Genomic DNA, 105,398 nt, shown 5'->3' with positions numbered 1-105,398 from the left:
GTCAGAAGGGCGTCCAAGTCTGTCTTCACACACCGACCATGGACGCCCTTCGTCACGCCCGCAGCCGATCACCAAATTTCACATCAGCGATCTAGCCCGCGTTCAGGAAGTCCCGTACGACGTGCCGGGCGATCTGGCTGCCGAAACCGCCCCAGACCAGGTCGAACTGGTGGTCCGCGTACGGGATCTCCACGAGTTCGTGCCGCACCCCGGCCTGGGCGAGGCGGGCGGCGAAGTCCCTGGTGTACCCGGCGGTCTGGAGGATGTCGCGGCCGCCCTGGATCAGCAGCGTCCGCGGCAGCCTGGGCCGGAGGTGCTGTTCCACGGGGGCGGGTGGGTGTTGGATGGCATGGATGATCGACACACCGCTGGAAAGGCTCCGCGCCGCCACCCGGCGCGCCCGTGACCTGGCAGGCGCGGACGACGCCCCCGCGTTCGACCCGTTCCCCCTGCTCGAAGCCCTCCACCGCCACGGCGCCCGGGCCGTCGTCATCGGGCAGGTCGCCGGCATCATGCACGGCTCCACCGAACCGACCCGCGACCTGGACCTGCTCTGGGACGGCGACCCGGCCCATGCCCCCGCCCTGACGGCCGCGCTCGCCGCCGTCGGCGCCCGGCTCATGGACGAGAGCGGCAGGCCCCTGCCGACTCGCCCGGACTCCCTGCTCCGGCCCAAAACGCAGTTCACCTCGGCCGGAGCCGACGGCGACTGCTGCACCCCGGCGCTGGCCTGGGGCGGCCTCCAGGTCGGGGACTGCCTCGACCGCGCGGTCGCCGCGGCCGGCCCGGACGGGCTGGTGGTCCGCTACGTCTGCCGGGAGGACCTGATCCGGATGCGTCGCGCGCTGGGCCGCCCCAAGGATCTGCGCAGGGCCGACGAGCTGGACGCGCTCCCGGGCTGACGGGCCCCGCGCGGCCGGGCGGTGACGGGGCCGGGCGTTCTGTGTAGCGTCACGGTCATGGGGCTGGATCCAGGTCCCCGCGCGGTTCTGGTGCCCGATCTGGGCGACGAACTGGCCGGGGCCGTCGGGCGGCTGGAGCGGCTGTTGCTGTCCCTGCGGGCCGCTGAGCGAGCCGGGGCGGCGCTGCCGGAACCTCTCGCGGACGGCGCGGCGCTGGCCGCGCTACGGCGGTTGTGGCGGGCGGTCGCGCTCACCCAGGGACGCCGGGCGGTCGAGGCACGACTGGCCGGCCGGGTCTACGCCTCGTGCGGCCGGATCGAGCACGTGCCGCTGCGCCTGGTCGACGTCGACCCGGTCGACGTGGCCACCCTGTCGGCGGCCGCCGCCGCGCTCGGCGCCATCGCGCTGCGCGAGCCCGAGGGCGGCGACGGCGGCGTGCCGGCGAGGGGCGACCTCGTGGCGGTGGCCGCGCGGATCAGCGGCCTGCTCGACCTGGCCGACACGGCCGAGTCGATCGTGCTGCGCGAGTATCTGGCCGCCGCCGGGCCGGGCGGCGACGTCGTGCTCACCTCGGCCGTGGAGGAGGCGTACCGGATCACGGCGGCCCGGCTCGACACGATGTGGCCCCGGGGCCATTCGCTCACCTGATACCGGAAGCCGCTCGGGGCAAAAGCAGCAATGGCGGCATTCGCCGGTCGGCACTGATTAGCGTTTTCTCATTTCAGTTAGCCAAATCAACGCCAGGGGCAGACCGAATACGGCGGCCGCCTCCCGACATTCGTCCCCTCCCGCGAGCGAAGGACACTGCTGTGCAATTCGATTTCGCCATGGCATTCGGCGCTTTTGCGGTGGCCTTGATGATCGGGCTCACCGGTATGGGAGGGGGCGCGCTGATGACGCCGATGCTCGTGACGTTCTTCGGCGTGTCACCCATGGCGGCGGTCTCCAGTGACCTGGTGGCCGCCGCGGTGATGAAGCCGGTCGGCAGCGCGGTGCACTACCGCCGGGGGACCATCGACCTGCGGCTGGTGGCCTGGCTGTGCGCGGGCTCGGTGCCCGCCGCGTTCGGCGGCGTGCTGGTCGCGAGGGCTCTGGGGGACGGCGAGCGCGTTCACGACGTGATCGAGATCGCCATGGCGGCGGCGCTGCTGATCGCCGCCGCCACGCTGGCGCACCGCAGCTACAGGGCCGCGCTCGACAAGGTCGGCCGCAGCAGCGGCGCAGCGCCCGCCGGGCACCGTGCCCGGAGCACCGCTCCGCTCCGGGTGCGGCCTGTCCCCACCGCCGCCGTCGGCGCGCTCGGCGGGCTCGTCGTCGGCATCACGTCGGTGGGCTCCGGCTCGCTGATCATCGTCGCGCTCGTGGCGCTCTACCCGATGCTCAAGGCCAACCAGCTGGTCGGCACCGACCTGCTGCAGGCCGTGCCGCTGGTGATCTCCGCCGCGATCGGACACCTGCTGTTCGGTGACTTCAGGCTGGAGATCACCACGGCGCTGCTGGCCGGCTCCCTTCCCGGCATCTACCTCGGGGCGCGCATCTCCTCACGCGCCCCCGCCGGGCCGCTGCGCCTGCTTCTGACCTTCCTGCTGCTGGCCTCCGCCGCGAAGATGTCCGGCCTCGGCCCGGCCGCCGTGACCGCGGTCGTCCTGGCGGCCGTCGCCGCCACGCTGGCCGTATGGCTGGTGATCCATCGCCGGTACGGCGTGCCGCTCCGGAGGCGGGCGGCCGAGGAGCGGGACGCCGTGGAGAGCTCGTCGGCCTGACGGCGCCGGGGCGGATCGCGGCTGACGATCGTGGCCGGGCTGGATGACGCCGGCACCGCGATACGTCGAGTGCGTGGGCCTGACCGGCGGCTGCTGCCCGCCCGGGTTGACCGCCAGCAGCATCCCGGCCACGCCCACCAGAGTGACCAGCACGGTCAGCGGCTTCAGCGGGCGGCGCCCGCGACCCGGCCGCCGTCCGGCGGAGTACGCCACGCGGCCGAGGGTCCACGCCAGAACGCCGGCGGCCAGGGCCACCACGCCCAGCAGGGGAGCCGCCTTGAGCAGGGTGACGCACAACGCGATCAACGACATGCCGGTGCGGATCCAGGCCAGGTGGGTGCGTTCGCGCGCCAGACCCGGGTCCGGTTCCGGTTCCGAGGCATCGGTCCCGCCGTCACGGGGAGCGGAACCTGCCATGTCAGCCCTGCCTCAGCGCGAGGACGCCGGCGGCCACCGCCACGCACATGAGGACGAGGACCAGGATCCGGGGCAGGGGCGAGCTCGGCAGCGGGCGGCCGTGGCGCAGCGCGCGCTGGTTGCGGCGCCACTCCAGGTACGCGCCGCCCGGCAGGAGGGCGCCGAGAAGGATCAGGGGAAGCGCCAGCAGCCGCCGGCCCCCCGGTAACCCGGCGAACGGCGGCAGTAGCTGCACGATCGCGAGGCCCGCGACGACCAGGGCGAGCGCGGTCCGGTTCCACGCCAGCATCGTGCGTTCGTTGGCGAAGGTGAAGCGCACATCGGGCTCCGAACCGCCCGTGCCCTCTCCTCCGGTGGGAGGCTGACCAGAATCACGATTCTCCACGTAATCAGACGATAACTCTCCGATGTCTTTTGTAAAGTGCCTTCCTCGCCGCGGTGGTCATCCCGCACCCGCCGAGCGCGGCGCCGCCCCGTAGAGCGCATGGTCGACCAGGCGCTCGACGATCGACTCGTCGAAGGGCACCCGGAGCACGAGCAGCCGGTGGTAGCAGGCGCCCCACAGCTGGTCCACGATGACGTCCAGGTCCGCGTCCTCGCGCAGCTGACCGTCCCGCTGCGCGATGCGCAGCCGTTCCCGGGCGAGCTCGCGCCGGGGCAGCGCGTAACTCTCCGACCACGCCTGGGCGAGGCTCGCGTCCATCTGGGCCGCGCCGACGAGCTCGGACACGGGCTTCTCCGCCCCTTCGTCCTTCAGCCACCGGACGAACGCGCCGAGCTGGGTGATCAGGTCGGCGCGCACGTCCCCGGTGTCGGGGAAGTCCAGCGTCCGCCGGCTATGGGCGAAGTACGCCTCGGCCGCGAGCGCGCCCGGCGACGGCCACCACTTGTACAGGGTCGTCTTGCTCGATCCCGCCTCCATCGCCACGCGGTCGAACGTGACCGCCTGCATGCCGTCTCGCAGCAGGATGCGCCCGGCCGCCGTGAGCACCGCGGCGCGCACCTCCGCGGCGGGGCGGCGGCCTCGGCCGCGTCGGTCGGCAACGCTCTCGGACATCGTCACTCCACTTATGGACTATCTGTTCATTTCGGTGCTACCGTCATATGTGAACAACTCGTTCATATCCTAGCGAAGGCGCATGACATGGTGAACAGCACAGAGCGCGTCGCGCTCGTCACCGGCGGATCCGGCGGCATCGGCAGGGTGAGCGCGGAGCGCCTGGCCGCCGACGGCTTCGCCGTCGTGGTGCACTACGCGGGCAGCAGGGACCGCGCCGAGGAGACGGCGAAGGCGGTCACCCGCGCCGGGGGCCGCGCGGCCGTCGCCGGTGGGGACGTGGCGGACGAGAACGCGATGACCGCGGTGTTCGACGTCGCGGATCGCGAGTTCGGCGGACTCGACGTCGTCGTCCACACCGCGGGCATCATGCCGCTCGCACCCGTGGCCCAGATGGATCTCGACACCTTCGACCGCGTCCAGCGCACCAATGTTCGCGGGACGTTCGTCGTCGACCAGCTCGCCGCCCGCCGCCTGCGCGACGGGGGCGCGATCATCAACTTCTCCACGTCGGTCACCCGGCTGCAGATCCCGGGCTACGGCGCCTACGCCGCGTCCAAGGGAGCCGTCGAGGCGCTGACGCTGATCCTCGCGCGCGAGCTGCGCGGCCGGGACATCACGGTCAACGCCGTCGCGCCCGGCCCCACCGCGACGCCGCTGTTCTTCGAGGGCAAGAGCCAGGAGACGATCGACCGGATCGCCTCCATGAACCCGATGGGCCGGCTCGGCGCACCGGAGGACGTCGCGGAGGCCGTCGCCTTCCTCGCGGGGCCCGCGCGCTGGGTGAACGGCCAGGTTCTCCATGTCAACGGCGGCGCGGCTTGACCACGAAACGGCCGGTGACCCGACGTTCACGATCACGCGCGGCGGCCGTCGCGGCCTCGCTCGCCGTCGCGCTGAGCGGGTGTTCGGGCCCGCCCGACGAGCCGGTGACCGCGCCCTCCCCGCCCGGGCCCTCCCCGTCCGCGCCCTCCCCGTCCGTGTCCTCCCCGTCCGCGCCCCCGGGCACCGCACCGGCCGGTCCGGTCGCGACCCTCGGTGAGCCGGTCGAGCTGACGACGGGGCTGGAGGCCCCCTGGGGGCTCGCCTTCCTGCCCGACGGGTCGGCGCTCGTCTCGGAGCGGATCTCCGGCGAGATCGTCCGCATCCCCGCGAAGGGCGGCGACCCGCGTACGGTCGGCGTCGTCCCCGGTGTGCACGTGAGCTCGGAAGGCGGGCTGCTCGGCATCGCCGTCTCCCCCCGGTTCGCGACCGACCGCACCGTCTACGCCTCCGTCTCCGGGCAGGACCAGAACCGCATCGTCGCGCTCACCATCGCCGGCGACCACGGCTCCCTCTCCGTCGACCGGGTGCTGCTCGACGGCATCCGGACCGCCGACCGGCACCACGGCGGCCGCATCGCCGTCGGGCCGGACGGGCACCTGTGGATCGGCACGGGTGACGCCTTCGAGCCTGGGAACGCCGCCGCCGACGACTCGCTCAACGGCAAGATCCTGCGCATCGCGGTCGACGGCTCCGTACCCGAGGACAATCCCGGCTCGTCGCCGATCTACTCCAGCGGCCACCGCAACGTCCAGGGCATCGCGTTCGGGCCCGACGGCACCCCGTACGCGTCGGAGCTCGGTCATCGCACCTGGGACGAGGTGAACGTCCTTCGCGCGGGCGCGGACTACGGCTGGCCGGAGACCGAGGGGATCGCCGGGTCCACCGGGCAGGCTCCGATCGCCACGATCCACCCCGACGAGGCGAGCCCTTCCGGCGTCGCGTACGCCGAGGGGTCGCTGTGGATCGGCGCGCTGGGCGGCCGGCGGCTCTGGCAGCTTCCCGTCGAGGGCGGCGCCGCGACGGCCGAGCCGATCGACCACTTCGCCGGCGAGTACGGGCGGATCCGCACCGTCGAGGTGGCCCCCGACGGAGCCCTCTGGCTCGTCACGTCGAACACCGACCGCGCCACCTGGGGCGGCACCGCCCCGCGCCCGGGCGACGACCGCATCCTCCGCGTCGAGGTGCGCGAACCCTGATCGAGCCGACGCCACCCGGGCCGATCCGGTGCGCGCGGTCCTCAGAGCAGGGCCAGCACGTCTCTCGGGTGCCGGGCCACCGGGCCGGGGTACGGGGCGGTGGGCAGGCCCCAGGACGCGTGGACGGCTCGGGCTCCCGCCCGCCGGGCGCACTGGAGGTCGGTCTCGGCGTCGCCCACGTAGACGGCGTCGGCGGCGCGTACGCCGAGGAGGCGGCAGGCGAGCTCCAGCCCGTCGGGCGCCGGTTTGGCCCGGCCGACCTCGTCACCGCACACCACGACCGCGAACAGACCGGTCAGGCCGGCGGCGCCCAGCATCATCGTGGCCGCGCGCCGCGTGGCGCCGGTGAAGACGCCGAGCGGCCGGCCCGCTCGGGCGAGGTCGCCGAGCAGCTCCACGACACCGGGGAACGGCCGGACGGTCGCCGCGGCGGCGTCGAGGCGGCGGTGGAAGTGCTCCAGGTCTTCGGCCGTGGGCGGGCGGCCGAGAAAATGGGCCAGCACCGCCGGGGTCGAGCCCAGCCGCCACGCGGCCACGACCTGCTCCGGTGTGACGTCGGGACCGCCGAGCGCGCGGACGGTGCCGGCGTACGCGTCGGGCACCACGGTCATGGTGTCGACCAGGGTGCCGTCAAGGTCGAACACGACCGCCCCACCCGTCACGTGCGCTCCCCCGCCGGATCGCGCGGCATCGGGTCCGGGAGGTCGGCGGCGCGTGCGGTGATGTGGCGCAGCGCGGTGTAGTCCAGCACGCCCAGCCCCGCCGCGGAGTCACTCCCCACACGGAGCACTGTAGCTCGCCGTCCATCGCATGGTCACGGTCCTGGCCGTGGTCGCTCCCAGCCTAGGCCGGTGGGCGGGGCAGCCGTCGCTACCTGAAGCGGCGGCCGTTCCGGCCCGTTCGGCGGCCGGCCGCCGGGGCCGTGATGGTCACGGGTATCCCCGAGGGAGCCTGGGCGCCGGTGATGCGCCGGAGCTCGGTCTCGCCCGAGCGGACCTGGCTGGTCTGCGGGACGATGCCGGCGGCGGCCATCAGGCGGGACATGTCACGGCGCTGGTTCGGCAGGACGAGGGTGACGACGCTGCCGGATTCCCCTGCGCGGGCGGTGCGGCCGCCGCGGTGCAGGTAGTCCTTGTGGTCGCTCGGCGGGTCGACGTTGACGACGAGGTCGAGGTTGTCGACGTGGATGCCGCGGGCCGCGACGTTGGTCGCCACCAGCACCGTGACGTGCCCGGTCTTGAACTGGGCGAGGGTGCGGGTGCGCTGGGGCTGGGACTTGCCCCCGTGCAGCGCGGCGGCGCGGACGCCGCTGTGCAGCAGGTCCTGGGTGAGCCGGTCCACGGCGTGCTTGGTGTCCAGGAACATGATCACCTTGCCGTCGCGCGCGGCGATCTCCACGGTGGTGGCATGCTTGTCGGCGTCGTGGATGTGCAGCACGTGGTGCTCCATCGTGGTGACCGCGCCCGCCGAGGGGTCGACCGAATGGACCACCGGGTCGGTCAGGTAGCGGCGTACCAGCAGGTCGACGTTGCGGTCCAGCGTGGCGGAGAACAGCATCCGCTGGCCCCCGGGGCGCACCTGGTCGAGCAGGTGGGTGATCTGCGGCATGAACCCCATGTCGGCCATCTGGTCAGCCTCGTCCAGCACGGTGATCTCGACCTGATCCAGGCGGCAGTCGCCGCGCTCGATGAGGTCCCTGAGCCGTCCAGGGGTCGCGACGACGACCTCGGCGCCGTCGCGCAGCGCCTTGGCCTGCCGGCTGATCGACATGCCGCCGACGACGGTGGCCAGTCGCAGCTTCAGCGACTGGGCGTACGGGGTGAGCGCGTCGGTGACCTGCTGGGCCAGTTCCCGGGTGGGCACGAGGATCATGGCCAGCGGCCGGCGCGATTCGGCACGCTGCCCTGCGGTGCGGACGAGCAGGGCCAGGCCGAAGGCGAGCGTCTTGCCCGATCCGGTGCGTCCCCGGCCGAGGACGTCCCGGCCGGCCAGGGAGTTCGGCAGGGTGGCCGACTGGATCGGGAACGGCTCGTTCATGCCCAGGCCGGTGAGCGTCTTCATCAGCGCGGGCGGCATGTTCAGCTCGGCGAACGTCGCGGCCGCGGGCAGGGCCGGGGTGACGGTGACCGGCAGGGCGAACTCGCCCTGAAGCGCGGCGGGACGCCGTCCGTGGCCACCGGACCGCCGGGGGTTGCCGGAACGGCCCGGAGCCGACGAGCCGGATCGGCTGCCTCTGCCGGAGCCGGCGGAGCCGCCCGTGCGGGTGGAGGAGAAGCGGTCGTGCTTGCGAGTTGCGTGGTTCACGCAGAACCTTCCTCGATGCGGCACGTGTCAAGTGATTCTCAGGCGCGACGGGCGGCACAAGAATGGCGAGCACGAGCCGAAGAAAGACGAGCCGGGCCGGCGGAAAGCCACCTGGCCTGGTGCGTCGAAATGGTCGGCATGCGCCGAAAGAACGGCGGCTGCGATGCCGGTCGGGGCTGGAGCCGGCTTATGACCGGACAGGACCGGATGCCCCGGAGCAACGTAGCTGGGGCCCGCGCCGTACAGCGCGGGCCCCAGCTACGTGGTGCGTCGATGTCAGGCGGAAACGATGTTCTCGGCCTGCGGGCCCTTCTGGCCCTGCGTGATGTCGAAGGCGACCTTCTGGCCCTCGCGCAGCTCGCGGTAACCGCCCTGGGAGACGATGTTGGAGTAGTGCGCGAAGACGTCGGCGCCGCCGCCGTCCTGCTCGATGAAGCCGAAGCCCTTTTCCGCGTTGAACCACTTCACGGTGCCGGAAGCCATATTGATCTCCTTTTGATGGGGTGCAAAGCCGAAATCCGCAACGAACGGATTTCGCGTCGCCGCGATAGGACCACACACCCGGAGATGACCGGCAAACAAAAATGCACCTGAGGCTACATACCGTCAGGTGCACACAAGTTTTTATGGGTACCACAACTGCAACTGACCCCAAGCTACCACACATGTGGCCGTGCTGCGCAACATCCTGGCCGTAACCCACAGTGACACTACTGTCACGGTCCGGCGAAAGGAGGGCACCTAGCGACAGTAGTTGCCGGTTGCGACGCTGGAGACCATCGGGGCATGGCGAGCACATTCCAGCGGGGCAAGGTCCAGCTCGTATTCAGCGCGATGGACGCCGACGGCGACGGCGCACTGCGCGAGAGCGACTTCGACGACCTGGCACGCCGCTGGGCGGCCATCCGCAGGGCGGGCGACGCGGAGCGCCTCACCGCGGCCATGCGCGGCGGGCGGACGCTCGCCGCGCGCTCCCGCAACCCCGAGTCGGTCACGCTCGACGACGTGCTCACCGTCGTGGACGTGCTGGGCGAGATGCCGGGCGCCGTGGACGCCACCGCCGAGGCCATGTTCGACGCCATCGACGAGGACAGCGACGGCCGGATCTCACCGGGCGGAGTTCGTCCTCCACTGGGGCGAGTTCTGGGCAGGCGACGACCCTGCGGCGCCGGGCACCCACGCCTTCGGCACACCTCCCGCTTGATCGCGGCTTGACAAGTGCATACATGTACATGCAACATCTTCTTGCACGGACAAAACATGTACGTACATGCAAGGAGATGTCATGAAGCGCGAACGCATCAGCACCACCCCCGACTGGTACGAGCCCTACGCCATCTCACAAGCCATCAAAGTCGGCGACCTCGTCTTCGCCTCCGGCCAGGCCGGCTTCGACGACAACGGCGTCACCGTCAGCCACGACTTCGAAACCCAGGCCCGCCAGGCCTTCACCAACCTCGACCGCGTCCTCAAAGAAGCCGGATCCAGCCTCGCCGACGCCGTCAAGGTCACCATCCTCGTCACCGACCTCGAACCCAACCTCGACACCATCATCAAACTGCGCAAAGAGTTCTTCACCGAGCCCTACCCCGCCGACACCCTGATCCAGATCTCCCGCCTCGCCCAGGCCGACTGGCAGATCGAGGTCGACGCGACCGCCGTGGCGACCGCGCGCTGACGCCGCCGATCCGCAACAGACCTCCGACCCATCAAGGGAGTACCTCCATGACGAACCACCACGCGCTGCTGCCCGTCCGGGTCGGCGGTCTCGACCTGCCCAACCGGCTCGCCGTCGCGCCGATGACCCGGGTGTCCGCCGACCCCGACGGCACGCCGACCCTGGAGATGGCCGAATACTACGAGCGGTACGCGACGGGCGGCTTCGGGCTGGTGATCACGGAAGGCACCTATACCGACACCGTCCACAGCCAGGGCTACCTCAACCAGCCGGGCATCGTCTCCGCCCGGCACGTGTCGGCCTGGCAGGACATCACCACCAGGGTGCGGGCCGCCGGGAGCCGTGTCGTGCTCCAGCTCATGCACGCCGGCGCGCTGTCGCAGGGCAACCCGTACCGCGCCGGCACGGCCGGGCCGTCCGCCGTGCGGCCGCGCGGGGAGATGCTGCCCGAGTACGGCGGGTCCGGACGCTGGCCCACGCCCCGGGAGATGACCGGGGCCGACATCGAGGCGGCGATCGGCGGCTTCGTGGCCTCGGCCGTCCGGGCCCGGGATGCCGGCTTCGACGGGGTCGAACTTCACGGAGCCAACGGCTACCTGCTGGACCAGTTCCTCACCGATTACACCAACCGGCGCGCCGACTCCTACGGCGGCCCGGTCGCGAACCGGGTCCGGCTGACGGCCGAGGCGGTGGCCGCGGTCCGGGCCGAGCTCGGCGCCGGCTTCTGCGTCGGCGTACGGCTGTCGCAGGGCAAGGTCAACGACTTCGGCCACCGCTGGGACGGCGGCGCGGCCGACGCGCGGATCATCTTCGCCGCGCTGGCGGAGGCCGGCGCCACGTACCTGCACATCGCCAGCGAGGGGCGCGACTGGATCGAGACGGCCCGGCTGGACGGCGGCGTCACGATCACGAGCCTGGCTCGCCAGGTGAGCGGCCTTCCGGTCATCGCCAACGGCGGCATGCACGATCTCGCGCAGGCGGCCCAGGTCCTGTCCGACGGCCATGCCGACCTGCTGTCCGTCGGCCGGGGCGCGCTGGCCAACCCCGATCTTCCCCATCGCCTGTCGCGGGGCCTGCCGCTGGAGGCGTACGACCGTCGCATGCTGGAGCCGATGGCGACGCTGAGCAACGCGCGACAGCGGCTCCAGGGCCCGCGCGTTCGCGCCTAGGGCAGCAGGCCGCGCGTGTAGGCGGTGGCGACGGCGGCGGCCCGGTCGGAGACGCCCAGTTTGGTGTAGATGTGCGCCAGGTGGGTCTTGACCGTGGTCTCGCTGATGAACAGCGTGGCGGCCGCCTCCTTGTTCGTCGCGCCGCGCGCCACCAGCCGCAGCACGGTGTGCTCGCGCTCGCTCAGCTCGGCCGCCCGGGGCGCGGGCTCGCGTACGCGCCGCAGGACGCGGGCCGCCACGGCGGGCGTCAGGACCGTCTCCCCCACGGCGGCCGCGCGGACGGCGCGGAAGACCTCCTCGCGGGGCGAGTCCTTCAGCAGGAAGCCGATCGCGCCGGCCGCCACGGCCGGCAGTACGTCGTCGTCCCCGTCGTACGTGGTCAGCACCAGCACCCGGGCCGACGGCACCCGCGCGGTCAGCAGCCCGATGAACTCCGCCCCACCCAGCCCCGGCATCCGCAGGTCGGTCAGCACGACGTCGGGCTGTTCCCTTACGGCCACCGCCAGCCCTTCCTCGCCGTCACCGGCCTCGCCGACGATCTCCAGGTCGGCCTGCTCGACGAACATGCCGCGCAGGCCGTCGCGTACCACGGGATGGTCGTCGACGATCACCAGCCGCACCGTCACGGCGCCTCCCGTTCGCCGGCCGCCGGGATGGCCGGCACGCTCACGCTCACCGCGGTGCCCCGGCCGGGCGCCGACTCCACCTCGACCTCGCCCGCCAGCCGGCTCACCCGCTGGCGCATCGCGGTCAGCCCGAAGCCGCCGGTCTGCGAGGGGGTGAATCCGACCCCGTCGTCCCTGATGTCAGCCACGACCACATCCTCCATGTACGACAGGGTGACCACGGTCTTGCCCGCCCTGGCGTGGCGGGCCACGTTCGCCAGGGCCTCCTGCACCGCCCGGAACAGCGTCACCTCGACCTCGGGGTGCAGCAGCCGGGCGGTTCCGGTGACGGTGAGCGTCGCGGGCGTCTCGTGCGTCTCGCCCCAGCCGGACACCAGCGCCGACAGCGCCTCCGGCAGCCGGGAGGCCGCCAGCGGGCCGGGCCTCAGGTCGTCGAGGGAGCGGCGGACCTCCTTCGCGCTCTCCCTGGCCAGGGCCCGGGCTATGGCCAGGCGGCGGCGTACCGCGTCGGGGTCGGAGGCGACCTCGTCAGCGGCTTCGAGCTGGGTGACGATGCCCGCCAGCCCCTGGGCGACGGTGTCGTGGATCTCGCGGGCCAGCCGGCCGCGCTCGCCGGCGACGCCGGTCTGGCGGGCGGCGGCCAGCAGCTCGCCCTGCAGGGCGGCGTTCTCCTCGGCGAGCCGCGCCAGGCGCGCGTTGGCCTCCTCCAGCGCCCGGTTCGCCGCGCGCCGCCGTCCCACCTCGGCCTCCATCGCGCGGATGATCCAGCCGATGAACGCCGCCAGCGCCACCGACGCCAGCACCCCCGGCACCCTGGGCCAGACGTCCACCGGCCAGGACAGCGCGAACGGGTCGCCCAGCACCAGCAGCCCGCCCGCGGCCACGCCGAGATAGGCGTAACGGCCGGGCAGGGCCACGAACGCCATCGGGAAGCAGGCGACGACCAGCAGCGCGTACGCCGGGTGACGGGTCGACAGCACCCACGAGAGCGCCAGCAGTCCCGCGAAGTACACCGCCATCGGCGCCAGCGCCCGCTCCGGCCATTGCGGATGGGCCATCACCATCCAGCCGTGCCACAGCCCGGCGGCCACGGCCAGCGCCACGGTGACGGCGCGGCCGGACGGCGGGGCCGCGGAGTCGGCCACGGCGATCAGCGTCGCCACGGCCAGCACGGCCAGCGGCACGGCGTGCCAGCGCCGGTCCCAGTCGCGTACCCGCACCACCCAGACCTCGCTCTCACCTGCGGGGGTAGGCCAGGCGGCGCAGCAGCACCTCGGCGGGCCCGCGCGCCCCGGCCCGGCGCATCACCTCGGCCGCCACCACGGTGCCCGCCCAGACGAGCAGCGCCAGCGCCACCGTGGCGGCCGATCCCAGCCATCCGCCGAGCCCACCCGCATAGGGGGACAGAAGCGCCACGAACCCCACTGACTGTAGTAGATAGCAGGTCAGCGAGCGCTGACCGCAGGCCGCGAGCGCGGTCACGACGGGCCCTCGCCGCCGCCCGATGCGGTCGGCCAGTACGCCGATCAGCGCCGCGTACCCCAGCCCGCCCGCGATCCCCGTCACCACGTGCACCGCGTTCAGCGCCATGATCACCACCGGGTCGTGCACGGTCAGGACCCCCGCGGCGATCAGCCCCACCGGCAGCCCACCGGCCGCGCCGGCCAGCGGCCCCCACAGCGCCGCCCGCCGCAGCCGGTCCGGCGAGGACAGCAGCGCGCGGCGCCCCGCCCACACGCCGACCAGGGCCGCGGTGCCCACCCCCAGCATGCCGAGGGGGCCCGTCACCCACTCGACCGGCCGCAGCGCCAGCGCCGTCAGCGGGTCCTCGACGGCGAACGACCAGAAGTACGACCGCTCCGCCGCGCCGTCCGGCGTGCTGAAGACCAGAGCCGACGCCAGCGCCACCGGAACCAGCCAGCAGGCGGCCAGGACGAGCAGCGTCCGGTCACGCACCCGTAGCAACCGGACCAGGACCAGGCCGACCAGCCCGTACACGCCGAGCACGTCCCCGGAGAACAGCAGCGTCGCGTGGACCGCGCCGAACGCCAGCAGCCACCAGCTGCGCCGCCTGAGCACGCGCCGCCCTTCGGCGTCGTCGCGGCGCCGGTTCCAGATCTGCACCATGCCGTAGCCGAACAGGGCTGCGAACATCGGGTACGCCCGCGCGTCCACGACCGTCATGCTCACCGCCGAGGCCAGCCGGTCGAGCCAGCCGTGCTCGACGATGTGCTGCCTGATGCCGTACGGGCGCCCGTACAGGTAGATGGCCGAGTTGGCCACCGCGATCAGCGCCAGCATGATTCCCCTGGCCAGGTCGGGGGCGAGTTGCCGCGCCCCCTGCCCCACCGGGCTCAACCGTTCGACCGCGACCACGTCGCCTCCCCTTCGTCACCGGATCTCGCACCCGAGTGTGGGGCCGGGGGCGGGGCCGGCGAATCGTGCGGCGGGGCGCGATCCGGCGGCGAACGGGCGATGCCCGGCATCCTCCGTTCGGAGGATGCCTGCGGCGTCGCGCCTGCACGTCACGCGCGGGTGACCACGGCGGCGAGCTCGCCCCGGGAGGCGACGCCCAGCTTGGGATAGGCCTTGTACAGGTGGTAGCCGACCGTGCGAGGGCTCAGGAAGAGCTGGGCGGCGATGTCCTTGTTGGACAGCCCGCGCGCGGCGAGCTGGACGATCTGCCGCTCCTGCGGCGTCAGGCCGGCGGCCCGGTCCGGGGCGGGCGCGTCGGCGAGCCCGCCCGCGGCCTGGAGCTCGCCCCTGGCCCGGCCTGCCCACGGGACGGCGCCCAGGCGTTCGAAGGACTCCAGGGCCTCGCGCAGCTGACCGGCCGCGACGCCGCGGCGGCGCGCCCTGCGCAGCCACTCCCCGTACAACAGCCTGGTGCGCGCCTGCTCGAAGGCCGGTCCGCCCGCCTCCAGCGCCGCCAGGTAGTGCGCCTCGGCGTCGTCCCCGGCGAGCAGGGCCAGGCAGCGCTCGACGAGGTGGCGCTGGTCGAGACGGAGGTAGCGGGCCAGGGCAGGCCGGGCGCGGTCCGGCTCACCGCTGCGCACGGCGGCCTCCACCAGGTCGGGCACGCACCGGATGGCCGACACGTGATACCAGCCCGGCCCGTCGGCGAGGGCTTCGAGCCGGCCGAGTGCCGCCTCCGCCCGGCCCTGGCCCAGGTCCAGCAGCGCCCGGGCCCAGTCGGCCCACATGGCGCCCTGCATGGGGACGGCCGGGCTGCGCGCCACGTCGGCGGTGAGCCCGCGGTGGCCGTCCTCGTCGCCCTCGATCGCGGCCAGGTAGGCGAGCAGGCCCGTGTTCAGGGCGGCCCACTGGTGCTGGCCGGTGTTCTCGGCCAGGCGCAGGGCGGTGGTCGCGGCGGCGCCCGCCGCGTGGAGGCGTCCCCCGTGGAAGAGCTCGGCCTGCGCCTGGAAGTAGAGCACCATCGGCAGCACGCCGATGCTGCCCTCGGCGTGGCAGCGGGCGACCAGGCGGGTGGACATGCGCAGGGCGGCGGCGTCCTGCCCGGCGATGAGCGGCGTGCCGCAGACCATCGCCGCCAGCCCCGGCGGGTAACCGGCCAGGGCGTGCTCGGCCTCGGCCACGACCTGCTCCAGCGCGCTCGGCCCGGCCGGGTCGGCACCCGACAGCCGGGCGAAGGCGGCCGACTCCAGGCGGGCCAGGGCGGCGACGGGCTCGTCGAGGAGGCCCTGCGACAGAACCTCCGCCAGGCGGACGGACACCTCCGACAGCTGGGCCTCGCCGGCGTACCAGGCGGTCTGGTAGGCCCGGACCAGCAGCGCCGGGTCCAGCTCCGCGGCCTCGGTCATCAGGCGGTGCGCCTCGGCGTACCGGCCTCGCCCGAAGTGGGCGGTGGCCTGCGTGTGGATGACGCGTGAGCGCAGCGCCCGGTCGGCGGTCAGCGCTCCGGCCTCGCCGGCCAGCTCCTGGGCCCGGTCGAGGTCGCCCGCCTCGATGGCGGACTCGGCGGCCAGGGTGAGCCGCCGGGCGCGGGTCTCGTCGCCGTGGCCGGTCAGGGCGGCGGCGCGCTGGTAGGCGGTGGCCGCGGCGGCGTACCCGTGCCTGAGCGCGGCGCGCCGGGCGGTGCGTTCGAGCTCGGCCGCCACCTGCTCGTCGGGGCCGACGGTGGCGGCGGCCAGGTGCCAGGCCCGCCGGTCGGCGTGGTGGTCGCCGGTCAGCGTCTCGGCGAGCGCGGCGTGCACGGCCAGCCGGGAGCTGATCGGGGCCCGCTGGTAGACGGCCTCGCGGATCAGCGGGTGGCGGAAGCGCACGTGCTGCCCGTTGGTGGTCACGAGCCCCTCGGTCTCGGCGGGACGCAGGTCGGCGGCGGTCACGCCGAGCAACGTGGCCGCGGCGAGCACCTCGTCCAGCCCCTCTCCCGCGGCGGCCACCAGCAGCAGGGTCCGGGTCGCCGCCGGCAGGTGGTCCACCTGGCTGTGGAAGGCCGCCTGGAGCCGGCTGCTCAGCGGGAGCCCGCCGGGCCCGTGGGGGTCCTGGCGCAGAGCGGCGGGCAGCTCGATGAGGGCCAGCGGGTTGCCCTGCGCCTCGGCCAGCACCCGGTAGCGCTGGCCCGGCGTCAGGTCGCTCCCCTTCAGCAGGGCCGCGGCGGCCGTGGAGGGCAGCCCGGTCAGCGTGAGCTCGGGCAGCCCGTGCGCGTCCTCCTCGTCGCGGGTGGCCATGACCAGGGCCAGGCCCTCGGCGTCCAGCCGCCTGGCGGCGAAGGCCAGCGCGGCACGGGAGCCGGGGTCCAGCCACTGCGCGTCGTCGATGAGGCACAGCACGGGCCCGTCCTCGGCCACCTCGGCCAGCAGCGACAGCACGGCGAGGCCGACGAGGAGGGCGTCGGCGCCCTGCCCCTCCGTCAGGCCGAGCGCCGTCTCCAGCGCGCGTCGCTGCGGCGGCGGCAGCTTGCCGGTGCGGTCCAGCGCCGGACGGAGCAGCAGGTGCAGTCCCGCGTACGCCAGCTCGCTCTCGGACGGCACGCCGCTGCGCCGGATGACCTGGATGCCGTCGGCGCGTCCTGCGGCGTGGTCGAGCAGGGCGGTCTTGCCGATTCCCGGCTCGCCCTTGATCACCAGGGCGCCGCTGCGTCCTGACCGCACGGTGGCGAGAAGCTCGTCGATGACGGATGCCTCGGTTTCTCGCCCGTACAGCATGGTCTCCCTTTACTGAGACAAGTACCTAATCGCGACAGATGCCCATTATGTGCGGTTTCCCTAGCGTTCTCGTCATGAAGAACATCGACGAGACCATCGCCCGCTACCTCGCCACCTGGAACGAGACCGACGCCGCCGCCCGCCGCGCGGCCATCGACGAGCTGTGGACCCCGGACGGCGTCTACACCGACCCGATGGCGGTCGCCGCGGGCACCGACGCGATCGACGCCACCATCGCGGCGGTCCAGGAGCAGTTCCCCGGCTTCACCTTCACCCTGGCGGGGCCGGTGGACGCCCACCACGACATCGCCCGTTTCACCTGGGAGCTCGCGCAGGACGGCGCCGAGGCCCTGGTGGTGGGCTTCGACGTGGCCGTGCTGACCGCCGACGGCCGCATCGACCGCGTGCACGGCTTCCTCGACAAGATCCCCAGCGGGGCCTGAGACCATGAGGAACAGAAGGCGCCATCTGGCCGCCGCCCTGCTGGCCGTCCTGCCGATCGTCGCGCTCGCCTCGCCCGCGCAGGCGCAGCGGACGGACGGTCCCGTGATCGAGGGCCGGGTCAGCCCTCAGGCGAAGATCTTCATCGACCGGCAGACCCGGTTCGGCGCCATGCCCACGGGCGACGGCGCCGAACGGATCAGGATCTACGGTGAGATGTTCGCCGCCGACGCGACCCTCTGGGAGGCCGCCGCCGACCTCATCCACGGCAGGCCCGCCATCGAGCAGGCCATCAAGGGCACGCTCGCGCTGGTGCCGGACTTCGGGTTCACGCCGCGGCGCATCGCGGCCGGCGGCGACACCGTGATGTACGGAGCCCACAACACGATCGTCGTCCACGGCAGGACGATCGAGTACCCCGCCATCTACCGCGTGGTGCTCAACCAGGCCGGCGAGGTCGCGCAGGGACGGCGCTACTACGACCGGTACTCCTGGTTCGCCCCCATCGCCCCCGGTGAGCTGAAGCTGGACAACCTGTTCGGCGGGATCGCCGATCGTGCCGCCGCCGCCCCCGAGGCCGAGGCACAGGTGGACAGCTCGCGTCAGGGTCTGCTCGGCCGGGCCGCCGCCTGGAACAGCAGGAACGCCCAAGCACTGGTCGCGGCCTCGGGCAGGGCGCCGCTGAGCGGCCCCGGCCTGGACGGGCGCAAGCTGTACACGAAGGCCGCCAAGCTCGCCTACGTCGACAGGCTGCTCAGCAGGTTCGAGAACGACCCGGAACGCGGCAACGTCACCGCGCTGCGGCCCGGGCAGGCGATCCACACCCGCGACGCCACGTACCAGGAGTGGTACGGCACCGTACGCAGCCAGGAGCGGGAGATCTCCTACGGGATCATCGAACGCTTCGGCCACCACAAGGGCAAGGTCACCGACTGGAGCCTGACGTTCGACACGCTGCCCCTCATCGCCGACGCGGGCAAGATCGACCAGCTGTACGGCCTGCTGCGCCGCACCTGAGGAATGAGGAAGACCATGGCACTGGACGTACGGGTGGAGAGCGCCTGGGACCTGCACGACCAGGTGGAACGCTGGTCCCGATCGACCGGGATCACCGTGGAGGTGTGGGCGCTGCCTGGCGAGCCGCCGCCCCGCGTCGTCGAGGGGCTCGTCCGTGCCACGATCCTCGACACGCTGGACGCGTTCGCCGAGGACGGATCGGTGCGGTGCGTGGGCCTCGCGCTCACCCTCGGCGCCCGGGGACTGCGCCTGACGATCAGCGGCGACGGCTCCGGCCTGCCGCGGGAAGGGCTCGCCGGACGCCTGCGCGTCAGGCGGGCCGGGTTCGCGGGGCTGGGCGGCGGGCTGTCGACGAACGCGGTGCCCGGCGGCGGCGTCACCGTCAGCGCCGCGCTGCCCGCACACGCAGCGCGGCGCCATCAGCGCTTGAGGTAGGCCAGGACAGCCAGGACGCGGCGGTTGTCGTCCGTCGAGGGGGCGATCCGCAGCTTGCCGAAGATGCTCGCGGTGTGTTTGGCGACCGCGCTCTCGCTGAAGTGCAGGGCCGCCGCGATGGCGACGTTGGACCTGCCCTCGGCCATCATCTCGAGCACGTCCAGCTCACGCGGCGTCAAGCTGCCGATCATCCCGCGGGCCTGGCTGCGGGACAGCAGCTTGGCGATGACCTGCGGGTCCATCACCGTGCCGCCCGCCGCGACCCGGCGGACGGCGTCGACGAACTGCTCGGTGTTGGTGACCCGGTCCTTGAGCAGGTAGCCGACGGCGCCGTCCCCGGCCGCCAGCAGCTCGTTGGCGTACAGCTGGTCGACGTACTGGGAGAGCACCAGGATCGGCAGTCCAGGACGGCGGCGGCGGGCCTCGATCGCGGCCCGCAGCCCCTCGTCGGTATAGGTGGGCGGCAGCCGGACGTCCACGACGGCGACGTCCGGCTCGTCCTGGAGCAGCGCGCGCAGCAGCGACGGCCCGTTGTCGACCGAGGCCACCACCTCGCAGCCGTGTTCGCGCAGGGTCCTGGTCAGCCCGTCCCTCAGCAGGAAGAGGTCTTCGGCGAGGACAACACGCACGGAATCTCCAAGATCGCAGTGGTCGGCCCGCCTGGCGGGCTGTGCAGGGTGAGAACGCCGTCGAACGTCTCCAGCCGCCGCTGGAGGCCGCGCAGCCCGGTCCCCTTCGCCGGGTCGGCGCCGCCGCGCCCGTCGTCGGTGACGCTGACGCGCAGCGTCCGCCCGTCGTGGTCGAGGACGATGCCGACCTCCCGCGCGCCGGCGTGCTTGGCCGCGTTGGCGAGGGTCTCGCCGACCGCGAAGTAGGCGGCCGACTCGACCGGCGCGGGCAGGCGGCCCGACAGCCGTACGTCGACGTGGACGTCGAGGAAGCTGTCGAGCGCGAGCGACCTGACGGCGTCGCCGAGGCCCCGGTCGGCGAGGACCGGCGGGTTGATGCCGTGCACGAGCGTGCGCAGGTCCTCCAGCGCCCGCGCGGTGGTCTCGCCCACCTCGGCCAGCAGCCTGCGGGCGGCCGCCGGGTCGCTGTCCAGGACCCGGGTGGCGCTGTCCAGGGTCATGCCGAGCGCGACGAGCCTGGCCTGGGCGCCGTCGTGCAGATCGCGTTCGATGCGCCTCAGCTCGGCCGCCTGCACGTCGAGCGCCTGCGCCCGGGTGTCGGTCAGGTGGGCGATCCGCCTGGTCAGCTCCGTACGGCGCGGCACGGACAGCAGGAGCCGGGTCCAGCGGCCGTGCAGGCTCAGGATCCGCGGCGCCATCACGACCCCGGCGACCAGGAAGCCCACGCCCAGCGCGAGGGCCGCCAGCATGGTCGGCGTGCTGTGGACCGGGACGAACGCGTACCAGTTGCCGTCGCCGAGGTGCCGCCACACGAAGGGCTGCACCAGCGTGCCGAACGCGCCGTACCAGAGGAACATGAGCGGGATCGCGACGAGGACTCCCCCGGCCCACGGCTCCAGCCAGGCCCAGGCCAGATCCCGCCAGAAGCCCTCGTCGGCGAGGATCGCGCCCGCTCTCCTGCGCCGGCTCCACGAGGGGTCACCGGCGAACGGCTCGGGCGCGCTGATCCGCACCCCCGTCCACCGGGCGGCGCGGGCGCGCGAGCGGTCCGACAGGCGCCGCAGCGCCGTCGCGGCAGGGACGAGCAGCCGGAAACCGGCGCCCACGGGGAGGAGCAGGAGGGCCAGGACGACGAGCGACCCGACGGCGGACACCGCCACCGCGAGCAGTCCCGCCAGCTGGCAGCGCCCCACAGCGGCCAGCGCCCCCTTCGCTCTCATCGGTCGTGGATTCTAACGGGCGCGTTCCACACCCACAGCAGCGCCGCCAGCGCGCACGACGTGCCGAACATCACCATCGGCACGACCGCCCCGCTCTCCTCGTCCATGAACAGCAGCAGGCCGAGGTTGATCAGCGTGTGGAAGCCGCCGGTCAGCAGCAGCCGGTGCGAGCGCACCCGCTCCAGCGCCAGCCCCATCACGACCGACATCGACACCGTCGCCAGCAGGAACGCCGCCGCGTGCGCCGGCGGCCTGCCGAACACCGGCACATGCCACACCCCCCACAGCACCCCCACCGCGATCGACGCCGTCAGCGGGCCGAACCGGCGGCGCAGCAGCGGTTGCAGCAGGCAGCGCCAGCCGATCTCCTCGCCGCACGCGCCCACCAGCTGCGCGACCACGATCAGCGCGAACGGACTGCCCAGCGTCCCCGGCCCGGTGAACCCGGCGTCGCCGGTGAGCAGGCCGTACCCGCCGACGCAGAGCGCGACGATCACCGGAGCCGTGGCGAGCAGCAGCAGCCCGTGACGGCCCACCCCGCCGGCCTCCTGGCTCACCGCGCCGGACAGGGCCCGCCGGGTGAGGCTCGGCCACCACAGGGCGACGGCCCCGACCGCGAGGGCCGGCCCGAACTGGGTCAGCTGGATCACCTCGGCGGGGATCGGCGTGAAAGCCTGCGCCGCGCCCAGCAGGCCGGACGCCACGAAGGCGACGGCGAGGAACACCCCCACGGGCGCCAGGACGCGAGAGGTCGTCGGTGTCTGTGTCTTCAGCATGGGACCGACGATTCCGTCCGGCCGCGCTGCGATCACTGCACCTGGCAACCTGACGGGGGTGGATCCAGGTCCACCCCCGCCGGGATCTCCCTCAGGGTGCGCCGCCGGGGACTCCCGCCCCGGACCCCACGGTGACCCTCAAGACAGGCAGCCGCCGGCCGGGAGCGACCTCTCGCTCCCCGACGCGCTCGGCCCCCATCCGCAGGTAGAACGTTTCGGCGTGCGGGTCGGACTCAAGGGTGAGGGTCTGGAAGCCGGCGCCGCGCGCGGACTCGACGGCGTGCTCCCAGAGTCTGCGCCCCAGCCCGGTGCCGATGGCCTCCGGCTCGATGAAGAGATCCGCGAGCTCGCCGTGCGGAGGCTCGCCGGCGAGGTGGTAGTAGCCTGCCGGCACACCGTCCCGCTCCGCGACGACGACCCGATCGGCACGAATGGTGGCGGAGCTTATCGACAGCAGCTCCGCCCAGCCGTCGAGCATCTCCTGCGGGTAACCCCAGTACGCCTTGGAACGCCGGGTGAGCGCGGTGAGCGCGTCCGCCTCGTCCGGTTCGGCGGCTCGTACAACGATGTCGTTCACCGCCGTAGTATCGCTCGCACGAACACGCGGAAGGCGTACGGTCGGGAGATCTGCCCGTGACAGGGAAGGTGGCGAGATCGTGGGCGACGGACAGCGGACGGCCGGCCACTGCCGGCGACGGTCAGGCCGGGCGCGGCTTCGCCGGGCCGGGTGAGGGCTCATGTTCCCGGTGAAGCTCTCCTCCCCCCGGCTGGGGATGCGCGAGTTCGAGCCCGGCGACGTCGACCCGCTGCTCGCCATCTACGGCGACCCGCTGGTGGCCGAGCACATGTCGTTCGAGCCGCGCGACCGCGACCAGGTCACCGGCATCGTCGACCGCGCGATGAAGGCCGCCCGCCGGCCGGAGCGCAACGAGTACTCCCTCGCCGGCGTCCTTCCGGGCGGGGAGCTGGTCGCCCATCTGCGGCTGGCCGTCGACATCGGCCACCCGCTCCAGTCCAGCGGCCAGATCGGGTTCGCGTTCCGCGCGGACCAGTGGGGGCGCGGGCTCGGCGGCCACGGCATCCAGCTCCTGCTGCGGCTGGGCTTCGAGCACCTGGGCCTGCACCGGATCTGGGGCGCCCGCTCCCCCGTCAACGAGCGGTCGGCCCGGGTCATGGCCCAGGAGGGGATGGTCGAGGAAGGCACCATCCGCGGGCACCTGAAGCTCGCCGGCGGCTGGCGCGACTCCGTCGTCCACTCGATCCTGCGACCGGAGTGGGACGGGCAGGACGAGGAGTGACGCGGGACGGCCGGGATCAGACAGGCCGCATGGGGACGAACGTCAGTGGGGATCGCTCAGGTGCGTGTACCACGGGCCCCACACGCGCAAGGTGTCGCCCGGCCTCCTGTCAGGACTCCACATGTACGCGCGGTGGGCGCCGCTGAGGGAGAAGACGACCACGTCGCCGTCCCAGTAGATCGCGTCGAAGGTCAGGCCGCCGATGGTCCGGCGCCCCAGCACCTCGTCCTTGCCCAGCGCGCGGGCGACGGCCTCCATCTGCGGAGCCGCGTCAGCGAACCGATCGTCCTGGCCGGGCTTGAGCCAGAAGAGCCCCACGAGGAGAAGCACGCCGGCCAGGAGTATCGCTGCCCAGCGTAAGCCCGGGCCGTTGGTGATCGTTCGTCCCATGCGAGCATCTTCACACACGTATGTGCAGGACTCATGAAGATCACGATGCCACGCGGTTCCACGCCCCGACCTGCACTGTTCACTCCCGCTGAAGGTGATCTTCCGGCATTCCTCGTTGTTCCGGGGCCTGACCGTACTTGATCCTCGAAGCAAGCGATGGACGTCCCCCTTCCGGCGACGGCCTCGCCGGGCCACCACGGGACCCGGATCAGCGTTCTCAAGAAAGAAACTCGCCATGAGCAACGACGGAACCACGTACCAGGGATTCACGGCCGAGGAACGGGCCGCGATGAAAGAGCACGCCCAGGACCAGAAGAAGGCCGCACGCCGTGCCTCCCGCGCCGACAAGGCCGCGCAGGACCGGGACGACGTACTCGCGAAGATCGCCGAAATGCAGGAGCCGGATCGCGTCATGGCCGAACGCGTCCATGCCGTCATCACCGCCGGCGCCCCCGAGCTCGCGCCGAAGCTCTGGTACGGGATGCCCGCGTACGCGCTGGACGGCAAGATCGTCTGCCATTTCCAGAGCGCGGCCAAGTTCAAGACGCGCTACGCCACGCTCGGGTTCAGCGACCGGGCGAACCTGGACGACGACACGATGTGGCCGGTCGGATTCGCCCTGACCGAGGTGACGGCCCAGGTCGAGGCCCAGATCGCCGCACTTGTGAAGCACGCGGTGAGCTGACCCGCGCCCGGCGGCCCCCCGCCCCTCAGCGGCCGGCCGACGCCCGCGACCTGAACCGCTTCTACCAGGCGCTGTTCGGCGGCCGGCTGCTCAGCCAGGGGATGCTGACCCAGATGCGCACCGGCGTCGCCACGCCCCAGGCTCCGGTCTTCCCCCGGTACGGGCTCGGGCTGGAGTCGATCGGTCTCAGCTGTGGCGAGATGTGGGGCGCGACCGGCTCCATCCCCAGCTACGAGACGCTCAGTTTCGCCGACGCCACGGGCGAACGCCGGATGACGCTGTCGGTCAACGTGCAGCGCAACGATCCAGGGGCGGTGCGCATGCTGCTGGGCGCCATCGACGCGCTCAACCGCTACTTCTGCGGCGAGCCGTACCGGCTGCCGGCCGGCGCCGAAGCCGCGCAGCTCCGACGGCCCTGACCTGCGGGTTCGACACCAAGGGCGAACCGCTGTGCCGAGCGAGGACTCCGGTCACCTGGTGCCGGCCCGGCTCATCCGGGGAACGCTAGCCGGGATTCAGCACCTCGTCGTCCGCGTGCGCGCCGAACTCGGCGACCCGCACCTCCGCGATGTGCTCGTACCGGCTGATCCGGTCGGTCCACTCCGCGTCGACGCCGAACGCCACCTGCGCGAAGCCCACCCGCCTGACGGCGTCGGCCAGGCCCGGATCGCCAGGGGCCAGCAGCCGTACCGGCGCGTCAAGCGCCACGGTGTGCGGCGGCACGAAGTACTCGTCCGGCAGAACGGTGCGCGCATGGACGAGCGCGCCGACGGCGACCACCGAGCCGGCCCCCAACCGTGCGCACTGCAGGACCGTCGCCGCGGTCGCCACGTAGGCGCACCTGCCGACCTCGCAGCCCAGCAGCGTGGCATGCGGCCCCACGAAGACGTGGTCGCCGACCAGCACCGGCTGATCGCCGGCGACCGCGGACCCGCGCAGCACCGTGTTCTCGCAGATCACCGCCGCCTCCCCGACCTCGATCCGGGACCCCTCGGCATCGAGCACCGCACCGTACATCACCCGCGCCCTCGGCCCCACGCGGACATCGCCGACCAGCGTGGCCGTCGGGGCGACGTACGCGGTGGGATGGACCTGCGGTTCATGCCCGCGGTGCCGGATGCGGATTCCCCGTGCTTCAGCGATCACGAGCGGATCCTCGCCGAACCGCCCGCGCGCATGCTGGCGGATTTCAGACATCGCGTACGCCGAGATCGGCTGACGCGGCACCGGTCACCCGCCTACTTGACGACCCTGCCTGTGGTCTTCTCCCCGTCCACGGATATGGCCAGGCAGTACATGGTCCTGTTGAGGGGCCAGCCGGCTGCCGTCGGGCCGATCCCCAGCAACGCGACCGCATCGCGTTTGCCGTCCTTGATGCGCATCCGGGGCAGGCATCCGTTCTCCGCGAGGCGTCGCATGTCCGCCCCCGGGTACGGCCCGTCGGGCAGCACGTAGGTGGTGGCGAACTCCGCCATGTGCGGCTCGGCGCACGGCACGACGGTCACCTCGTAGGTCTCGGGTATGGGGTCGATGCAGTCGCCGGGCCGTAACTCGCTGACGTCATAGCGCTCTGCGCCGGCGGGCAGCTCCGACACGGCCGTCGGCGACGGCAGCACGGAGGCGGACACGGATGCCGGGGCAGCGGCGGAGGGTGGAGCCGAGGCTGAGGTGCAGGCGGTGAGCGGGACGAGCAGGCAGGCCGCCACCACGGATGGCCGGATCATGAGCCCTAAGAATGGCATCACCGCAAGCCGTTGCCTACGGCAGAGCAGGCGAAGCCCACCTGCTCCGGGCAACGCCAGGCCCCAGCGCCGACGACCGGACCAAGCACTGCTGACCCCAACCACCCCGGCACGCTGGTACGCCGTGCGTCGCTCACGACGGGCTGAGCAGCAAGGTGCATCTTGTGGCCGACTGTCCGCTGCCGACCACCGGCCTTCGTCTGGCCCCGGGCCGAGCCGCAGACAGCCCGCAGTTCCGCGCCGTGCTGGAGCACGTCGTGCTCTGCCTGCCCGTCGGCCGTCCGCGCACCGTGGCGGCGGTCGGCCGGTGGGTCATGATGCCGAGCCCTACAAAGCAGCACAGCACGGCGGAACGGTGCATCAACCGGATGAAGGAATGGATCGGACTGAAGACCCGAACTTCGCACAAGCTCTAATACGGCAGGACGAAACGGGTGTGCGCCAGTCGTAGCCAGTACCGGTCGAGATGGACGCCGGTGATGCGCTGGGCGAGCTGGAATCCGGTGGAGATCATTTCTTCGATCGGAAAGTCGCCGTCCTCGTTCCAGACATCCGGCATGCTCAGGCCGGCCGCGTGCTCGTCGAAGTGCGGCAGCGCTTCGTGCAGCGGCACGGAAACGGCGACGTCGCCGTCCACCGCGTACTGGAGGCGGTGGTTCGCGTTGATGTTCCAGCCGATGGACAGGGCTCGCCCGCCGCCGGCGGAAAGCCTCGCGAGGAGGTCTCCGCCGGCGATGTCGCCACCCTGCACCTGGAACGACACCGTCCAGGAGTCGTCGTCAACCTCGCCGATCAGGACGACGCCCGCTCCATCGCGCCAGTGCGGGTCCTCGTCTATGCCGCCGGTGATTTCGGAGAGCGAGACGACGGCGCCGTCGTCTGGGTTCACGCCTATCCTCGCGGCGGTTTCCTCAAGGTCCAGCCCCTCGGCCCAAACCGTGTAGAAGCTGGTACGGACATTCAGCCACTGCTCATGCAGCAGGTCGTACATGTGGGTTGGCGACTGGTCCATGGGGTTCCGTTCCGACCTGCGCTGACGTGGGGTGGAGCCGTCCCCCCGGCCTCAGGGCGCAGGCCGGACGGCATCCCAGGTCAGCATGTCATTCCCGGCGAAGACGAGTTGTCAGCGGAAGTCGGAGATGCGCAGCACTGCCAGCATGTCCGCCGCCCGGGAGCCGCCGGTCGAGAAGGAGGCTTCCGCGCCGACCCAGCCGCGGAAGGCTCCCGTGTCGTCGATGATCTGCATGAGCGGTTTGACGTGGGAGTTGCCGGTGTAGCAGAACTCACCGCGCTCCATCGCCAGACAGGTGCACCAGTGCCACAGCGTGTCGCGGCGGTCGGACTTGGAGATCGTCGTGAGGTAGTACTGGATGGAGCTGATGTTGGAGCGGGTCCCGCCGCCGTACTTGGGGCAGCCGCCCGACTTCTGGCACGCGCCACGCGAGGACGGCTGCAGGTAGGTCAGGCACGAGGTGGTCGAGGCGCAGGCGCGGAAGGCGGAGTGGCCGAACGGCTGATTGCCGGAGGCGACAAGCTTGCCGCCCGCCCAGCTCGTCAGGTCCTGCCTGAGCGAGCGGGGGAACGCCTTGACCGAACTCATCGCGCGCCGGGTGCTGAAGGCGGCGTTGCTGCCGTAGCCGTACCCGTGCGTTGCCAGCGTGCTCCGCTTGAGGTCCAGACGGGCCAGCTTGCCGTCAGGTGAGGACCGTACGTACCACTGCTCCGTCCAGGTCTGGGCGATCTTCCACCGGATGGTGAGCACGCCGCCCGCCACGGTGTACGTCCCGGTACGGCTCTCCCCGGGGGCGCCGGTGAACCCCCCGGCGGTGAGCACCTCGCAGCCGCGGGGCCGTGATGCGACACCGCCCTTCTTGGTGGTGCAGCTCGGATCGGGGACGGTGCCGGTGCGCTGCCTGGCCTTGGGATGCCGCTGCCACCACAGGTACATGGCGGCCTTCACCGTGCCGTTCGCGGCGAAGCGATAGTTGCCCAGGCGTACCCAGTTCTGCTGGGAGGCGGCCTTCAGATGACCCTGTGAGACGACGAAGGTGGTCCTGCCGCCCGGCAGGGGCGAGGCGGACACCGCAGCGGTGGCCGGCTGGGCGGGCAGGACGGTGATGGCGAGCACGAAGGAGAGGATTGCCGCTGCGGTACGCATGAGAAGTCTCCGGGAGGCTTGCGAGCGGGGCGATCGTCAATGGGTCACCGTATTCGGTCCGCACCGGATATGTCTTCGAAACCGCGGCCATGCCCACGGGCAGCGGCGCCGGCACATCCGAGCCGTTTCGCGAAGGCGAAGGTGCGGGGCCCCTGCGATGACGTCACAGGCGAATGCAATGGCGATAGCGACTACCTACGCCGGGTGGCGCTTGACACGGCGAGCCGGCCTGCCCGGTTCCTTCAATGCTTGCTCTCTGGCCCATGCCCGCATTCGATCGGACTTGTTCAGCGGTTCGCTGTCCGCCATCTCCCGGTACCTCGCGGTGGCATCAGGACCGGCGTCGACAGGCCAGATGGTGATCAGGTAAGCCTCTGGGCAGACCTGCCTATAGGCCTTGTTGTTGACGCTTCTGCCGTTCGTGTGGACCCTCATGCGATAGCGGCCTGGTCCTTGCGGAGTGAGGTTGGGAAACTGTGAAGGAGGCTCACCCATCAACCCGCACAGCACCGTCTCACCGGTCAACGTGATGAGGTCGAACTCCGTGCCGTCCTCCCAGGCGTCGGGCTGGGGCATGGGAGGAGGTCCGGTCGCGAGCTGGATCGTCACGTCGAGAAACCCCGTGTGCACCCCTGTCCGGATCACTGCGATTCCCGGTCGGCTGGAGGCCAGCTGGTCGAATGCATGGTCTGGATGTCCTCTTTCGGAGTCGCGGTCACCCACCATGAGCGTGTGGTAGGAGACGAACACCCTCTCCGCTCGTTCTGTGCGCACGATCTCAGCCATGGACGTGATCGTAAGGCGGACATGTTCTCCATCCATTTGCACGCAAGCCATCCCATGCTCTTGCTGTAGCGCTTCGGATCTTTCGCGAATTTCGGAGGCGTGTCCGATTCAGACGCGTGGCTGGCTCACCCGATAGCCTCGATCAGCATGGACAGAGTTGCGCGATACGGGAAGTTCGTGGCTCAGGCCGGGCGAGGTCAGGAGCTGAGTGAGCTCTTGCTGAGCGCCGCAGGCGAGTTGGAGAACGAGCCCGGATGCGAGCTTTACCTGGTCAACCGGCAGACCGATGCTCCCGACACGATCTGGGTGACCGAGCTCTGGCGCAGCAAAGCCGACCTCGAAGCCGCTCTCAGGCAGGTGGCGGGCAGCCAGGAGGCTTCCGCCGCACTGCAACTCGTTCACTCGGCCGAATCGATTGAGCTGGATCTGCTGGGAGGCGCGGGTCTGACCTCGATGGGTGCCGCACCTTCCTGACGATGGTCATCTCACGCTGCGCAGAGTCGCTGTCGGCGGAGGAGCGGCAGGAATCTCGGGCTCCGGCAGGCGCAGGTCATGCGGCGCTCGGGCGCATCAGCCATGCGGCGGCGGCGAGAGTGAGCGCCCAGCCGATCACTTCGATGAGCAGGTGATCCGTTGCGCTGGGAACGGACTGCAGCACGTACACCCGGACGCTGTTGATCGCGCCGTGCGTCAGGACCGCGGGCCAGACGCTCCCCGACCGCCGGCGCAGCGCGAGCAACAGCGGCGCCCACGGCAGCATGCCCGCGAAGTAGATGACGATGTCCCAGGTCGGTCGATCTCCGATGACGGCGAGGACCGGCAGGTGCCAGACGATCCAGACCAGACCGCTGACAAGGGCCAGCGGCCAGAATCCCCATGACGCGGCGCGCGTCGCCAGCCAGCCGCGCCAGCCGAACTCCTCGCCGATGGCGAAGACCGACTGCATGAGGAAGACCGGGACGAGCCACATGGTCGCCGCGAGGATCTGGTCAAGCGGGTTGAGCTGCCAGATCCCCGATGCCAGGGCGATGGCGGTCTGCATCGCGGCGATCGCGGCGATGAGGAGGATTCCGATGCCGGCCCACTTGGGTGTGCCGCGCCATCTGGTGGCGAACGTCTTCCGGAACGTTCCGGGTCGCCGGGCGAGCCACATGATGATCGCTGCGAGCAGCGGGGTCAGTTGCAGGATCGGAGTGATCAGGTTGTTGGCGTCCGCCGGGACGAGCCGGAAGACCATCGGGATGGACAGTGCGAAACACAGCAGGACGGCGATCGCGAAGAACCATGTGACATCGGAAATCGCCGATCCGGCAGAACGGGAGCGCGTGGGGGACGCGGTCATGATGATCTCGTTTCGTGCGCGCGAGCGTGCGGTGATCTTGTACGCGGTACCGAACCTAGGCCGGGGCGTCACCTGCGGACATCACCCCGGGGGGTGAGACGGCACCACCCGGCGGGATGGGATCTCAGCCCGGCAGATCGTTGCGGCCCACGAGCCCGTTCTCGTACGCGTGGATCACCGCGTGCACGCGGTCGCGCAGGCCCAGCTTCCGCAGGACGGCCCGGACGTGGGACTTCACCGTGTTCTCGCTCAGCGTCAGCTCCGCGCAGATCTCGCCGTTGGATCTGCCGCGGGCGAGCAAGCCGAAGATCTCGACCTCGCGTGGAGTGAGACCGTCCAGCGCCGCCGTCCGCCGTACCGGCACGTGCCGTACGAGATCCAGGATCGTCGCGGCCACTCCCGGAGCCAGCGCCGACGTGCCGGAGGCGACGTCGCACACGGCCTGGGCCAGGGCGGCGGGCCGGACGTCCTTGGTCAGGTAGCCGCTCGCGCCGGCCCGGATGGCGGCCACGACCAGCGCGTCGTCATCGAACGTCGTCAGCATGAGCACCCGGGTCGCCGGCGCGATCCTGACGATCTCCTCCGTGGCGGCGACCCCGTCCATGCGCGGCATGCGGATGTCCATCAGGACCACGTCGAGGCGGTGCCGCCGGACGACCTCGACGGCGTCGCCGCCGTTCGCGACGTCGTGGGTGACCTCGATGCGCTCGTCGGCCGACAGCACCGTGCGGAGGGAGGCCCGCAGCAACTCCTGATCGTCGACGAGCATGACACGGATCGCGTTCATGCCGCCTTCTTCGTGGGGAGCCGCGCCCGCAGGACCCATCCGTCGTCCCCGTCGTCGATCGACAGGGTGCCCCCCGCGGTACGCACGCGTTCCTCGATCCCCATCAGGCCGGCCCCCTGGCCGCCGGCTCCGCGAAGCGCCTTGCCGCCGTCGTCGCGCACCTCCACCGCCACTTCGGCCGGGGTCCAGTGCAGGCGAACGGTCACCTCCACCGGTGGAACGAGGTGGCGCAGCGCGTTGGTGATGCCCTCTTGCACGGTACGGACCACCGCGACCTCGGCGCTCAGGCTCAACGGCCGCCGCGCGCCCACCTCGTCGAACGTCACCGCATGGAGCGGGCTGGCCGCCGAGGCCACCAGGTCGGGGAGGGCGTCGAGCGAGATCGGCCGGGCACCGGCGCGCGGGCCCAGGGTGGCCAGCATCGCTCGCAGCCCCTGGTGGGCGTCCCTGCCGGTCTCGGCGATGTCGCCGAGTTCGCGGCGGGTCGCCGGATCCGCCGTCGTCACCGCCGCGGCCTCGATCCGCGCGACCATGACGGTGACCGTGTGGGCGATCACGTCGTGCAGGTCGCGGCGGATGCCGGCCCGTTCGTCGGCGACGGCCGCGGCCAGCCGTTCGCTCTCGGCTCTGCGGCCGGCCTCGTGCCTGCGACGTACCAGCAGGGCCGCGAGCCACACGCCGCCGACCACGAGCATCAGCAGCCCGCCCTCGCCCAGACGGGCCGGGAGGTCAGCGGGCAGCCGGGCCCACGCCACCAGCTCGGTGAGGACGATGCCGAGCACGGCGACGGCCAGCGCGGCCGCCGAGGACCTGAACGGGACCCGGGCGGTCAGCAGCCACAACACGAGCGGGAAGCACACGGCCGAGGGCAGCATGACGGGTGACCAGCTCAGGGAAGGCGTCGCGGCCAGCACGAGCATGCCGAGCGCGGCGAGCGCGTACCCGGTCCACGGCCGCCTGGCGGTGGTCAACGCACCCGCGTGAAGGAGTACGGCGGCGACTGCCAGGACCAGGAGCTGCCAGAGGTCCGCGCCGAGCAACCGGACGGCCACCAAGGTGAGCACGGACAGGAGGGCCATGACCACGTGTGCCACGACGGCCAAGGTCGTCGCCTCCCGATGGTTCGTGGTCCTGGTTCGACGTGCCACAGGATAGCGAGCGTGCGATCTGGCACGGTGTCATGGCCGCTGCGACGATCGCGCGGGCCCTGCTCACCCGGCCGGTGGTGATGGTGACGGCCGCCCGGCCTTTTCGGCTCCGGGGGAACATTTGTCCAATCCTGGCGGCCGGCCGCCCGTGCACAGTCTCCCCATGAGTGAATACGACACTGAGCACCCGCATGGCATGCACGTGGTCCATGACGGCCCGCGGCAGGCGCCGCCGTTGCTGCTCATCCACGGGTCGGGGGCCTCGGGCGGTTTCTGGGGTCCGGTGGTCCCGGCGCTGGCCGGCCACCATCACGTCATCCGGGTCGACCTGCCGGGTTGCGGCCAGTCCCCGCCCGCGCCGTCGTATGACGTGCCCGCCCAGGCGGGTGAGGTGGCGGCGCTGCTGGACCGCCTTGGGCTCCGTCACGTGGCCGTGGCCGGGCACTCCAGCGGCGGCTACGTCGCCACCGCGCTCGCCGAGCAGCGTCCCGACCTCGTCGGTTCGCTTTCGCTGATCAGTAGCGGCCCGAGCCCGGATGCGCTCCTCCGGCAGCCGTTCGTTCTCCGGGTGCTGCTGGCCCCGCCGTTCGGCCCGCTCATCTGGCCGAGGCGGTCGGACGCGATGATCCGCAAGGGGATCGGCGCGACGGCCGTCCGCCCGGTGGACCTCCCGGACGACGTGGTCGCCGACGTACGGGGCATCACCTACCGCGTGATGCGGACCGTACTGCGCCAGAACACCGCCTACATCGCCGAACGGAGCGTGCCCGAGCGGCTGGCCGCCCTCGACGTCCCCGTACAGGTGATCTTCGGTGCCGCCGACCCCCGCTGGGAGCCGTCGTCGGCGCACCGGTACGACGCGGTGCCGGGCGCCCGGGTCGAGCTGCTGCCAGGCGTCGGGCACCTGCCCATGCTGGAAGCGCCCGAGACGGTCGGCGAACTGCTGCTGAGCTTCACGACGACGAGGCCGCCGACCACCCGTACTGCCTGATGCCCAGGCTTACTCGCCCGGTGCGGCCCTTCAGCGGGCCGCCCCTCGACGGCCGGATGGCCACGGGTTGATCATCTGCCGGCCCTGGCTGACGGGCATGCCCTCAACGGCGCCAGTGGCCTGGCTGGACGAGGCCGGATTCGTAGGCGCAGATGACCGCCTGGATCCGGTCGCGCAGGCCGAGCTTGGACAGCACGTTGCTGACGTGGGTCTTCACCGTGTGCTCGCTGACCACCATGGCCGCGGCCATCTCGGGATTGGACAACCCCTGACCAAGCAGGGCGAGAGTTTCGCGCTCCCTGGTGGTCAGGGTGTCCATCCCCGGTATCGCGATCGGCGGGCGAGCCGCGCGGCGGACCAGGTCGTCGATCAGCTTCCTGGTCACGACGGGCGCCAGCAGTGACTCCCCGGCCATCACGACCCGGACGCCGTGCACGAGGTCGTCGCGCCGCACGTCCTTGAGCAGGAAGCCGCTGGCACCGGCGTGCAGGGCCTCGTAGACGTACTCGTCCTGGTCGAAGACGGTCAGGATGATGACCTTGGTACCGGTTTCGGCGCAGATCGTCCTGGCGGCCTGGATGCCGTCCATGACGGGCATGTGGATGTCGAGCAGGGCGATGTCGGGCGCGTGGGCGCGGACGGCCGCGATGGCCTGGGCGCCGTCGCCGGCCTCGGCCACGACCGTGATGTCCGGCTGAGTGTCCAGGATCAGGGCGAAGCCGCTGCGCATGAGTTCGTGGTCGTCGGCGACCACGACGCGGATCGTCACGAGGCGGCTCCCGTCAGGCGCACCGTGACGGCGAAGCCGCGGCCGTCCGGCCCGGGTCCGAAGGACGCCGACCCGCCGCAGGCCACCGCCCGCTCACGAATGCCGATGAGACCGTGACCCGAGCCGCCGGTGTGTCCGCGGCCGTCGTCAGCGATGCTGATCACGAACGGGTCCTGCCTCCAGTCCAGTTCGACGGCCACCGTGGCCGCCCGGGCGTGCTTGACCGCGTTGGTGAGTGACTCCTGCACGATCCGGTAAGCGGCGGCCTCGGCGTCGGCGGGCAGTGGGCGCGGCGTGCCGTGGACGGTCAGCTTGGTACGCTGCCCGGCCCGGTCCACGCTGTGCACCAGCGCCTCGATCCGGGCCACGGTCGGCGGAGCGCCGGGGGACGACTTGCCGAGCAGTCCCAGCAGGCGGCGGAGCTGGTCCATCGCCTCGCGCCCGGTCTCGGCGATGGCGTCGAAGGCGGCCTCGGCCCGTACCGGGTCGGGACGTACGGCCAGCGGCCCGGCCTCCGCCTGCACCACGATCAGACTGATGGCGTGGCCGAGGACATCGTGCATGTCCCGGGCGATCGCCGCCCGCTCCCGCTCGACCGCCCGCTCCGCCTCCCGCGCCTTGTCGCGTTCGAGTTGACGGGTGTACGTGTGCCGGTTGGCCGTGGCCCGGCCCAGGGCCCAGGCCGCGACGTACATCACCAGAGCCCGCACCGTGGTGTCCGCGCTCGGCGGGTTCAGGACCAGCCCGGCAAGCTGCGCGCCGGCAGCCGCGGCGATCAGGGCCAGCGCCCAGGCCCGGACACGGCGCGAGCCGTGCGCGGCCACCGTATAGAGCGCGATCAGCAGCGCGTACGGGATCGGCTGCGGGGCGGTGTCGGGGTCGTTGAGCAGATAAGCGCCCGTCGCGGCCGTGACCGCCGCCAGAACCGTCAGCGGTGCGCGCCGCCGCCAGATCAGCGGCAGCGCCAGGGCGAGCACGGGCAGGTACTGCCCGAGCGTGTAGCCCGTCACCGGGTCGGCCTCCCGGATCGTCAGGAGGAAGGGCGCCGAATGTGCGGCGAGCACCACCAGAGCGATCGCAAGGTCCGCAATCAGCGGAGGAATCCGGCGAATGTATCGGGCAATATCTGACATATCGGGACGAAATCCTACTCAGGTGTACGACAGGCCGACAAAGTTGTAGAGAAACGCCACAGCAGCGAACGCGACAAGGCCTGTCGTGACCAGCGTGTAGCCGAGCCTGGCCCACGGACGCCACCAGCGCCGCCACCAGGCGAGCACCGCACCCGCCAGCAAGGTGGCGGACAGCGCCACGGTCAGCGTCGCCAGCACCAGCAGCCCGATCAGCGCCGGAGCCCCCTGCAGGACCAGCGGCAACGCCCGGCCCTCATCGGCGATCAACGAGCCGAACCCGGCCACGAACACCATCACCGCGACACCGCCGAGCCAGGCCGCCAGCCGCCAAACCCATGGCCCCCGCATCGTCCGCCCGCGCGTCATGCGGACGGCCAGCGCCACGGGATACGCGATCACGGCGATCGCCGACGCCAGCACCGCCCACGCCAGCAGCCCGAGATGCAGCCACGAGTGCTCCAGCCAGCCGATCCGATCGAACACGACCGTCTGACCGCCGAGCGCGAGCTGACCCGGCTCAGGAAAGGCGATGCGGCTCCATCCGCCCTCCTGCTGGAAGACACCGGGCTCGACCTGGATCCAGCGCTTCTCCCCGCCGCCGAGCCCGGTGGTGACGACGCTGCCGTCGGCGTCGGCGGTGACCCGCACGGGCGTGTCCGTCAGCGCCTGAACCTTGAGCAGGCTTCCGCGACTGACGCCGCTGCTCTGGTACCAGCCCTCGTAGGCGCGGGAGGACGCGCCCGCCAGCGCCGAGACCTTCGGCGGCGCCGATTCCGGCAGGTACCGGTCGATGATCTTCTCCACCAGCGCGAACCCGTCCAGCCCGTGCCGGCTGGTGCCGTCGCCGTTGGACATCACGTGAACGCCGATGCCCTGCTCGGGCAGCAGGAACATGTAGGTGTGCATGCCGGGCATGTCACCACCCTTGAACAGCAGCCGATGCCCCTTGTACGGCCGCTCCTCCCACATGAACCCCATCCCGGCCAGGCTGGGATGCTCGCTGTACTGCCGGCGCTGCATCTCGGCCGCGACCCCGGCCCCGGCCCGCACGTCCCGCGACAACTGCGCCTTCAGGTAGAGAGCCATGTCGGCGGCGGTCGACGCCGGACCGGCACCGGAAGCGGCGAAGTCCGCGCAGTCGACCGACGTGGGCGTACCGTCCACCAGATAGGCCTTGGTGCCGCGCAGCCCGCCGCAGGTCATGACGGAGTCATGCATGCCGAGCGGCTCGAACACCTGCCGCTTCACGTACTCCTCGAACGGCGTTCCCGACACGGTCTGCACCAGATATCCAGCCAGCGCCACCCCGTAGTTGCTGTAGGACACCCCGGTGCCCGGCGGGCGCACCCGTTCCGGCTGGTGCGCGGCCAGCGCCTCGCCCAGCGGCAGAATGTCCGAGGCGCTGCCCACGACGTAGTCCTCGTCGAACCCTGCTGTGTGCGTGAGAAGGTGCCGCAACGTGACCGGGCGCCCCGGATAGGTGTCACGGACCTGGAACGTCTTGAGATAGGAGTTCACGTCCGCGTCCAGGCTCAGTTCGCCCGCGCGGGCGAGTTGCAGAGCGGCCTGCGCGGTGAACAACTTGGTCTCCGAGCCGATGAGGAACCTGGTGCGCTCGGGATCCACCGGCACCCGCCGCTCCGCATCGGCCCAGCCGTACCCCTTGTGCACCACCAGCCGGCCGTCGGCCACCACCGTCACCGCCACGCCGGGGATCTTCTCCTCGGCCATCGTCGTGGTGACGTGCTCGTCGACCAGCGCGCTGAGCCCCTGCGGGGCGGGCGGCTCGACGGCCTGCGCCGGGGAGGCCGTCAGCACCAAAGCGGTCATGAGTTTCAGCAACATGACGTCAAGGGTCCTGCGCACACCCCTGCCGGCACATCGCCGACGCCACCCATCCGCCCCTCCGCCGCCTGGGGGAGCCGTACGGGACAACCCCCTCGGTTCCGCCAGGCCGGGCCGTGCTGGTGTTGAGAGGATATGCCGGACGGCAGATGCCCCGCGGGATCTGCGGTGCGAGGTTGGCCTCGTGAAGAAATTCAGGACAACGCTCGCCGCTCTCGCTCTCGGGACGACGATGGCGGTCATACCCCAAGCGGCCCAGGCCCTGAATACCGGGACCCTGACGTGGGTGAAGTGCGGGGATGGCATGGACTGCGCCAAACTGCCGGTGCCGATCGACTGGAAACAGCCTGACGGCCCGAAAACTCAGGTCGACCTTGCCAAGCTGCCTGCGCGCGACCCCGCGCACAAGCTCGGCTCGCTGGTGGTCAACACCGGTGGTGGCGCGACCATCCAGCCCGTACGCGGGATGCCCGCCGTGGTGTCGGAGCTGACCACCTGGTTCGACGTGGTCCTCATCGACCCCCGGGGAATGGGCGACAAGGGCAGCGCCTCGATGGTGACGTGCGATACACCGCAGGCCGGCAGCGCCGGGCTGATCCTGCGGCCCGGCGAGAAGGGCTGGCACGCGCAGGCCAAGGCCAACGCGGCCTACGACGCCTCCTGCCGCAAGGCCATGGGCGCCGCCTACGCGGGCATGACCTCCTGGCAGGTGGCCCACGATCTCGAGGCCCTGCGGGTCGCGCTCGGCGAGCCGAAACTGCGCTACTTGGGCAACTCCTACGGCACCTCCTACGGGCAGGCCTATGTGGAGCTGTTCCCGGCCAAGGTCGGCAGGATGGTGCTGGACAGCGTCGCCGACCACACCCAGCCGTTGCTGGAACGCTGGCTGATGGACAACGCGGTCACCGAGGAGAAGCAGCTGGGTCGCTTCCGTGACTGGTGCGAGGATGGATGCGCGCTGGGCGGCGATGACGCGATCAAGGTGTTCGACGACCTGCTGGCCCGTGTCCGGAAAGCTCCCCTGCCCGCAAGCAAGGCCACGATGAACGAGCAGGAGTTCCTCGTCGCCGTACGCGAAGGACTGGCCCCGCCGCGCTGGCCCGCCCTGGCGGCGGCGCTGCGCAGGGCCGCCGACGGCGACGCCACGGAGCTGTCGAAGATCTGGCCCCTGCCTCCCGAGGTTCCCGCGAATCCCCACAACACGATGCTGTGCCACGACTACATGCCCGACCTGCCCAGCTACGGGGCCTTCCGCGCCCTGGAGTCGCGGCTGCGCAAGGCCGCGCCGCGGATCGGCTGGATCCAGGGCCGCTACCAGATCGGCCGGTGTCTCGGCATGGGCAAGAAGCCGGCCAACCCGCCGCACCCGCTGCGGGCCCAGGGTGTGCCACCGGTACTGGTCGCCATCGGTGACACCGACGACAACACTCCCAACCTCGCCGCAGAGCACTTCGCCTCTCAGCTCCCGGGGGCGCGTGTGGTCAGGCACGGCGACGGGCACGCCGCCTACCTCATGCAGAGCGCCGGAGGGCTGGGCAGGACCTGCCTGCGCACGTACGTCCATGACTACCTGACGGCGGGTAGCCTGCCCCCACCCGGAGCGCGGTGCCCCGGCGACCTGGTGGCGAAGTTCCCGCGGGGGTGAGCCGGGCATGATCAAGGCTTGGAAGGCGGTGCCCGTGCTCGTCGGCGACGGCGGGCTGGCGGTCGCCCTGGCGCTGGTGACCTTGGGAGTTCCGCTGCTGGGGTCCGGCACGACGAACCCGAACGGGTTCACGCCGGTCTGGGCGGTGCTGGCCTGCGCGGTGTGCGCGCCATTGACCGTGCGCCGCCGTCTGCCACTGACCGCGGCGCTCGCCTCGGGCACCGCCGTCCTGCTCGCGATCATTCTCGGCCACCCTTCCGTCGCGACCTGGGTGACGGTCGTGGCGTTCGCCTCGGCGGCCTACCACCGCGACCGGGCACGGTGGTTGACCGCGGTCCTCGCGGCCTGCTGGCTGGTCACAGCCGGTCTGTTGACAGGCGATGCCCCGTCGGACCCGTCAAGTCTGTCCCGGCTGGCAATGTCGGTGTTCGCCGGCCTCGCCCCGGTCCTGCTCGGCCACGTACTGCGGCTGAACCAGAGCAGGACCCAGCAACTCGTCCTGGTCGAGCGGGCCCAGGAGCGCACCCGGATCGCCCGGGACGTGCACGACGTGGTGGGCCACCATCTCAGCGCGATCCGGCTGCAGGCAGTGGGGGCGCGGAGGGGCACACCCGCCGACGCCGATCAGGCGCTGAAGACGATCGCGGAGATTTCCGCCACCGCGCTCGGCGACACTCGGCGGCTGCTCGGCCTGCTCCGCGACGACGACGGCGACACCGACCTCGGCTCGCTGGCCGCTCGCCTGTCACAGCAGGGGCTCCGGGTGCGGCTGCGCGGCGACTCCCTGCTGGAGGGGGTTGCCCTGCGGGTACGGCATGCGGCCTACCGGATCGTTCAGGAGTCGCTGACCAACGTGATGCGGCACTCCGGGAGCGCGCAGGCCACGGTGCGGATCGAACGCAGCGGCCACGACCTGACGATCGTCGTGCAGGATGACGGGCAGGCGACACCCAGCAGTCCGGCCAGCCCCGACGGGGATGGGCTACGCGGGATGCGGGAGCGAGCGGAACTGCTCGGAGGCACGCTCACCGCGGGGCCGCGTACCTCTCGCGGGTGGCAGGTCACCGCCCGCCTGCCCGTGGATGATTCCGCCGGCCGGACGCCCACCGCGACAGGAGCGAGTCCTGCCCCGACCGCGAGCCGCCCCAAGCCGCGATCCGCAGCCGGCCGTGACACACAGGAGGCCACTTCGTGAGCATCCGCCTGATAGTCGCCGACGACCAGGCGCCCACCCGGGAGGGTCTGCGTCTGCTCCTGTCGTCCGAACCGGACCTGGAGGTCGTGGCGCTGGCGGCCGACGGGTTCGAGCTGGTCGAGATGGCCCGGCGGCACCGGCCGGACGTTGTGCTCACCGACATCCGCATGCCGCGCATGGACGGACTTGCCGCGATCCGCGGCCTGCTGGCTCTCGACCCTGCGCCGGCCGTGGTGGCACTGACCACATTCGACCTCGACGACTATCTGTTCGGCGCGTTGCAGGCCGGGGCGGTCGGGTTCCTGCTGAAGGAGAGCGACCCCGGCCTGATCCTGGACGCGGTGCGAGTCGCCCACAACGGGCAGGGGCTGGTGGACCCTCGGGTGACCCCCCGTCTGCTGAACCGCTTCATGGCGACCTCACCACGTCCGTCCACCGAACCGGCCACCCTGACGCCACGCGAAACCGACGTGTTGCGCCATCTCGCCGCAGGCTGCAGCAACGCCGAGATCGCCCAGGCACTGGTGATCTCGCCCGGTACGGTCAAGGTTCACATCGAGCGGATCCTGGCCAAGCTGGGGGTGCGGACTCGTGTGCAGGCGGCCATCTACGCCCACCGGCATGGCCTCGTCACCTGGGCCGACCTTCCCTGAGCGCGCGACATCGCTGGGGCGCTCTGCCATGAATCCCTATGATTGTGACATCGAAGCTCGAGCGTCACCAAGGATGGGGACGAGGTAACGCGGGATGCACGCAGAGGGCCGTATCGAGCGGGCCAGGCTGGCCTATGAGCGGGCTGTCTACGCTGGTGACCAGGGCGTGTTGTCTGAGGCAGAGCGGGAGTTGGACAAGGTCGAGGCTGATCTCGCGCTGGCTCGAGGTCGGATCTTGCATGCGCGGTTTCTCGAGGAACGTCACGAGGATTCACACGAACTGGCCTTGATGGAGCGTGCGGCACACCTCTATCGGAGGCTCGGCGATGTGGCCGGAGAAGCTGAGGCGCTGTTCTGGATGGGGTGCGTCCACCAGGTCATTCGTGGCGATGCCGATTCCGCGATCCCTCTGTTCGAACAGTCTCTTGAGCTGGCGCTGAAAGCCGACGACCTGGGAATTCGATCCGAGGTGCTTCGTCACCTGGGCATCGCCGATCATTCTGCGGGCCGGTTGGACAGTGCACGGGAGAAGCTGGAGGAGTCGGTACGGCTGCGCCGGCGTATTGAGCTTTGGGCAGGAGTCGCGGCCAATCAGGTCGGCCTGATTTACATCGCTGCGGCGCAGGGGCGCAGGGACGACGCGCTGGCACTGGCAGAGGAGGCGTACGCGATCGCGGAGTCCTGCGGTGCCGAGCGCATCGTGCGCCAGATCGTTGAGGCAAGAGCGCAGCTTCAGACCCCCGGTAACCGATCAGAACGAGACCAGGCGGAGCGCACGTAGGGGTTTCACCCTCGCCTTGATCGGGTCCTGAGGGCCTCGGAGGTCCCACCTTGAGCTTCAAACTCACGACAGCGGGGGCTTGAGCGCGGGAAAGCGCCGAGGCCACCACCCGAGGGTGGTCGCTCATGGAGATCGTCAGCCTCATGCTGGGCGTGGGCGGGGCTGGGGGTGCTGGCGGGATGGCGGGCCACTCGTGGGGGCGCCCCAACGGGCCGCCGCCTGGCGCGAGGCGCCGTCGCCGGTGTGGTGGCCCTGCTCGCCGCCACCGCTGCCTACTACATCGCCGACACGATCGTCCACGACGTCTCATCCGGCTCCTACGCCTACGACACGGTCTACTGGTGGGTGGCGAGCGCCTTGTTCGGTCCGGTGCTCGGCGCCATCGGAGCCTGCGCCGGACACCCGGGAGTGATCGGCATGCTCGCCCGGCTGACCGTGCCGGTCGGCGCGGCAGTACAGATGGCCGTGCTGCCACCGGGCAGGAACGATGTGCTCACCAACATCGGGCAGTGGGTCGTGTGGACGGCGGCCGCTGTGGCTGCCGGCCTGGTGGTTGCCCACTTCCTGCGCGTACGGCGACGGGCCTAGGCTGTCCCGGTGCTCAACTTGGTGGAGTGGACCAGGCTGGAGCCGTGGCGAGTCGCTCGTGCCCGCACCGACCGCGGCGAGTCCGTGATCGTCAAGTGGGCGGGTCCCCATGTCGACGGCAGGCACACCGACGCCTGGCGGCTGCGCACAGAGGTGGCCGCGCTGCGCTTTCTGGCAGACGATCTCAGCGTTGACCTGGCGCCACGCGTCCTGGCGGAGGATCTTCGCGCCGAGCGTGTCATCCTTCAGGATCTGGCGCCGCGCGTCGCGCTGGACGGACTCCTGCGGCGAGATGGCGTCGTCGCACATGCCCCGCGCCTGGAGGCATTCGCCCGGGCCCGTGGCGAGCTGGGCGCGGTCACCGCCGGACACGCCGAGCTGTACTACCGCAGGCGACACCTCCTGGGGCCGGTCGATCCCGAGGCCGACCGGCTCGGGCACGTCACCCGGCTGCGCAGGGAGAGTTCTTCTCAGGCCGAGGCGCTGGGCGTGCCTCTCACCGGGGCCGTGGAGCGCGAACTGGCTCGCGCGCTGGACGTGCTGGCCGATCCGGGGCCGTTCCTGGCACTCAGCAACGGCGATCCGGAGACCAACAACGTCCTGGTCCGTACGGACGGGCCGGCCGACGCGCGCTTGATCGACTTCGAGTTCGCCGGGTTCACCCATGCCCTGCACGATGCCGTCTGCCTGTATGTCCCCGGTCCTGCCTGGATGTGGGTCGGCGGCTCCGCGACGCTGCCGCAGGTGGGGGACGTCTACCGGCGTGCTCTGGCGGCCGGGGTGCCGCAGGCCGAGGACGATCGGCTCTATGGGACGGCCTTGGCGGCGGCGTGCGTGGCGTTCGCGCTTGCCCGCCTGTCGCGCCGTCACCGGCTGGACGGGCGTCCGGCCGGTGACGACAGCCGGGCCCAGCTCGTCACCTCCTTGGAGGCCGCTGCTTCCGCTGCCCGGGAGCATCGTGCTCTGCCGTACCTGGCGGGCCTGTGCCTGCACCTGGCGGAGGCCCTGCGCCGCCGCTGGCCCGACGCTGACGTGGACACCGCCGCTCTGGCGCCCTACACGCCACGCCGCCGCTGACGGGGACGATCAGGAACCGCTCCGCTCGAATCGGGCGACGCCTGCCGAGCAGGACGCGTCAGCAGGCGCTCCCACTCCTGCCAGCCCCTGCCCCGGTGAGGCGGAAGGCAGGCGCCAGCACGGCGGGGTCGCCGGGCAGGTCGAACCCGGCGGTCTGGAGCCGCTGGAGGGGTGGTCAGCAGAACATCGGCTTGGCCGCGTCCTTGGGAACCTCCGGTACGGAGTCGACGACCTTCACCGACATCACCGCCATACTGCCGCCCGGGATCTCCTCGACCTGTCCGCCCTCCTTCCGGCCGATCCAGCTCCGGGATCCGAGGAACCGGTACGTGCCCGGCTCGAAGATGAGCTCCCCACGCTCCCAGCCGCTGGGATGCTCGAACTTGAGCGAGACGCCCACCCCGCGTCGCCCAGCGGTGTCGGTCAGCTCCGGGACGATGGTCACGGTCGGCATCTTCGACAGCGCGCCGAAGATCGTGGCCCTGGTCCGGGAGGAGATGAGCGGGTTCTGCGCCAGCTTGAGCAACCGGCTCGCGACGACCTTGTCGACCCGCATGTCGATCTCGTTCTGGCCCAGCTCCGTCTCACCTCGTCTGGCCTGGTCGGACCGTACGAACGCCGTCGCGTCCTGGCGGATCTTCGCCAGAAGCCGATCGGGATCGGCGGGCAGATCGGCGACCTGCGGGGGCGCGCCCAGGGAGCCCCTGCGGCACTGCCCGGCGCGCTCGTACTCCACGGTCCCGGGCGCTTGCACCTGCGTCGGGCCTGGTCCGCTGATGACCTGTATCTGCCCGTACGTCGAGCGCGTCAGCGCGGGCTTGGCGGGGTCCTCGGCGGGCATCCACATCTCTCGGCGCACGTGCCGGGTGTAGTCGCCCTCGGAACCGCTGGCGAAGGTGACGGCCTCCTGGTCGACGTAGAAATACTGCCCCGGCCCGGGCCGTACGTCCTCCTTCGCCGCGACCGTGGCCGCGTTCCGGAGCAACTCGGCGGCACTGGCCGGAGCGGCCACGAACGGAGCGGAGTCTTCACCGCCACGCACCATGACGAGTCCCGCGGTCACCGCCGCCGCGAGGCCGGCAGCCAGGCCGGCCCTCATCACCAGCCTGCGGCCCGGGAAGCGGCGAGCAGGCCGCGCGGTGCCGGCCCGTTCGGCCTCCATCTCTTCGGCCACCAGCACCCATGCGCGCGCGGTCACCTCGGGCGCGGGTTCGGGCAGGCTGTCGTGGTGAGCCTTGATCGCTTCGAGTTCGTTCATCACAGTGCCTCCCCGGCGGGACCGATGCTCTTGCGGAGCTTCTTGCGGGCGCGGTTGAGGCGTGAGCCCACCGTTCCCTGCGGTATGCCGAGAGCCTCGGCCACCTCGTCGTAGCTGAGCTGGGCGCAGGCGACCAGCACCAGGACATCCCGGTCCCCGGCCGAGAGCCGGGCGAGGCCCGCGGCCAGCCGCGGTTGCATGGTCGCCGCAGAGACCCGCTGCACCACGCGCTCGTCGTGGCTGGCGATCTGCGCGGCATCGGCGCTTCTGGCCAGCGCCCGGTATCTGCGCGCTTCACCACGGTGGTGGTCGGCGATCAGGTTGGAGGCGATGCCGTACAGCCAGGGGCGCGCGCTGGAGCAGGTGAGGTCGAAGCGGTCCCGGCCGCGAAAGGCGCGCAGGAAGGTCTCCGCGGTGAGGTCGTCCGCGGCGGACTCGCCCAAGCGCAGGTGAACGTAGCGGTGGATGGCCGCGAAATAGCGATCGAAGACCGCGCCGAAGCGATCCGGGTCACGCCACGACGCCTCTATCAGCTGCGCGTCGGTGTCCTCGCTGGGAGGCGCCGAATCTTGGGGTGGAGCTGGCATGCATGCTTGCCTTTCAGGCGGTTACCTCGGAACACCCCTGGTTCGGCGAACTCCCGATTCCTCTTCACGGTCCATCGCGTGACCCGAGGACGGCTGCATGCCTGACCCTGCCATACAGGCTCGCCGGGCATGGTGGCCGAGCGCTCCCGGCCAGTTCAGCGCCGCCACCGGCGCCGGCCGCGCGTCTTTGACCATGAACCTGCGGTCAGGCTGTCGGGTCCGGTGTCATGGTGCCGTCTCTTCCTTGAAGGGTGCGGCGCCCAGGGCGTGGAAGTAGTCGTTGACGGGCGCGAGGTCGATGCTGTCGCCGCGGTAGCCGACGTATTTGTCCGGGCGAATCACGTACAGGCTGGGGCGGCGGACGCCGTAGCGGTTGTGCGCTTCGCTGCGCAGGTCGGCGAAGACGCCGCCGGAGAGTCCGGGTGGCAGGTGGCCGCGGGTGATGAGATGGACCTCGCCGTGCCCGGCCATCGCCTCGTGCGCCGTGGCCTGCCAGCGGGCCAGGGTGGCGGAATCGGTGGTGTCGGCGGCGAACAGCAGAAGGTGGTGGCCGGGGGTGCGGAGGAGGTGCCGCAGGGAGACCGGGCCCTGGCGGTTCTCGAGGTAGCTGTCGCGCATCAGCTCGCCGGCTTCCGGTCCGGTGGAGGCGATGTCACTCCACGCCTTGGCCGGGGACTCCTTCCAGCGTTGGAAGACGAGGTGGCTGTCGCGGTAGTGGACGAGGTGTTCGCCGAAGGCGTTCGACAGCCGCTGCTGCACGGGGTTGAGCTTGCCGAGCAGGCGCAGCGCGTGCCGTCTGGCTCTGCGGGCGACCAGGGTGGTGCCGGTGGCGATCTTCGTGGTGGTCGAGGTGGCCTCGACCACGGCCTTGACCACGGGCCAGCGTTCGGTCTGGTAGCTGTCCAGGAGGGATTCGTCGGCGCGGCCGGTGACGACGAGCGCGAGTTTCCAGCCCAGGTTGTACGCGTCCTGCATGCCGGTGTTCATGCCCTGGCCGCCCACCGGGCTGTGGCTGTGCGCGGCGTCTCCGGCCAGCAGGATCCGGCCGTCGCGGAGCCGGTCGGCCAGGCTTTCGCGGGCCACGAACGACGAACTCCACTGCAGGTCGCGGACGCCAGGGTCGAGGGGGGTGGGTTCGGCGACCCAGGTGGCGAAGTCGTCCAGCCCGGGGGTGCGCGGTGGCCGGTCGTCCGGCGTGCTGGCCAGGATGCGCCAGTAGCCCCCGACCATCGGGAAGACGGCCACCAGGCCGGATCGGTCGAAGTAGACGTGGAAACGATCCCGCGTCAGCGGCCAGTCCACGGCGACGTCGCCCAGGATGAAGCCCCGCTTCAGATCGGTCCTCACCCGGCCGATGCCCGCCGTCTCGCGAACGGTGCTGTGGGCGCCGTCGGCACCGATCAGCCAGCCTGTTCGGCACCGCTCGCGGCGACCGTCCTCGTGCTCGAGTTCGACGCTGACGCCGTGCTCGTCCGTCTTCTGACCGAGCAGGCGGGTGCCCCATTCGACGGTGACCCCGAGGTGCTCGGCGTGCTCGCGCAGCAGCGCGACCGTCTGCCACTGCGGGATGCACAGGTCCAGCGGGAACGAGGAGTCCACGGCTGTCACGTCCATCTCGGCCAGCGTCGTCGTCCCCTGGTAGAAGTTCAGCGTGTGCAGCGGGACGCCTCGGTCGAGGGCGGCCTGGGCCAGCCCGATGTCGTCCAGCATCTCCAGCGATCGGGCCACGATGGAGACCGCCCGGCTCTCTCGATGGTCGGCGCTCTCGGCGTTGACGACGCGCGGGATGACGCCTCTGCGTGCCAGTTCTATGGCCAGCACCAGTCCGGTCGGGCCCGCACCGGCGATGAGGATGTCGGCGTTCACGGTCACAGATCCATCCTTAGAACGAATGATCGTTCTTTTTAGAACAGCACGATGCCGACTCCAACGTCAAGAGCGAATGTTCGTTCTCTACTGGCCGGCCTGCGTCGACGCCGACATCAGGGCCTTCAGGCCGCTCCTGAACGCCGCCGGGTCCGCGTGCCCGTACACCGCACGCGCCACCAGGAACCCGTCCACGAGCGCCATCAGGACATCGGCCACCTGCTCCGCCGGCACGTCCGCGGACAGCAGCCCGCGCCGCTGGTGACGGGCCACGAGGCCGCCGACCACGTGGCGCGCCTCCTGCACGACCTCCTGCAGCTTCGCGCGCAGCGACGGCGAGCGCAGCGCCTCCGCCCACACCTGGACCAGGAACTGCGCGGACTCGCGTGAGCCGGACAGCGGCGGACGGCCGACGCCCAGCACGAGGTCGACGATGTCGTCCAGATCCGGCGGCGCCGCGTCGTCCGCCTCGAACGCCGAAGCGACCTCGGCCAGAGCCTCGGAGGCGGTCGCGGCGATGATGTCGTCCTTGCTCTTGAAGTAGCGGTAGACGGCTCCGGCCGACAGTTCCGCCTCGGCCAGCACGTCCTGCATGGAAGTGGCATGGAAGCCGTTGCGAAGGAAGCAGCGGCGGGCGGCGTCCAGGATCTGGCGGCGGCGGGCTTCGAGATGTTCTTTGGGCATGCGGGCCATGGGACCGAACGTAGAACGAACATTCGTCCTTGACAACTTCGCCGTCTACGTCATAGTGAAAGAACGTTCGTTCTCTGTGGAAAGGATCATGTCATGGTGTTGGCCGCCACCATCCTGAGCGCTCTGGTCGCTCTCGTCTTCCTGCTCGCCGGCGCCCAGAAGCTGCTGCTGCGCCCTCAAGTGACCGCCAACCTCTTGCGACTCGGCGTCGGCTCGACGATGACCCGAACCATCGGCGTCCTGGAGACAGCCGGTGCCCTGGGGCTTGTGGCCGGGCTCCTGTGGAGACCGATCGCCGTAGCGGCAGCAGCCGGTCTCACGCTGCTGCTGATCGGCGCGATCGGCTATCACGTGCGCGCCCGCGACTTCGCCCATCGGCGCCACCGCTCCCACGCCGCGGCTCCCGTACTCCTGGCAGTGGTCGCCGCGACAACCACGATGACGCTGCTGCTGACGCCGTAACGATGACCAGGCCGCTTCGATATCGCGCCTACGCAGGTGGCCCCGGTTGTCGCGGGAGGAGTATGCCTTGGCCCCCAGCACCCGCGCAGGCTGCCTACGTTCAGTCACCCCCTGGGGGGAATGATCACAGGCGAGCGGTCCACTCGTGGGCGGTGAGGACGTCAGCACCCCTGGCCGGGAAGACGCGGTTGACCAGGAAGTCGTGCACGTCCGGCTCCCCGTCGGCGCAGGCGTCGCTGAGCACGGTCACGTGGTAGTCGCGGTCGGAGGCGTCGTAGAGCGTGGCGGCGATCATCGCCCCGGTCGCGACGCCGGTCAGCACGATCGAGTCGACGCGCTGGGCGCGCAGGAGGCGATCGAGGTCGGTCGCCGCGAACGCGCTGGCCCTGCGCTTGAGGACGACGGCCTCGCCCGGCAACGGCTCGATGCGCGAATGCACGAGCGTCTCGGGAGACTCTTCGTGGAACAGCGTCCCCGCCCCATGCAGGCCCCTGATCAACTGGTTCCCCGCTGCCACGTCAAGCCCTGAGCCCCGGAGCCCGAAACGAATGAAGATCACCGGGATTCCGGCGGCCCTGGCCGCGGGAAGAACCTCTTCCACGACGGGGATCACCTTGGCGGCGAAGGGATAATTGTCCACGATGCCCGCCTGCAGATCGCCGACGATGAGCGCGGTGGTGGTCATGAGGATTCCTTGTCTGTACGGCGCGCCACCGGCCCTTCCCCACGGTCGTGCCGTTGGCGCTGCGGTCGTCCATCCGAAGTGGCCGGTTCAGCCTACGGGGGCCGTCTTTCACGCCGACCTGACGTCCGATGCCGTCGATCACGGCGGCAATCAGACCACGCGCATCAGCCCGGGAAGCTCGCCTGCAGATCCTCCGGCGCGAGGCCACGTAGCAGCGGGTCCCCTCCTGCCGGATGCGCGTCAGGCCGGCACCCGCAGCTCTCCCCAGCCGCGTTCGCGTCCGGCGGCCGGCACCCGCACCAGCCCGACGCGGATCGGGTCGCTGAGTGCGGCCATCACCTCCGTCAAGGCGATCTCGGCCTGTTCGGGATGATGCGCCTGCCTCATCCCGCCATGTTAGCTTCTTCGATCTTTTGGAACATCGAACATGGAGCGCTGCGCGCGGGGCTGGTGCGGCCGGTGGCCGTTGTAGTGATCGACGTACTCGGCCGGCACCGAGCGCAGGCGCCGTTGGCCGTAGATCTGCATGCGGTCAGTGCACTCGGCCCGTACGGTGCACACCCGCCGCTCGGCACAGCAGTTGGCCCGCGGTGCGCGGCGGGGTCTTCAGCACCGTCACGCCCCCGGCATGAGACCCGGGCGGCTGGTGGACGAGGATCAGAAGGGAGAACCGGTAGGGATTTCCGTGTATCCCGCGAGGATCTGGACCTGCTCCTGGGTCAGGATGCCGGAGAAGGCCCACAGGTCGTCGATCGCACCGGGCCAGTGCTCCCCCCACACCCCCGCGGTCTTCGACCGACCCAGTTGGAGGGGTCCTGTGGCGTCGAAGCCGATCGTGTGCCAGCGGACCGAGACCTGTTCCTCGGTCTCCTCCAGCCAGCCGTTGACATACAGGCGCAGTACGTCGGCGAAGGAGTCGTAGACGAGGGCCACATGATCCCAGGCCAGCTGGCTCTGATAGGAGGGGTGATCCGCTCGCTGCGCCACCGCTCCCGCGCTGTCGGAACCCGGCATCTCCACCTGCCAGCCTCCTGTCCCGCCTGCGGCCGAGGGGTCGTAGCGAACGGTGAACCCGCTGTTGACGACGCCCTCCTGGGAGAAGATCGCGGATTTGGCGGTGGGCCTGCTCGAGGCCGTCACCCAGCCCGCGACGGTGAAACTGCGGGCGGTGGACACCACGGGCCCGGCAGTGGCCGCGTGGTCGCCGGCGCCGTCCAGGACGAGAGCGCCCGCCGGGGAACCCAGCCAGCCGGCCGTCTGATCCACCCGGGCGTCCCCCGCCAGGGCGAGGTGGTGGCGCTGGTCCGAATCGTCCTGTCCGTCGACGTTGAGCGTCCAGCGCCCGGAAAGCACGGGGTGGCGGGCGAACAGGTCGGCGGCCTCCTCCTCGCTGACCAGGCGATCGAAGACCTGCACGTCGTCGAGCTCACCGGGGAAGTGGTCCACTTCTGCGCCGTTGTGCTTGGCCCGCCCGATGGCCATCGGGCCGGTGGCGCTCCAGGTCACCGTGAACGCCTTCTCCTGCTGCAGGACCCCGTTGACGTACAGGCGGGCGGTCTTGGCGACGGAGTCGTACACGCCCAGCAGGTGGGTCCACTCGCCGACCTCCGGCGGCGCGGTGGACAGCACCCGCACCCCGCCCTGCACGGCGTCGGCGTTGCTCAGGCTGAACGACCAGCGGTTGTCGTCGTGGACGTACTGGAGGTAGAAGCCACTGACCACGTTGCCGTCCTGGTTGACGACGGTGGCGAAGCCGTTGGTGTGCGCGAGCCTGACCCAGGCCCCCACCGAGTAGGTTTTCGCGGTGTCGATGACCGGTCCCGACGTCTGCGCATAGCCGGTCGTGCCGTCGCCGCGCATCGCGGTGCCGACCTGGCCGTCCACGCCCATCGTCGTACCGCCGGAGAGGCCGGTGCTGATCGCAGGGGTGCCTTCGCGGACGGTGGCCGACAGCGAGGTCGCGCCCGCGGGTTCGTCCAGCGGCCAGTGCGCGCGAGGTTCGGCGCCCGCGCTGACGCGGAACATGTAGGTGGTGGGCGCGCTGGCGTTACCCGCCGCATCGAGGGCCTTGACGTAAAGGAAGTTCACTCCGGCCCTGGTCGGCGCCACCTGTACGGTCACGGGACCGCCAGGAGTGGCCGGGCGGTACTCGCCCGCCGACGTGGGCGTGGTGTTGACCCCGACCCAGTAGCGGTTCACGTCGCTCTGCGTGGTGCTGACGGTGAAGGAACCGTAGCGGCCCACGCCGTCGTGCCACGGGTCATCGGGGTTCTCGGGGTCGGACGGCGGATAGTCGGCCGAGGTCAGGGAGGGTGCGGGCGGGGCGGTCGCGTCGTAGGTGAAGTAACAGCCCGTCGCGTCGCCCGCCGAGCTCCAGGGGCTCCACTGGTGGCCGTCCCAGGTGCGGACGATCCAGCTCATCCGCCTGTTCTGCGGGATGGTCGCGGGCGCGGTCACCTGGAACGTCGACCCGCTCGTCTTGGCGGCTGAGAGCGGTGAATTCCAGAAGCCGGTGTCGTTGTTCCAGATGATGCGGAACTCGGCCTGGAGCTTGGCCGCTGATCCGGAGTCGGGGTCGGTCAGGATGGCGTACAGGGTCGGCGGCCGGTTGACCGTGGGCGATCCCGGGAAGACGCACGGCCCGCCGGGGCTCATGGTCAGGTTCTTCATCAGCGGCTGCGGCGGCGGGGTGTTGTACTCGATGCGCAGGTTGGCGTCCGCGGTGAACCTCTTCCACCAGTCCATCGTCGCCTCGGAGTAGGCGCGCAGCCCGAAGGTGATCGCGGCGTCCCTGGCGCTCACCGCGGCCCGCACGACGTTGCGCAGGGAGGTTCCGCCGAATTCGACGGGCGTCTTGGAGCAGTGCGCCACGTCACGTGAGGCCAGCCGGCTGACCCAGTTGTCGTCGGTGCTGTTCCAGGTCGAGGAGGAGCCGAAGCCGCTGGCGTGCCACAGCTGGACCGAGGTGGGGTTGGAACAGTTGTAGGCGTGGGTCTCGTACGCGATGAACTCCGCGGAGAGCACGAGCTTGCCGGCGATCGAGCCGATCGGCATGCGGTAGAACAGCCGCTTCTTCTGGTCTCTCACGCAGGCGCCGTCGAACTGCACGTCGCACAGGCCCACGCCCTGGGTGCCCGTCCAGTTGTAGTACGTCGTGGTGGGGTAGCCGCTGGAGACCATCAGCCTGGCCGCCTCCCCCACCGTCTTCCACACCGGGTCGATGTAGACGGGGAAGCGGGTGGCGGGGTCGGCGAGCAGCCTGCGGTCGGGCATGAGGGCGAGTTCGTCCCCGCCCAGGTCGATGCCCACGCGGGCGACGCGCGACCCCTCGGCGGGTCCAGCCGCCTGTGCCTGACCCGCCGACAGTGACGCCGCGCCCGGCGGCGGGCCGGAGTCCCACATCAGCGGGGCCGGCGCCTCGAACACCGCGCCACCGGTCACCGCGTCGACGGCGCGCAGCGCGCCCGCCGCGTCGCCCGCCAGCCGCAGGCCGCGCGTCTCGGTCCGCAGCCGCAGGCGGGAGAGCGCCGGGTTGCGCGCCGCCTGAGGCGTCTTGACCACGAGCAGGTGCGCGAAACCGTCCACGTCGGCGCGCACGCTCAGGTCCACGCCCGGCAGCACCTCAGGGTAGGTCGCGGTGTCCCCCGTCACCACGGGCTCGGGCAGCGGTCCCGGCCAGGACAGCCCGAACGTACGGCCCGCCCTGCCCATGGACGCGAACGGTTCGGCGCCGCCGTCGGACAGGCGCAGGTCCACCGTCGCCGCGACCGGGCCGAGACCGCCGCCGGGCAGCCGGGTCAGCGCCGGGTTCACCGGGGTCCAGACGCCGTTCTTCCGGGTGCGGACCGGGCGCTGGTGCTGGATGAGCTCGAAGGTGCCCGACGGCAGGGCGCGGACCTCGCGCGACTCGCCGCGCAGGGCCGTCACCTCCACCGGCTGCCCGGACGCCCGTGCCTCCCGCGTCGCCTGCGCCTCCGTGACGGCCGCAGGCGGCTCCCCGGCGCCGTGAGCCGCGACCTGCGGCGTCAGGCCGGGCGCGAGGGAGAGCGTGACGACGGCGGCGCACGCGACTACCACCGCCTGCCGGGCTCTCCCACCCCGTAACGTTCGCATGCGTCGGTCTCCGATCTCCAGGGTCGCGGGCAGGTCGCGGGCCGTTCGTCAGGGCGGGCAGATGGACGGATCAGAGGTACGGCCCGGCCAGCCGGGTCTTCCCGGCGGCGGGGAGTAGATGGGGAATCCCACGCACTGGTCGTTCTTCGCCGCGTCGCGGAGCAGTTCCTGGAACTCGTCGACGATCATCGCCGTCAGCACGCCGCAGGCGATCCCGACCTCAATTCTCTTCGATCCCAGAGTGCACGCCGCGGCCATGGTCGAGCCGAGTACGGCCCATACGAAGTCGCCCACGCCGTCGTTGTTGAGCCACTGATCCAGCATCTTCACGATGTGCCGTGGCAGCACGATGGTGCAGCCGGTGATGGTGCACTTCCAGCCGCCCCACTCTCCCTTGCCCTTCCACTCCCAGCCTCCGGGGTCCGGGCTGTCGCATCCCGGCAGGGACGGGATGGGCATGAAGACCTGGCAGCCGGGCTTCGGGATGCCGGGCACCGACGGCAGGCCGGGCACGCCAGGCAGGTCGGGGATGCCGATGTCGGGACGGAAGTCGCCGACCTTGTCGCCGATCGCGCACCAGCCGGAGCACACGCGGACCGGGCCGATGGGCGGAGGCCGGTATCCCCCGCCGCCGCCACCGCCCTGGTGGCCGCCGCCACCGCCGCCACCACCGCCGCCGCCGCGACCGGGCCCGGGGCGGCCGGGGCGGCCCGGCCGGGGGTGGTAGTCGCGGTCGGAGTCGCCGGGCGGGCGCACGTAGTCGCCGTCGCAGTCGTCGGACAGCAGCCGCGCCTTGCCTCCCCCGCCACCGCAGGAGGGCGCCAGGCCGTTCGGGTCGCTGCTGGTGACGGGGGTGTTGTTGGCGTAGCTGTACCCGTGCGACTGTTGCGGGTCGCCCAGCAGGAGCGGGTCCACGGAGACGAAGCGGCCGGTCTCCGGGTCGTAGTCGCGGGCACCGAGGTGGGTCAGGCCGGTGCTCGCGTCCGAGGTTCCGCCGACGAAAGTCCTCTCGTTCGGCCAGGTGGCGGGGGCCTGGCCGCGCTCGTCCCCGAAGGGGGTGAAGCGCCGCTGGGTGAGCGTCTGGTCGGCGGCGTCGACGGTGATCAACGCGGTTCCCTGGTGGTCGGGCACCAGGAAGTTCACGCCGGAGGCCGCGCGCGTCGCCAGCGTGCGGCCGTTGTGGGAGTAGGAGCGGACCGCCGACGGCTGGGCGGCGGCGGACGCCGTCGAGGCGCGCACCTCCATACCGGGCAGGTAGAGCGTGCTGCCGCCGGGATCGCGGCGGATGAGCCGCTTCCCGCCGGCGGAGTGGACGAAGGACGTGTCGGCGTCGTCCACCGAGACCTTGCTGAGGAACCCGGTGGCGTCCCAGGTGAAGGTCTTGTTCTCGGTGCCGGTCGTGTGTCTGGTGAGATTGCCCGCCGCGTCGTAGCCGAAGCTTTCGCCACCGGTGCCCGCGCCGCCGGTCTGGTCGATCGAGTCCAGCCGGTGGCCCTGGCCCGCGGGGGCGTTGCCGTAGGAACGGATGGTGTCGGCCTGGCCGCCGAGCCCGTGCCTGACCTCCCGGGTGCGGCTCCCGGTCACGTCGTAGGCGTAGCTGTGCCAGTACGGCGCGGGCCCGCCGACGACGGCGCCGGACGGCGCGGCGGCGCAATCGGTGGTGGCCTGGCTCCAGGACTGGAGGAGCCGCTGGAGATGGTCATGGGTGAAGCACTGGGTATCGGTGCCCGAGCGGGACACGTCCGCGATCGAGGTGATGGTTCCGGCCTGATCGTAGGTGTAGGTGGCGTTCCTGTCCGCGCCCGCCACGTCCTGGCGTTCGGCGCGCGCGGTGGCCAGGCGGCCGGTGCCGTGCTCGTAGGTGAAGGTCTGCCACACCTTCTTGCCGCCCGTGCTCAGCTCGTACTGCAGGGGGGCGCCGGTCGCCGAGTACGTGGTGGCGCTGACGTAGGTGCCGAGGCTGCCGGTGAGCCGGGTGGGCCGGGACAGCTCGTCGTAGGTGGTCGTCACGTTCTCGGCGGGCAGGCCGCCGGCCGCCGGGTAGCCGCGGCTGCGGACCGAGCCGTCCGGGTTGTAGGCCGTGGTGAAGGTGTAGTTTCCGGCCAGTGCGCCTTCCTCCTGCGGAACGACGACCGTGTACTTCACCGGGCGCCCCGCGTGGTCGTAGGCGTCGATGCGCTCGGTGTAGGCCCGCCCCTCGGAGTGGCGGGTCTGCTCGGTGAGGTCGCCCTTGCTCCGGGTGTCGTACGTCCAGGCCGCGATCAGCGTGCCGGTGGTGGAGCCCTCGCGGATCTCGGTGTTACGGCCGAGCGCGTCGTACTTCCGGACGAGCGTCCGGCCTCGGGCGTCTGTGGTCGTCACCGGCCGGTCCAGGTCGTCGTAGGTCGTGACGCGGGTGCCGGTGTCCGGGGCGACACTCCTGGTCGTACGGCCACGCAGGTCATAGGCATAGGACCAGGTGTTGCCCGCGGGGTCGCGCATCGTGGCCGGCTCGCCGCCGGGCCTGTAGGTGTAGGTCGTCTCCTGGTAGGAGCCGGACGGTGACGGGCCCTGATACTGGCGCAGGGCCGTGGTACGGCCCCGGGCGTCGGTGATGGTGACGGTGGGGGTGGCGCCATCGGGCGGATCCACGGCCACCCGGTCGCCGCCATAGGCGGTGACGGTACGCCACTTCTCCTGGACGTCGTTGCCGCCGACGACGAAGCGGCGCAGGGTCTCCCGGTTCAGCCCGTCGTAGGTGTACGTGAACTGCGACTCGACGTCGCCGGGCGTCTGGACGCCGAACAGCTCGGGCCGCGGCTCTCCCTCCGCGTAGTAGGGGTCGTACGTGCGGGCCACGTTGCCCCGGCTGTCGTAGAACGTGTCGGTGATGAGCCGTCCGCCGTCCGGTCCCTCGGTCTGCCGCTGGCGCGGGCGTTGGAGTCCGTCGAACAGCTCCTGGGTCACCTGGCGGCCTCCGCCAGGTGCCAGGGCCTTGGTGGTGACGGTGGCGATGCCGTCCTCGGCGACGACGTAGTCGTGCTCGACGTCTGGGGTCTCGGTGGTGGCGCGGCCGGGGAGCCACACCTTGGTGAGGCGGCCCAGCGCGTCGTGGGCGAAGCTGGTGGTACGGCCGGCCGGGTCGGTCCGCGTGGCCGGCACGCCGTGCGCGGGGTCGAGGGTCTCGGTCGTGACGTGGGCGGATGCGGCGTCGCCCGGGGTGACGGGCGGTCCGGTGGTGGTGATCCCGGTGGTCAGTCCGGCCGTCTCGGTGTACGCGGTCCGGGTCGTCCGGCCGAGCGCGTCCGTGACGGCCGTGACTCGTCCGTGGCCGTCGTACGCCGAGCGCGCGGACGGCACGTAGACAGGTGTGCCGTCGTCGTACTCTGCGATCTTCTCCACCCGGGTGGCGTCCCCCTTCTCCGGCGCGGCCCCGAAGGCGCCTCCGTCGTAGAAGGTGCGCACGTCGGAGACGATGCCGTCCGGCCGGGCGGGCGTGGCGGCGCAACGGGCGGCGACGGTCTCGACCCGGGCGGGCCGGTCGCGAATCCAGGCGGCGGCGTTGATCGCGTACGTCGTGCGCGTGCACAGGTCGTCGTCCTGGCGGGCGGTGTCGCCCTGGTCGTCCAGCTGGGTCGGCAGACCCGTGACGGTGTCGTACGCGGTGTCGGTGCGGGTTTCCCGCCAGGAGCCTCCGTCCACGGCGGTCCAGGTACGGGTGGTGGCGGTGCCGGTGAGAACCGCGTTGGAGGTGCCCCAGGAGCGGACGCGGGAAGCGGTCTGATGCTGCCAGGGCGTGTTGACGGTCTTGGTGTGTACGGATCCGCCCGGGCTGGTGTAGACGGTGCGCTTCACCTCGAACCCGGCCAGGGCGTTGTGATCGGTGTGCGTGCCGCCCTCGCCGTCGGAGACGGTGACGTCTTTGGTGCCACCGGAGGCGTTGAGCCGGTCGCCGTCCATGCCCCGCAGATACAGGTTCTCCTCAAGGGTGAGGGGTTCGCCGTCGCCACCGGTGCCGACCTGTACCCGCCCGTAGCCGCGCCACTGCGACCAGGTCTTCTCCTTGGCCTTGGCCAGGCCGTCGTCGTCGGCGAAGTGCCAGGCCGCGCCGCCCAGATAGCGGTAGCTGGTGACCATGTCCGGCGACCGGGCGGTGCGGTCCGACCGGATCACCTTCGTCACGACGTACTTGTGGAACCAGTCGCGGATCGGACTGTCGCGCCCTGCGGGCTGCCAGATGGCGGGGAAGCACCGCCTGGTGTTGGTCTCGGGGGCGGGCAGGTCGGACAGGGTGCAGTCCTCGCCGGAGTACTGGACCTCGATCTGGCCGCCGTACGCGTCGAAGATCGCGCCGAGCCGGTACTTGACGAACGGGGGGATGTCGTCGCCGACGCGGTCGATCCGGTTCTTCATCTGGACGTGGTTGAAGGTGACCTCGGGGAGCGTCACCGGCGTGCCGGTGGCCTTGCCCGTGTGCTCGATCCCTTCCAGCAGCAACGGCCGATCCACGTCGGCGTCTCCCCACCTGTAGCGCAGCCGCCAGGTGTCCACGTCGCGGTAGCCGCCGTCCGGCCGCCTGACCTGCGTGGTGATGTCGGCGAGCCGCTTACGGGACCAGAAGGTCGGCGAGATCAGCCCCTTCGCGGTGCACCCCGCCGCGCAGTTCTGGTCCCACGGCACATCGGGCCACCTGTCCGGGGAGCTGGCGATCTTGGCGGGGGCGCAGTCGAAGCCGCTGTCCGGGAGGCAGCGTTCCGCGGTGCCGAACACCATCCTGGCCGGGGGCGGGGCGAACAGGTCGTCGGACCGCAGGCCGTACTCGATGCGACTCAGCTGGCCGCCGCGCTCGTAGGCGACGTCGTCGGTCAGGGAGACGTTGCGGCCGTACCGGTTGCTCTCCTTGGCGTAGTAGTACGTGATGGCGTTGCCATGGGTGTCCACGACGTGGTCGAGGTTCCAGCGCCACGCCTGGCGGCACGACGACTTCGCGAACCCCGCCGGGTCATGGCACGGCTCGCCGGCCTGGTTGCCGAAGACCGGGGCCGTCCAGACCGAGCCGGTGCGCGGCCGTTCCGCGGTCCAGCCGGGCAGCCGGTCGCGGCCGAAGAAGTACTGGGTGCCGTCGGGTGTGGTGGCCTTCCAGTACTCGCCGTCGTCGTCGCCGTCCCCGCCGCGGCTCGGCCCGCCGGTGAGACGCTCGAACCGGGTGCCGTCGTCGCCACGCGTCCGCCACGTGCCGTCGGCTGCCTTGATGAGCTCACCGCCCCTGCCGTTCCAGGTGACGGTCGCGTTGTCGTACGCCCAGCACTGGTCCCCCGGGTCGACGCCGTTGCTCTTGGGGGCGCCGTCGTCCACGCACGCCTTGTAGCTGCGTTCGATGAACCCCGGCCACAGCGCGAAACCTTCGCCCACCCATGAGGACTGGTTGTTGGTGCTGGAGGTCCGGCCGTCCACCGAGCCGGAGGAGTAGCCGATCGCCGCCTGCGGCGTCAGTCCGCCCGGCACCGGCGGCACGCGCAACGGGTAGGACCAGCTGAAGTCGCCGGAGTTCCCGCCACCGCTCCAGGTCGCCGCCTCAGCCAGCGGTGTGGCCCGATAGTCGCCGAGCGCGCTCGCGGGACCGGCCTGGACGGCGAACACCGCCGACCCGGCGGCGACGTCGGCGGTCAGCGTCCGGGACTCGGCGTCGTTCTCCGCGGGCACCGGAGTGGTGGCACGGCAGGCTTCGGCGCCGGGGCTGGTCAGCGCGCAGTCAGGCAGCCGGACGAGCCGGAGGCGAGACCCATAGGAGCCGCCGTAGGCTTCGCCGATCCCGGAATAGGACACGCGCACTTCGGCCGGGCCCGCGCTGTCCACGGTGAACAGCAGCCCGCTTACGCCGGCCTTCGCCGCGGCGCCTCCGTCGAGGGCGCGCACCCGGGCGTTCCCCGTCGCGCGCAGTTCGGCGGCGTCGCCCGCGGACGGCCACCGCGGCCGCGCCACCCGCTCCCCCGCCCTTGAGTCGGTGGTGCGCGGACGAACCGGCACCCGCTCTCCCCGCACCGGAGGCCGGTCATCACCGATATCCGGTGCTCCCTTGACCGTCGGGAGCGAGTACGCCGGAGGGGCGGACAAAAGGCTTGCCACCGTGACGGCGACCGTTATCACGCATAACGACGCTTTACCTGCCCGCACAGAAGCCTCCCTGCGCCGGTGAACCGATGATGGGGCAGAGCTCATTGCAGAACGGGTTTCACCGGCCAAGGCGGGCCGACAGGGCAAATTCTAAAAAGGTCGGGAGGTCTCGGCAGCGGAGCTGATATTACGGGTATATATCTTTTCAAATGTGTTTACTGTCGCCGCACCCATGTTGTTGTCGGCGAATTACGGGCCGCGAGCGGTGCCCGGGCCGCCAGGTCGACGGCCCGGCTGCGGAAGCAGCGCGCTCACTGCATGCCCACGACTGCCTCCACCGTCGGCGAGCACGCAGGAGACGCCGGCCACGGACGGGGTGCCGGCCCCTGTTCTTGCGCCAGTCCGGTTCGGGTTCGCGCCAGATCACGTGCCGCCTTGCGGTACTCCCTCGTGCGGGTGCGGCGCGAGCATCTCGTACCGGCGCATGGCCAAGGCGCGCCCGGCCACGCCTCCGACGAGGCTCCCACTGCCCGGCCTGCGGCCCAGCGTTTCGGGGACAGGCGCTCGGCTGGTGGTTCCGCCCCGGGCGCTGGGGCTCGGCGGCCGGCGCCCGGGTCGTCGGCATGGCCTGTCAGACCGTCTTGGACTGGCCGCCGTCGATGACGTAGTCGGCGCCGTTGATGTTGCGGGCCTGTCCGGAGGCCAGGAACAGCACGAGTGCGGCGACTTCGTCGGGTTCGGTGAGTCGCCCGGTGTTGAAGCCTGCCTTGGCCGGGAAGCCGGTCAGGAAGTCCGCGACGGTGCTGCCGCCGGCCGCTGCCAGTGTTGCGCCGATGCCGTGCTCGCTCTCCCAGGCCGGAGTGCGGGTCGGTCCGGGAGAGACCGTGTTGATCCGCACCCCGCGCGGCCCGAGTTCCTCGGCCAGCGCCTTGCCCAGATTGGTCAGCGCGGCCTTGGAAGCTCCGTAATCGACGGTGGCGGGCTGGGGGAAGCGTCCGCGGATCGAAGAGATGTTCACGATCGCTCCTTGGCGTTCCAGCAGGGACGGCAGGGCGGCGCGGATCGCGCGTACAGCGGAGAAGAAGTTGACCTCGAACGTGTACTGCCATTGGGCATCGGTGATCGCGCCGAACCCTTCGAGCCGCGCGTCGAAAGCGCCCACATTGTTGATCAGCACGTCGATGCCGCCGAGGACGTCGGCGGCTTGGCCTACCGCCTCGGCCGGGCCTTCGGCGGTGGCCAGATCGACCGCGATCGGATGTGCTCCGGTGGCCTTGAGCTCCGGCCTGGCCGTGCGGGCCACTCCCGCCACCCGGGCGCCCTGGGCGATCGCGTCGGTGACGATGGCCAGCCCGATTCCCTGGCTCGCTCCGGTCACCACGACTGCTTTTCCTGACAGGGACATGACGCTCTCCATCTGTAATGTTCGTTCCAAATCGAGGGTAAATAAAAAAGCCGCGGCCGCCTCACAGGGCGGCGATCGTCGCGTCCACCACCTCCTCCAGTTGCTGTCGGTCGGTGGCGGCCTTGCCGAGCACCCGCAGCCCGTAGACGGCGTTCAACACAAACCTCGCCAGGGCGGCAGCACTGCGCTCACGCGTGATCTCACCATCTCGCTGACCACGCGCCAGGGCCGCCGCCAACGCCTCCTCGACGCGGGCGAAGATGCGCCGCACCAGCGCGGTGACCGCCTCGTCCTTGCCGGCCAGCTCGATCGCGGCGTTCACCGCCAGACATCCCCGCCGTCCGGGATCACCGAGTTCGGCATCGATCACCCCCAGCATCAACTGCCGGATGCGCTCCTTCACCGGCCCGGACTCCTCCAGCAGTGCGATATCGGCCTCGGTGTTGCGTTCGAGGTATCGGCGCAGTGCCAGCTCGTAGAGCCGGTGCTTGCTGGCGAAGGCGTTGTAGAGACTGCTGCGCCCCAATCCGGTGCAGTCCACCAGATCCTGCGCGGACGTGGAGGCGTACCCGCGGGCCCAGAACGCCTCCATGGCGGCGTCAAGCACCTGCTCATCATCGAAGCCTCGCGCCCGGGACATGACGATCAACCTACTCCATTAGTAATGGTCGTTTCAAATCGGCCGGACGGGGAGACTCGGCCTTGGCGTGCGGCTCGCGTGCCGACACCGCCTGATCGAACAACGCCCCGACCTCGCCCAGCTGATCGACCGCGTCTGAGCGACCAGCACCGGCAGGATCGGATAGCGGCGCTGGCTCCGATACGGACAGATCATTACGAAAGAAGATTAGATGCCCCTCTAAAGCCTGAAGAACCGCTTTCGCTACTGTGTTCCAAGATCAGAAGGGGGTGGCTGGGAGCGCGACCCCGTTGCAGCCAATGGGAGGATCGATGGGGAACGGTGGACGCATCCACCTGGTCCGGTGGGCGCGAGGCGGTCTTGCCCTCGCCTGCAGTGCTCTTCTCGCTGCGTGCGGAGGGTGGGCGCAACCGGACCGGTCTGCCCCCGACCTGGCGGTCACGCCAGAGACGCCTGCCACGGCGAGCCCGTCACCCTCTCCATCGGGTGCCTCGTTCGAGGGACGCGGTCCGGTGCTGTCTGTGAAGAAGGGGCCCTATCCGCACTCCGTTCAGATCGTGGACGCCCAGCTCAGTCCCGACGCTCCGCAATCCCCGGCGCCGCTGGGCCTGACCTACATCCAGCTCGTGTTGAAGGTCACCAGCGCTCCGGGACGCCCCCTCAAAGCCCCGCATCCCCAGGCGTACTGGGTGGTTCACTACGACGGCTGCAAGGCCGCCCAGGACGCCAACAGTCAGGTCGGCTGTGGTGGCATGGACAACGGGACCAACTACTTCACCGAAGAGGAAATGCACTCCCCCGAGTACGGCACCGGCGTCTCCAAGCAGTTCGGCGACCTGGCGGCGGACACTCCGTACTGGACCCGCGCCTGGCAACTGGTACCGGAGAAGGCCGACCTGTCGCGGGCTCAACTGTGCGAGGGGGTACGTACCGGAACCCCGGACAACTGCATCCCCCTCGGGACGGTTCGCCATGACAGCGGGCAGAGCCCGGCGGCAGGCTGACAGGCCTCGGCCGAGAGCAGTACGGGGTGGGAGCTCAGGCGAGGACTGGGAAGTTGCTCCGGAAGACCCCGTGCGGGTCGCGGGCGTGCTTGAGGTCGCGGAGGCGGGCCAGAGTCGCGCCCGTGAAGGCGCTCGCGGCGCGTTCCCCCTGGCCGAGGAAGGTGTACGGCTTGCGCCCGCTGGTGTGCGCCAGCAGCGAGGTGCTGAGTTCGCGTTGCCGTTCGGTGACGGCGGCGCCCGCCTCCGGGGTGGGGGACAGGCCGAAGAGGTAGAGGGCGTACGGCTCGGCCAGGTGGCCCGCGGCCGTGTCCGAGGGGCGGACCAGTGCGCCGCCCAGGTGCCGGAGCTGCACGCTGAGCAGCGGGTCGATGGGCCGCTCCAGCAGCACGTCGGCGACTTCCGGTCCCAGCCCGGTCAGCAGTTCCGCCCGGGAGCGGCCGGCGCCGGGATCGGTGGGTTCCGCGGTGATGGCGGGCAGGTCGGCGACGGCCATCATGGCGCGGGAGTCCGACAGCCCGCCGTCGATCTTGTCGAGCGGGCGGAGCAGCCGTTCGGCGTCCCCCTGCGAGCCGAGGAAAGTCACGTCCACGGCGACCATGGGCGGGGCGCCGGGGAAGCGCAGGAGGTCGTACCAGGCGGTGAGCTCTTCGGGCGCGTCGGCGGTGATCTCCCGGTAGGCCGCGAGGACGTCGCGGGCCTTGTCGCCCGGCCACAGCATCCGCCCGCCGTACAGGGCGGGAGCGGGGTGCAGGTCGAACTCGACGGCGGTGACGATCGCGAAGTCACCGCCGCCGCCACGGAGGGCCCAGAACAAGTCGGGGTCGCTGTCGGCGTCGACCCGGGCACGAGCACCGTCGGCGTCGACGACGGCGAAGGCGCGCACGCTGGAGGCGGCGAACCCGTGCTTGCGGCTGAACCAGCTCAGACCGCCGCCCAGCGTGTAGCCGGTGACGCTGACCACCGGGGAACTGCCCGCCAGTCCGGTGAGCGCGTGCCGGCTCGCCGCCTGCTGCACCCGGCCCCAGCTCACGCCGGCGCCCGCTCGGGCCCGCCGTTCCTGCGGGCGGATCACCAGCTCGTCCAGCCTGCCGGTGCGGAGCAGGATCACGTCGTCCACGTCACCGCTGGCGCCGTGGCCGTTCGGCTGGGTGGTGACGGTGAGACCGGCCAGGCGCGCGTGCCGTACCAAAGCCGCCACGTCGTCGGCGTCGGCGGCCTCCACGACCGCGCGGACGGGCTGCTCCACCGCCAGGTTCCACGGGCGGCGAGCCTGCTCGAAGCCGTCGTCCCCGGCCGCGAGCACGGCGCCCCTGACCACACTGCGCAGTTCGTCCCCGATGTTCATGTCGCATCCCCTTCGTCGGCGTTGGAGCAAGGCTCTCGCAGGTGAGCTGGGGTCGAGCTGGGGTCGAGCTGAGGTCCGGTTGAGGCGGGCGGCATATGCTGTGACCTCGGGGAATCTATCGGCAAAGTGGGATGATGCTGGCGTTTCGGTTGTTCGGTGCGGTGCAGGTTTCCGACGCCTCCGGCGAGCCGTACGATCTGGGCACGCGCAAGCAGCGGGCGCTCGTGGCGATGCTGGCGCTGGAGCCGGGTCGCGTAGTCTCGCTCGACCGGCTGATCGACGAGCTCTGGACCGGCGAGCCACCGGCCGGAGCCACCCGCACGCTGCAGGCGTACATCGCGCACCTGCGCAGAATCCTGGAGCCCGGCCGGGCGGCGCGCACCCCGCCGAGGGTGCTTCTCACCCGCGAGCCCGGCTACCTGCTCGCCGTCGCTCCCGGCCAGGTGGACCTCGGGCGCTTCGTCTCGTACGCCGAGGAAGGGCGGCTGGCCCTGGCGCGCGGCGAGCACCAGGAGGCGATCTCGGCCCTCGACCACGCCATGGCCCTGTGGACGGGCGATCCGCTCGGGGAGTTCGCCGGCCAGGAGTTCGCGCGGCCCACCGTGGCGCGGCTCGCCGAGGTACGGACCGCGGCGCTGGAGGACCGCTTCGACGCGCGGCTCGCACTCGGCGAGGCGGCCTCGCTCGTCCCCGGCCTGCACGACCTCGTCGAAGCACACCCCTACCGCGAGCGTGGATGGGCGCTGCTGGCGCTCGCCCTCTACCGCTCCGGACGCCAGGCCGACGCGCTGGCGGCGCTGCGCCGTGTGCGGGACCGGCTGTCGGAGGATCTCGGCCTCGATCCGGGACCCGAACTGCGCGGCCTGGAACAGGCCGTGCTCGGCCAGACGGCGGAGCTGCGCCCGGCCACACCTGCCCCTGAACCGCCCAGCCCGCCCGCCCCGGCGCCCGCGCCCGCGACGACCACGCTGATCGGCAGGTCGGACCAGCTCGCGGTGCTGGAACACCGGTTCGCCGAGACCCGCGCGGGCCGGGGCGGCGTCGTCCTGGTCACGGGCGAGGCGGGCGTCGGCAAGTCCAGGCTCGCCCAGGTCGCGGCCGAGCTGGCGCAGGCGCGCGGCTTCCGCGTCGCCTGGGGGCGCTGCGCGGAGGGTACGGCTCCCGCCTTCTGGCCCTGGACGCAGATCATCCGGCAGAGCGGCCACGCGGGCGAGCCGCTGTCGGGTGAGGCCCTCGAACCGACCCTGTACGGCCGGTTCGAACAGGCCGTCGCGGCCCTCACCGAGGACCCCTGGCCGCTCCTGGTGATCCTGGACGACCTGCACTGGGCCGACGCCTCCTCGCTGCGGCTGCTCGCCTACGCGGCCGGCCCCTTCTCGCGGCTCCCGGTCCTGGCGGTCGTCACCGTCCGTCCCGAGCCCGGCGACCACCCCCAAGAGCTGGGCGACACTCTCGCCGCGCTGGCCCGCCAGCACGGGGCGGACCGGCTGGAGCTGACCTCGTTCACCCTGGAGGAAGTCGCAGCCTACCTGCGCGCCAGGAACCTCGACGAGGAACCGGGCACGCTGCTGGAGCGCACCGGCGGCAACCCGTTCTACCTCGGCGAGGTGTTGCGGCTGCGGCAGAGCGAGCGCCGCGACCCCACCGCCGTGCCCAGGGGCGCGGGCGACGTGATCGACCGCCGGGTCGCCCGCCTGCCGGAGGAGACCCGCGAGCTCCTGCGCGCCGGGGCGGTCGTGGGGCGCGAGCTCGACGTCGAGACGCTCGTGGCCGTCACCTCCAGATCGGCGGAGGAGGTCATGCTCGCCCTGGAACCGGCTGTGGCGACGGGACTGCTGACCGAGCCCGCCGACGGACCCGACTACCGCTTCGGCCACGCTCTGGTCCGCCAAGCGCTGTACGGCAAGCTGTCCCGGGTCGAGCGAGCCCGCCTGCACCTGCGCGTCGGGCGGGCGCTGGAGCCGTACACCGCCGACGCCGAAGCCGCCACGCTGGCCCACCACTTCGCCCAGGCCGCCAAGGTCGGCGGCGCCGCCGACGCTGTACGGCACGCCGCCCGCGCGGCGGAGCACGCGGCCCGCCAGCTCGCCCACACCGAGGCCGTGCAGTTTTGGCAGCTCGCCCTGACCCACCTGCCGCCCGGCGACCAGGCCACCCGCGCCCGGCTGCTGATCGGCCAGGCGCACGCCAGGCGCGCCAACGGCGATGCCGAGGCCGCGGAGCGGGACCTGCTCGAAGCCATCGAGCTGGCCGACCGGCTCGGCGACCGCACCGCCATGATCGACGCGCTGAGCTTCTTCGGCACGCCCGCGCTCTGGTACTGGCGGCCCTACGGTCAGGTCGACGAGCGGATCGTGGCAGCCCTCGAAGGTCTGCTCGACGGGCCACTCCCGGACGACGACCGGGCCCGGCTGCTCGGCACGCTCGGCGTCGAGCTGCACTACGGCCCGAGGCAGGCCGAAGGCGAACGCCTCACCGCGCAGGCGATCGACCTGGCCGGCCGGACCGGCGACCGCATGCTGCAGGCGCGGACGTTGAGCAACCACCTGCTCGCCGCCTTCGTGCCCGGCCGTACCCACGAGCGCCGGGCCGTCGCCGAACGGATGGCGGCGCTGCCGGGACTGTCGCCGAGCACCGAACTGGTCGCCCGCGTCACCCGCCTGGCCTGCCTGTTGCGTACGGCGGAGCTGGACGAGTGGGACCGCGAGCTGGCCCGCTGCGAACGCCTCCTCGACCGCGACCGGCGGCCGGACCTGGAGGCGATGGTGCGCATCGCGCAGACCGGCCGCCACATGCTCGACGGCGACTGGGACCAGGTGGAACAGCTCGCGACCGGGCACGCGTCGCCGCGGTACGGCTCCAGCCTGTGGGGCGCGCCGTACCGGCGGCTGGCGACCGCCTACTCCCGCGCCCGGGCCCACGGTGAGAGCGGCACGGTGCTGGACGACCTCCTGGCCGCGGCCGAGGAGCGCCATCTGGAGCCCGTCCGGCCCCTCGCGATCCTCGCCGCCGCCGAATCCGGGCGGACCGATCTCGCCCACGACCTGATCGCCCGGTGGGGCGCCCGGATCAGGCAGGACTGGACCGCCGACTTCCTCACCCCCGTCTGGGGTCTCGTCGCCGCCCGCCTCGGCACCCCTTCGCCGCACGACCTGTACGAGACGCTCCTGCCATCCGCCGACCTGCTCGTCGTGCTCGGGATCGGCAGCGCGTGCTGGGGCTCCACCCATCAGGTCCTCGCCGAGCTGGCCGACCGCATGGGACGGACGGAGACGGCCCGCGAGCACGCACGCGCCGCTCAACACGCGCTGAAGGGCACAGGGCGAGGATGAGGTCGGGCTCGGCTCGATCCCCGCAGGATTCACCATCAGGACGGCCTGCCGCGACCGCGGCACTGCTGCGCGCCGAGGCCGGCCGCGAGCCCCACGACCGGGCCCTGCGCGAACTCATCGGCGAGCTGTCCACCCTCAGCACCGAGTTCCGCAGCCGGTGGGCCGCCCACGACGTCCGCATCCGCCACGACGGCGCCGAACGGCTGTGGCACCCCCAGGTCGGCCAACTGGAGCTGACCTACCAGTCCCTCGACCTGCCCCTGTCCGGCCGCACAGTGCCAGCCTGGCCGCCACCACGCAGGGCCAGGCGGCTCGCGCCCAGGGCTGACCCCGGCCTGCCGCACGCTCCCGCCGAGTCCGGGGCTCGTTCGATGATGAGAGCTACCGTCCGGTGCCCCTGCTGGCCGGGTTGCGTCAACGAGGTCCGGGGATGCGATGGGCAGCCCCCAATGTGGTCCGGACGCCGCTCACCCTCGGGCCGCTCCGTCCCCAGCGGGACACCGCCGCCAACGGCCTGAAGTGACCTGCGGGCAGATCGTCCGGTCGAAGGACTACGCGGCAGGTGACCACGATCACCGCGACCAGCCGTCATCCGTCCGCGGTGGTGAACCGCAGGTGTGCCGCCCGCGCCCGGCTGTCTCCCAGGTGTTCGAGGGCGGCGAGCCAGCTCGCCGCGCCCGGCCCGTCGCGGGCGGTGCGCAGACCGGTCACCTCCGCCATGGCCGGTACGGGCTCCGGTCCGGTCAGTGACCGCATGACGGCTCTGCGGACCGGGCCGTCGTTGGCCAGGACTCCGCCCGCCAGCACGACCGGTCCGGCGCGGTGTACCCGGCGGGCCGTGGCCACCAGGCGTCGTGCGGCCTCGTGGACGATCGCGCGGGCGTCGGGGTCGCCCAGGTCGGCCGCCTGCCCGACCAGTGGGGCGCTGGCCGCCAGCGCCATCCGGTCCGCCTGCGCTGCTCGGACGATGTGGTCGGCCCGTCGCCGGGGCGGGCCGGAGGCGCCGAACCGCTGTGAGACCAGCTCGGCGAGGGGGCCGTGCGGTGATCCGGCGTCCAGGGCGCGGACCGCGGCCCGTACCCCGGCCCGGCCGATCCAGAAGCCGCCGCCCTCGTCCCCGAGCAGCCACCCGAGCCCGTCGGCCACGCCGTCGATCTCCCGCTTCGCGAACCGGGCCGCGGCCGCCCCCGTTCCCGCGAGCAGCAGCGTGCCGGCCGGCGCGGGTGTGCCCGCGGCGTAGGCGACCGTGAGGTCGCTGACCAGGCTGGGCCGGTGGGTCAGACCGTGCTCGGCCCAGATCCGGTCGAGCACGGGAGCGAAGGCGTCGTCGGCCCCGGCGACCCCGGCCACGGACGCGGTCACCTCGGCGACGGGGAGAGCGTGGATCGCCTGGCGCAGGGCCGCCGCGATCGCCGCGCCTGCCGGGCCGGGCCCGTGGGCGGCCGGGTTGCCCCCGTCGGCCGTGCCGTGCCCGACTCTGGCGCCGGACGCGGTGTGCACGGCGACGCGGGTGGAGGTGCCGCCCGCGTCGACGCCTGCGAAGAGCATCAGGATTCCCGCCGCAGCAGCCGGGCGGCGCCGGGGTCGAGGGTGAAGGTGGCGGGGCACGGGTCGTAGGACCCGGTGGCGGGGTCGAAGGCGCAGGCCCGGGCGGCGAGCGTGACGGTGGTGGCGGTGTCGTGGCGGGCGTTGCACACGAACAGGTGCCGCTCGCCGTAGCGGCCGGCGACGACCTCGCCCGAGGCGACGAGACCGTCGCGGAGAGGGCGCGCGCCGTCGGGGAGCGGGCCCGTGTGCCCGGCCGAGATCCACGGCCGACGCGCCAGCTCCTCCGCCACCGGTCGCAGCCAGCGGGTGTTCAGCTCGCGGACCGCGGCGTAGCGCTCGGTGGGCCGCCCGTCGTCGACCAGGGCCGGCCGGAAGCCTTCGCCTCGCGAGGGGTCGGGCGTCCAGTAGGTGAAGTACTGGATGCCGGTGTAGCCGTAGGCCAGCGCGGTGTTGACCTGCCAGGCGATCTCGGCGGCCGTGGGCGTGCGGTGCCCGTCGTAGGCGAGTGTCTGGACGTACATCCAGGCCGGCACCTCGGCCTTGGCGGCGTGGGCGCGGATCGTGGCCAGATCGGCGAAGTAGCCGGGGTCGTCGCCGGAGGAGAGGAAGGGGTAGCGGTCGAAGGAGAGCAGGGCGGGCCGGACGGCCGACACGAAGCCGCTCACGTATTCGTCGTACGGGCCGGTGGCGTGGCTCGGGAAGAGGTTGACGTACGGCAGGAAGCCGCGCGACCGCACGGCCGACACGCCGATCGCCAGGCGTCCGAACCGGTCAGGCGTCGGCTCGTCCATCAGGCTGAGGCCGCGGAACGAGCGGTGGTCCCGGTAGTCGTCGATCACCCGCCCGATCAGCGCCCTGGTCTGCTCCTCGCCGGGGTCGAGGTCGCGCATGAGCACCTCGATCCTCGGGTCGGAGGCGACCAGTACGCCGAGCCCCGCCTCGTCGGCGCAGTTCAGCGCGTGCCGGATGGAGATCGCGTCGTTGAGGTAGTTTCCGGTGATGACCAGGTCGACGCCCGCGTCGGCGATCTGCCGGTAGCGCGCCACGGTGGTCTCGTGCGGGGGTGGTGGCCAGAAGGCCGCGATCGTCAGCGTCACAGCGCACCGATCCTGATGCGCCCGGCGTAGCGGGCCTGAAGGGCGTCGTTGTGCGCGTCGGCGCCGGGGATGTTGGCCGACAGGTAGGTGGGCGGGACCATCCCCGCCGCGCTCAGCAGGCCGATCGCCTCGGCGACCATCAGCTGCACGGCCAGCGCCGAGGTGATCGAGGAGATGCCGCACACCGGGCCGTGCTCGGTCTGCAGGACCGCGTCGCCGTACGGTGCGAGGTTGTCGATCACGACGTCGGCCAGCTCGAACAGCCTCTCGCCCGACGGGTGGCGTGAGGTGATCGCGCTCGTGTGCGCCATCGACGTGATCGCGACGAGCGGCAGCGCGCGCTCCTTGACCAGCTTCGCCATCTCCACGGTGGAGCCGTTGCCGCCGGAGTTGGAGGCAATCACGAAGACGTCCCGGGGGTCGATCGTGTGCAGGGCCAGCACCTGGTGGGCGGTGTCCGGATCGCGCTCGGCCAGCGGGTCGAAGTCGCCGGGTTTGGCCGAGCCGAGCACCACGGGGTCGCGCAGGGCGAGCCGGTTGGCCGGGATCAGCCCGCCGGCGCGCCCGGCCAGCTCCAGCGCGGCGGCCTCGGAATGGCCGGTGCCGTAGGCGTGGACCACCCCGCCTGCCCGCACCGCGCCGGCGATCAGCGCGCCCGCCTGCCTGATGGCCGGCAACTGGGTCGCCACAAGTTCGTCGACGCGTTCGCGCGTCTCGTCGGCGAAAGCTGTCACAAGGTCCACAGGGTGCTCCTCAACGGTTCATGCCGGCGGTGAGGCCGGCGACGATCTGGCGGGTGGCGAGGACGAAGAGCACGACGAGGGGGACCGTCGTCATCACCAGCCCGGCGAACAACGTCCCCCAGTCGTTCTGGAACTCGCCGAAGAAGTGGGTGAGCCCGACGGGCAGCGTCAGCTTGCTCTCGTCGCGCATCAGGACGAGCGGGTAGAAGAAGTCATTCCACAGGGGTACGAACTGGAAGACGATCACGGTCGCGATGGCGGGCCGCACCAGGGGCAGCATCACGTGCCAGAACGTCGCCAGGGGCCCGGCCCCGTCCAGCGAGGCGGCCTCGTCGAGCTCGCCGGGAAGCTGCCGGAAGAACGCGGTCAGCACGAACACGTTGAACGGGACCGATCCGGCCGCGTAGACGAGGATCAGGCCGAGCAGCGAGTCGATCAGCCCCATGCTCTCCAGCAGGTAGAACAGGGGCAGCACGCCGAGGTGCGCGGGCAGGGTCATGCCGGAGATGAAGTAGGCGGTGAACAGCCCGCGCCCGGTGAAGCGCCTGCGGCCGAGCGGATAGGCGGCCAGCAGCGACACGGCGGCGCCGAGCAGCACCGCCGTCACCACGACGACCAGCGAGTTGATGACGTACGTGGAGAAGGACGCCTCGGTCCACGCCTTGACGTAGTTGCCGAACTCCGGCCCGGCGGGCAGCCCGATCGGGTCGTCGAAGATGTCGCTGGTCGGCCGGAAGGAGCTCAGCAGCATCACGACCAGGGGCGCCATGGAGAAGACGGCGTAACCCCACAGCAGCAGCTTGATCCACAGGGTTTTCACGCCTTCCTCCTCAGTACGCGTTCGAGCAGGAGGGTCGAGCCGAAGATGAAGGTGAACATGAGGACGGCCAGCGCGGAGGAGGTGCCCATGGCGTTGACGTCGCCCGAGGCGAACGCCGCCCGGTAGAACAGCAGGCCCAGGACGTCGGTGGCGCCCGCGGGCGCGCCGTTGGAGCCGCCGAGCGCGTACACCAGGGCGAAGGTGTTCATGCTGCCGATGAAGCTCAGGATCGTGATGGTGCCCATCGCGGGGCGCAGCAGCGGCAGCGTGATGCGCCAGAAGACCTGCCACGCGTTGGCCCCGTCGGTCGTGGCCGCCTCGGCGTACTCCTGCGGGATGCCGCCGAGGGCGGCGCTGAACAGCAGCATGGGGAAGCCGACCCACTGCCAGGTGGTGATCGCGATGACGGTCGGCAGGGCGGTGGCGGGATCGCCCAGCCAGGGCATCGCCAGCCCGTCCAGCCCGGCGCCGCGCAGCAGCGCGTTGACCGGCCCGAACGTCGGGCTCAGCAGCAGGGTCCAGAGGTAGCCGATGACGAGCGGGTTGACCAGGTACGGCAGGGCGAACATTGTCTGCAGGACGCGCTTGCCCCGCCGTGCCCGCGACAGCGCGAGGGCCAGGGCCAGCCCGAGCGTGTTCTGCACGAGCATGGTGCCGGCGAACAGCAGGAAGTTGTGGCCGAGCGCGGGCAGGAGCTGGTCGAGGAACGAGCCGGTGAGCAGGTGCACGTAGTTGGCGAACCCGGCGAAGGTGTCGCGGAGCGTGCCCTTCCAGGTGAAGACGCTGTAGCTCAGCCCGGTGAGCAGCGGATAGATGACGAAGAGCGTGTACAGCAGGAAGGCGGGGATCAGGAACAGGTGCGACGATCCCCGCCGGGTGGTGCTCACAGCCATGTGGCCACGCTCTGGTCGAGCTGCCCGGCCGCTTCCTCGGCGGTGATGCGGCCCAGCAGCATCTCCTGCAGCGCCTTGGAGAAGACGGTCTGCGAGGACGGGTTGCCGTACGCGAACTCGTTCATGAAGTACGTGGCACCCTGCTTGTCGAAGGTGGTGGACACCTCCTTGAGCAGCGGGTCGGTGGGCGTGACGCCCGGCACGGCGGAGAAGACCCGCAACGTGTCGGTGTAGAGCTGGCCGTACTCCTTGGAGGCGAGCCAGGCGGCGAACTTCAACGCCTCCGCCTTGTGCTTGGTCTTGGCGTTGATGCCGTACGAGCCGTCGGTGAAGCCGGGCATCAGGCCGGGTCCGCCGCCGGGCGCGGGCGGGGTGAACACGCCCAGGTCGATGTCCTTGGCGTTCTCGGTGAAGAAGTTCAGCTCCCACAGGCCGCCGGGGAACATGGCCGCCTTGCCGGACGAGAAGAGAATCTGCGCGTCGGTGTAGGAGACGCCCGTCATGTGGTCGGGGAAGTAGGGCCGGAGCTTGTTGAGCTGGTCGATGCCCGCGACGAACGCGGGGTCGGTGAACTTCTTCTTCTTGGCCCGGACGTCGTCGAGGAAGGCGTCGCCGCCCCAGTTGGCGGTGCCGAAGATGCCGGCCACGATGGGCAGCATCCAGTCGTCCTTGCCGCCGAACGCGAACGGGACGATGTCCTTGGCCTTCAGCTTCTCGGCGGCCGCGATCATGTCGGCCCAGGTCTGCGGCGGGGTGAGGCCGTTGTCCGCGAAGATCTTCTTGTTGTAGATCACTTGTAGGGTCTGTACGGCGAACGGGACCCCGTAGACCTTGCCGTCCTTGTCGCCCTTGGCGGAGCGCAGCACGTCCTCGTCGTAGTCCTTGAGGCCGGGGATGTCGGCGGTTTCCAGCGGCAGCAGCCGGCCCGCCTCGACGAGCGGCTGAATCTTGGGGCCGGCCCGCAGCCAGGCCAGGTCGGGGCCGCTGTCGCCGGCCAGCCCTGTGGCGAGGATCGTGTCGTACTCGGTGGAGGTGGTGAAGGAGCGGGCGTCGACGTCGACGCCCGGGTTGAGCTTCTCGTACGCCGCGAACATCTTGTCGAAGTTCTCCTCCGGGCCCCATCCCCAGACGGACAGGGTGACCTTGTCCTGGGACTGGGCGGGGGTCGAGGGCGAGCTGGGCGCGCAGGCGGCGACCGACAGCAGGACGGCGGCGGCAAGGGGGGCCAGACGCATGAAGGCTCCTGGTCAGCGTTGGGGCAGGCGGTGCTTGGCCACCGCCTCCGTGGCGGCGGTCAGCAACTGGTCACTGGTCTCGTGGGTGCGCTGGACCACGCCGATGTACAGGCAGTCCAGGACGAGCATCTGGGAGTGGCGGGCGGCCACTCCTCCGGCGCGGAAGGGGGTGTCGCGCGCCGCGGTGGTCAGGACGACGTCGGCGACCTCGCCGAGCGGGCTGCGGGGGAAGTTGGTGACGGCGATGGTGGTGGCGCCGCGCTCCTTGGCGATGGTCAGCGGCTCGACGACCTCGGCCGTGGTGCCGGAGTGGGAGATGCCGACTGCCACGTCGCGATGGTCTCGCGCGTTGGCGCTGCAGACGGCGTTGTGCACGTCGGTCCACAACGCGCACGGCCGGCCGATGGCGTGCAGCCTGAGGTGCAGGTCCATGGCGACGCCGGCGCTGCCCGCGACCGCGAAGAAGTCGATGAACCTGGCCCGCACGAGAGCGGAGACCGCCCGGTCCACGGCGGTGACGTCCAGGTGCGCCGCGGTCTCCTCCATGGCGCGCACGTCGCTGGCCAGCAGGCTGCGCAGCACCACGCTCGCCGGGTCGTCGGGAGAGAAGGCGATGAGCGCCGTATCGCGCGGATTGGCGTTCGTCCGGCCCTGTTCGGCGGCGAGCGCCAGCCGGAGCTCGGGGTAGCCGGCCAGCCCCAGCTCGCGGCAGAACCGGGTGATGGTGGTCAGCGAGGTGGCGCAGCGTTCGGCCAGCTCGGTGATGGTGGACGCGGCCACGGCGGCGGGCTCGGCGAGGATCATCTCGGCGATGCGCCGGTGGGCGGCGGTCAGCGTGGGCTCGACGCCACGGATGCGGGTGAGGATGGAGGAATAGTTCTCTGCCGGCTCGGCCATGGGAGAAATTTGCTCCATCCATGTTCTGTATGTCAATAGTTCACCAGAGTGAGCTGGGTCGGGACGGATGGTCGTGTTAATAATTCCCCTGACCTACACCCATCTACGGGAGTCTTTACTTTTTCGCGGAGGCGTGGCTACGCTCGCCCCGCGACAGACACCCCCCGAAGGGACGCACATGCGTAACCTGCTCACCACGCTGCTGCTGGGCGGAACAGCCCTGCTGCCCGTCCAGGCCGCCACCGCCGCCACGACCGACACGGTCGACATCCAGCTCCTCGGGATCAACGACTTCCACTCGGCGCTGCCGTCCAGCGTCGCCATGACGCCGGACGGCCCGATCGAGGCCGGCGGAGCCGAATACCTGGCGGCGCACCTGGACCGCCTCCAGCGCGACAACCCGACCGGCACGCTGCGGCTCGCGGTAGGCGACAACATCATCAACAGCCCCGCCTCCGCCGTCATGCACGACGAGCCGGGCATCGAGGCGCTGTCCCTCATGCGCCTGGACGCCTCCAGCGTCGGCAACCACGAGTTCGACCGCGGCCTGACCGAGCTGCGCCGGCTGGAGAACGGCGGCTGCCACCCGACCGGCTGCGTGCTGGGCCGCTTCGCCGGCGCATCCTTCCCCTACCTGGGGGCGAACATCGTCGACACCACGACCGGCAAGCCCGCCTTCGACCCCTACATCGTCAAGACGGTGAAGGGCGTCAAGGTCGGCGTCATCGGCGTGACCTACAAGAGGTCCCTGTTCGAGGCTCCCTCCCCCACCGCCCCGCTGGAAGGGCGCGACGAGGCCGAAGCCGTCAACACCTACGTCGGCGAACTCAAGGCCAAGGGCGTGCGCACCGTCGTCGTCCTGCTCCACCAGGGCGGCGGCCAGACCGGCGGCGGCCTGCCCAACGCGTGCGGCAACCTGGCAGGGCCGGTCAAGGACATCGTGGCCAAGTTCGACCCCGAGGTCGACGCCGTGTTCTCCGGCCACACGCACAACCCGTACAACTGCGTGATCAACGGGATTCCCGTCACCCAGACGTCCGGCTTCGGCCGCGAGGTCACCCGGATCAAGCTCACCGTCGACCGCGCCACCGGCAACCCGGTCGCGGCGAAGGCCGACAACATCACCACCACCCACGACATCCGGCCCGACGCGCGGATCGCCGCGCTGCGCCGCCGGGCCGACGAGCAGGCCCACCGGCTGATGGACCGGCCCATCGGCATGATCCACCGTGACCTCACCGCGAGCCGCAACGCCGCCGGGGAGTCCACGATCGGGCACGCCCTCGCCGACGCCCGTCTCGCCGCCACCTCGTCCCCGGAGACCGGCGGCGCCCAGATCGCCGTCCAGCCCCCGTACGGCGGCGGCATCGGCGGCGACCTGTACGCCTCGGCCATGGGCAACGACGTGGCCAACCTGGTCACTCACGGGGAGGCGATCCGCGTCCAGCAGTTCGGCAACATGCTCGTGACGATGACTCTGACCGGTGCGCAGGTCGAGCGCTTCCTGGAGCAGCAGTGGTGCGGCCAGGGCACGCCCCGCGTCCTCGGCGTCTCCCAGGGGCTCACCTTCACCTACGACAACGCCAGGCCCGCCTGCGACAAGATCGACCCGGCGACCATCAAGCTCAACGGCACGACGATCAGCCCTGCCGAGAAGTACCGGGTGACCGCGAACTCCTTCATCGCCGAGGGCGGCGACGGGTTCAGCGTGCTCACCGAGGGCACCGACCGGGTCGAGAAGGTACGCGACATCGAGGCGCTGGAGGCCCACATCCGCGCGAACAGCCCGCTCCAGCCCCCGGCGCTGGGCCGCATCACCCGCCTCAACTGACAGACAGCCCGGCCGCCCGGAAGCGTCAGCTCGACGGCTGGGGCACGACGGCGGCCGGGATTGGCCCGCTGAGCGAGGCCCGCGGTACAGCACGTCAGCGTACGCAGGGGTCTACTTGGACTCGACGCGTCCGATCGGGGTGGTGCTGCCGTCGAGCGCTGCGGTGGCCCGCGTCCAGGCCGGATCATCGGGGTAGAGCTCGCTCCGCACGTAGGCCCAGATGAGCGCGCGTACGGCGGCAACCCGGTCGGGGTTCTCGTCGGTGGTCTCGACCGCGTCGAAGGTGGAGATGCCGCCGAGCCCGTGCTCGGCGTCGAAGATCTCCAGCCGGGTCTTCGGCCCGGGCGCCGCGACGTAGGGGTCGCTGCGCCAGTCCTGCCGGTCGGAGAAGAAGGGGTTCCAGTCCTTCTCGCCGACGACGATGAGCGCCTTGGGCGTCATGCCGTCGAACCCGGTGCTGGTGAGTGCGGTGTAGAGCTGCGCCGCGGGACCGTTCAGGTCTTCGCCGCAGCCGGGAGCGGCGATCATGACGCGGGCGCTGAAGCGGTCGTCGACGGCTCCGACCGTCGACCCGTCGCTGGTGTCGGCGATGGTCTGTCCCGAGACCAGGCCGACGGTGTGACCTCCGGCCGAGTGACCGACAGCGGCGATGCGGCCTGGGTCCAGGCGCCCAGCGAGTCCCGGAACGGCGCGTTCGATCTCGCCGAGGTGGTCCACGACCTGGCGAAGATCGTCGGCGCGCGACTTCAGGTACAGCGGCGCATCCGGATCGCCGGCCTCCCGCAGGCCGAGGAACGTGGCGTCGAGGTGCGTGGGCTGGATCACGACGAAGCCGTGCGCGGCCCAGAAGTTCACGAGCGGACCGTATCCGTAGAAGGAGGGGACGAAGGTCGACGGGCCGTGTCCGTGCGAGAAGACGATGACCGGCAGGTCACTGCCGACGGCCGGAGCCGTCACGCGAACCGCCAGCGGAACGGGGCGCCCTGGGACATCGATCAGGACGGGGTGGTACGAGGAGACGGGCTCGGGGTCCGGCACCGGGATGCCGGCAGCGTATGTCGTCGGGTCTTTCGCAGAGTCGTTGAGTGCCATGGAGTGCTCCTTGAGGATCGTTCCCGTTGCCCAGGTGGAGGGCCCGGCGAGCCCTTCGCCTTCCGTCGCGGTGCAGCCGGAGCCGGGTGGCTGCCGGATTTCCGAGGAGTGGGTCACGCTTCCAGCATGGGTGGGATCGGGCGAACGATGAATGCTTGACGGTGCGGATTTCCTTCGCGATAGTTCGGAGCGTGGTGGTCGATCAGTTGTCGGAGGTGTTCGATCTCCTTGAGGTGCGCGGCCAGGTCTCCGGCGCGTTCGCGGTGGGGGGACGATGGGTCACGCGGTCGGTGATCACGAGCCCGCTGAAGTTGACGGTGATGGTGCACGGCCGGTGCCGGCTGTCGGCCGACGGGCTGGAGACCCCGATCGAGATGGAGGCCGGTGACGTCGCAGTCCTGACCGGCCGCTCCTGGATGCGTGCCGAGGGCGGCACCGGTGACGGTCCGCCGGTCGAGTTCGTGCCTGAGCCGGGTGATTACGCCCTGCGCGTCGGCGGTGCGGACTTCGCCGCCGACGACGTCATCCTCGGCGGTCACGTCGAGCTGAACCAGGCCGGCGCGGCGCTGCTGACGCAGGCGCTGCCGCCGGTGGCGCTCGTTCGCTCCTGCCACACCGCCGCGCCCGCCCTGCGGGCGTGCGTCGACCGGCTGGTCGAAGAGGTGACGGCCGAGCGGATGGGTGCGGCCTTCGCCGTACGCCAGCACGCCCAGCTGCTGATCTTGGAGGTGCTCCGGGCGTACCTGAACCAGGCCGAACTGCCGCCGGGGTGGCTGCGGGCGCTGACCGACGACAGCCTGCGCCCCGCGCTGACCCTCATGCACCGCGAACCCGGCCGGCCCTGGGGGCTGGCGGAACTGGCCCGTGCGGCGGCGATGTCGCGGACGTCGTTCGCCGTGCGCTTCCGCTCCGTTGCCGGTGTCCCGCCACTGACCTACCTCAGCTCCTGGCGGATGCTGCTGGCCCGGCGGGCGCTGCGCGACGGCGACGTCCGGATCGGGGAACTGGCCGCGCAGCTGGGCTACACCTCCGAGAGCGCCTTCAGCACCGCCTTCAAGCGAGAGGTGGGCGAGGCGCCCCTGCGCTATCGACAGCGGCACCGGCGAACGTCTCCGGTCACGGCACCGGCCTCCAGCCCTTCGGCTGCGTAATGCTCAAGACACCCTGCTCTCCGGCAGGCGCACGAGGTGTGGCGCGTGACCTCACCCCTGGGTCAGGAGAAGCAATCCAGCCCGGTGAGTTCGCCGGAGAGGGCCCATAGCCGAGATGCGGAATCGGAATCGGTCGCCCACGGCTTGACGCCGCCGACGAGCATGTCCTCGGTGGTCGCGGGCTCGGCAATGTCGCAGTCCTGGCAGTACGCGCCGCCGTACGCGTCGAGCAGGGGCGAGGTGGCCGCCCACACGGCCGTCGCCGCACCCTGCGCCGGGGTCTTGAAGCCGTCGGCCTGGCGGCCGTCCGAGGTGATCCAGCCCTGGGCGACCTGCTGCTCGCGGGGGATACGCCGTTGCAGCGGAGTAAGAATGCTGCCCGGGTGCACCGCCAAGGCACGCATGCCACTGGCTGCGCCGAGGGCGTCGAGATGGACGGCGAACAAGGCGTTGGCCGTCTTGGACTGCCCGTAGGCAAGCCAGTGGTCGTAGCCGCGGCGGAAGTGCGGGTCGTCCCAGCGGATGTCCGACAAGAAGTGCCCGGACGAGGCGACGGACACCACTCGCGCCCCGGTAGGGGCCAGGGCCGGACGCAGGCGGTTGACCAGGGCGTAGTGCCCGAGGTGGTTGATGGCGAAGTGCGCTTCCCAACCCGGACCGATGGGCGTGTTCGGGTAGGCCATGACACCCGCGTTGGCGATGACGATGTCGAGGCGCTGGCCGGTCTCCAGGAGCCGGTCACTGAACGTCCGGATGCTGCCGGGGTCCGCCAGGTCGAGTTCCCACACCTCCGTTCGCGGAATGCCGCACAGCGCCTGTGCCGCCACGGCAGGGCGGCGGGCGGGCACGATGACATGCGCCCCGGCACGGGCCAGCGCGCGCGTGGCCTCCAGTCCAAGACCCGAGTAGCCGCCGGTGATCAGGACGTTCTTGCCGGACAGGTCGATGCCGGCCAGGACGTCGTCCGCCGTGCTGCGTGCGTTGTATCCCGAGCCGATCTTGTGTTGCGTGATTGTCATGTGCTCGACGTTAAAATCTAGAGTGCAATCTAGGTCAAGCTATGGCGGTGCGGCATGAGCAGGAACGCGGACGGCCTGTCCATCGGAGACGTCGCCAAGGCGACCGGCCTGGGCGTGCACGCCTTGCGGTTCTTCGAACGTGAGGAACTCTTCATCCGTCCGATTCCGCGCACGGCCGGAGGACAGCGCGTCTACGAACCGGCGGACGTGGAGTGGCTCCTGTTGTGTAACCGGCTACGAGAATCCGGCATGCCCATCGCCACCCTGAAGAGGTTCGCTCGGCTCGTCCGGTCTGGTCCGGGCAACGAGGCGGAGCGGCTCGCACTCCTGGAGGAGCACGAAAGAACCGTCCGGGACAGGATCGCCGATCTGACGGCCAGCCTAGAGATCATCCATGACAAGGTCGTCATCTATCGCAAGCACGTCGAGGAGGGAACCGCGACCGGACTCTGGTCACCGATGCCCTCCGCGTAGCTGTGGCCAAGACTGCCTCCCGCACCCGCTGTCCGCACCTGCTAGCCGCTCGATCCGCTTGGGCGTGGGCGGCTCCGAGCGGGGTGGGGCCTCCCTCACCTCCCGACGCCGCGCAGGGACTGCAGGTCTTTGAGCTGGTCCATCCGCGGCGAACCGGTTCCAGCGGTGGTGTCGTCGGCGTCCGTCGGCCTGGGCCACCGGAGCGGGACGTGTGCCGCCGGGACAGGAAAGGCCAGGGGCCCAGGCCCGCCCCGGCAGTCCCTCCGGCGGGCGGCGGGACGCCTACTTACCGGGATCGAGCAGGTTCTTGAACACCTGCCCGTCCTTCACGATGACCGCCAGGTTCCGCTCAGGGTCGGCGAGGACGGACGGGTCGGCCAGCGGGTCTCCGTCGATGAGCAGCACATCGGCCAGCGCGCCGGGCTCGATCACCCCGAGGGCGCCGGGATAGGGGTTGCGCGGTCCGGCCAGCGCGAGCATCCGGCCGTTGTTGCCGGTCGCCTGGCACAGGATCTCGGCCGGGCTGAACCACTTGGTCCGGTTCACGAACTCCTCATTGACCTTCGCGAGGGTGTCCGGCGCGCTGATGATGTCCGATCCGAAGCCGACGCGGTCGAACCCGGTCTTCTTCACCAGCTTGAACAGCACGTCCAGCCCTTCACGGGCCTGGGCGAACTTCTTCTTCAGCGCCGGGTCGAAGCCGTGGGGGTCGTTGACGTAGACGCTGACTTGCGGGCTCAGCCAGGTCCCGTGGTCCTTCATCAGCTCCAGCGTCTTGGCGTCTATCAGGTTGGCGTGCTCGATGGTGCGTACGCCGGCTTCGACGGCGCGGCGGATGCCGGTGGGGTTGTAGACGTGGGTGGCTACATAGGTGTTCCAGTCGCCGGCCACCTTCACCGCCGCCTCGATCTCCTCGGCGGTGAACTCGGCGATGTCCAGCGGGTCCCGCTCGGAGGCGCAGCCGCCGCTCACGGCCAGCTTGATCTGGGAGGCGCCGCGCCCCAGCACATAGCGCACCGCCTGCAGCATCTCCGGAACGCCATCGACCACCAGCAGATGCCCGAGCTTCTGCATGGGGTCGCGATGCCCTCCCACCAGGCGGGACGGTTCGGCCGCCGGGGTGAAGTCACCGTGCCCGGAGGTCTGGGAGATGATCGGCCCGGACGGGAAGATCCGGGGCCCGTCGGTGATCCCCGCGTCGATCGCCTTCTTCAGCGAGAAGGTGTTGCCGCCGGTGTCCCGGATCGTGGTGTAGCCGCGCGACAGGTAGAGCTTCGCCATCGACGCGCCGTACAGCCCGTGATAGGCCAAGTCCGTGTTCGCCCCCTCCGCGGGAGTGACCGCCGATCGCGGCGATCTTCCCGTCGGCGATCAGCACGCTGGTCGGCGCGGTCAGCTCGTCCGAACGGCCGTCGAAGACCCGCGCTCCGGTGAAAAGCACCGCCTGCCGGGAAGCCGCCCCGCCCGCGGTTGCCGCGTCCGGCGCTGAATTCGGAGCATGCATGGATGTCTTCCCCCACGATCGGCGGACCAGTACATACGCGATCGTGTCACCCTCGCGGTCCAACCACCTGGCGACATGCTCAAGCAGGTGAAACCCCGTCTCACACCGCTACGAAGGCCCGCCCGCGATCACTCGGGCGGCGATTCCGCCGCTTCGGTCGCCGGGCCCGAGCTGGGTATGCCCAGGCAGTGGCGTATCCCGTCCTGCTTGATTCCGCTGCTACCGCACATCGAGGTAGATCGCAGCCTCTATATCGGCCTCCGCGAACGGCTCGCCCGCCGCCCGGTGTGCGAGTTGCGCTGACCTGTGCCTGCCGGACCTCATGTTTGCAGTGCATACTTTGACGTAATATAAGCAGTGTAAACATTACTCCGGCATTCCATGACAGCTTGGAACGCCGCAGGCCAGGCCCTTCATCGACAGGAGACGAACACCATGAAGGCGATCACGATCACGGAGCCGGGCGGTCCCGAGGTGCTGAAGTGGACCGAGGTCGACGACCCGGCGCCCGCACCGGGCGAGGTGGTCATCGACGTGGCCGCCACCGCGCTGAACGGAGCCGACGTCGCCCAGCGGCTGGGGCTGTATCTCGTGCCGGAGGGCGCCTCGCCGTACCCAGGGCTGGAGGTGTCGGGCCGGATCAGCGCCCTGGGCGAGGGGGTGAGCGGCTGGCAGGTGGGCCAGGAGGTGTGCGCGCTGCTGACCGGCGGCGGGTACGCACAGCAGGTCGCCGTCCCCGCCGAGCAACTGATGCCCGTGCCCGAGGGGGTCGGCCTGGTCGAGGCTGCGGCGCTGCCCGAGGCGGCGGCCACGGTGTGGTCGAACGTGGTCATGACCGCGCGACTGGCCGAGGGCGAGACCTTCCTGATGCACGGCGGCGCGGGAGGGGTCGGCACGATGGCGATCCAGATCGCCAAGGCCCTGGGAGCGCGCGTCGTCACCACCGTCAGCGGCGCCGCCAAGACCGCGCGGGTGCGCGAGCTCGGCGCCGACGTGACGATCGACTACCGCACCGAGGACTTCGCGGACTTCGGCCCCTACGACGTCATCCTGGACGTCATCGGCGGGGACTACCTGGAGCGCAACGTGCGCTCGCTCGATCTCGACGGACGGCTCGTCATCATCGGCATGCAGGGCGGCTTCGAGGGCACGCTCAACCTCGTCGAGCTGGTCTTCAAGCGCAAGTCGGTGTTCGGCACCACCTTGCGCTCGCGCTCGGGACAGCAGAAGGCCGAGATCGTCGCGGCGTTGCGCGAGCACGTGTGGCCCATGATCGAGTCCGGCGCGGTCCGGCCGATCGTCGACGAGGTCCTGCCCCTGTCCGAGGCGACCCGGGCCCACCAGCTGATGGCCGACTCCCAGCATGTGGGCAAGATCCTGCTGGTCAACGAGTAAGTCCGGGGCGGGACCGGCGTCTCTTGGCGTCAGCACTCGCCTCCGGGCCCAGGACTCAGGATTCGTCACTCTGGGTAGGTAAGTCGTCGCCGCCCAGAAATGTCTGGGGGAGTCCACCAGGCGCGGCCCGTCGAGCCGCACGACAGAGCATGCCTGTGCTCGTGACACGGAGTGAACATGACCGCGATTCCGCCGCCGATCACACCTTACCTGGAGCCTGCCGCGAAAGAGCTGGCCGAGGCGACCGACCCGCACCCGCGCATCTACGAGGTCCCACCGGAGCAGGGCCGCCAGATCCTGCTCGACCTGCAGAGCGGCCCCGGCGTGCCCCACCCGGAGGTGGACGAGGAATGGGTCGAGGTGGACACCGGGCAGTGGGGGACGGTCCGGGTCCGCATCATCCGGCCCCGGGGCGCGGGCGGGCCGCTGCCGGTGATGTTCTACATCCACGGCGCCGGCTGGGTCTTCGGCGACGACAAGACCCACGACCGCCTGTTTCGCGAGTTGGCCGTCGGCGCGGGCGCGGCAGGGGTGTTCCCGGTCTACGACCGGGCGCCGGAGGCGAAGTACCCCACCCAGGTCGAGCAGAACTACGCCGTGGGCCAGTGGGTCATGGAGCACGGCGCGGAACACGGCCTGGACACCTCGCGCGTCGCCGTGACCGGCGAGTCGGTCGGCGGCTGCATGTCCGCGGTGTTCGCGCTGATGAACAAGGAGCGCGGCGGCATCGACCTCAAGGCCCAGGTGCTGCTCTATCCGGTGACCAACGCCGACTTCGGCACCCCGTCCTACGTGCAGTTCGCCGAGGGGTACTACCTGACCCGCGACGGCATGAAGTGGTTCTGGGACGCCTACACCAGCGACCCGGCGCAGCGTGCCGAGGTGTACGCCTCCCCGCTTCAGGCCTCGCTGGAGCAGCTTCGCGGGCTGCCCACCACGCTGGTGATCACCGACGAGGCCGACGTGCTGCGCGACGAGGGCGAGCAGTACGCCAACAAGCTGCGCGAGGCCGGCGTGGACGTCACCGCCGTCCGAGTGGCCGGCATGGTGCACGACTTCCTGCTGCTGGACAGCCTGCGCGACACGCGCGCCGCCAACGTCGCCCGCAAGCTCGCCGTCGACGCCTTGAAGGCGGCCCTGCACCCGCAGTAACCGGGGCAGCCGTACGGACCGCCCCGCCCAGTGTTGACAGTGCTTACATGCTGTGCGTACCTTGATGTATGCATCGCAAACATTGAGGAGGGCACGAATGCCATCGGCACAGCCCGATACCGTCGAGGTCACCCTCGGCAGCCGCACGGTCACCGTCCCGAAAGGCGGGCTGTACGACCGCTACCGGATGGACACCGATCTCGACGAGGTGGCCCGCGACCCTCGGGTCAGCAGCGTCGACTTCTTCCGGCGCCTGCCCAAGACCCGGGTGGATTCGCCCATCGGGCCCACGCTGACCCCGAACTTCTACTACCGCGTCTCGACCGCGCGGCTCACCATGCCGGCCCCGTCCCGCGCGATCCGCGGCCGGCTGCCCGCCGAGCTGGCTCCCCTGGAGATCGCGCCCGGCGTGGGCCTGGTGTCGGCCATGTTCTTCCGCTACGACGTCTGCGACATCGACTTCTACACCGAGGCCGCCGTCGGCATCGCCGTCCAGCCGGCCCGGCACGGCCGGCTCGGTTCTGTGGACCTGCTCGCCGCTCTCAAGAACGACAGCCTCGACTCCTACGTGCTGTCCCTGCCGGTCAGCACCGAGATCGCCCAGGTGCGCGGGCACGACGGCTACGGCTTTCCCAAGTGGGTCACCGGCCTCGACGTCGAGATCGACGCCCACCGGACGATCGCCCGCGTCGCCAACGACACCGGCGGAACCGACCTGGCGCTGAGCGCCGCCACCCCCTCGCAACGCGCGTACCCGAGCGGCGCCAAGGTCTCCACGCTCACCTCCTACACGCGCATCGGGGAGTCCTGGCACTCCACGCTCAGCCAGACCAACATGCTCTCCGCCGGAAGCGCCCGCCTGCCCCGCGGACTCGAGCTGCAGCTCGGACAGGGCCGCCTGTCCGACGATCTGCGCTCGCTGCGGCCGATCAGGACCATCCAGTTCGACGTCGTCACCGAAGGCCAGATCGCCCTGCACCTGCCCGTCCCCTTCTCCGTGCCGAACCGGAAGGCAGGCAACCCTTCATGATCACCGAACGGGCGATCCTGCCCGCCCGCCTGACACCGGCCCTGCTCAACCGGCTCAGCGGCCTGGTCACCGCCGCACCGGACGCCGACCGGGTCACCACCCACGCCCCCTACACCGGTCTTCCTCTCGCTGACCTGCCGGTCTCCACGCCGGCCGACGTCGAGAACGCCTTCACCCGGGCGCGCGCCGCCCAGGCCGCGTGGGCCGCCACCCCGATCGCCGAACGCAAGGTCGTTCTGCTGCGCTTCCACGACCTGGTGCTGGCCCGCCAGGACCAGGCGCTGGACCTGATGCAGGCCGAAAGCGGCAAAACCCGCCGCGACGCGTTCCTCGAAGTGACCGACACCGCGATCACCGCCCGCTACTACGCACGCAGCGCCGCCAAGCTCCTGGCGCCCCGCCGCCGCCGCGGCGCGATCCCCGTGCTCACCCACACCACCGAGCTGCGCCACCCCAAGGGCGTCGTCGCGATCATCTCGCCGTGGAACTACCCGTTGAGCATGGCCGCCGGGGACGCCATCCCGGCACTCATGGCCGGCAACGCCGTCGTCCAGAAGCCTGACACCCAGACCACGCTCACCGCGCTGTGGGCGCTCGACTTGATGACAGAGGCCGGTCTGCCGGGCGGGGTGTGGCAGATGGTGGTCGGACGCGGGAGGTCCCTCGGGGAGCCGCTCATGGACGGCGCCGACTACCTGATGTTCACCGGCTCGACCGCCAGTGGGCGCCTCCTGGCCAGGGACGCCGGTCAACGGCTCATCGGCTCGTCCCTGGAGCTCGGCGGCAAGAACGCGATGATCGTCCTCGACGACGCCGACATCGACAGAGCCGCCGACGGCGCCGTCGCCGCCTGCTTCCCCTCGGCGGGCCAGCTCTGCGTCTCCGCCGAACGCCTCTACGTGGCCGAGTCGATCCGCGACCGGTTCGTCGACGCGTTCGTCACCCGGACGAAGCGGCTCAAGCTAGGCGCCGCCTACGACTACACGATCGACGTGGGCAGCCTCACCACGCCCGCCCAGCTGGCCACCGTCACCGCGCACGTCGACGACGCCGTCGCCAAGGGCGCGAGGCTGCTGGCGGGCGGCCGGGCGCGACCCGATGCGGGGCCGCTGTTCTACGAACCGACCATCCTCACCGACGTCACCCCGGACATGGCGCTGTACGCGCACGAGACCTTCGGGCCGGTCGTCGCGATCTACGCCGTCCGCGACGACGCCGAGGCGATCGCGCGGGCCAACGCCTCGCCGTACGGACTGAACGCCAGCGTCTGGTCTCGAAGCGCCACACGCGGCCGCGCGGTCGCCGGCCGCGTGCGCGCCGGGACGGTCAACGTCAACGAAGCGTTCGCCGCCGCCTGGGGCAGCATCGACGCACCCATGGGCGGCATGGGCGACTCGGGGCTCGGCCGTCGCCACGGTGCCGACGGATTTCTCAAGTACACCGAACCTCAAACCGTGGCCCACCAGCGCCTGCTGGGATTCTCACCACCCGGCCGCGTCTCTCCCGAGGGCTGGGCGAACCTGCTGACCAGCGCGCTGAAGGTGCTGAAGGCCCTCGGCGCCCGCTGATCTCGCCACGGTACGATTGTGTGCAGCGCATACATCGGAAGGAGCGTCCCGTGCCGCATCCCGGCAGCTCGTACCACCACGGCGATCTGCGCGCCGCCTGCGTGCGTGCCGCACGGGAACTCCTGGAGGAGGACGGCGCCGCAGGGTTGTCGCTGCGGGCGGTGGCACGGCGGGCAGGCGTGTCGCCGACGGCCCCCTACCGGCACTTCGCCGACCGCGACGCACTCGTCTCCGCGGTCGCCGCACACGGCTACCGCGAGCTCACCGAGCACCTGGCCGCAGCCCATCCCGCGCCCAAGAGTCCCGACGACCTCGCCGACATCGCGGTCGCCTACGTTCGCTTCGCCCTCGAACGGCCCGCGATGTTCAAGGTCATGTTCGCCGAGCCGTGCGACCCGGCCAGCGAGGAGCGCGCCGCGGCGATCACCGCCATCTCCGGCTATCTCCACAACCTGGTACGGGGCGTCTTTCCCGACCGTGACCCCGAGCCGTTGGCGGACGCGGTCTGGGCGCTGGCCCATGGCCTCGCCTTCCTCCACCTCGACGGAAAGTTCGACACCTCGACACCCGAGCAGGCGAGCGGCCGTGTCCGCGCCGCCGTCCGCGCACTGTTCCCTCGATCGTCGACGATCGGGTAGACGGCAGACGGACGCACGTCCAGGCGGGGCCGGCAGAAGCCGGGCGCCGCCAGACCCGTCAACGGGTGGATCGCCCGCCGGGACTCGACCTGCGCGCCATCCTCCGCCGTTGTCTGTGCCGAGACGGTGCATCAGCCCGCCGCCCACGGACGCGCGCGTCTCCATGCGGGCGCGAGCACCGGTGAGGTTACGGGCCGGCCCTCACGGGTCCGGCGCAGTGTCCGTGCAACATCGGTGCCCTGGCCGAAGCCGAAGCGGTAGACACCCGCCACACTGCCTGCAGACATGGGAAAGGCGATCATCGTGCACGCCAGTACAGGAGCCAGGGGCCCACGTTGGGCGCCAGCGACTTGGTGCAGTAGTAGTACCGCGAGGGGTACATCATCGAACGGGTGATTTTTGCCGCCGTGCAGGCCTCCTTGGTGCGATATTCGTGGCCTGCTGCGCTGGCCGGAGCTGCACTGAGCGTCAGTGTCATAGCAGTCGCTGCCGTAACGGCAGCCACCGTCAAGAGTCGTTTCATGGCACCGCAAAGTAGTAGGCAGCGGTATGCCGCGGCCCGCGGCCACCTGGCGGCCTGCCCGTACGCGAATGATCAGACGCCGCGAAGCGTTCGCCGAGGGCCGCGGCCCGTGCCGTACTGGGACTCCAGTACGGCACGGGCCGCGGCGCGGAGAGCCTCGTCGTCCTCGACGGAGCGCCAGTGCCGCCGTTCGACGGGGCGCCAGTTGCGGTAGGTGAACGGGCGCCGGTCGAGGTCGAGGAGCGCGCGGAGCCGGGGCAGGGCAGGGGCGACGCCCTCGGGGTCGGCGGCGGCGACCTCCGCGAGCAGGGCCAGCGGCTCCAGCCGGCTGTGCGGCAACCACCCGCTGGGCTCGCTCAGCTGCTCGACCAGGGTCATCAGAGCGGGGACGATCTCCTCGGCGCGGCGGCTGTGCCGCCACAGCGCGCGGGCCAGGGCGAGGGTGTGCCGGTGGCCGAGGCGGTGGGGCTGGTGGATCAGGTTCCGGAGGCGGTCCAGGACCTCGCGGGTCGGGGCGATCTCCGTGAGGGTGACCAACGCCGGGGCGGCGTCGGAAGCGCCCGTGCCTGGGGCGGTCAGCGCCAGCAACGCGGGCACGACCTCGTCGGAGTCGCCGGTGACCCGCCACAGGGCCCGCAGGTGGCGCACACCTGTCAGAGGGGGCAGGGTCCGCAGTTCCTGCCGTAGCCACTCCGCTCCCCCGGCCGCCGCCGGTCCCAGCTCGGCGTAGATCTCCGCGCGGTACCAGGAGGCCGTGTCCTCGCTGTCCAGCGCGGCGAGGACGGGTTCGGCGTCCCCCGTCAGCCGCCAGTGGATCAGAGGGTCGATGCGCGCCGGATCCCGGCCCCCGGGATCGAGAGGGCCGAGGAGCCTGCGCAGCCCGCGTTCGCGGCCGGCCGCCACCGGGCCGGGGCTGATCGCCCCGAGCGCGTGCGCCGCCCAGAGCGCGTACCCGGTGTCGAGCAGCTCGACCAGGCCGGGCACCACCGGGACGCCCGCCCGGTGCCAGGCGGCCAGGACGAGGGGGTAGTGGCGCCGGTCGTGCCGGGCCGCCATCTTGGCCATCAAGGGGAGCAGCAGGTCGCGGTGGTGGGCGTGCAGGGGGGTGAGCAGCTCGCAGAAGTTCAGCTCCAGGTCGCTCCAGCGGCCCACGTTGGACAGCGGCAACCAGTCGCGGAAGCCGTCCCGCCGTTCCCGGCGCGGGCCGGCGGCCATCCGTACGGCCAGCAAGGGCACGCACCGGTCGTCGCCCGTCTTGGCCAGTGCCCACAACGCCTGAGTCCGGACCAGCGGATCCGGCTCGCCGGCCGGCGTCGCGTGCGCGGCTGCGGCGTCGGCCCAGGGGCGGGAGGCGGATCCGCACATGGCCAGGATTCGCAGGGCCAGGGCGCGGTTGGCGGCGAGTGGGTCGTCGACCAGCCCGGCCAGGACCGGCAGCAGGGCCGGGACCGCCGAACGCCGGTCGGCCAGGAGGGCGGCGGCGAGTTCCAGGCCGCCGGTTCGGTGCTCCGGGCGGTCGTGGCTCAGCAGGGCGCGAGCGAGGCCCAGGAGGCCGGGCAGGTCTTCGCCCAGGAGCTCGCCGATGCCGCGCACCTCCGAGGCCTGCAGGTCGAAGAGGTCGGCGCGCCGGGTCGAGGGCCTCCAGCCGGGGTCGAGCAGCACCTCAGCCACCGCTCGGGCGTAGGCCGGGTCGTCCTGGCCGGGCAGCACGCGCCGCAACGCCCGCACCGCGGCCACCCGGACCTCCGGCCGGCCGTCGCCTGCCGAGGACCCGTCGCCTCGGTTCGGGTGAGGACGATCCGCAGGGCGCCTGCCCTCCGGAGCCGGATGCGGATCCGCGAAGAGCGGATGGGAGTCGTGCGAGGACGGGTGGGGATCCTCCTGGGCCGGCGCCGCGTCCCCTGGTTTCAGGTGGGCGCGGAGCCAGGTCACGATCTCCCGCCGGCGTGGTTCCGTCACGTGGGTGGCGAGTTCGCCGAGGGCGGCGAGGAGGTGTTCGGCCACCACGGGGTCGTGCTCGGCGGCGCAGCGGGACTGGAGGAGCCGGGTGACCTCCTCGGCCCGGCCGGTCGCCTGCGTCAGGGCGACCGCGGTGCACCGCCGTACCGGCTGGACAGGGTCGTCCAGCAACGCGCACAGGCCGGTGACGACGCGGTCCCAGACGCGCGGCCAGCCGGCGGCCGAAACCCGGCGCGCTCGCGAGGCAGCCGACGGGCCGGGACCGGTCCGCAGGGAGGCCATCGCGGGCAGCCGCACCGGCCGGCCGAGGGCCTCCGCGCGGACGGCGGTCGCGGCGATCTCCCCGATCGACTCGACGAGCAGGGCACGGACCGGCACGGCCGGGTCGGCGGCGGCCACGGCCATGAAGGGGAGCAGCTCGACGGCCGCCGGATAGAGGTACTCGCCCACACCACAGACCCGGCGCAACGTCCGGGCCGCCGCCTCGGCCGCCTCGACCCGCCACAGGTCGATCACGAGCCTTGGCCCGTATCCGGCGGCGGTGCCGGGATCGAGCACCACCGACCAGTTCACCGAGTCCAGTCCCGCCACCACGTCCCGCTCCCCGGCCTCCACCAGACGAGTCTGGCGCATGCCACGCACCGGCCCCACGACAGGCCCCGGCTAGGATCACCCGGCATGACACCCGACGACGCCGAGCTCCGCGAGCTCGTCCGCCGCTTCGCCACCCTTGACCTGACCGGGTGGGACGACGCCGCCTTCGGCCGCGCCCGTGAGCACCTCGGCTGGCAGGCCGCGGTCCACTCCCCCGAGAAAAAAGCCCGGCGCGCCCGGTTCCCCAGGCTGTATCGCGCCGAGGAGTACGACACCGTTCTCGGCCCTGAGAGCGGAACCTTCGCCCGGCACGGCGCCGACGACGTCCGCACCCAGATCTCGCTGCGCGCCGGGCAGGGCGACGAGCTCTTCCTCGCCCTGCGTTCGTTCCTGGAGGAGGTGCTCGGCCCGCCGTCCCTCCTGCGCGGACCGGGGCCGCTGCTGCGCTGGCGTGGCCCCGTCCGGCTGCTGGAGCTGGAACGGATCCGCGATGCCGCCTACCTGCGAGCCTGCCCCGCCGAGGCGGTCGAGAAGGACGAGTACCGCACCGCGCAGTGGGCCGAGGCGGAGGACGGGCTCGGGCAGCTCGGCTACTGGCAGATGATCGGCCGGCAGCCGGAGGCGACCGACCTGTTCATCCCCGGCGGCTACACCGCCGACGGCTGGGCGGAGTTCGAGGAACGGCTGGCCAGGACCCTGCACTCGGTCGTCGCCGACTTCGCCCTCCTGGAGCCGTCGAGCCACTTCACCGCGGTCATCCGCACCCCCCGCGAGCGCGCCTACGCGCAGTGGACCACCGACCCGGCGTGGGGCCTGGAGATCCAGGCCGCCATCCCCGCCGAACCCGGCCCCACCTGGGAGAGCGACCTGATCGGGCTCGGCTGGTCGCGGCCGGACTCGCCCGACACCGAGGGCCGGCTGATCCGCCGCTTCCCCGCGTTCGGGCCCGAAGAGGCCCGGACCGCCGCCCGGCTGCTCGTCGCCGCGCTGAGAACGTACGGCGTGCCGTTCGCGGACCTTTCGCAGTCGGTGATCTCGCCCCCCGTGCACCTGCTCGGGCTCGGCCTGCCCACCCACCGCTGACCGGACACCCACGGCGTATCACTGCGCACTGCACAAGGCCTGCCCCAAGCCTGCCGGGGCGAGCCCACCGCGCTCGGCTGAGCACCTCACTCGAACGGAAGCCGGGCTGTTCACCCAGCCTGGCTGGTGATCGATCGCAGGGCGGCGCAAGCTCACCCGCGCGTGATGTACAGGTGCATGTCGGTGTAGTCGAAGGTGATGGCGAACGGCTTGAAGAACTCGTGGGTGAAGTTGGCGATCAGGTCGAAACCGAACGGCTCCGACTGGCCGGGACCTGGGAAACCGGGAATGGCCTTCTCGAAGGCGAGGCCTCGCACGCCGTGCCTGACCGCCCGGCCCAGGCTGATCCGCTCGGCCGTGATCGGATAGCTCTTGATGCCGAACCGCTCGTTCGGGTGCGCGTAGTCCACCTCGAATCCGTCCACCCGTTCGGCGATCTCCGCCGTCGTGTCGATGGCACTGCCGATGCCGCCGGTGTCGACGGTGACCATGCGCGGGCCGTAGTCGCCCAGGCTGCCGACCGTGCAGGGGAAGTGGTCGCCGGCCAGCCACAGCGGGAGCCGGTCACCTCGGGCGCGCGGGCGCGGCGCTTTCACGGTATTCCGCCGCAGGATCAGAGCCCTGCCCGCGTAGTCCATCGTGGTCAGGAAGTGGTAGAAGATCGTGGTGCCGAAGGCGCCGGCCACCTGTGAGCCGTCGGGAAGCGGTGGCCGCCGCACGTCGCTCCACTGCACCGGCAGGTTGCGGATCTCGATGTTCCCGATCCGGAACGATTCCAGAATGCCCAGGTAGATGGTGATGGGATGGGTGTCGGCGACCCCTCCGGGCAGCTCGGCCACCGCGCGCAGCCCCGCCGCTTCCGCTGCCTCCTGTGACAGGTCGAGAGTCGCGTAGGTGTCGAGCCAGAACTTCGCGGGCGGCCCGCCGTTCACCGAGGCTTCCACCGCAGGCACCGGGTCCAGGGTGAGGAACGGCACCTGCGTGCTCTGCGCGCCGTGTATCTGCCACGGTGTGCCGCTGATCCGCGAGTACTGCTCGACGAGGCCCTTGTCACGGGGACGGCCCGTGCTCCTGAGCAACGGGACCGCGCGGGCGAACTGGTCCTGCCGTACGAAGGTCTCGGCGAGCCGTTGTGTGGAGGCGATGTCGCGGGAGTCCAGGGCGATGGCCTTCGACAGATGCCGCTCGGCGTCACCGAACCGGTTGCACAGCAGGGCGAGGTATCCGACCTGGGCGTACGCGTGCGCGTTCCGCGGATCCTCGCTCAGGAGACGGCGATAGCCGCGCTCGGCCTCGGCGAACCTGCCCGCCTTGAACAGCTGATCAGGGTCGGCCGCGGAGGCGAACGCCGGGCTCGGCGCGGAAGGCAGCAGGGGAAGGCTCGCGCCGGCGATCACGGCCAGCCCCGTCCGCCGCAGGAACGCGCGGCGGCCGGGGGTACGGGGATCGGCTGGAGGGGTCATGCCTGGGTCCTCACGTCGTAGTTGGACGGGTCACGCCGCCGAGATGAGGCGTGAGTCGCGAACTCACCCAACGGGACGACGTGTTTCCCTGGCGTTTCCCTCGCGTGTCCGCAGCGGTCTCCGAGCGCGTTCGAGAGGCACGGTGGCCCTTTCGGGGTCGATGCAGGTTGCCGTCACCGTTGTGGAGCGCTCTGGGGTTCTGCTCGTGGACGCGGCGATCTGCGCCACGCTCGGCGGACCCGTCCGGTCAGGAGCGTCGATGCGACAGCCTGCCGCGAGTGGTGAGCAGGACGAGGACCGCCAGTACGCCGAAGCCGATCATCGAGGGCAGGAGCACGTAGCTCCGGGTCATGGGGGAGCCGCCGAAGAGGTCGCTGACCGCGTTCATGCCCGAGTTGAACGCGTCGTGGAGGAGCACCATGATCAGTAGGCTGCCGCCGGTGTTGTTGAACACCCAGGTCATGAAGACGGTCAGGACCGTGGTCAGCAGCAGGAACTGCACGATGGCGCCCGGGGTGGCGCCGCCCTTGGGGTCCGCCCATGCCGACGACGCGAACAGCGGCAGGTGCCAGCCGCCCCACATCAGCCCGAGGATGAGGGCGGCGGGCAGCGGGCCGTACCGCTGCTGCAGCCTGGGCAGGGCATATCCCCGCCAGCCCGGCTCCTCGCCGAGCGCCCCGATGACGAGCTGCACCGTCAGGAACATGATGACCAGTGACGGCACCACGTCCGCCGAGAACGTGAAGTGAGCGGCGGTGCCCGGGATGGCGAAGGCGGCGATCACCGGCACCGCGAGAACGCCGCCGATCACCAGGACGTACCAGCGCGCCGGCACCCGCCAGGATCGCAGCCCCCGCAGCAGGCTCCGCACCGCGCCCCGGCCCGCGGTGGTGCGCAGCGTCACCAGGGCCGCGGCCAGCGGGCCGAACGAGCCCGCGATCACACAGACGTCCAGCAGCCAGCTGTCCTTGCCGATCGGCAGGAGGCCCAGCCCATCGTCGGACAGCACGATCGGCAGGTAGAGCAGCCAGCTGAAGGCGAAGGCGAGGGCGAAGAACATCCACAGCGCATGCGGTGGCTCGGTGCGCGTGCCGGTGTCATGGGAGGTCGGCGATGGGTTCGAAGTCACCGCAGACAAGGTAGGGACGTGACCGGTGTGCCGCCTCCGGCGATTGCCCTAATACCGCCCGGTAGCCGGCGGGCCGAACATCGGCGCTCCTACCCAACAGGTCCGGGGAGCAGACCCTGGCGGATGGCGCGGGCCACCGCCTGTGGACCGGTGTGGGCGCCGAGTTTGGCATAGACGCGTTCCAGGTGGGACCGCACCGTGCTGGCCGCCAGGCCCAGGCGCTCGCCCACCTGCGGTGCGGACAGTCCTTCGGCCAGCAGGCTCAGCACCTCGATCTCGCGGCCGCTCAGCTCCGGTGCGCCGGGCTTGGCGCCTGCGGTGCCGGTGCAGGCCAGGTATGCCTGGCGGGTGAAGCGTTCCTGGACGGCGAGCTGCCGCGCCTTGCCTGCCGCCTCGGCGAGCAGGGGGGCCAGGTCATCGCCATGCTCGGCGAACGGTCTGAGGTACGCGCCCGGCGCCGCCTGCGCGAGCGCTCCGGCGAGGGCCGCCAGCGCCCGGGGCCGATCGCCGGCTGCCTGCCGAGCCAACGCCGCAACCACCCGCAACCGCAGGTGGGAGGCGGCGCAGACGACGTCGGCGTGCCGCGTCATCGCCTGGGAGGCGATCGCGTCCGCGGTGGCCCAGTCGCGTCCGGCCAGCGCGAGCTGGGCGGCGATCAGTTCCTCGTAGAGGCGCAGCCCCGCCGGAGGTTCGCCGCCGGCCACGGTGATGGCTCTGGCCTGGGTGAGCGTGTGCTCGGCCGCGGCCAGGTGTCCGAACGTCAGCAGCGCGTACGCTCGCCGCGCCACCGCAGACCGGCGCGCGGCGGCGCCGAAACCGGGATTGTCCAGGCCCGGTGTTCCAGCGATGTAGTCCGCCATCGCGTCGAATGCGTGGAGCGTTCCCCGCTCATCGCCGCGGGCCAGGCAGAGGTCGGCCGCGGCCCGGTATCCGTGCAGCCGTACTCCGGGGTCGTGGTGGTCCGTCGCGGCCTGGAGGTCGTGGGCGTGTGCCACGGCCTCGCTGATCCGGTGCCCCTCCAACAGTGCCTCCACCATCACCAGCGGGGCCGCGGCGAGATGTTCGTCGGGCTCGACGCGCCGCGCCGCCGCCAGCGCGGCGGACTCCCGGCAGCTCGCCATCGCCCGCCGTAGGTCGCCGCGGCACAGATGCGCCTGCGCGAGCACCAGCAGTGCGTCCAGGCGGTGGATCACGTCGTGTTCGGAGCGGCTCAGACGGGCGCACTCCTGCTGGGCGCGCCGGCCAGGACCTTCCTGGACCCCGTGGCCCAGCGGGTCGGTCAGCCGGAGCACGGTCTGGAGACGCATGCCCGGCTCGGTCAGGCACGGCTCGTTGAGGGCCGCCTGCGCGGCGTCGATCGCCGCCGCGGGTGAGCCGTCGAGGAAGAGGCGGTGCGCGAGGATCGTGGCATGGAGGGCGCGCGCCTTCGGCGGCAGGCGGGCGGCGTCCACCCGCGCCAGCCAAGCGGCGGGATCGTCCGTCGCGTACGGATGGGAGCATGCCCCCTCCCGGAGCGAGCCGTGGATGAGGGTGAAAGCGACGAGCAGGCACAGCACCGGGTTGTCGGCCGGCGTCGGCTCGGGCAGCCTGCCCAGCCACCGGCTGAGCCGGGCGTGTTCCAGCCAGAGTCCGCCGTCGTGCTCGGCCAGCCTGGCCAGAAGCCGGGCCGCAGCGGGAGGATCGTCTCCGGCAAGGGCGTGCTCGACCGCTTCGCGCAGGTCCCCAGCCGACCCGTGCCAGTCGGCCGCGCGCCGATGCAGCTCCGGGAGCAGCTCGGGACTCCGCCGGGCCAGGTACCGCCGCACGGCCGCGGCGAACAGCTGGTGGTAGCGGTACGAGCCGTCGCTCGCGTCGAGAGGGGACAGGAACAGGCCGCTGCCGGCGAGCGCGGTCAGGGCTCGAGCGCCGTCGGTCCGGCCGGTCAGCGCGTCACACAATGCGGGAGTCAACCTGGACAGGACACAGGTGGCCAGGACGAGCCGCCGGGTTTCGTCAGGCAGACCGTCCAGCACCTCGGTGACCAGGTAGTCGTCCAGGTCGCCGGTGGCTGCGGCGATCTCGTGCCCGGCGGGCGCGCCCCGCCTCAGGGCCAGCGCCGCCAGTTGCAGACCGGCGGGCCAGCCTTCGGTCCGCGCGTGCAGGTCGGCGACGGCCCGGGCGCCGAGGCGCAGGCCCATCGTCCCGCCCAGGAACGCCGCTGTCTCCGTGGTGGTGAAGCGCAAGCGTGCGGCGTCCAGATCGCACATCCGGTGCCTGGCCCGCCAGGCGGCCAACGGCAGGGGTGGAGGGCAGCGGGTGGCGATGATCAGATGGATGCGTGGCGGCAGGCGCTCGACGAGGTGGGCGACGGCGTCGTGCAGGTCGGCCGAGCCGATGAGGTGATAGTCGTCCAGCACCAGGACCAGGTCGCCGGGGCGGCCGGCCAGTTCGTTGATCAGGCCGGCGAAACGGCGGCGCAGGGCCGGGCGGGAGTGGATGGCGGTGTCCGGCATCGTGACGTCGAGCGCGGCGGCGAGTCCCCGGCAGAACGTCACCGGGTCGTTGTCGTCGCGGTCCAGGGACAGCCAGGCCACGCGCGCCGACGTGGTCGCCGCCCAGGCCGCCAGCGTCGTGGTCTTCCCGGACCCGGCGGGCGCGCAGACGAGCGTCAGCGGCAGCCTGGCCGCACGGTCCAAGGCGGCGTAGAGCTGTGGCCGGGCCACCGCGCCCGTACGCGCCGGCGGGACACCGACCTTGGTGGCCTCGAGCGGTTCGCTGTCCGACGCCGCGGCGGCGAGCGCGTGGCCCGCGGCGTCCAGCGCTTTCGCGGTCACCTGATGCGAACCGCCCAGGTAGACCCGCCGCCGGACGCCCAGGACGCGTCGATGGGCCCGCCAGTAGCCCGTGCCGCGTCCATTGCCGGACGTCTCCCGGCGCACGGTGAAGCCTCCCGCCGGATGCTCGACGGCGAACGCGGTGGCTTCGGCCAGCCAGGCGCGCCATTGCGGGGTTCCGACGGCGATCTCGGGCCGGCCTGGCGCGATGCCGAGCAGCCCGTCCCGGATCACCGGCAACTCCGCCATCGCCCACCTTCCGGCTCATTGGAACAGTCGCTCCAGGCGCCGTGCCGGTGACTCGAACAGCGGGCCGCCGGCAGCGAAATGACTGACGCTGACCAGAACGCCGTCATCACGGAGCACGTGGGTGATCTCAGGGAACAGCAGCGGCCGCGTGAGAGCGTCTGCTTCCCCCTCGACCGGTCAGACACCCCCCGTTCTCCGACGAGACAAGAGGACGGTGAAATCCGCGGCGTCCGAGGCGCAAGCACCTGTTCGGCCACAGTACCGCGGTCACCGCTGCCGAACATGGCCTACCGGAACCGGTCTCCCCCAGCGGGTTCCCGCGGAGCCGAACGAGGACCCGCAGCGCCGGGCGCTCCGCCTCGCTGATCCCGGCAAGCCGGAGGGGCCGGTCGAAGCCGTGCAGCAGGTAACACGGAGGCTACCGGCCGACCGCGTCGACACCCCGTCCTGGTGCTCGGCCGTTACCCGGGCTCTGGTCCGGAACCAGCTCGGTGCCGCCCTGCTCGGCGAGCTTGCCGTGCTGCCACCCGGGCACCGTGACCACGTCCGCATGATTTCCTCGACCCGCACGTCCGCGCCGTGCAGGCGCATGGCGGCCGGGGTCCACTCCCGCCGCGGCACCGGCTGCGTGTGGACGCCACCCCGCCCATCCCGCCGGTCTCCTCGCCATGCGAGCCACACCCAAGATCGGCTGACCCGCCACGGCACCCCTGCGGAGCTCGATCTTGACGACGATTCGATGACGGCCACTGTCTGCCCTGGTCGACGGCCAGAACGTTCCCGTACTTCGGATCTACGACCTCGACGACCTCCGTCGACCGGGCCTGCCACCCGCTCGCTCAGCGGCACACGTTCCGCAGCTCGCACACCTTCTTCGCCATCCGCTTCGCCCGGCCCGTGACCAGCTTGCCCGGATTGGTGGTGTACGCCTGGTCCGCGCTGTAGACGAACAAGGCCGCACCCCGACGCCCGACCGCCCACGAAGAGACGGGCTCCCGATCCCGCTTGCCCTTGTAGTAGTCGTACCTCCCCACGAACATGCCCTCGTCCCCGATGCGCACTGTCCTGGCGATCAGGCGGAGGTCCTTTCCAGGGCACCGCTTCACCTCGGCCCGCAGGCCGAGGAAGGCCGCGCGGGCGGCCTTCGCACTCCGATAGAGCACGAGCTGCTCGCCGTCCAACGACGGGGCGCTGGTCAGATGCGTGATCGTACGCATCGCGACCCGGCCGTCGCGGACAGTGCGCGCCCCTCGGCAAGGGGCGAGCAGGGGACGGTTGGACAGCTTGTCGCTGATCTTCCACCAGTACTCGATGGAGTCCGCCTCATCCCGCGGCGCCCTCGCCTCCTTCTCACTCAGCAGGAAATTCTTCGGAATCCTGCTCGCCTCGGCGTCGGCCACGCCCGTTCCCGCCAGTACGGAGCCAACCACCAGGGCGGCAACCATCGCTTTTCTGATCACACATGCATGAGACGTACGGTGCGCCACGGAAGTTGTGCACCGTTTTCGGTCTCAGCTGCCGGCCACCACGACCACGCGGCAGCACCCCTTGCCCTCCCGGGCCGGGTGCCCGGGTGATCCATAGCTGGTCAGGCCCGGCGCTGATGAGGCCCAGGCGCACCCGACAGTGGCTGCCCGCAGGCAGGTGGATTCCGATTCGGCTCTCGTCATCCGCCGGTCTGCGCGTCGGTGCGGGCGAGGTGGCGGCGGCCTCGTTGTCCGCGAGCAGCAGATCGGTCAGGCGGCCACCGGCCAGGCCGACACCGAACTCGACCACGAGCTGACCGCCGCCGTACTGAAGGCGTGCGACGGAAGTACCTAAGCACGGCGGATTCCCCGCCGCCGCCGTCTCCGTATCTTCGTGATCGCCCAGGAATCCGATCACGAAGAAGACGGGCACCCCGATCCACCCCCGGGGGAGCTGCCGAAACAACAGGCTCACCCCCTCCGGCTCCTTACGGCCGGAACTTTGACAGGAGATTCTCATGAAGAAGAAATTGGCCATCACCGCCCTTACCGCCCTTGCCGTCACCACGATGCTGAGCAGCGCCGCCCACGCCGGGACACCGGCGAACGTCTGGGTGAACGGCGAGGCGATCGGCTCAGAGGTCTACGCCGTCGGCGTCGGCGCGGAAGGCCCGGTGGACCGGGTGAAGGTCAACTTCCAGGTGTCCAAGGGCCAGGTCATCACCGGCGTGCGAAACGGCACCGCCCACTGCCAGATCGCCACCTTCGCGGCGACCTGCGAACTGATGTCCGGCTCGTACCCGCAGTTCTTCGAGGTGACGGTACGACGGTACGAGGCCGGGCCCGGACCGTTCAACCTGACGGTCAACGCCATCTCCTCGGCACGCGAGTGGGACTACGCCGACAACTCCACCGTCATCAGAAGCTACTGACGCGACCACCGCTCGCCGCCACGAGCACCCGCGGCGGTGAGCGGCACTCCATGAGGAAGTAGTAGCCCGCGTGACGGAACCGACGCTGTGCTCGGTAGCCAGGTCGGCGTAGCGGCGGCGGCACCTGCTCCGAAGAGCGGCCTCGCGGTGACCCCGCTTCCATGCCAGCACCGCGGCCATGCCGTTCCAGCCGGGATGGCGGACCGGCCTGCCAGACCGCACGTCGGCGAGGCACTGCGTCGAATCCCTCCCACGGCGTCTCCATAGCCGGGCAGGCCCCGCTCATACAGGTGCAGGGAGTCGACGTGGTGGTGAGAGTCGCCGAGTACGGCGCCCCGCCAGCCGTCCATCAACTCCTGGACGGTCGTGGCCGCGAAGATGCCGTACGCAGGCCGGTCCAAAGGTGCAGACTGAGCGTGGTGGCCGCCATGTGCAGCCAGGCCGGCGCAGGTGGAAGCGGTAGCCCTGAGTGCAGGGCACGTCCCGGTACCCGCCGGCGCGCGGGCCGGTTCGCAGAGTCGAGCCGTCCCAGCGACGCAGCCGAGGCCCGTACCCCCACGCACTATGCAGCCATGCGCCGGAACCGTACCGACGAGCAACCAGCGAGCAACGACCCGACCTCGCCCGAGGTTCATCCCCCTCGGGACGGTTCGCCATGACGGCGGGCAGAGCCCGGCGGCAGGCTGACCGGCCGCGATCACCTTGCGCGCTGTGCCGTCCGGGCATAGCGCGCTTCGGTGCTGGCCGGCTCCACCGCGCACCCGCGACTGGCTACGGCGGCGAATCCTCCCTCAGATCATGGTCCTTCGGCATGGGGTGGCAGTGCTGAAGCGTCAGGTCACCCGGCCGAAGCCGGACTGGGCCGATCATGCCCTCCAGGCGGGTGGCCTTCCGGGTGTCGCCCTCACGCAGGAGTGCGCCGATCTGATGGTCGGAGTTCTGGTCGGCGGTCGAGACCCGCGCGCGCCCGAAGATCGCTGTCGAAATCTACTCCACACACCGTTCACCGACATTGATTTTCGGCACGAGTTATCGACAGTGCTCACCTGCGGTTCCGTGATCAGCTCGGTGAGTGTCGGCAGACGATCGTTTTCCGACACACGCACGCCGCGAGGAACATCCGAACCGAAGCGTACGCCTGCACTGTCAGTCACCTATGCCACAGAGAGTGCTACCGCCAAATCCGTTCTCCCCGGAGGCCGACCCGAGCGCCGGGCCATCAAAACCCGGTCCTGGTCACTGAGGTCACCGGCCGGGCATAAGGGCGGTTAGCTGGTGGTGCCGAGGTCCAGACGGGCGAGCTCGTTGCGGGAGGCCACGCCGAGCTTGGGGTAGGCGTTGTAGAGGTGGTAGCCGATCGTCCGGGGGCTGAGGAAGAGCTGGGCCCCGATGTCGCGGTTGGTGAGACCGGTGGCGGCCAGCCGTACGATCTGTAGTTCCTGGGGAGTGAGGCGGCTGAGCAGGTCGGTCGCCCCCGCTGTGCGGGGGCGGCTCTCGCCGGTGGCGCGTAGCTCGCTGCGGGCGCGGTCGGCCCAGGGGGCGGCGCCGAGCCGTTCGAAGATCTCCAGAGCGGAACGCAGCGGATTCCGGGCGTCGGAGCGGTGCGCGGAGCGCCGCAGCCACTCGCCGTGCAGCAGCTCGGTACGGGCGCGTTCGAACGGCCGCTCGCTCTTCTGATGGAGCTGCACCGCATGGGCGTACAGCGGGCCGGCCTCCTCATCGGGTGTGAGCAGAGCGCGACAGCGCAGGACGACGGCTTGGGCCCACGCTTGTCCGGTCGCGTTGGCCCAGGCCTCGAACCGGGCCAGCGGTTCGGCGCCACGGCCGGGCAGGCCGAGGCGGGCGGCGGCCTCCACGTGGTCGGGCAGGGTGTAGAGGCCGATGACGCTGTGCCGGGCGGCTGCCGCGCCCAGCTCTTCACGCCGCCGCAGCGCGTCCTCATACCGGGCCAGGCCAAGGTCGAGCAGGGCTAGGGCGCTCGCGGCCCAGTCCGCGTGCGGCTCTCCGAGCCGGTCGTACGTCTGGCTGGCGAGCGCGTGGCAGTGTTCCTCCTCGCCCGCGATGGCCGCCAGGTGTGCCAGCACGCCGCGGGCGTCGTCGGTGTAGAGGACCTGGGCGGTATCCTGTGCGATGCGCAGCGTCTCGGTCGCGAGGGTGTGCGCGTCGCGGTGCCGGCCGCGGAAGAGCTGGATGCGGGCCAGGTCCCGGAGCACCTCTGGGAGCACGCCGAGGGCACCCTGGTCGCGGCAGTCGCGTTCCAGCGTGGTGGACAACTTGTGGGCGACGTCGAGATCGCCGGTCAGAACGGCCCATTCCTCGGCGCAGGCCCGTTCCATCGGCCGCAGCCCGCGTAGGAGCTCGCCGTTGCCCATCAGCTTGCGCAGGGCGGGGAGTCCTGCCTCCGGTTCGCCGGCGGCGAGATGCGCCAGGCCGTACGCAGCCTCGATGAAGGGACGCGTCCCGGGCTCGCTGGTCGGCATGAGGTTCCGGATGCGCGCCGCGGTGTCGCGGAGGGCTGCGGCGTCCCCGGTCGGCCAGATCGCGCCCATGGCGTCGAACAGCATGAAGGCGGCCTTGCGTGGCACCTGTCCGGCGCTCGCCAGCGCCTCATCGAGCAGCACGGTGTGCGCCGCCTTCGGCAGCCCGCGTACGTACAGGTCGAGGGCGCGGACCTGCGCAAGCTCCGCCCGGACGAGCGGGTCGGTGATGAACGGGGCGGCCTGGTCGGCCAGTTCGGCGGCGCGCCGGGTCTGCCCGGCATCGGCGGCGGCGCGGGCGGCCAAGGCCAGCCGTCGGGCACCGTCGTGGGTGTCGGGGCTGAGCCGGGCGGCGCGGTCGTAGGCGGCGGCCACGGCGGCGTGGCCGCCCCGGGCTCGCGCGTGCTCGGCGGTCTTCTCCAGCACGGAGGCCACGTACGCGTCGGGTTCTGTGGTGGCGGCGGCGAGGTGCCAGGCGCGCCGGTCGATGTTGCCGACGCAGGGCAGTGCATCGGAGAGGGCCTGGTGGGCGGCGAGCCGCTGGCCCAGCGGAGCGCTCTGGTAGGCGGTGGACCGGATCAGCGGGTGGCGGAACGTGAGCCGCCCGTCGGTCAGGTGCACCAGGTCCTTGTGCTCGGCCGGGTCGAGGTGCTCGACGGGTGCGCCGAGCCGGCCGGCCGCGAGCGCGACCACGGTGAGGTCGCCGGTGCCCTCGGCGGCCGCGACCAGCAGCAGTGTCCTGGTCGGCTCCGGCAGGGCGGCGATCCGGTCGGCGAAGGTCTGCTGGATGCGGGTGTGGCTCGGCAGGGTGCCCAGATGGAAGGCGTACTCGGGGATCTGCCCCTCGCGCTGGGCCGTGGGCAGCTCGCGGAGGGCCAGCGGGTTACCGCGAGCCTCGGTAAGGATCTGGTCGCGGGCGTACGGCGGCAGGTCTCTGGCGTGTTCGGCCAGCAGGTCCGCGGCCGCGGTATGGTCCAGCCCGGCGAGGCGCAGCTCGGTGAGGCCAGGTGCCGGGAAGGGCGGCGCGTGCGCGTCGCGGGCCGCGAAGAGCATCACCACCCCTTCGGCGTTGAGGCGCCGGGCGGCGAACAGCAGGGCGTCGGCCGAGGCGGGATCTAACCAGTGCGCGTCGTCGATGAGGCACAGCAGCGGTCCTTCCTCGGCGAGCTCGGCCAGCAGGGTCAGCAGGGCGAGGCCGACCAGGAAGCGCTCAGGACCGGACACCGGTTCCAGCCCGAGCGCGCCGCGCAGCGCCTGGGCCTGCCGGTCGGGAAGGGTGCCAACGCGGTCGGCGGCGCGGCCCAGCAGCAGGTGCAGGCCCGCGAAGGGCAGCTCGCTCTCGGCCTCGGTGCCGATCGTGCGCAGCACCCGCATGTCCCAGGCCGCAGCGGCGGTGTGCTCCAGCAGTGCCGATTTGCCGATCCCGGCTTCGCCCCGGATGACCACCGCCGCGCTCCGGCCGTCGCGGGCAGCGACGAGCAGCCGGTCGATCTGGGCCAGCTCGTCGGCTCTGCCATGCAGCATGCCTAGAACTGTAATACAGCCACATTGCCCGAATTCGCCCGAATCGGCCTCGGCTCGCGAGCCAGACCGCTTCATCCCCGTTCCAGTCCTGCCGCGTCGCCCCACGCATCTGCCCGCGGTGTCTACTACGGAAGCAGGACGACCTTGCCAACCGTTCGTCGTTCGAGGAGCGCCGTGTGCGCCCGCGCCGCCTCGCGCAGCGGGAACGCCTGCACCGCCGGGACGAGCCGCCCGCTCGCCGCCTCGTCCAGCGCCTTCTGCTGCATGGCGCGCAGCCCGCCCGGTACGCGCATCATCCGGGGGCCGAGCGGGACCGTGGCCGACAGCATCCTGTTGACCAGGTCTTGGCCGGTGATCTCGGTCAGCGAGCCGGCAGACCAGCCGAACAGCAGGATACGGCCGCCCATGCCGAGCATCTCCAGCGCCTCGCGGCCCGCGGCACCGCCCACACCGTCGAGCACGGCGGTCACGTCGCGGCCGTCCAGCGCCTCACGCACCGTCTTGGACCACCCCGGCTCTTCGTAGTCGACCGCGATGTGGGCGCCCGAGGCGTGGACGCGTTCGACCTTGGCCGGCCCGCCCGCGACACCCACCACGGTGGCGCCGGCGTTGCGTGCCGCCTGGACGAGCAGCGTGCCGACACCGCCGGCCGCCGCGGTCACGAGCACGACGTCGTCGGGCTCGACCTGCGCGATGTGGTGGATGCTCAGCGCGGTCCGGCCGGTCCCGACCATCGCGACCGCCGCCTCGTACGTCAGTCCGTCGGGCAACGGGAACAGCGCCTCGACCTCCCGCAGGGCCAGCTCGGCGTATCCGGCGTTGACCAGGCCCAGGTGGGTGACCACGCGACGGCCCAGCCAGCTTTCGTCCACGCCCTCGCCCACCTGGTCCACCACCCCGGCAACCTCACGGCCGGGCGTCACCGGGAGTTCGGGGAGCGGGAAGGGAAGCAGGTCGCCCCGGCCCGCCTGCAGCGCGGTGTCGAGCAGGTGAACTCCGGCGGCCTTCACCGCGATGCGGACCTGGCCGGGACCCGGCTCGGGATCCGGGACCTCCTCGTACCGCAGGTTCTCGGCCGGGCCGAACTCGTACAGTCGGATGGCGTGCATGATCGAACTCCTGTCATCGTCGGTTTCTTCTCGGCGCGGGCCTGCTGTCGGCGCCGAAGCGATGCTGGGCGGCTCAGACGGCGTACGGCTGGACCGTCCTGGCGTGGCGGAGCGCGCAGCCCCACCAGACGAGCCGGTCGAGCAGAACCTTGGCCGCGACGGCGGGCGCGTCGGGCTGCCGCAGCCCCCCGGCCTCGTCGAACAACTCCCCGGCGGCGTGGAAGCTGACGGTGTCGCGCAGGGTCACCGCGTGCAGCTCGGCGAAGACCTGCCGGAGCTGTTCCACAGCGCGCAGCCCACCGGCAATCCCGCCGTACGAGACAAAGCCGACGGGCTTGGCCAGCCACTCGGTGTAGTGCCAGTCGATGGCGCTCTTGAGTGAGGCGGGGAAGCTGTGGTTGTACTCGGGCGTCACCACGACGAACGCGTCAGCGGCGGCGAGCCTTGGCGACACGGCCGCCACCTCGGGGGTCGGCTCGCTGCTGAGCGCGTCTGGCAAGCGTGTCTCACCCAGGTCGATGGCGTCCACCGTCAGGTCGTCGCGGCGGGCGGCCTGTTGGAGGAACCAGGAGGACACAGTTGGGCCGAACCTGCCTTCGCGGGTGCTGCCGGTGATGACGGCTACGTGCAGTGGATCGCTCGACACGGGTCGATCCTCTCGGTTGTTGCTGTGCTCTTGCTGGTGACGACGCTAAGAGCGGCCGTCCTGGGTCCGCCTCGGTCACGTGACCGGGTTCGTGTCCGGGTCGCGATCCCAGTCGTCCGGCAGAGGCGGCGGCCGGGCATGGATTCCTACGGTCGGCGCCATGACGCGACTTTCCGATGAAGCCCCGGAGCCGGCGACCACCGAGCCCGTTCGCTGGGGTCCGATCCTGGCGATGGGCCTGGCCATGCTCATGGTCACCCTGGAGATGAGCCTCGCCTCCGTAACGCTGCCGGCCATCGGTACGGAGTTGGGCGTCGGTTCGGCGGCGGCCAAGTGGGTGATCCTGGCGTACGCGCTGCCGGCGGCGGCCCTGGCTATCCCGCTGGGCCGCTGGGTGGACCACGCGGACGCCCGGGCGGTCTTCCTGCTCGCGGTGACGGGGGTCGGGCTGACCAGCCTGGTGACCGCGGCCGCCCCCGCGTTCTGGATCCTGCTGGCGGCCCGGTTCTTGCAGGGCGTCATGGGCGCGCTGGTCGCCGCCGTCTACATGCCGATCGTGGCGGCGAGCGTGCGGCCCGAGCAGCGTGGCCGGGCCCTGGGATACGTGGCGACGATCATGCCGGTCGGTTCCCTGGCAGGCGCCCCACTCGGTGGCTTGGTGGCCGACGGCTGGGGCTGGCGCCCGGTTTTCCTGATCAAGCTGCCCGTGCTGGTGCTCGTGCTGTGGCTCGGCGGCCGCCTTCTGCCACGCGGGAAGGGCGGGCTGCCGGCGCCCGGCCGGTCGCTGCTAGGCGACACGCTCGTGCTCGGCGGTGCCGTCACCGCCCTGCTGCTGGCGCTCGACCGGATCGAGGTCGGCGCCGTGGCAGCCGCCGCCGTCCTGGCAGTGTTGACGGTGGTACTGACGGCCTGGTGGGCGCGGCTGCGGTCGTCCCGCCCGATCATCAAGCTGGCCCGGCGCCCGGCGTTCGGGCTGCCGTTGCTGTCGCTGCTGCTGATGGCTTCCTACATCGGGCTCACGCTTTTCCTGCTGCCCTTTTACGTCTCGGACGTACTACACGGCGGCGCGGGGATGATGGGGCTGTCGATGCTGTTCTTCATCGGCGCCGTTGCGCTGGGCTCGCCGATCAGCGGCTGGCTGGCCGACCGCTACCCGCCCCGCCTCGTCCTCGGCGCCGGCGGCGCCCTCACCCTCGCCGGTACGGTGAGCATGCTCACGCTCGGC

Annotated in this window: 95 protein-coding genes and 2 pseudogenes; 39 read left to right on the top strand and 58 right to left on the bottom strand. The window is 71.4% G+C overall.

Annotation, left to right across the window (positions count from 1 at the left end):
* Window positions 1–91: 91 nt before the first annotated feature.
* Window positions 92–325 (bottom strand): hypothetical protein, encoded by a 234-nt coding sequence (locus tag AB0G11_RS40170; protein WP_357591939.1) that lies wholly within the window; start codon window positions 323–325, stop codon window positions 92–94.
* A gap of 28 nt (window positions 326–353) precedes the next feature.
* Here AB0G11_RS40170 and AB0G11_RS40165 point away from each other — a divergent pair, with 28 nt between their 5' ends.
* From AB0G11_RS40165 to AB0G11_RS40155, 3 genes are all read left to right on the top strand, one after another.
* Window positions 354–902, top strand: a complete 549-nt coding sequence (locus AB0G11_RS40165) for a hypothetical protein (RefSeq protein WP_357591937.1) — start codon at window positions 354–356, stop codon at window positions 900–902.
* 57 nt (window positions 903–959) lie between these two features.
* The gene (locus tag AB0G11_RS40160; RefSeq protein WP_357591935.1) at window positions 960–1,550 is read left to right on the top strand and encodes a hypothetical protein; all 591 of its coding nucleotides are present in this window, start codon (window positions 960–962) and stop codon (window positions 1,548–1,550) included.
* Between the two features lie 179 nt (window positions 1,551–1,729).
* Complete coding sequence (locus AB0G11_RS40155) at window positions 1,730–2,665, top strand: sulfite exporter TauE/SafE family protein (protein WP_357591933.1); 936 nt, start codon at window positions 1,730–1,732, stop codon at window positions 2,663–2,665.
* A gap of 213 nt (window positions 2,666–2,878) precedes the next feature.
* Here the strand turns inward: AB0G11_RS40155 and AB0G11_RS40150 are convergent.
* From AB0G11_RS40150 to AB0G11_RS40140, 3 genes and pseudogenes are all read right to left on the bottom strand, one after another.
* Window positions 2,879–3,082: pseudogene (locus AB0G11_RS40150) on the bottom strand (DUF202 domain-containing protein); the annotation flags it as partial.
* 1 nt (window position 3,083) lies between these two features.
* A complete protein-coding gene (locus AB0G11_RS40145) occupies window positions 3,084–3,401 on the bottom strand; it encodes a DUF202 domain-containing protein (protein WP_308125685.1) in 318 nt (105 codons plus the stop codon).
* Window positions 3,402–3,524: 123 nt separating this feature from the next.
* Window positions 3,525–4,139: a TetR/AcrR family transcriptional regulator gene (locus AB0G11_RS40140; protein ID WP_219502847.1), complete on the bottom strand. Its 615-nt coding sequence runs from the start codon at window positions 4,137–4,139 to the stop codon at window positions 3,525–3,527.
* 87 nt (window positions 4,140–4,226) lie between these two features.
* Between AB0G11_RS40140 and AB0G11_RS40135 the strand changes: the two genes are divergently transcribed.
* Together AB0G11_RS40135 and AB0G11_RS40130 are read left to right on the top strand one after the other, a co-directional pair.
* Complete coding sequence (locus AB0G11_RS40135; RefSeq protein WP_219502848.1) at window positions 4,227–4,964, top strand: SDR family oxidoreductase; 738 nt, start codon at window positions 4,227–4,229, stop codon at window positions 4,962–4,964.
* Between the two features lie 14 nt (window positions 4,965–4,978).
* Window positions 4,979–6,160, top strand: coding sequence for a PQQ-dependent sugar dehydrogenase (locus tag AB0G11_RS40130; RefSeq protein WP_357591931.1), 1,182 nt, complete (start codon window positions 4,979–4,981; stop codon window positions 6,158–6,160).
* A gap of 41 nt (window positions 6,161–6,201) precedes the next feature.
* On the opposite strand, the gene AB0G11_RS40125 is transcribed toward AB0G11_RS40130, so the two are convergent.
* The 4 genes from AB0G11_RS40125 to AB0G11_RS40110 all read right to left on the bottom strand — a co-directional run bounded on the left by AB0G11_RS40125 (window position 6,202) and on the right by AB0G11_RS40110 (window position 8,947).
* Window positions 6,202–6,822: an HAD family hydrolase gene (locus AB0G11_RS40125; protein ID WP_357591929.1), complete on the bottom strand. Its 621-nt coding sequence runs from the start codon at window positions 6,820–6,822 to the stop codon at window positions 6,202–6,204.
* The gene (locus AB0G11_RS40120) at window positions 6,819–6,941 is read right to left on the bottom strand and encodes a hypothetical protein (protein WP_357591927.1); all 123 of its coding nucleotides are present in this window, start codon (window positions 6,939–6,941) and stop codon (window positions 6,819–6,821) included. Before AB0G11_RS40120 ends, AB0G11_RS40125 begins: the two co-directional genes overlap by 4 nt.
* A gap of 89 nt (window positions 6,942–7,030) precedes the next feature.
* Complete coding sequence (locus AB0G11_RS40115; RefSeq protein WP_357591925.1) at window positions 7,031–8,464, bottom strand: DEAD/DEAH box helicase; 1,434 nt, start codon at window positions 8,462–8,464, stop codon at window positions 7,031–7,033.
* Window positions 8,465–8,740: 276 nt separating this feature from the next.
* Window positions 8,741–8,947: a cold-shock protein gene (locus AB0G11_RS40110; protein WP_219502854.1), complete on the bottom strand. Its 207-nt coding sequence runs from the start codon at window positions 8,945–8,947 to the stop codon at window positions 8,741–8,743.
* A 303-nt stretch (window positions 8,948–9,250) separates the two neighbouring features.
* Here AB0G11_RS40110 and AB0G11_RS40105 point away from each other — a divergent pair, with 303 nt between their 5' ends.
* From AB0G11_RS40105 to AB0G11_RS40095, 3 genes are all read left to right on the top strand, one after another.
* Complete coding sequence (locus tag AB0G11_RS40105; RefSeq protein WP_357591923.1) at window positions 9,251–9,679, top strand: EF-hand domain-containing protein; 429 nt, start codon at window positions 9,251–9,253, stop codon at window positions 9,677–9,679.
* Window positions 9,680–9,749: 70 nt separating this feature from the next.
* A complete protein-coding gene (locus AB0G11_RS40100; RefSeq protein WP_308125687.1) occupies window positions 9,750–10,142 on the top strand; it encodes a RidA family protein in 393 nt (130 codons plus the stop codon).
* Between the two features lie 47 nt (window positions 10,143–10,189).
* Complete coding sequence (locus tag AB0G11_RS40095) at window positions 10,190–11,311, top strand: NADH:flavin oxidoreductase (protein ID WP_357591921.1); 1,122 nt, start codon at window positions 10,190–10,192, stop codon at window positions 11,309–11,311.
* Here the strand turns inward: AB0G11_RS40095 and AB0G11_RS40090 are convergent.
* From AB0G11_RS40090 to AB0G11_RS40075, 4 genes are all read right to left on the bottom strand, one after another.
* Complete coding sequence (locus AB0G11_RS40090; RefSeq protein WP_357591919.1) at window positions 11,308–11,937, bottom strand: response regulator transcription factor; 630 nt, start codon at window positions 11,935–11,937, stop codon at window positions 11,308–11,310. The two genes, AB0G11_RS40095 and AB0G11_RS40090, sit on opposite strands and share 4 nt — an antisense overlap.
* Window positions 11,934–13,160, bottom strand: a complete 1,227-nt coding sequence (locus AB0G11_RS40085; protein ID WP_357591917.1) for a sensor histidine kinase — start codon at window positions 13,158–13,160, stop codon at window positions 11,934–11,936. Before AB0G11_RS40085 ends, AB0G11_RS40090 begins: the two co-directional genes overlap by 4 nt.
* Window positions 13,161–13,173: 13 nt before the next feature.
* Window positions 13,174–14,313, bottom strand: coding sequence for a DUF418 domain-containing protein (locus AB0G11_RS40080; RefSeq protein ID WP_219502870.1), 1,140 nt, complete (start codon window positions 14,311–14,313; stop codon window positions 13,174–13,176).
* A 149-nt stretch (window positions 14,314–14,462) separates the two neighbouring features.
* Complete coding sequence (locus tag AB0G11_RS40075) at window positions 14,463–17,105, bottom strand: AAA family ATPase (RefSeq protein WP_357591915.1); 2,643 nt, start codon at window positions 17,103–17,105, stop codon at window positions 14,463–14,465.
* A 74-nt stretch (window positions 17,106–17,179) separates the two neighbouring features.
* Between AB0G11_RS40075 and AB0G11_RS40070 the strand changes: the two genes are divergently transcribed.
* Genes AB0G11_RS40070 through AB0G11_RS40060 form a run of 3 tightly spaced genes read left to right on the top strand, consistent with a single transcriptional unit; the run spans window position 17,180 to window position 18,998 of the window.
* Complete coding sequence (locus AB0G11_RS40070) at window positions 17,180–17,548, top strand: nuclear transport factor 2 family protein (RefSeq protein WP_219502876.1); 369 nt, start codon at window positions 17,180–17,182, stop codon at window positions 17,546–17,548.
* Between the two features lie 4 nt (window positions 17,549–17,552).
* Window positions 17,553–18,563, top strand: a complete 1,011-nt coding sequence (locus AB0G11_RS40065; RefSeq protein WP_357591913.1) for a nuclear transport factor 2 family protein — start codon at window positions 17,553–17,555, stop codon at window positions 18,561–18,563.
* Window positions 18,564–18,578: 15 nt separating this feature from the next.
* On the top strand, window positions 18,579–18,998 hold the full coding sequence (locus AB0G11_RS40060) for a hypothetical protein (protein WP_219502882.1): 420 nt from the start codon (window positions 18,579–18,581) through the stop codon (window positions 18,996–18,998).
* Here the strand turns inward: AB0G11_RS40060 and AB0G11_RS40055 are convergent.
* The 4 genes from AB0G11_RS40055 to AB0G11_RS40040 form a co-directional block, all read right to left on the bottom strand.
* The gene (locus AB0G11_RS40055; RefSeq protein WP_357591911.1) at window positions 18,983–19,627 is read right to left on the bottom strand and encodes a response regulator transcription factor; all 645 of its coding nucleotides are present in this window, start codon (window positions 19,625–19,627) and stop codon (window positions 18,983–18,985) included. The genes AB0G11_RS40060 and AB0G11_RS40055 overlap by 16 nt on opposite strands.
* On the bottom strand, window positions 19,591–20,847 hold the full coding sequence (locus AB0G11_RS40050) for a sensor domain-containing protein (RefSeq protein WP_357591909.1): 1,257 nt from the start codon (window positions 20,845–20,847) through the stop codon (window positions 19,591–19,593). The genes AB0G11_RS40055 and AB0G11_RS40050 overlap by 37 nt, the downstream gene beginning before the upstream one ends.
* The gene (locus tag AB0G11_RS40045) at window positions 20,844–21,623 is read right to left on the bottom strand and encodes a type II CAAX endopeptidase family protein (protein WP_357591907.1); all 780 of its coding nucleotides are present in this window, start codon (window positions 21,621–21,623) and stop codon (window positions 20,844–20,846) included. Before AB0G11_RS40045 ends, AB0G11_RS40050 begins: the two co-directional genes overlap by 4 nt.
* Before the next feature lie 91 nt (window positions 21,624–21,714).
* The gene (locus tag AB0G11_RS40040; RefSeq protein ID WP_357591905.1) at window positions 21,715–22,200 is read right to left on the bottom strand and encodes a GNAT family N-acetyltransferase; all 486 of its coding nucleotides are present in this window, start codon (window positions 22,198–22,200) and stop codon (window positions 21,715–21,717) included.
* A gap of 160 nt (window positions 22,201–22,360) precedes the next feature.
* On the opposite strand from AB0G11_RS40040, the gene AB0G11_RS40035 reads away from it, so the two are divergent.
* On the top strand, window positions 22,361–22,921 hold the full coding sequence (locus tag AB0G11_RS40035) for a GNAT family protein (RefSeq protein WP_357591903.1): 561 nt from the start codon (window positions 22,361–22,363) through the stop codon (window positions 22,919–22,921).
* A 42-nt stretch (window positions 22,922–22,963) separates the two neighbouring features.
* Here the strand turns inward: AB0G11_RS40035 and AB0G11_RS40030 are convergent, their stop codons facing one another.
* Window positions 22,964–23,311 (bottom strand): hypothetical protein, encoded by a 348-nt coding sequence (locus AB0G11_RS40030; protein WP_219502901.1) that lies wholly within the window; start codon window positions 23,309–23,311, stop codon window positions 22,964–22,966.
* 235 nt (window positions 23,312–23,546) lie between these two features.
* On the opposite strand from AB0G11_RS40030, the gene AB0G11_RS40025 reads away from it, so the two are divergent.
* Window positions 23,547–23,996, top strand: a complete 450-nt coding sequence (locus tag AB0G11_RS40025; RefSeq protein ID WP_357591901.1) for a DUF1801 domain-containing protein — start codon at window positions 23,547–23,549, stop codon at window positions 23,994–23,996.
* A 113-nt stretch (window positions 23,997–24,109) separates the two neighbouring features.
* Window positions 24,110–24,415: a hypothetical protein gene (locus tag AB0G11_RS40020; RefSeq protein ID WP_357591899.1), complete on the top strand. Its 306-nt coding sequence runs from the start codon at window positions 24,110–24,112 to the stop codon at window positions 24,413–24,415.
* Between the two features lie 85 nt (window positions 24,416–24,500).
* On the opposite strand, the gene AB0G11_RS40015 is transcribed toward AB0G11_RS40020, so the two are convergent.
* The gene (locus AB0G11_RS40015) at window positions 24,501–25,142 is read right to left on the bottom strand and encodes an acyltransferase (protein WP_357591897.1); all 642 of its coding nucleotides are present in this window, start codon (window positions 25,140–25,142) and stop codon (window positions 24,501–24,503) included.
* Window positions 25,143–25,234: 92 nt separating this feature from the next.
* Window positions 25,235–25,720 carry a hypothetical protein gene (locus AB0G11_RS40010; RefSeq protein ID WP_357591895.1) on the bottom strand — a complete coding sequence of 162 codons (486 nt, stop codon included), beginning with the start codon at window positions 25,718–25,720 and terminating at the stop codon, window positions 25,235–25,237.
* A gap of 182 nt (window positions 25,721–25,902) precedes the next feature.
* Here AB0G11_RS40010 and AB0G11_RS40005 point away from each other — a divergent pair, with 182 nt between their 5' ends.
* Window positions 25,903–26,154: a hypothetical protein gene (locus AB0G11_RS40005; protein ID WP_357591893.1), complete on the top strand. Its 252-nt coding sequence runs from the start codon at window positions 25,903–25,905 to the stop codon at window positions 26,152–26,154.
* Here the strand turns inward: AB0G11_RS40005 and AB0G11_RS40000 are convergent.
* From AB0G11_RS40000 to AB0G11_RS39990, 3 genes are all read right to left on the bottom strand, one after another.
* Entirely contained in the window at window positions 26,151–26,729 is a 579-nt protein-coding gene (locus tag AB0G11_RS40000; protein WP_357591891.1) for a DUF6461 domain-containing protein, read from the bottom strand. The two genes, AB0G11_RS40005 and AB0G11_RS40000, sit on opposite strands and share 4 nt — an antisense overlap.
* Before the next feature lie 132 nt (window positions 26,730–26,861).
* Entirely contained in the window at window positions 26,862–27,896 is a 1,035-nt protein-coding gene (locus AB0G11_RS39995; RefSeq protein WP_357591889.1) for a hypothetical protein, read from the bottom strand.
* Between the two features lie 195 nt (window positions 27,897–28,091).
* On the bottom strand, window positions 28,092–28,682 hold the full coding sequence (locus tag AB0G11_RS39990) for a hypothetical protein (protein WP_357591887.1): 591 nt from the start codon (window positions 28,680–28,682) through the stop codon (window positions 28,092–28,094).
* A gap of 147 nt (window positions 28,683–28,829) precedes the next feature.
* On the opposite strand from AB0G11_RS39990, the gene AB0G11_RS39985 reads away from it, so the two are divergent.
* Complete coding sequence (locus AB0G11_RS39985; protein WP_219502925.1) at window positions 28,830–29,156, top strand: antibiotic biosynthesis monooxygenase family protein; 327 nt, start codon at window positions 28,830–28,832, stop codon at window positions 29,154–29,156.
* A 76-nt stretch (window positions 29,157–29,232) separates the two neighbouring features.
* Here the strand turns inward: AB0G11_RS39985 and AB0G11_RS39980 are convergent, their stop codons facing one another.
* The 3 genes from AB0G11_RS39980 to AB0G11_RS39970 form a co-directional block, all read right to left on the bottom strand.
* Window positions 29,233–30,024 carry a lysostaphin resistance A-like protein gene (locus AB0G11_RS39980; protein ID WP_357591885.1) on the bottom strand — a complete coding sequence of 264 codons (792 nt, stop codon included), beginning with the start codon at window positions 30,022–30,024 and terminating at the stop codon, window positions 29,233–29,235.
* Window positions 30,025–30,148: 124 nt separating this feature from the next.
* Window positions 30,149–30,811, bottom strand: a complete 663-nt coding sequence (locus AB0G11_RS39975) for a response regulator transcription factor (protein WP_357591883.1) — start codon at window positions 30,809–30,811, stop codon at window positions 30,149–30,151.
* Window positions 30,808–31,905 (bottom strand): histidine kinase, encoded by a 1,098-nt coding sequence (locus tag AB0G11_RS39970; protein ID WP_357591881.1) that lies wholly within the window; start codon window positions 31,903–31,905, stop codon window positions 30,808–30,810. Before AB0G11_RS39970 ends, AB0G11_RS39975 begins: the two co-directional genes overlap by 4 nt.
* 217 nt (window positions 31,906–32,122) lie before the next feature.
* On the opposite strand from AB0G11_RS39970, the gene AB0G11_RS39965 reads away from it, so the two are divergent.
* Window positions 32,123–32,950 carry an alpha/beta hydrolase gene (locus AB0G11_RS39965; protein WP_357591879.1) on the top strand — a complete coding sequence of 276 codons (828 nt, stop codon included), beginning with the start codon at window positions 32,123–32,125 and terminating at the stop codon, window positions 32,948–32,950.
* A gap of 103 nt (window positions 32,951–33,053) precedes the next feature.
* Here the strand turns inward: AB0G11_RS39965 and AB0G11_RS39960 are convergent, their stop codons facing one another.
* The 3 genes from AB0G11_RS39960 to AB0G11_RS39950 form a co-directional block, all read right to left on the bottom strand.
* Complete coding sequence (locus AB0G11_RS39960) at window positions 33,054–33,719, bottom strand: response regulator transcription factor (RefSeq protein ID WP_357591877.1); 666 nt, start codon at window positions 33,717–33,719, stop codon at window positions 33,054–33,056.
* Entirely contained in the window at window positions 33,716–34,786 is a 1,071-nt protein-coding gene (locus AB0G11_RS39955) for a histidine kinase (protein WP_357591875.1), read from the bottom strand. The genes AB0G11_RS39960 and AB0G11_RS39955 overlap by 4 nt, the downstream gene beginning before the upstream one ends.
* Before the next feature lie 84 nt (window positions 34,787–34,870).
* The gene (locus AB0G11_RS39950; RefSeq protein WP_357591873.1) at window positions 34,871–36,697 is read right to left on the bottom strand and encodes a serine hydrolase; all 1,827 of its coding nucleotides are present in this window, start codon (window positions 36,695–36,697) and stop codon (window positions 34,871–34,873) included.
* Window positions 36,698–36,983: 286 nt separating this feature from the next.
* Here AB0G11_RS39950 and AB0G11_RS39945 point away from each other — a divergent pair, with 286 nt between their 5' ends.
* The 6 genes from AB0G11_RS39945 to AB0G11_RS39920 all read left to right on the top strand — a co-directional run bounded on the left by AB0G11_RS39945 (window position 36,984) and on the right by AB0G11_RS39920 (window position 42,636).
* Complete coding sequence (locus tag AB0G11_RS39945; protein WP_357591871.1) at window positions 36,984–38,342, top strand: alpha/beta fold hydrolase; 1,359 nt, start codon at window positions 36,984–36,986, stop codon at window positions 38,340–38,342.
* 7 nt (window positions 38,343–38,349) lie between these two features.
* Window positions 38,350–39,537: a sensor histidine kinase gene (locus tag AB0G11_RS39940; RefSeq protein WP_357591869.1), complete on the top strand. Its 1,188-nt coding sequence runs from the start codon at window positions 38,350–38,352 to the stop codon at window positions 39,535–39,537.
* The gene (locus tag AB0G11_RS39935) at window positions 39,534–40,190 is read left to right on the top strand and encodes a response regulator transcription factor (RefSeq protein ID WP_357591867.1); all 657 of its coding nucleotides are present in this window, start codon (window positions 39,534–39,536) and stop codon (window positions 40,188–40,190) included. The genes AB0G11_RS39940 and AB0G11_RS39935 overlap by 4 nt, the downstream gene beginning before the upstream one ends.
* Before the next feature lie 94 nt (window positions 40,191–40,284).
* Entirely contained in the window at window positions 40,285–40,971 is a 687-nt protein-coding gene (locus tag AB0G11_RS39930) for a tetratricopeptide repeat protein (protein ID WP_357591866.1), read from the top strand.
* A gap of 243 nt (window positions 40,972–41,214) precedes the next feature.
* Window positions 41,215–41,559 (top strand): hypothetical protein, encoded by a 345-nt coding sequence (locus AB0G11_RS39925; RefSeq protein ID WP_357591864.1) that lies wholly within the window; start codon window positions 41,215–41,217, stop codon window positions 41,557–41,559.
* A 9-nt stretch (window positions 41,560–41,568) separates the two neighbouring features.
* Complete coding sequence (locus AB0G11_RS39920; protein ID WP_219502981.1) at window positions 41,569–42,636, top strand: phosphotransferase; 1,068 nt, start codon at window positions 41,569–41,571, stop codon at window positions 42,634–42,636.
* Between the two features lie 175 nt (window positions 42,637–42,811).
* Here the strand turns inward: AB0G11_RS39920 and AB0G11_RS39915 are convergent, their stop codons facing one another.
* The 4 genes from AB0G11_RS39915 to AB0G11_RS39900 all read right to left on the bottom strand — a co-directional run bounded on the left by AB0G11_RS39915 (window position 42,812) and on the right by AB0G11_RS39900 (window position 47,031).
* On the bottom strand, window positions 42,812–43,894 hold the full coding sequence (locus AB0G11_RS39915) for a CU044_5270 family protein (RefSeq protein ID WP_219502984.1): 1,083 nt from the start codon (window positions 43,892–43,894) through the stop codon (window positions 42,812–42,814).
* Window positions 43,894–44,481 carry an RNA polymerase sigma factor gene (locus AB0G11_RS39910; protein WP_219502989.1) on the bottom strand — a complete coding sequence of 196 codons (588 nt, stop codon included), beginning with the start codon at window positions 44,479–44,481 and terminating at the stop codon, window positions 43,894–43,896. Before AB0G11_RS39910 ends, AB0G11_RS39915 begins: the two co-directional genes overlap by 1 nt.
* 225 nt (window positions 44,482–44,706) lie before the next feature.
* Window positions 44,707–46,353 carry an FAD-dependent monooxygenase gene (locus AB0G11_RS39905; protein WP_357591862.1) on the bottom strand — a complete coding sequence of 549 codons (1,647 nt, stop codon included), beginning with the start codon at window positions 46,351–46,353 and terminating at the stop codon, window positions 44,707–44,709.
* Window positions 46,354–46,434: 81 nt separating this feature from the next.
* On the bottom strand, window positions 46,435–47,031 hold the full coding sequence (locus AB0G11_RS39900; RefSeq protein WP_357591860.1) for a TetR/AcrR family transcriptional regulator: 597 nt from the start codon (window positions 47,029–47,031) through the stop codon (window positions 46,435–46,437).
* Between the two features lie 102 nt (window positions 47,032–47,133).
* Between AB0G11_RS39900 and AB0G11_RS39895 the strand changes: the two genes are divergently transcribed.
* Complete coding sequence (locus tag AB0G11_RS39895; protein WP_357591858.1) at window positions 47,134–47,502, top strand: DoxX family protein; 369 nt, start codon at window positions 47,134–47,136, stop codon at window positions 47,500–47,502.
* Window positions 47,503–47,626: 124 nt separating this feature from the next.
* Here the strand turns inward: AB0G11_RS39895 and AB0G11_RS39890 are convergent, their stop codons facing one another.
* From AB0G11_RS39890 to AB0G11_RS39860, 7 genes and pseudogenes are all read right to left on the bottom strand, one after another.
* Window positions 47,627–48,187: a cysteine hydrolase gene (locus AB0G11_RS39890; RefSeq protein WP_219502998.1), complete on the bottom strand. Its 561-nt coding sequence runs from the start codon at window positions 48,185–48,187 to the stop codon at window positions 47,627–47,629.
* A 240-nt stretch (window positions 48,188–48,427) separates the two neighbouring features.
* Window positions 48,428–48,574: a hypothetical protein gene (locus AB0G11_RS39885; RefSeq protein WP_246644407.1), complete on the bottom strand. Its 147-nt coding sequence runs from the start codon at window positions 48,572–48,574 to the stop codon at window positions 48,428–48,430.
* A 9-nt stretch (window positions 48,575–48,583) separates the two neighbouring features.
* Window positions 48,584–48,775: pseudogene (locus tag AB0G11_RS39880) on the bottom strand (integrase core domain-containing protein); the annotation flags it as partial.
* 69 nt (window positions 48,776–48,844) lie between these two features.
* A complete protein-coding gene (locus AB0G11_RS39875) occupies window positions 48,845–52,300 on the bottom strand; it encodes a LamG-like jellyroll fold domain-containing protein (RefSeq protein ID WP_357591856.1) in 3,456 nt (1,151 codons plus the stop codon).
* Between the two features lie 48 nt (window positions 52,301–52,348).
* The gene (locus tag AB0G11_RS39870) at window positions 52,349–58,306 is read right to left on the bottom strand and encodes an RHS repeat-associated core domain-containing protein (RefSeq protein WP_357591854.1); all 5,958 of its coding nucleotides are present in this window, start codon (window positions 58,304–58,306) and stop codon (window positions 52,349–52,351) included.
* Window positions 58,307–59,024: 718 nt separating this feature from the next.
* Window positions 59,025–59,798 (bottom strand): SDR family oxidoreductase, encoded by a 774-nt coding sequence (locus AB0G11_RS39865; RefSeq protein ID WP_246644408.1) that lies wholly within the window; start codon window positions 59,796–59,798, stop codon window positions 59,025–59,027.
* Between the two features lie 61 nt (window positions 59,799–59,859).
* Window positions 59,860–60,438, bottom strand: coding sequence for a TetR/AcrR family transcriptional regulator (locus AB0G11_RS39860; RefSeq protein WP_246644430.1), 579 nt, complete (start codon window positions 60,436–60,438; stop codon window positions 59,860–59,862).
* 512 nt (window positions 60,439–60,950) lie between these two features.
* On the opposite strand from AB0G11_RS39860, the gene AB0G11_RS39855 reads away from it, so the two are divergent.
* On the top strand, window positions 60,951–61,442 hold the full coding sequence (locus AB0G11_RS39855) for a hypothetical protein (RefSeq protein ID WP_357591852.1): 492 nt from the start codon (window positions 60,951–60,953) through the stop codon (window positions 61,440–61,442).
* 34 nt (window positions 61,443–61,476) lie between these two features.
* Here AB0G11_RS39855 and AB0G11_RS39850 read toward each other — a convergent pair whose 3' ends face one another.
* The gene (locus tag AB0G11_RS39850) at window positions 61,477–62,787 is read right to left on the bottom strand and encodes an FAD-binding protein (protein ID WP_219503027.1); all 1,311 of its coding nucleotides are present in this window, start codon (window positions 62,785–62,787) and stop codon (window positions 61,477–61,479) included.
* 161 nt (window positions 62,788–62,948) lie between these two features.
* Here AB0G11_RS39850 and AB0G11_RS39845 point away from each other — a divergent pair, with 161 nt between their 5' ends.
* Together AB0G11_RS39845 and AB0G11_RS39840 are read left to right on the top strand one after the other, a co-directional pair.
* Window positions 62,949–66,119 carry a BTAD domain-containing putative transcriptional regulator gene (locus AB0G11_RS39845; protein ID WP_357591850.1) on the top strand — a complete coding sequence of 1,057 codons (3,171 nt, stop codon included), beginning with the start codon at window positions 62,949–62,951 and terminating at the stop codon, window positions 66,117–66,119.
* The gene (locus AB0G11_RS39840) at window positions 66,116–66,637 is read left to right on the top strand and encodes a hypothetical protein (protein ID WP_357591848.1); all 522 of its coding nucleotides are present in this window, start codon (window positions 66,116–66,118) and stop codon (window positions 66,635–66,637) included. Before AB0G11_RS39845 ends, AB0G11_RS39840 begins: the two co-directional genes overlap by 4 nt.
* Window positions 66,638–66,707: 70 nt before the next feature.
* Here AB0G11_RS39840 and AB0G11_RS39835 read toward each other — a convergent pair whose 3' ends face one another.
* Genes AB0G11_RS39835 through AB0G11_RS39805 form a run of 7 tightly spaced genes read right to left on the bottom strand, consistent with a single transcriptional unit; the run spans window position 66,708 to window position 73,352 of the window.
* Window positions 66,708–67,667, bottom strand: coding sequence for a BadF/BadG/BcrA/BcrD ATPase family protein (locus AB0G11_RS39835; RefSeq protein ID WP_219503032.1), 960 nt, complete (start codon window positions 67,665–67,667; stop codon window positions 66,708–66,710).
* A complete protein-coding gene (locus AB0G11_RS39830) occupies window positions 67,667–68,764 on the bottom strand; it encodes a hypothetical protein (protein WP_357591846.1) in 1,098 nt (365 codons plus the stop codon). Before AB0G11_RS39830 ends, AB0G11_RS39835 begins: the two co-directional genes overlap by 1 nt.
* The gene (locus AB0G11_RS39825; RefSeq protein ID WP_219503036.1) at window positions 68,761–69,507 is read right to left on the bottom strand and encodes an SIS domain-containing protein; all 747 of its coding nucleotides are present in this window, start codon (window positions 69,505–69,507) and stop codon (window positions 68,761–68,763) included. The genes AB0G11_RS39830 and AB0G11_RS39825 overlap by 4 nt, the downstream gene beginning before the upstream one ends.
* A gap of 10 nt (window positions 69,508–69,517) precedes the next feature.
* Window positions 69,518–70,327 (bottom strand): carbohydrate ABC transporter permease, encoded by an 810-nt coding sequence (locus AB0G11_RS39820; RefSeq protein WP_308125690.1) that lies wholly within the window; start codon window positions 70,325–70,327, stop codon window positions 69,518–69,520.
* Entirely contained in the window at window positions 70,324–71,220 is an 897-nt protein-coding gene (locus tag AB0G11_RS39815) for a sugar ABC transporter permease (protein ID WP_219503038.1), read from the bottom strand. Before AB0G11_RS39815 ends, AB0G11_RS39820 begins: the two co-directional genes overlap by 4 nt.
* Window positions 71,211–72,455: an extracellular solute-binding protein gene (locus AB0G11_RS39810; RefSeq protein ID WP_357591844.1), complete on the bottom strand. Its 1,245-nt coding sequence runs from the start codon at window positions 72,453–72,455 to the stop codon at window positions 71,211–71,213. The genes AB0G11_RS39815 and AB0G11_RS39810 overlap by 10 nt, the downstream gene beginning before the upstream one ends.
* A gap of 12 nt (window positions 72,456–72,467) precedes the next feature.
* A complete protein-coding gene (locus tag AB0G11_RS39805) occupies window positions 72,468–73,352 on the bottom strand; it encodes a MurR/RpiR family transcriptional regulator (protein ID WP_219503054.1) in 885 nt (294 codons plus the stop codon).
* 178 nt (window positions 73,353–73,530) lie between these two features.
* On the opposite strand from AB0G11_RS39805, the gene AB0G11_RS39800 reads away from it, so the two are divergent.
* Window positions 73,531–75,183 carry a bifunctional metallophosphatase/5'-nucleotidase gene (locus AB0G11_RS39800; RefSeq protein ID WP_357591843.1) on the top strand — a complete coding sequence of 551 codons (1,653 nt, stop codon included), beginning with the start codon at window positions 73,531–73,533 and terminating at the stop codon, window positions 75,181–75,183.
* A gap of 111 nt (window positions 75,184–75,294) precedes the next feature.
* Here the strand turns inward: AB0G11_RS39800 and AB0G11_RS39795 are convergent, their stop codons facing one another.
* Window positions 75,295–76,275: a chlorophyllase gene (locus AB0G11_RS39795; RefSeq protein WP_357591841.1), complete on the bottom strand. Its 981-nt coding sequence runs from the start codon at window positions 76,273–76,275 to the stop codon at window positions 75,295–75,297.
* Window positions 76,276–76,466: 191 nt separating this feature from the next.
* Between AB0G11_RS39795 and AB0G11_RS39790 the strand changes: the two genes are divergently transcribed.
* Window positions 76,467–77,426 carry an AraC family transcriptional regulator gene (locus AB0G11_RS39790; RefSeq protein ID WP_308125691.1) on the top strand — a complete coding sequence of 320 codons (960 nt, stop codon included), beginning with the start codon at window positions 76,467–76,469 and terminating at the stop codon, window positions 77,424–77,426.
* A gap of 62 nt (window positions 77,427–77,488) precedes the next feature.
* Here the strand turns inward: AB0G11_RS39790 and AB0G11_RS39785 are convergent, their stop codons facing one another.
* Window positions 77,489–78,445, bottom strand: a complete 957-nt coding sequence (locus AB0G11_RS39785) for an SDR family NAD(P)-dependent oxidoreductase (protein WP_357591839.1) — start codon at window positions 78,443–78,445, stop codon at window positions 77,489–77,491.
* Window positions 78,446–78,499: 54 nt separating this feature from the next.
* Here AB0G11_RS39785 and AB0G11_RS39780 point away from each other — a divergent pair, with 54 nt between their 5' ends.
* Window positions 78,500–78,919, top strand: a complete 420-nt coding sequence (locus tag AB0G11_RS39780) for a MerR family transcriptional regulator (RefSeq protein WP_357591837.1) — start codon at window positions 78,500–78,502, stop codon at window positions 78,917–78,919.
* 282 nt (window positions 78,920–79,201) lie between these two features.
* On the opposite strand, the gene AB0G11_RS39775 is transcribed toward AB0G11_RS39780, so the two are convergent.
* Window positions 79,202–80,200, bottom strand: a complete 999-nt coding sequence (locus tag AB0G11_RS39775) for an amidohydrolase family protein (protein WP_357591835.1) — start codon at window positions 80,198–80,200, stop codon at window positions 79,202–79,204.
* A 298-nt stretch (window positions 80,201–80,498) separates the two neighbouring features.
* Between AB0G11_RS39775 and AB0G11_RS39770 the strand changes: the two genes are divergently transcribed.
* The 6 genes from AB0G11_RS39770 (at window position 80,499) to AB0G11_RS39745 (ending at window position 86,206) form a co-directional block, all read left to right on the top strand.
* On the top strand, window positions 80,499–80,726 hold the full coding sequence (locus tag AB0G11_RS39770; protein WP_357591833.1) for a hypothetical protein: 228 nt from the start codon (window positions 80,499–80,501) through the stop codon (window positions 80,724–80,726).
* A gap of 132 nt (window positions 80,727–80,858) precedes the next feature.
* Window positions 80,859–81,818 (top strand): NAD(P)H-quinone oxidoreductase, encoded by a 960-nt coding sequence (locus tag AB0G11_RS39765; protein ID WP_357591831.1) that lies wholly within the window; start codon window positions 80,859–80,861, stop codon window positions 81,816–81,818.
* A gap of 177 nt (window positions 81,819–81,995) precedes the next feature.
* A complete protein-coding gene (locus AB0G11_RS39760) occupies window positions 81,996–82,970 on the top strand; it encodes an alpha/beta hydrolase fold domain-containing protein (protein WP_357591829.1) in 975 nt (324 codons plus the stop codon).
* A 97-nt stretch (window positions 82,971–83,067) separates the two neighbouring features.
* Entirely contained in the window at window positions 83,068–84,000 is a 933-nt protein-coding gene (locus AB0G11_RS39755; protein ID WP_357591827.1) for an acetoacetate decarboxylase family protein, read from the top strand.
* On the top strand, window positions 83,997–85,568 hold the full coding sequence (locus AB0G11_RS39750; RefSeq protein ID WP_357591825.1) for a succinic semialdehyde dehydrogenase: 1,572 nt from the start codon (window positions 83,997–83,999) through the stop codon (window positions 85,566–85,568). The genes AB0G11_RS39755 and AB0G11_RS39750 overlap by 4 nt, the downstream gene beginning before the upstream one ends.
* A 50-nt stretch (window positions 85,569–85,618) precedes the next feature.
* A complete protein-coding gene (locus AB0G11_RS39745; RefSeq protein ID WP_219503095.1) occupies window positions 85,619–86,206 on the top strand; it encodes a TetR/AcrR family transcriptional regulator in 588 nt (195 codons plus the stop codon).
* A gap of 595 nt (window positions 86,207–86,801) precedes the next feature.
* Here the strand turns inward: AB0G11_RS39745 and AB0G11_RS39740 are convergent.
* Window positions 86,802–89,321 carry a hypothetical protein gene (locus AB0G11_RS39740; RefSeq protein ID WP_357591823.1) on the bottom strand — a complete coding sequence of 840 codons (2,520 nt, stop codon included), beginning with the start codon at window positions 89,319–89,321 and terminating at the stop codon, window positions 86,802–86,804.
* 45 nt (window positions 89,322–89,366) lie between these two features.
* On the opposite strand from AB0G11_RS39740, the gene AB0G11_RS39735 reads away from it, so the two are divergent.
* Window positions 89,367–90,365: a hypothetical protein gene (locus tag AB0G11_RS39735; RefSeq protein ID WP_357591821.1), complete on the top strand. Its 999-nt coding sequence runs from the start codon at window positions 89,367–89,369 to the stop codon at window positions 90,363–90,365.
* A 152-nt stretch (window positions 90,366–90,517) separates the two neighbouring features.
* Here AB0G11_RS39735 and AB0G11_RS39730 read toward each other — a convergent pair whose 3' ends face one another.
* The 4 genes from AB0G11_RS39730 to AB0G11_RS39715 all read right to left on the bottom strand — a co-directional run bounded on the left by AB0G11_RS39730 (window position 90,518) and on the right by AB0G11_RS39715 (window position 97,479).
* Window positions 90,518–91,828, bottom strand: coding sequence for an aspartyl protease family protein (locus tag AB0G11_RS39730; protein ID WP_357591819.1), 1,311 nt, complete (start codon window positions 91,826–91,828; stop codon window positions 90,518–90,520).
* A gap of 247 nt (window positions 91,829–92,075) precedes the next feature.
* Window positions 92,076–92,957, bottom strand: a complete 882-nt coding sequence (locus tag AB0G11_RS39725; protein WP_357591817.1) for a type II CAAX endopeptidase family protein — start codon at window positions 92,955–92,957, stop codon at window positions 92,076–92,078.
* Window positions 92,958–93,046: 89 nt separating this feature from the next.
* Complete coding sequence (locus AB0G11_RS39720; protein ID WP_357591815.1) at window positions 93,047–96,019, bottom strand: LuxR C-terminal-related transcriptional regulator; 2,973 nt, start codon at window positions 96,017–96,019, stop codon at window positions 93,047–93,049.
* Window positions 96,020–96,858: 839 nt separating this feature from the next.
* On the bottom strand, window positions 96,859–97,479 hold the full coding sequence (locus AB0G11_RS39715) for a hypothetical protein (RefSeq protein ID WP_357591813.1): 621 nt from the start codon (window positions 97,477–97,479) through the stop codon (window positions 96,859–96,861).
* Window positions 97,480–98,003: 524 nt separating this feature from the next.
* On the opposite strand from AB0G11_RS39715, the gene AB0G11_RS39710 reads away from it, so the two are divergent.
* Window positions 98,004–98,417 carry a hypothetical protein gene (locus AB0G11_RS39710; RefSeq protein WP_219503115.1) on the top strand — a complete coding sequence of 138 codons (414 nt, stop codon included), beginning with the start codon at window positions 98,004–98,006 and terminating at the stop codon, window positions 98,415–98,417.
* A 1,268-nt stretch (window positions 98,418–99,685) separates the two neighbouring features.
* Here AB0G11_RS39710 and AB0G11_RS39705 read toward each other — a convergent pair.
* The 3 genes from AB0G11_RS39705 to AB0G11_RS39695 form a co-directional block, all read right to left on the bottom strand.
* Window positions 99,686–102,418 carry a helix-turn-helix transcriptional regulator gene (locus AB0G11_RS39705; RefSeq protein ID WP_219503117.1) on the bottom strand — a complete coding sequence of 911 codons (2,733 nt, stop codon included), beginning with the start codon at window positions 102,416–102,418 and terminating at the stop codon, window positions 99,686–99,688.
* 125 nt (window positions 102,419–102,543) lie between these two features.
* Complete coding sequence (locus tag AB0G11_RS39700; protein WP_357591811.1) at window positions 102,544–103,527, bottom strand: zinc-binding dehydrogenase; 984 nt, start codon at window positions 103,525–103,527, stop codon at window positions 102,544–102,546.
* 73 nt (window positions 103,528–103,600) lie between these two features.
* Complete coding sequence (locus AB0G11_RS39695) at window positions 103,601–104,173, bottom strand: NAD(P)H-dependent oxidoreductase (RefSeq protein WP_219503123.1); 573 nt, start codon at window positions 104,171–104,173, stop codon at window positions 103,601–103,603.
* 160 nt (window positions 104,174–104,333) lie between these two features.
* On the opposite strand from AB0G11_RS39695, the gene AB0G11_RS39690 reads away from it, so the two are divergent.
* On the top strand, window positions 104,334–105,398 hold a 1,065-nt coding region (locus tag AB0G11_RS39690), incomplete at its 3' end, for an MFS transporter (RefSeq protein WP_357591809.1).

It is taken from the genome of Nonomuraea sp. NPDC023979 (assembly GCF_040639085.1).
GTDB classification, from domain to species: Bacteria; Actinomycetota; Actinomycetes; order Streptosporangiales; family Streptosporangiaceae; genus Nonomuraea; species Nonomuraea ceibae.
The sequence above is the reverse complement of the archived record's forward strand: the minus strand, read 5'-3'. Positions and strand labels throughout refer to the sequence as shown.

Excerpts from the sequence above, each read along its gene's own strand:
- AB0G11_RS40165 (WP_357591937.1), top strand. The coding sequence starts at position 354 with ATGATCGACACACCGCTGGAAAGGCTCCGCGCCGCCACCCGGCGCGCC.
- AB0G11_RS40160 (WP_357591935.1), top strand. The coding sequence starts at position 960 with ATGGGGCTGGATCCAGGTCCCCGCGCGGTTCTGGTGCCCGATCTGGGC.
- AB0G11_RS40155 (WP_357591933.1), top strand. The coding sequence starts at position 1,730 with ATGGCATTCGGCGCTTTTGCGGTGGCCTTGATGATCGGGCTCACCGGT.
- AB0G11_RS40140 (WP_219502847.1), bottom strand. The coding sequence starts at position 4,139 with ATGTCCGAGAGCGTTGCCGACCGACGCGGCCGAGGCCGCCGCCCCGCC.
- AB0G11_RS40135 (WP_219502848.1), top strand. The coding sequence starts at position 4,227 with ATGGTGAACAGCACAGAGCGCGTCGCGCTCGTCACCGGCGGATCCGGC.
- AB0G11_RS40110 (WP_219502854.1), bottom strand. The coding sequence starts at position 8,947 with ATGGCTTCCGGCACCGTGAAGTGGTTCAACGCGGAAAAGGGCTTCGGC.
- AB0G11_RS40105 (WP_357591923.1), top strand. The coding sequence starts at position 9,251 with ATGGCGAGCACATTCCAGCGGGGCAAGGTCCAGCTCGTATTCAGCGCG.
- AB0G11_RS40100 (WP_308125687.1), top strand. The coding sequence starts at position 9,750 with ATGAAGCGCGAACGCATCAGCACCACCCCCGACTGGTACGAGCCCTAC.
- AB0G11_RS40095 (WP_357591921.1), top strand. The coding sequence starts at position 10,190 with ATGACGAACCACCACGCGCTGCTGCCCGTCCGGGTCGGCGGTCTCGAC.
- AB0G11_RS40075 (WP_357591915.1), bottom strand. The coding sequence starts at position 17,105 with ATGCTGTACGGGCGAGAAACCGAGGCATCCGTCATCGACGAGCTTCTC.
- AB0G11_RS40070 (WP_219502876.1), top strand. The coding sequence starts at position 17,180 with ATGAAGAACATCGACGAGACCATCGCCCGCTACCTCGCCACCTGGAAC.
- AB0G11_RS40065 (WP_357591913.1), top strand. The coding sequence starts at position 17,553 with ATGAGGAACAGAAGGCGCCATCTGGCCGCCGCCCTGCTGGCCGTCCTG.
- AB0G11_RS40060 (WP_219502882.1), top strand. The coding sequence starts at position 18,579 with ATGGCACTGGACGTACGGGTGGAGAGCGCCTGGGACCTGCACGACCAG.
- AB0G11_RS40050 (WP_357591909.1), bottom strand. The coding sequence starts at position 20,847 with ATGAGAGCGAAGGGGGCGCTGGCCGCTGTGGGGCGCTGCCAGCTGGCG.
- AB0G11_RS40045 (WP_357591907.1), bottom strand. The coding sequence starts at position 21,623 with ATGCTGAAGACACAGACACCGACGACCTCTCGCGTCCTGGCGCCCGTG.
- AB0G11_RS40035 (WP_357591903.1), top strand. The coding sequence starts at position 22,361 with ATGTTCCCGGTGAAGCTCTCCTCCCCCCGGCTGGGGATGCGCGAGTTC.
- AB0G11_RS40030 (WP_219502901.1), bottom strand. The coding sequence starts at position 23,311 with ATGGGACGAACGATCACCAACGGCCCGGGCTTACGCTGGGCAGCGATA.
- AB0G11_RS40025 (WP_357591901.1), top strand. The coding sequence starts at position 23,547 with ATGAGCAACGACGGAACCACGTACCAGGGATTCACGGCCGAGGAACGG.
- AB0G11_RS40020 (WP_357591899.1), top strand. The coding sequence starts at position 24,110 with ATGCGCACCGGCGTCGCCACGCCCCAGGCTCCGGTCTTCCCCCGGTAC.
- AB0G11_RS40010 (WP_357591895.1), bottom strand. The coding sequence starts at position 25,720 with ATGATCCGGCCATCCGTGGTGGCGGCCTGCCTGCTCGTCCCGCTCACC.
- AB0G11_RS40000 (WP_357591891.1), bottom strand. The coding sequence starts at position 26,729 with ATGTACGACCTGCTGCATGAGCAGTGGCTGAATGTCCGTACCAGCTTC.
- AB0G11_RS39995 (WP_357591889.1), bottom strand. The coding sequence starts at position 27,896 with ATGCGTACCGCAGCGGCAATCCTCTCCTTCGTGCTCGCCATCACCGTC.
- AB0G11_RS39990 (WP_357591887.1), bottom strand. The coding sequence starts at position 28,682 with ATGGCTGAGATCGTGCGCACAGAACGAGCGGAGAGGGTGTTCGTCTCC.
- AB0G11_RS39985 (WP_219502925.1), top strand. The coding sequence starts at position 28,830 with ATGGACAGAGTTGCGCGATACGGGAAGTTCGTGGCTCAGGCCGGGCGA.
- AB0G11_RS39980 (WP_357591885.1), bottom strand. The coding sequence starts at position 30,024 with ATGACCGCGTCCCCCACGCGCTCCCGTTCTGCCGGATCGGCGATTTCC.
- AB0G11_RS39975 (WP_357591883.1), bottom strand. The coding sequence starts at position 30,811 with ATGAACGCGATCCGTGTCATGCTCGTCGACGATCAGGAGTTGCTGCGG.
- AB0G11_RS39965 (WP_357591879.1), top strand. The coding sequence starts at position 32,123 with ATGAGTGAATACGACACTGAGCACCCGCATGGCATGCACGTGGTCCAT.
- AB0G11_RS39950 (WP_357591873.1), bottom strand. The coding sequence starts at position 36,697 with ATGTTGCTGAAACTCATGACCGCTTTGGTGCTGACGGCCTCCCCGGCG.
- AB0G11_RS39940 (WP_357591869.1), top strand. The coding sequence starts at position 38,350 with ATGATCAAGGCTTGGAAGGCGGTGCCCGTGCTCGTCGGCGACGGCGGG.
- AB0G11_RS39930 (WP_357591866.1), top strand. The coding sequence starts at position 40,285 with ATGCACGCAGAGGGCCGTATCGAGCGGGCCAGGCTGGCCTATGAGCGG.
- AB0G11_RS39915 (WP_219502984.1), bottom strand. The coding sequence starts at position 43,894 with ATGAACGAACTCGAAGCGATCAAGGCTCACCACGACAGCCTGCCCGAA.
- AB0G11_RS39910 (WP_219502989.1), bottom strand. The coding sequence starts at position 44,481 with ATGCCAGCTCCACCCCAAGATTCGGCGCCTCCCAGCGAGGACACCGAC.
- AB0G11_RS39900 (WP_357591860.1), bottom strand. The coding sequence starts at position 47,031 with ATGCCCAAAGAACATCTCGAAGCCCGCCGCCGCCAGATCCTGGACGCC.
- AB0G11_RS39895 (WP_357591858.1), top strand. The coding sequence starts at position 47,134 with ATGGTGTTGGCCGCCACCATCCTGAGCGCTCTGGTCGCTCTCGTCTTC.
- AB0G11_RS39890 (WP_219502998.1), bottom strand. The coding sequence starts at position 48,187 with ATGACCACCACCGCGCTCATCGTCGGCGATCTGCAGGCGGGCATCGTG.
- AB0G11_RS39885 (WP_246644407.1), bottom strand. The coding sequence starts at position 48,574 with ATGAGGCAGGCGCATCATCCCGAACAGGCCGAGATCGCCTTGACGGAG.
- AB0G11_RS39875 (WP_357591856.1), bottom strand. The coding sequence starts at position 52,300 with ATGCGAACGTTACGGGGTGGGAGAGCCCGGCAGGCGGTGGTAGTCGCG.
- AB0G11_RS39865 (WP_246644408.1), bottom strand. The coding sequence starts at position 59,798 with ATGTCCCTGTCAGGAAAAGCAGTCGTGGTGACCGGAGCGAGCCAGGGA.
- AB0G11_RS39860 (WP_246644430.1), bottom strand. The coding sequence starts at position 60,438 with ATGTCCCGGGCGCGAGGCTTCGATGATGAGCAGGTGCTTGACGCCGCC.
- AB0G11_RS39850 (WP_219503027.1), bottom strand. The coding sequence starts at position 62,787 with ATGAACATCGGGGACGAACTGCGCAGTGTGGTCAGGGGCGCCGTGCTC.
- AB0G11_RS39840 (WP_357591848.1), top strand. The coding sequence starts at position 66,116 with ATGAGGTCGGGCTCGGCTCGATCCCCGCAGGATTCACCATCAGGACGG.
- AB0G11_RS39835 (WP_219503032.1), bottom strand. The coding sequence starts at position 67,667 with ATGCTCTTCGCAGGCGTCGACGCGGGCGGCACCTCCACCCGCGTCGCC.
- AB0G11_RS39815 (WP_219503038.1), bottom strand. The coding sequence starts at position 71,220 with ATGGCTGTGAGCACCACCCGGCGGGGATCGTCGCACCTGTTCCTGATC.
- AB0G11_RS39810 (WP_357591844.1), bottom strand. The coding sequence starts at position 72,455 with ATGCGTCTGGCCCCCCTTGCCGCCGCCGTCCTGCTGTCGGTCGCCGCC.
- AB0G11_RS39805 (WP_219503054.1), bottom strand. The coding sequence starts at position 73,352 with ATGGCCGAGCCGGCAGAGAACTATTCCTCCATCCTCACCCGCATCCGT.
- AB0G11_RS39800 (WP_357591843.1), top strand. The coding sequence starts at position 73,531 with ATGCGTAACCTGCTCACCACGCTGCTGCTGGGCGGAACAGCCCTGCTG.
- AB0G11_RS39795 (WP_357591841.1), bottom strand. The coding sequence starts at position 76,275 with ATGGCACTCAACGACTCTGCGAAAGACCCGACGACATACGCTGCCGGC.
- AB0G11_RS39785 (WP_357591839.1), bottom strand. The coding sequence starts at position 78,445 with ATGACAATCACGCAACACAAGATCGGCTCGGGATACAACGCACGCAGC.
- AB0G11_RS39780 (WP_357591837.1), top strand. The coding sequence starts at position 78,500 with ATGAGCAGGAACGCGGACGGCCTGTCCATCGGAGACGTCGCCAAGGCG.
- AB0G11_RS39775 (WP_357591835.1), bottom strand. The coding sequence starts at position 80,200 with ATGGCGAAGCTCTACCTGTCGCGCGGCTACACCACGATCCGGGACACC.
- AB0G11_RS39770 (WP_357591833.1), top strand. The coding sequence starts at position 80,499 with ATGCTCAAGCAGGTGAAACCCCGTCTCACACCGCTACGAAGGCCCGCC.
- AB0G11_RS39765 (WP_357591831.1), top strand. The coding sequence starts at position 80,859 with ATGAAGGCGATCACGATCACGGAGCCGGGCGGTCCCGAGGTGCTGAAG.
- AB0G11_RS39760 (WP_357591829.1), top strand. The coding sequence starts at position 81,996 with ATGACCGCGATTCCGCCGCCGATCACACCTTACCTGGAGCCTGCCGCG.
- AB0G11_RS39755 (WP_357591827.1), top strand. The coding sequence starts at position 83,068 with ATGCCATCGGCACAGCCCGATACCGTCGAGGTCACCCTCGGCAGCCGC.
- AB0G11_RS39750 (WP_357591825.1), top strand. The coding sequence starts at position 83,997 with ATGATCACCGAACGGGCGATCCTGCCCGCCCGCCTGACACCGGCCCTG.
- AB0G11_RS39740 (WP_357591823.1), bottom strand. The coding sequence starts at position 89,321 with ATGCGCCAGACTCGTCTGGTGGAGGCCGGGGAGCGGGACGTGGTGGCG.
- AB0G11_RS39735 (WP_357591821.1), top strand. The coding sequence starts at position 89,367 with ATGACACCCGACGACGCCGAGCTCCGCGAGCTCGTCCGCCGCTTCGCC.
- AB0G11_RS39730 (WP_357591819.1), bottom strand. The coding sequence starts at position 91,828 with ATGACCCCTCCAGCCGATCCCCGTACCCCCGGCCGCCGCGCGTTCCTG.
- AB0G11_RS39720 (WP_357591815.1), bottom strand. The coding sequence starts at position 96,019 with ATGGCGGAGTTGCCGGTGATCCGGGACGGGCTGCTCGGCATCGCGCCA.
- AB0G11_RS39710 (WP_219503115.1), top strand. The coding sequence starts at position 98,004 with ATGAAGAAGAAATTGGCCATCACCGCCCTTACCGCCCTTGCCGTCACC.
- AB0G11_RS39705 (WP_219503117.1), bottom strand. The coding sequence starts at position 102,418 with ATGCTGCATGGCAGAGCCGACGAGCTGGCCCAGATCGACCGGCTGCTC.
- AB0G11_RS39700 (WP_357591811.1), bottom strand. The coding sequence starts at position 103,527 with ATGCACGCCATCCGACTGTACGAGTTCGGCCCGGCCGAGAACCTGCGG.